Origin of the sequence: Rhodococcus sp. BE178 (assembly GCF_050433545.1) — a bacterium.
Classification (GTDB): domain Bacteria; phylum Actinomycetota; class Actinomycetes; order Mycobacteriales; family Mycobacteriaceae; genus Prescottella.
The window spans coordinates 57672-173014 of the sequence record NZ_JBNPXA010000003.1 but is presented as its reverse complement, the minus strand read 5'-3'; the positions used below and the strand labels follow the sequence as shown (position 1 = coordinate 173014).

Here is a 115343-nt window from a genome sequence, read left to right as displayed (position 1 = left end):
CCACCCGCGAGGAGTTGTCCAGCCCGGAGATCAGGGTGGGTTCGACGAAGAAGCCACGCTCGTGCTCGGCGGGCCGGCCGCCACCGACGACGATCGTCCCGCCCTCCTCGACGGCGAGCTTCAGGTAGCTCTCCACACGGGCGCGCTGGCGCGCGGAGATCAGTGGTCCGCAGACGGTTCCCTGCGCGGCCGGGTTGCCGGGACGGATCCCCGACATGGTGCGGGCGGTGGCGGCGACGGCGTCGTCGTAGCTCTCCCGCGGCACCAGCAGGCGCGTAGTGATCGCGCAGCCCTGGCCCGCGTGGGTGCAGACGGTGAACGCCGCGACCGCACACGCGGTGGCCAGGTCGGCGTCGTCGAGGACGATGAACGCCGACTTGCCGCCCAGCTCGAGGAACACCTTCTTGAGGGTCTCCGACGCCGCCGCCATGACCGCCTTGCCCGTCGCCGTGGAGCCGGTGAACGAGATCAGGTCCACCCGCGGGTCCCGAGAGAGCTGGGCGCCGAGCCGGTGGTCGGTGGAGGTGACGATGTTGACGACGCCGGCCGGGATGTCGGTCTCCTCGGCGATCACCTTGCCGACCAGCGCCGCACACCACGGGGTGTCGGGCGCGGGCTTGAGCACCACGGTGTTGCCCGCGGCCAGGGCGGGGCCGATCTTCGCGAAGTTGATCTGGTGCGGGAAGTTCCACGGGGTGATCGCGCCGACGACGCCGATCGCCTCCTTGAGGAGCCGACGATGGGTCCGGATGCCCATCGGCGACGCCACCCCGAGATCGGTTTCCCAGCAATAGGACTCGGCCAGGTCCGCGAAGTACCCCAGGTCGGCGATCGGACCTTCCAACTGGGGGCCCGCGGTGAGCATCGTGGGTGCACCGACCTCGGCGACGGTGATCTCGCGGAGTTCCTCGACGTGCGACTGCAGAGCGTCGCGCAGTTGCCGCAGACACCGCGCGCGAAAGGCGTGATCGCGGGACCACGTGGTGTCGTCGAACGCGTGTCGCGCCGCCGCGATGGCCGCGTCCATATCGGATTCGGTGCCCTCGGCCGCGTGTCCCAGGACCTCTTCGGTCGCGGGATCGATCACGTCGAACACGCCGCCCGCGCCGGGGACGAGCTTGCCGTCGATCAGAAGCGCGGAACTGTCGGTCGGGCGAAGCGTCATCTCGTGGCCTCTCCAAGTCTGTTCGGAATCCGACTGGACATGTGTCTGGACCGTAGTCCGTGAGCGTAGTAATGTCCAGACACGTGTCCAGTGAAGTGCACTTCGAATCGACACGCCGTCGTCTCAGTGAACGGCAGGCCGACACGGTCGACCGCCTCACCGCGTCGGCGGTCGCGGTGCTGCACGAGGAGGGGTTCGCGGGACTTACGGTCCGCGCGGTGGCGTCGAGGGCCGGGGTGGCGCCGGCCACGGCCTACACGTACTTCTCCTCCAAGGAACATCTTGTCGCAGAGGTGTTCTGGCGGCGTTTGGCGCAGGCGCCGGAGCCCGACCCGGTCGACGGCGGTCGCATCGATCGGGTCGTCGCGGTGCTGCGCGGGATCGCACTGCTGATGGTCGACGAACCCGCACTGGCCGGCGCCGTGACCAGCGCGCTGCTCGGCCGGGACCCGGACGTGGAACATCTGCGGACCCGTATCGGAATCGAGATCCGTCGGCGCCTCGGCGACGCCCTCGGTCCGGGTCCCGATCCCGATCTGGTGGAGACGCTCGAACTTCTCTACTCGGGGGCGCTCGTGCACGCCGGCATGGGATACGGCTCCTACCAACGACTTGCCGATCGACTCGAAACTTCCGTCAAGCTGATCCTGGAGTGACTCGATGACCACAGCGTCCACATCCGGGGCGTCACTCGACCCCGTGACGTTCAACCCGTACGACTACGACTTCCACGACGACCCGTATCGGGTCTACGCGCGACTGCGGGACGAGCACCCGCTGTACCGCAACGTCGACATGTCCTTCTGGGCGCTGTCGCGCCACGCGGATGTGATGGCCGGTTTCCGTGACAGCAAACGTCTTTCGAGCGCGAACGGTGTCTCGCTGGACCCGGCCGCGTACGGGCCGCACGCGCACCGGACGATGTCGTTCCTCGCCATGGACGATCCGCGGCACATGCGGATGCGTCATCTGGTCTCGCGTGGGTTCACACCGCGGCGTGTCGCCGAACTCGAGGGCCGGATAACGGAACTCACGCGCCAGTACCTCGAGCCCGCGCTCGATGCGGGGGAGTTCGACTGGATCTCCGAGTTCGCCGGCAAGCTACCGATGGACGTGATCTCGGAACTGATGGGCGTGCCGGAATCGGACCGCGCGGAACTGCGCCGGCTCGCCGACCTGGTCGTCCATCGCGAGGACGGCGTCCTCGACATCCCGCCCGCCGCGATCGAGTCGTCGATCAAGCTGATCACCTACTACGTCGAGATGCTCGGGCAGCGGCGGCGGAACCGGGCCGACGACCTCACGTCGGCGCTCATCGACGCGGAGATCGACGGCGACAAGCTCACCGACGAGGAGATCATCGGGTTCATGTTCCTCATGGTGGTCGCCGGCAACGAGACCACCACCAAGCTCCTCGGCAACGCGCTGTACTGGGGTGCACGTCATCCGGACCAGGCGGCGGCGGTGCTGCGCGACCGCGCCCTCGCCCCGCAGTGGGTCGAGGAGACGCTGCGTTACGACACGTCGAGCCAGATCCTCGCGCGCACTGCGGCCGTCGACCTCGAGTTCCACGGGCAGACCATCCCGGCGGGCGACCGTGTTCTGCTGCTCGTCGGATCCGCCAACCGGGACTCCCGGGCGTTCGAGGACGCCGACGAGTTCCGCATCTCCCGGGACAGCAGCAACAAGCTCGCCAGCTTCGGCAGCGGCACCCATTTCTGCCTGGGCGCGCATCTCGCGCGGCTCGAGGCCAACATCGCCCTGGCGGAGTTCGCCGACCGTGTCGAGGAGTTCGAGATCGACGAGTCCCGTTCGGTACGAGTCCATTCCACCAATGTTCGAGGATTTGCCTCTCTCCCCACGAAAGTGAAGGTGCGCAGTGCCTAGATTCGAACCCCATCCGGAACGGCGACCGGCGTTGATAGCCGGCGCATCGTCGGGCATCGGGACCGCAACCGCCTACGCCCTCGCCGAACTCGGCCATCCGGTGGCGCTCGGTGCCCGCCGAACCGAACAGTGCGAGGAGATCGCGGACAAGATCCGAAGCAACGGTGACGAGGCGGTCGCGCTGCACCTCGACGTCACCGACACCGCCTCGGTGGACCGATTCGTCACCGGCGCCGAGGAGCGACTGGGCCCCGCCGAGATCGTGCTCTCCGGCGCCGGCGACCTGGTGTTCTCGGAGGCCCACGAGATGGATCCCGACAGCTTCCTCGCGCAGGTGAACGTCCACCTCGTCGGCGCCCAGCGGCTGGTCAACCGTGTGCTGCCGGGGATGATCGAGCGCCGTCGCGGCGACTTCGTCCTCATCGGATCCGACTGCGCCGACATGCCGCGGCCGGGGATGGGCGCCTACAACGCCGCCAAGACCGGGCTCGAAGCGATGGGGCGGCAGATGCGAATGGAACTCGAGGGCACCGGGGTTCGCGCCTCGATCGTGCGACCCGGACCGACCCTGACCGGGATGGGCATGGACTCCACCCCCGAGGTCGTCGGGCCGATGCTCGAGGCCTGGTCCAAGTGGGGCTTCGCCCGCCACCCCTACTTCCTGCGGGCGTCGGACATCGCGGCGGCCGTCGTCGCCGTCGTGTCGACCCCGCGCGGTGCCCACATGGTGCTCGTCGAGGTCCAGCCCGAGGCGCCCCTGCGGAAGGACGACCAATGACCACCATCGTCGAACCCCGGCGCGTGTCCGGGGGCGAACACGAACACGGCCACCTCGAGGAACTGCGCGCCGACCCGATCGCGCTGATGCGCCGGGTGCGTGCGGAATGCGGGGACGTCGGGTCGTTCCGGCTCGCCGACCGCAATGTGGTGCTGCTGTCGGGGGCGGAGGCCAACGAGTTCTTCTTCCGCTCCTTGGACGAGGAGCTGGACCAGCAGGCCGCGTACCCGTTCATGAAACCGATCTTCGGCGAGGGTGTGGTGTTCGACGCCAGCCCGGAACGGCGCAAGGAGATGCTGCACAACTCGGCGCTGCGCGGCGAGCAGATGAAGGGGCACGCCGCGACGATCTCGCACGAGGTCGCCCACATGGTCGAAGCGTGGGACGACGAGGGCGAGATCGACCTGCTCGAATTCTTCGCGGAACTGACCATCTACACGTCGTCGGCGTGCCTGATCGGCAAGAAGTTCCGCGACCAGCTCGACGAACGGTTCGCGCAGCTCTACCACGAGCTCGAGCAGGGCACCGACGCGATCGCCTTCGTCGATCCGTACGCGCCCATCGAGAGCTTCCGTCGCCGCGACGAGGCCCGGATCGCGCTGGTGGCGCTGGTGCAGGAGATCATGGCGGAGCGCATCGCGAATCCTCCACGCGGCAAGGAGGATCGAGACATGCTCGACGTGCTCGTCTCGATCAAGGACGAGAACGGCACCGAGCGGTTCAGCGCCGACGAGATCACCGGCATCTTCATCTCGATGATGTTCGCCGGCCATCACACGACGTCCGGGACCGCGGCATGGACGCTGATCGAACTGCTCCGCCACCCCGACTCCATGCAGAGGGTGACGGCCGAGCTCGACGGTCTGTACGGCGACGGCTCCGACATCACGTTCGCCGGGCTGCGGCAGATCCCGATCCTCGAGTCGGTGCTCAAGGAGACGCTGCGGCTGCACCCGCCGCTGATCCTGCTGCTGCGGGTGGCCCGCGGCGACTTCGAGGTGGCGGGTCATCGCATCGCCGAGGGTGATCTGGTGGCGGCCACGCCGGCGATCTCGAACCGGATCGCGGAGGACTTCCCGAATCCCGACGTGTTCGATCCCGGTCGTTACATCGACCCCAACCAGGAGGACATCGTCAATCGGTGGACCTGGATCCCGTTCGGGGCCGGGCGGCATCGCTGCGTCGGCGCGGCCTTCGCGCTGATGCAGCTGAAGGCGATCTTCTCGATTCTGCTGCAGGACTTCGAGTTCGAGATGGCTCAGCCGGCCGACAGCTACCGCAACGACCACAGCAAGATGGTGGTCCAGCTCGAACAGCCGTGCCGCGTGCGCTACCGCCGGCGGACGCCGGGAAGCGAGGGGTGATGAGGGTCGAAGTGGATCTGGACCTGTGCCAGGGGCACGCGATGTGCGAGCTCGAGGCGCCCGACATCTTCCGTGTGCCCAAGCGCGGGCAGGTCGAGATCGCCGACGGTGAGATCCCCGACGACATGCGCGCGGACGTCGAACGGGCAGTGCAGTACTGCCCGACGGCTGCGCTCCGGCTCGTGAACGAACGCAGTGCCCAGACCACGGAAGGTGATTGAGAAATGACCCAGTTCGATCGCGCCGAACTCGACGAGATGGTCCAGCGATGGATCGAGGAGAACAAGCGCTGCGAGGCCAACGGCGATTGGAAGCCGTTGGCGCAGATGTACACCGAGGATGCCACCTACGGCTGGAACTACGGCCCGCAACAGGATTTCATGGCCGTCGGCCGTGACGAGATAGAGGAACTGGCGCTGGGGCAGGAGATGCTCGGACTCGAGGGGTGGCAGTACCCGTACCAGCAGTTCGTGATCGACGACCGCACCGGTGACGTCATCGGACTGTGGAAGCAGATCGCGGATCGGACCCGCGACGACGGCAGCCACTACCAGGTTCACGGCATCGGCGGCAGCTGGTTCCGCTACGGTGGCGACTTCCAGTGGGCGTGGCAGCGGGACTTCTTCGACTTCGGCAATGTGTCGGCACTGTTCGTCGAGATGATCACGAACAACGCGCTGTCCGAGGGCATGTCCGCGCGGATCCAGCGGTCGGTCTCGGGGGAGAAGCTGCCGGGGTGGTTCCCTGCCGGCCAGTCACCGGTGGAGCTGTGGTGAGCGAGACCCGCCGCCGATCGTCGTTCGAGGCACTGTCCCGCGCGGACCTGGCGGTGCTGGTGCCCGAGCTGCTGCTGTGCGGGCAGCTGATCGACCGCTCCGGGATGGCGCACCTGATCGTCGCGTTCGGGCGAGAGGGAATGACCGAGGTCGCCATCGAGGAGTGGCAGGCGTCGAGCCCCTGGTACACCCGGCGGATGCAGCGCGCCCTGAACTACGAGGGCGACAGCGTCGAGACCATCTTCAAGGGCCTGCAGCTCGACATCGGGGCGCCGCCGCAGTTCATGGACTTCCGGTTCCGCGTCGACGACCACGACCACGGCGAGTTCTGGCTCGACCATTGCGGTGCGCTCATGGACGTCGAACCGATGGGCGACGCCTTCGTCACCGCGATGTGCCACGACATCGAGGATCCGACCTTCGACGCGACGGCGCTCGCGACCAACGTCCACGCGCAGGTGCGGCCCATCCACCGTCCACCGCGCGTGCCCGCCGACCGGCATCCGCACTGCGCGTGGACCGTCACGATCGATCCGTCGCATGTGCCACCGGTCGTTCAGCCGCACACCGAGGCCATCGGCCGGACGGCCGCCGTCGCGACGGAGCTGACCCCCATCGACGCCGGCGACGACGGCCGGGCCGACTACGCGGGTCCGCTGCTGTCGGACGTGCGGTTCGTCGACTTCTCCCGGTCCGCGCTGGCGCGGATCGCGGAAGAGGTGTGCCTGCAGCACCACCTGCTCGCGCTCGGCTTCCTCATCGGGGTCCGCAAGCGCACCGATGAGGAGACCGCGCGGACCATCACCCGCAAGCAACTCACCGGCATCGCCGGTCTGGCGGCCGAGCGAATCCGGGACGCGCTGGGGCTGCCCGACGACCTGGAGGGTCTCGCCGCGGTGCTGTCGGTGCATCCGCTGTTCGCGCCGGAACAGTACGTCGACAGCGAGATCCGGTTCGACGACGGGCGCCTGCTCATCACACTCGGGCGGCAGGGCCGCGCCGACGCCGACGGGGCGTGGCCGACGCTGATCGACGGCGACCACCTCGAGCCGCTGCAGGCCTTGGTGCGGGGCGTCAACGCGCGCTTCACCGCGCACGTCGTGTCCGAGGACGGCGATGCGCTGGTCGTCGACATCCGGACCGAGGACGGTCCGACGAAGGAATGCAGCGAGGTGGCCATCACCCGTTTCAGCACCGGGGCGGACTTCGCTTTCGCGGACAGAGGTATCCCATTGCCGCTCACCGTCGTGTGAGCGAACTTCATCGGAAGGACGTCCCGCGTGGCCTTCAACCTTGCCGACCTGTTCGAGCACGCCGTCGACGCGATGCCGGACCGGATCGCGCTCATCAGCGGCGATCGTGAGCTCACCTACCGCGAACTGGACCAGCGTGCCAACCGGCTGGCCCATCACCTGCTGGCCGAGGGGTTCGGGGCCGGTTCCCACATCGGCATCCACCTCCACAACTCGTTGGAGACAATGGAGTCGCTGATCGCGGTGTTCAAGATTCGCGCGGTGCCGGTCAATATCAACTACCGCTACACCCGCGACGAACTTGCGTACGTGTACGACAACGCCGATCTGGAGGCGGTGATCCACCACCGGGTGTACGCGCCACGGATCGAGGAGGTCCTGCCGACGCTGCCGAGGATTCGGCACTCCATCGTCGTCGAGGACGACCAGGGTGGGCTCGGGTTGCACTGTCGCGGTGTGGAGTACGAGCGTGCACTCGACGGACGATCCGCGGAGCGCGACTTCGACGAGCGCCGCAGCGACGACCTGTTCCTGATGTACACCGGAGGGACCACGGGACGGCCGAAGGGCGTCGTGTGGCACCACGAGGACATCTGGCGGGTACTCGGCGGCGGGATCGACTTCTACAGCGGTGAACCGGTCGTCGACGAGTATCAGCAGTCCCGGGTCGGAACGGCCGGAGAGCCGATGCGCTGGTTCGCGCTGCCGCCGTTGATCCACGCGGCCGCGATGATGCCCACGTTCACCGCGATGTTCACCGGCAACACGGTGGTTCTTGATCCCAAGTTCGACGCCCATCGGACGTGGAAACTCTTGGAACAGTGCAACGTTCAGGTTCTCATCATCACCGGTGACGCGATCGGGCGCCCGCTCATCGAAGCGTTCGCCGAATCGACGGCCGACGTCTCCAGTCTCGCGGTGGTGGCATCGGGCGCAGCGCTCTTCTCGCCGACGATCAAGACGGCCTTCCTCGACACCTTCCCGAACCTCTTGGTCTCCGACTCCGTCGGATCGTCCGAAACAGGTTTCGGCGGTATCGGATTCGCGTCGAAGGACGGTCCGGACAGTGGTGGTCCCCGGGTGCAGCCTGGTCGGGCCTCCTTCGTTGTCGACGACAAGGGCGATCGCGTCGCACCCGGGTCCCCGGCCGACGGGTGGCTGGCCAAGGGCGGCCACGTACCTGTCGGCTACTACAAGGACCCGGAGAAGAGCGCCGAGATCTTCCGTGTCATCGACGGCGAACGGGTGGTCGTTACAGGTGACCGCGCCAAGGTCGAGGTCGATGGCTCGATAACCCTGCTGGGCAGGGGAAGCATGGTCATCAACACTGGCGGGGAGAAGGTCTTCGCGGAGGAGGTCGAGAGCGTCGTCAAGGCCCATCCGGACGTGTACGACGCCATCGTGATCGGGGTGCCCGACGAACGCTGGGGCCACCGTGTGGCCGCGGTGGTGCAGGCCCGGGACGGTGGTGCCATCGATTTCGGCGACGTGGAACGGCACGCGCGCGATCGTTTGGCCGGCTACAAGATTCCGCGCTCGATCTGGGTTGCCGACCGCGTCGAGCGCACACCTAGTGGGAAACCGGACTACCGGTGGGCGAAGACGTACACCGATGCCGCGGAACCCGATCACCGGATCTGAGCGGTACCGGGGCGCAGCAACTTTGCCGATGCGGTGAGGTGACACGCTCGTTCCCAAGGTGAGTTGCGGGGTGAATTCAGCACCCCGCTCACCCCGGTCTCCGGAGCGAAAATGCCAGATCGGTGGGTGGATTGCGCCGCGTCGGGCATCGCTGCAACTGGACGAATGACAAGGTGCGGTGAAGATTTCGTAATCGATACCTGTTCGAGATGTTATCGTCGTTGCGCCTGTATGCATGTGGCCGGGGGAAAGTTGCTATCCGTTCGATCGGGGGATCGAACGGATTCGTGGGGGGCGTCGTTCGTCATTTCTGTCGTCATGCGGTTGGGCTGACTGTCTTTGCATTTGCTGTGCATGCCGATCAGGAGGTCGTAAAACGATGTCTACCCATAGGGGCAGAAACATCCGCACGCTGAAGATGAAGAGTCGCATCATGATCGCCGCAACGGCGGTCGGTGCCTTGACGATCGGAACGCCCGCCGTCGGTCAGGCAGATCCGGCGCCGGGCAACGGCGTCGGAAGCAGCGCCAATGGGGGCGCGAACGGAGGGCTGGCGGGTCTCGGCAGCAGCGCGGGCGGAAACGGCCAGGCCGGACTCGGCAGCAGTGCCGGACCAGGTGGCGCCAACGGCGGCGTGAACGCCGGGAGCGCGGGCAACCTCGACCTCAACGGTCTCACCCAGTTGGTGCTGGGCAGCCTCGGTAACGCCGGCGGCGGCAGCTCCGGCGGCGGTGAACTGGGAATCGGCAGCCTCGAGGACGCCGTGCAACTCGTGACCGAACTCGCGGCCGGCAGCCTCGGCAACGTAGACGGCGGCAGTGTCGGCGACACCGGCAGCGCCGGCGGTAGTGCCGAGAGCGGCAGTACTGACCTGAATCTGGGCAGCCTGGCCGACCCGGGTGCGGGTAGCGATTCCGGCAGCACCGACACGGGCAGCGATGCCGGCAGCGTGGACGGTGGCAGCGCGGATGTGAATCTCGGCAGTCTGGGCGACCTGGCGCTCGGTAGCCTCGCGGCCCCGTTGGGGAGCTTGGCGACGGGCAGCGAGGGTGAGGCGGGGCTGGATCTGGGTAGCCTGGCCGATCTCGGTTCGGGCAGCGATTCCGGTAGTGCTGATTCGAGTAGCTCGGGCAGTGGCGATGTCGATCTGGGTAGCTTGACCGACCTTGTGCTCGGCAGCCTCGGGTCCGGCAGTGACAGTGGCGCCGGCCTCGATCTAGGCAGCCTGAGTGACCTGGCGCTCGGTAGCCTTGCGCTCCCGTTGGGGAGCTTGGCGGCGGGCAGCCAGGGTGAGGCGGGGCTGGATCTCGGTAGCCTGGCCGATCTCGGTTCGGGTAGCGATTCGGGCAGCGCGGATTCGGGAAGTGCTGGTGGTAGCGCGGGCAGTGGTAGCACCGATCTGGATCTCGGCAGCTTGGCCGACCTGGCCGCGGGCTCTACCGATTCCGGTAGTGCAGGCGGGCTTGATCTGGGCAGCCTGGGCGAGCTGGCGCTCGGCAGTCTTGCGCTGCCGTTGGGTAGCTTGGCGGCCCCGTTGGGGAGCTTGGCGGCGGGCAGCGAGGGTGAGGCGGGGCTGGATCTCGGTAGCCTGGCCGATCTCGGTGCGGGCAGCGCCGATTCCGGCAGTACCGATTCCGGCAGCGCGGATTCGGGTAGTTCGGGGAGCGGCGACCTCGATCTCGGCAGTCTGGCCGAGTTTGCGCTCGGCAGCCTCGGGTCGGGTAGTGACAGTGGCGGCTCGGGCAGCGGTAGTGCCGGTCTGGATCTGGGCAGTCTGGGCGAGCTGGCATTGGGAAGCCTGGCGCTTCCGTTCGGTAGCCTGGCGCTTCCGGTCGTGGGTAGTGCGGCGGCTCTGGGGAGCACGGGCGACTCCGGAAGCGCAGGAGGTATCGATACCGGTAGTGCGGGGTCCGGAAGTGATTCCGGTAGTGCCGATTCCGGTAGCTCGGGGAGCAGCGATCTCGATCTGGGTAGCCTGGCCGAACTTGCGCTGGGCAGCCTTGGTTCGGGTAGTGACAGTGGCAGCGCGGGAAGTGGTAGCGCCGATCTTGATCTGGGCAGTCTGACTGATCTGGGTGCCGGTAGTGCCGATTCCGGTAGCTCGGGGAGTGGCAGCGCGGGAAGTGGTAGTGCCGATCTGGATCTGGGTAGCTTGGCCGAGCTTGCGCTCGGTAGCCTTGGTTCGGGTAGTGACAGCGGCAGCGCGGGCAGCGGTAGTGCCGGTCTGGATCTGGGCAGTCTGACCGACCTGGGTGCCGGGAGTGCCGATTCCGGTAGTGCGGGCGGGCTGGATCTGGGCAGCCTGGGTGAGCTGGCGCTGGGAAGCCTTGTGCTTCCGTTCGGGAGCTTGGCTCTTCCGGTTGTGGGTAGTGCGGCGGCTCTGGGGAGCACGGGCGACTCGGGCAGCGCGGGCGGTATCGATTCCGGTAGTGCGGGGTCCGGAAGTGATTCCGGTAGTGTCGATTCCGGCAGTTCTGATTCCGGTAGCTCGGGTGGCATCTCGGGGAGTGGCGATATCGACCTCGGCAGCCTCACCGACCTCGCGCTGGGCAGCCTCGACCTGGGTAGCGCGGACGGCGGCAGCGCCGGCGGCAGCGCGGCACCGGACAGCGGCAGCGAGGGCGGATCGGGTAGCGCCGGCGACGCCGGTAGCTCGACGCTCGGCGGTGCAGGACTGGGCAGTGCGGCACTCGGCAGCGCAGTGCCCGTGCTCGGCAGTGCGGCGATCGGTGGCTTGACCCTCGGCAGCGCGCTCGCCGGCGGAGCGACCATCGGGAGCGTGGCACTCGGCAGTGCCCTCGCGGGCGGTGCAACCCTCGGTAGCGGCGGTGCCGCCGGAACCGGAAGCGGTGAAGGCTCCGCACGGGGCGAGGCCGCCGACAGTAACATTCAGGACATCGTCCTTCGCGCCACGGCGCCCGGTGATAGCTTTGCTGCGCAAGGCATCAGCGCGCCGACCGCTCAGACCGAAGTCGGTGCGGCTCGTACCGGTGGCCAGGTCTCGGCTGTGCCGGTCGGTGGCGTCGAAGCCGGCGACAAGGGGCTCGCCGACGACGCGCCGGCGCGCGGAGCGCTCCTCGGCACCGCCCTGCTGCTTGCCGCGGCGGCCGGCACAACGGTGGCCGCCGGACGGCATCGTCGCAAGTCGTAGGAGGGTCGCAGTTTCATGACCGACAGATCGACAGGCCGTTGCCCGCGCTCGCGGCGCAACGGCCTGTCGGCGGCTGTCGCAGCCTGCGCCACAGCAGCACTCGTTCTCGCCGGATGCGCAAGCATCGAACCAGGGAACGAGCAAGTGTCGGCGACAACGCAATCGACGACCACACCGGCAACCGGCGCGGGCGCCAACCTGGCCGACCCCTCGGCCCTGCATCCCGTGAGCATCTCGATTCCGGCAATCGGCGTCACGTCGGATCTCATGATGCTCGGCCTCGAACCCGACGGTGCGCTCGAAGTGCCCCCCGGAGGGCATCCCGCGGGATGGTATTCCGGCTCACCGGTTCCCGGCGAGATCGGCCCGGCCATCGTTGCCGGGCATGTGGATTGGGAGGGCGATCCCGGCGTCTTCTATCGACTCCACGAACTCACGCCAGGCGACGAGGTCACCGCCACCCGAAGCGACGGCGTCACCGCCGTGTTCCGGGTGGCGAGTGTCGAGCGTTTCGCGAAGGCCTCGTTCCCGACGAGCAGGGTGTACGGAGACCTCGACCATCCCGGCCTCAGACTGATCACGTGCGGGGGAGAGTTCGACGACTCCGTTCGCAGCTACCGCGACAACACCGTGGTATTCGCAGATCTCATCGACCAGCGTGACTCGATCTCGGATGCCCGTTGACGCCTCCGGCTACCCGATCATGCGGATGTGCGCCGGCCCCAGCGGAAGTAGGACAGCGGGCCGATGAAGTTCACCGCGATGATCGCGGCCCACTTGCCCTTGCTGCCGTTGACCTGCTCGGGGTCGCGCGTGGCAAGATCCGTCCACGCGGTAGCAGCGAGACTCAACTGCACCGAGCCCAGCACGAGTATCACCGCACGCCGGCGCGGGCTCAGTTCGGCCCATCGTTTCTTCGCCATGTCGCTCTCCTCTTCCTTCGCGTCGATCGAACGTACCCAGGTCCTTCCTACCCGATTCCACGTTTCCGACACGACGGCGTTCGACGCGCAGAAAGGACGGTCGGTCGGTAGCGTGTCGCGTGCGAGATCTCGGCCGTCCGGAGGCCCGAGCGAAACGGGAAGTGGCGGGGTGTGTCAATGGCGGATCTGGTGCTCTTCGGCGACGTTGTGACCATGGACGACGCGAAGCCGCGGGCCTCAGCCGTCGCCGTCGAGAACGGCCGTATCGTGGCCGTCGGTTCGGACGCGGAGGTCGCCCCGCACATCGGACCGGGCACCATCGTCCACGATCTGGGCGCCGCGTGCATCATGCCCGGATTCATCGAGGCGCACGGCCACCCGTTGAACGAGGCGGTGGTGCTGGGTGAGCCCGTCGTCGACATCCGGCCGGTGACGATCCCGGACGCAGCCGGAGTGCTGGCCGCCATCGAACAGGCCGTCGCCTCCGGTGGTCCGGAAGGCGCTCTTCTCAACGGTTGGGATCCTCTGCTGCAGAAGGGATTGTCCGATCCCACGCTGCAGTGGATGAACGAGATGTCGCCCGACGCACCTCTGGTGATCCTGCACAACTCGGGGCACGCCGCCTACTTCAATTCCGCCGCCGCCGTCGCCGCCGGTATCACCCGCGACACCCCGGATCCGGAGGGCGCGCGCTTCGGCCGCGACGAATCCGGGGACCTGGACGGCGTCGCCTACGAGATGGCGGCCGTGCTCGCGATCGCCAGTCCCCAACTGCTGTCGAACGCGGACCGCTTCCCGCAGCTCCTGGCCGCGGAGTGCGCCCGGATGAACGCCGCCGGTGTGACCACGGTGAGTGAGATGGCGTTCGACCCCGCTATGCGTCCGGCGCTGGAGGCCGCGGCCGAGGCAGGCGTGCTCACCACGCGGCTGCGGCTGTACGAGACGTCCGGTCCGCGACGGTCCTCCGACGTCGCCCCGGGCGCCGGCAACGACATGGTCCGGCAGGTGGGCATCAAGATCTGGTCCGACGGGTCCCCGTGGATCGGCAACATCGCGCTCAGCTTCCCGTATCTCGACACACCGGCCACCCGGGCGCTCGGTATGGCGTGCAGCCACGGCCACGCGAACTACACGAAGGACCAGATCGTCGAGATCAGCACGCCCTATTACGAGCAGGGGTGGCAGATCGCCTGCCACTCGCACGGCGATGAAGCGATCACGATGGTGCTCGACGCGTGGGAAGAGATGCTGGGCGACAATCCCCGCCCCGACCACCGTCTGCGGCTCGAACACGTCGGAGCCATGCGGCCCGATCAGTTCCGTCGGGCTGCCCGGCTGGGGGTCACGTGCAGCCTGTTCGTGGACCACCTGTACTACTGGGGCGACGTCCTGGTCGACGACCTGTTCGGTAGTGACCACGGAGCACATTGGGCCGCAGCCGGTTCGGCGGTCGCGGCCGGTCATCGGATCTCGTTCCACAACGACGGTCCGGTCACCCCCACCAACCCGATCCGGAACATCGCGGACGCGGTCACGCGGCGCTCCCGCAGCGGCCACGTGCTCGCCCCCGAGGAGCGCATCCCGGTCGGTGCGGCTCTGCGGGCGCAGACGATCGACGCCGCGTGGCAGCTGTTCAGCGACGAGAGCATCGGATCACTGACGCCCGGTGCGCACGCGGACATCGTCGTCTTGTCGGCGAACCCGCTCACGGTGGATCCCGACGCGTTGGCCGACCTCGAGGTGCGGGCCACGGTCTTCGCGGGAAAGACGGTGCACGGCAGCCTCGGCTGATCAGTTCGGGCGGATCCGTGCGGTCGCCTTGATCTCGACGAGGATGCCCGGCTTGCCGAGCGCGGCCGCACCGATGGCGGTCCAGGCCGGCCGCGCGGCACCCTGGAATCGGGCCTTGGCGGCCATGAACTCCACCACGTGGTGGGGGTAGTCGACGTGGAAACTCGTCAGCTCCACGAGGTCGAGCGGAGACGCGCCGTGCTTCGCGAGCAGGGCCCCGAGTGTCGCGAACGCCAGGTCGTACTGGCGTTCCGGGTCCGCGGGCGGGGTGCCGTCCGAGTCCAGACCCACCTGGCCGGAGCAGAACAGCAGATCTCCGCTGAGCACGGCATCCGAGTAGCCGTACTCCTCTTCCCAATCCGTACCTGACGACATCGACACTCCTCGACTGTTCGGGGACGACGTACGCCGCCCGGGACGATGATGTCCCGGGCGACGGGGAGGGTGGGACATCTTCCCGCCCAGTGGGATTCGTCAGGCCACGAGGTGTTTAGGACGCCAGCACGCCGATCACCGACATCGCGCCGAGCACGCCCAACTGCTGGCGGAGGCGGTGCAGGCCGCCGCCACCGAACTGTTCGCCGAGCAGGGTTTCGCCGCGCTGCAGGTGCTGATAGACGGCCGGCCGGAGTGGTGTTCCGCTGGATGGGAAGCCCCGCGCGCCCACCGGCCGCACCCCTCGACAATGACCGGGGTCACACCGAATCGCGGTAGCGACTCGGGTCACATCAGATTCGGGTCACATCAGATTCGGGTCACATCAGTCGAGAGGGGCGAACGTGGGCGTTGCGGGTTTCGATGAGGAATTCGACGTGGTCGTTGTCGGATCGGGTGCGGCGGGTTCGGCCGCGGCGCTCGGTGCACACCACGCGGGAGCGAGCGTTCTGGTCGTCGAGAAGTGCGACGAGGCCACCGCGGGCGGCAACACGCGAGTCTCCGGCGGCGGCTGGTGGGTCAACCGCGACCCCGAGCGGGCGCGCGCCTTCCTGAACTCGCTGAGCGGCGCGTTCCCGGTGGCCGACGACGTCGTGGCGGCGTGGGCGTCGGAGACCGCCGAGAACTCGCGGTGGCTCGAGGAACTCGGCGCCGACGTCGCGCTGAGCCCGGACTACCACACGGAGCCGGAGTATCTCGAGCTCGACGGCAGCGACTGCTACGCCGGCATGGACACCGTCGCCGGGCGGATGGGCAATTCGCTGCTCTACGACTTCCTGCGCGGTGCGCTCGACGAGCGCGGCATCGAGACCCGTTTCGGGACACCGGCAGTCGAGCTGATCACCGATGGCGGCGTCGTCGTGGGCGTCGAGGTCGAGGGTGTCGAGGGGCGGCGCCGGATCGGTGCGCGCGGCGGGGTGGTGCTGGCGACCGGCGGATTCCAGGCCAATGCCGCGATGGTCCGCGACTACCTGCGGGTCGAGGACCACGTGCTGTGGGGCTCGCCCGCGTCGACCGGCGACGGCCACCGCATGGCGCAGTCGGTCGGTGCCGATCTGTGGCACATGGGCAACATGATGACCATCACCGGTGTGCGCGGCGACGACGAGTTCGGCCACTACCTCGCGCTGTGGAACGCGCACAACTACCTGTGGGTGTCCGAGGACGGCCGCCGCTTCGTCGACGAGGCTGCCGATCCCAAGCACGGCCACATCCTCCGGAACGGCGCCTACGAACTGTTCCCGCTGCGGCCCTTCCACCTGATCTTCGACGAGCAGATGCGCACCGCCGGCCCGCTCAGTCCCACACCCGACGTGCTGCCGGTCGGGTGGAACCTGCTCATGACCGAGAATCGGTGGAGTCTGGACAACAGCGACGAGATCGAGAAGGGCTGGATCCGGCGTGCGGACTCGATCGCCGAGCTCGCCGAGCTGGTCGGACTGGACGCCGCGACGCTCGAAGCCACCGTCGAGCAGTACAACGCGGCGTGCGCCGCCGGCTCCGACGACCACTTCGGCCGCGACCCGGAGAAGCTCGGCGCCGTGTCGCAGGCGCCGTTCTACGTCCTCGACGTCACCCCGCTGCTCGGATGGAGCAACGGCGGACCGCGGCGCGACGGCCGCGCTCGCGTGGTCGACACCCGCGGTGTCGCCATCGACGGCCTGTACGCGGCCGGGGAGATGAGCTCGACCTACAGCTGGACCAAGGACGGCGGCTTCCACGTCGCCGACGCGCTCGCATTCGGTCGGGTGGCCGGACGCGACGCCGCGGCCCGGGCCTGACCAGTCCCGGTGGTTCCGCCACACGGGCGGAACCACCGGATTCGGGGCGGCGCGCAACACCGGATAACATCCAGGTCGGCTGGCCGATCCGGTGTCGAGCGGCCTCCGACGGACGGTGCGATGGGAGCGGGTGTGCAGGTGCAGGAGCCACAGCGTGGGGATGTCGCCGGTCAGGAGGCTCTGATTGCACAGCTCCCGCCGTACACCGAGCTGCTGTGGCCCACCCTCCAGGCGTTGATCGCGCTGGGCGGGTCGGCATCCAACAACGAACTCGACAGCGCCGTCGTCGAGCGGGAGGGCTGGTCGCCGGAGCTGCAGGGGGTGCTCCACGGCGACGGGCCCGGAACCGAGGTCGAGTACCGATTGGCTTGGGCGCGTACGTATCTCAAGGGTATGGGCCTGTTGGCGAACAGTCGTCGTGCCGTGTGGAGTGTGACGAAGCGGGGGCGCGAGGCGACCGAACCCGAGTTGCGCCCGCTGTTGGCGGCCTTCACCGCCGACAAGCGGCGTCAGCGCCTGAACCGCAAGGCCAACACACCTGGTGCGCAGGCTCTTCCGCTGTCGGACACGGAGGCGGAGTCCGAGTCGACGGCGGACACGTCGTACGGCGACGCCGCCGATGCGGTCGCGTGGAAGTCGACTCTGCTGGACTCGCTCCTGCGGATGTCATCGACCGCCTTCGAACGCCTCACGCAGCGCCTGCTCCGCGAGGCGGGCTTCTCGAGTGCCACCATCACCGGGCGCACCGCCGACGGCGGCATCGACGGGATCGGAATGTGCCAGATCTCGTTGCTGAGCTTCCCGGTCGCGTTCCAGTGCAAGCGGGTCAGTGGCAGCGTCGGGGCCGGCGCCGTCCGGGATCTCCGAGGCGCCATGGCCGGCCGCGGAGAGAAGGGCCTGCTGATCACGACGGGCACCTTCACGAGCGAGGCCCGCGCCGAATCACGTCGCGACGGCGCACCCCCGATCGACCTGATCGACGGGGACCGGTTGTGTGCACTGCTCAAGGAGCATTCGCTCGGCGTGAAGACCACGACCCGGGTCGTCGAGGACGTGTCCGTGCGTGCCGACTTCTTCGCCGGCCTCGAGTCGGACTAGGGGACGAAGTCACCGATGTGACTGACGAAACCAGAGTGACTGTGGTGAAATAGGCGTCGAATCCCACAGGGCCCGCGGCGAATACGCCACGGATGCCCAGTCAGAGCGATGCCGGAATCCGCCGGTGATGCGAGGTTTGCAGTGCAGGTTTCCAGACGAGAACTATTCAAGATTGCCGCGGCCGGCACCGCGGCAGCGGGCATCGCGGCCGTCGCCGGCCCCGCGATCGCGAACGCGGGCCCGGCGACACTGATCGACTACTCCGCCGGCGTCCCGTCGCCCGTCGGTATCCGCCTGGCCGGGCACGTCGGCGCCATCCGGTACGTCTCGGACCGCCGCCCCGACGCCGCGTGGATGCTCGGCAAGCCGATGCAGTTCGGCGAGGCCGCCGCGATGGCTGCGGTCGGCCTGCAGATCGTCTCGTGCTACCAGTTCGGCAAGGGGGCGACGTCGGACTGGCGGGGCGGATACGACGCCGGTGTGCGTCACGCCCGCCGCGGCGTCGAATTGCATCGCGCCGCAGGCGGGCCGGAGAACTGCCCGATCTACGCCTCCATCGACGACAACCCGTCCGCCTGGGAGTTCGACAACCTCATCGCCCCCTATCTGCGCGGGTGGGAGAACGTCATGGGCCACCGCAACGTCGGCGTCTACGCGAATTCGCCGACGATCGACCGCTGCCTGCGTGCCGGTGTCGGCGCATGGTTCTGGCAGCACAACTGGGGTTCGCCGACCGGCTTCGTCCATCCGGCGGCACACATGCACCAGTTCGAGATCGACAAGCGCCAGATCGAGGGGATCGGCATCGACCTCAACTCGATCCTCAAGCCCGATTACGGACAGTGGTCGCTTCGTAAGCCGCTCTTCCTGTCCTGATTGCACTCCCCGGCACGGAGGTCAGCCGACCTGTGTCGTCGCCGACGCGGTGTCCGATTCGTGCACCGTCCCCGCGTAGCGCCGGGTGAATGATGTGCCGTCGTCGGTCGTGACGGTGACGTCGTAGCGGCCCTCCACGATGGGCCAGCGGACGCTCGCGCGGCCATCCGGTCCGACCTCGCAGACGCGCGATTCCCCGCCGAATTCCCGCGGTGCGATCGTGAAGGACAGCGTCGTCGCACCGTGGTTTGCCAGCTCGAGCTCTACCCACGCGTCCGCGGGGCTGCTGTGCAGCGCCGCCCTGACGTGGGGTGCGGCCCCGTCGTCGGTCTTGGGTAGGACGCCCGCGAAGTGGCACAGGAATCCATCGGCTCCGTAGACGGTGAAGTCGTAGCGACCTGCCGTGCGGACAGCGTTCCACTCGTAGACCGCCGTGCCCTGCGGCGCGACCGTGAACGGAGTCCCGGCGAATGGCCGGTACGCGTTGGGGAACACCGTGTAGTGGAACGCCACGCTCCCAGCGTTCGTCAGCGCGGCGCGAACCCGGCCGGTGGCGCTATCCACCACGATGTCGGCCCAGGGCCGGTAGGGCAGCGGCCGCTGTGGACGGGCCCCCGGCTCCTGAGTCGGCATGACCTGGGCGCCCGGGGCGGGCAGCGGCACCGGGGGCAGGTCCACCGCCGCATCGGCCGCCGCCATCAGCGCCCTCGTATCCGGTAAGTCCGGGATCGAGTAGTCGGGATTGCCGAAGTCGAAGCAACTCGTCAGGTCACCGCACACCGCTCGCCGCCACGCACTGATATTGGGCTCGCGCACACCGGTGACGAGTTCCAGGAAGCGCAGTACCGAGGTGTGGTCGAACACCTGGGAGTTCACCCATCCGCCGCGCGACCACGGGGAGACCACGAACAGCGGCACCCGGTTGCCCAGCCCGATCGGCTGCCCGTCGACGAATTCCTCCGGGGTCCCGGTGGGCGGGAAGGGCGGCACGACATGGTCGAAGTAGCCGTCGTTCTCGTCGTACATGACGAGAAACACGGTGTGCCGCCACACCTCGGGGTTGGCGAACAGCGATTGGAGGGCGGAGTCGACCCAGTGCGCACCGTACGCGGGGCTGGCGTTCGGGTGCTCGCAGAACAGGTACGGCGACACGAGCCACGACACCGTGGGCAGCGTCCCGTCCTTGCAGTGCGCGTCGAAGTCCGTCAGGTCCCACCTCGTCATCGCGTCGATGTATCGGGGATCGTCCTCGGCAAAAGCGTGGAACTGGGGGAAGTACTCGAGGGCGTTGTCCTCGTAGTTGCCGTCCCGCTCGTCCAGGCCGGGCGTGTGGTACACGCGCCAGGAGACGCCGGCGTCCGAGAGACGCTCGGCATACGTCGTCCAGTCGCACACCGGGCTCTCCGGCAGCGGCGTGTTGTCGATCCACGGCCCGGTCGTGCCGTCGCGACCCGGTCCCACCGTTCCGGTCCACAGGTAGAGGCGGTTGGGGCTGGTGGGGCCGGCCATCGAGCAGAAGTACGCGTCGCCGATCGTGAACGCGTCCGCAAGCGCGTACTGATAGGGGATGTCCTCCCGGGTGAGGTATCCCATGCTCTGCTCGCCCTTGGCCGAGGTCCAGCGGTTCATCGCACCCTGGTTGATCGCATCGTGACCGCTCTCCCAGTCGTGCGGCAGACCCTCCGCATTCTGGGCGTTGTACCGAGTGGAGTCCATCCGGAACGGCAGGAGCACACCACCGTCGCCCCGGGACAGCGTGGGCTGCCGGAAGACGCTGTCGCCGTTGGGAAAAGTCAGGGTCTGCCGGTCCTCGAACCCGCGGACGCCGCCGAGCGTGCCGAAGTAGTGGTCGAAACTGCGGTTCTCCTGCATCAGAATCACCACGTGGCGGATGTCGTCCATGCTCAGTACCTTTCGACCGAATGCAACAGGGAGGCGAGGAAGGCGACGTCGGCCCCCTCGAGTGAGTCCAGGATCGTTCGACCCGCCGCCGGCGGGACCGCGACGGAAGGAACGACGAGCACGGCGCATCCCGCAGCCTCGGCCGCCGCCACACCCACGGGCGTGTCCTCGACGGCGACACATGCGCGCGGGTCGACCCCCAGGGCCGCCGCGGCCGCGAGATAGGGGTCCGGCGCCGGCTTGGAGCAGACCGTGTCCTCGACGGCGATCGTCGTGGTGAACCGCGTCGCGCCGAGCGTCTCGCGCACCACGTCGACGACACGTCGTGGTGATGCCGTCACGATCGCGGTGGGAATCCGCGCGCGGACCAGTTCATCGAGCAGCGACAACACGCCGGGACGCGGAACCACGTCGTTGGCGACCAGGGCCGCGAACGCCTCGTCGAGCTCGCGGGCAAGCGCATCCGGGTCGGGCGCCGCCGGCCCCAGTGCCCGGCACAAGTGGGCCGCGGTGTGATCGGCGGGCCGCCCCACGACCGCCGGCGCGTCGGCATCGGAGAGGGGGCGTCCGAGCCGTGCCGCGACCTGCTCGACGGCGTCCCACCACAGTCGCTCGGTATCGACCAGTGTCCCGTCCATGTCGAAGAGGACGGCTGCCGGGGCACCGGGGAGGGTATCAGGGCTCATCGGGCGCGCCTCCAGAATCGACGACTGGACGAAACGGATTGCTGAACTGCACTTCTGACCGGTTCGGCGGTCCCGCTCGGACGGTCCACCAGCACCGGACGGTCCGGTAGTGCGAGGGTCACGGCGGTGCCCGCGCCGAGCGCGGCGGCGGCGGTGGTCGACACGTCCGCAATCACCACGCGGCCGTCCGGCAGCTGCACGGTCAGCCGCGTGCCGGCGCCGCGGAATGCTGCACCGGTGATGCGGGACGTTCCGTCGTCGGACGCCGTCACGCCGAGGGATTCCGGGCGCACGAGCACATCGACGTCGCGGGCTCCGCTTCCGGACTCCGCAGAGCCCGGAAGTTCCCCATGGACGGGCAGCCTGCGGCCGAGGACGTGCACCGCCCGCCCGCCCGCCTCGAGCCGTCCCGGTAGTCGGCTCATGACCCCGACGAACTCGGCGACGAACGCCGTCGCGGGGCGCTCGTAGAGCTCGGTCGGAGGTGCGCACTGCTCCATCTGCCCGGACCGCATGACCGCAACCCGGTCGGCCATGGAGAGGGCCTCCTCCTGGTCGTGGGTCACGAACAGCGTCGTGATGCCCAACTGCTTTTGTAGACGGCGGATCTCGTCCCGCAGAGTCTGTCGCACCTGCGCATCGAGCGCGGACAGCGGCTCGTCCAGCAGCAGGACCCGGGGCTGCAGCGCGAGGGCACGCGCCAAGGCGATCCGCTGCTGCTGCCCGCCGGAGAGCTGGCTCGGGAACCGCGCGGCGTGCTGCGGCAGCCCGACCAGCTCCAGCAACTCCATCGCGCGGGCACGCCGGGCGGACTTGCCCGTCCCCTGCATCCGCAGACCGAAGGCGACGTTGTCGACGGCGGTCAGATGCGGGAAGAGGCTGTAGGACTGGAACACCATGCCCACGTCCCGCCGGTGCGCGGGAATCCTCGTGATGTCCTCGCCGTCCATGCGCACCGTGCCCGCGTCCGGGCGTTCGAAGCCGGCGACGGTGCGCAGCGCGGTTGTCTTGCCGCAGCCGGACGGGCCGAGCAGGGCCAGCAGTTCGCCGGGGTGGACCTCCAGGTTCAGGCCGTCCAATGCCGTTGTGGCGCCGAAGGTACGGCGCAGTCCGCGGAACTCCACGGTGGAACCGGCTCCCGCGGTGGCGGCGGGCGTCCGATCGGTCAGTAGTGCGGTCATGAGGCCTCCTCGAGGCGTTTGGTGCGTCCGGCTGCGGCGACGAGCATGAGCAGCGCCCAGGTGCCGAGCAGGCCGACGATGGACACGGCCACCGACATCTGCGCCTCGGAACCGCTGATGACGACGGTCCACACCGCGAACGGCTGGTACCCGAGCAGTGCGGCGACGGCGTACTCGCCGAGGACGAGGGCAAGGGTCAGGAAGGCGGCGTTGAGAAGCGCGCCGCGCAGATTCGGCAGCACCACGTGGATGAGGGTGCGCGGCCACGAGGACCCGCAGGACCGCGCGGCTTCGACGAGGACCCGCAGATCGAGTGCCGACAGGCCGGCGTCGAGCGTGCTGTAGGCCAGCGGCAGGGCCATCACGGCAAAGGCGAGCACCAGGATCACGGGAAAGTCGGGATCCTGCAACGCAACCAGGCCGTCGAACAGCGGCGTGCCGTAGTAGCGATCCGCGCCCCACCTCAGCAGCGTGGTGATGCCGGCGCCCAGGGCGACGGCCGGGACGACCAGCGGCAGCAGACAGACCGCCTGGACGAGCGTGCGCAGACGTGGTGCGGCGATCCGCACCGCCAGCAGCGCCGGCACCAGCAATCCGAGTACGACCGCGATCGTTGCCGCGGCCACCTTCAGCGTCAGTGCGAGGCTGCCGGCCAGGCCCGTCGCGCTGCCGATGCCGGTGTAGGCGTCGAGGCTGACCTGCCGGCCCGGCGACCCGATGCCCACGCTGAACGCGAACGCGCACACGATCGGGACCACGAAATAGATACCGGCGACCAACAGCACGACCCTGCGACCGAGTCCCGGCCTGGACATCGTCAGGCCAGCCATCGTGCACTCCTTCGCTGCAGCGGCAGGTAGATGGCCATGACGATCGCCGCGATCAGCACCATGTCCAGGCCGAGGGCAAGGGCGACGTTGCCCTGCCCCACCAAGACGTCGCCCGACAGGCCTGCCGCGATCTGCACCGTGACCAGTTGCACGCTGCTGCCGGCGATCGCCGCGGCCGTCGCGTAGGTGCTGAATGCCGTCCCGAACAGCAGGACGAACCCGCCGAGCAGCGACGGCAGCAGGATCGGCAAGGCCACGTGCCGCCAGTACTGCGCCGTGCTCGCGCGATTGTTGGCGGCCGCCTCACGCCACTGCACGCGCAGACCCTCGAGTGCCGGGGTGAGGGTCAGGACCATCAGCGGGATCAGGAAGTAGAGGTAGACGACGGTCAGGCCCCGCATGTCGTAGAGGCTCCAGCCGAGGTCGCCGAGATGGAAGGCGTTGGTGAGGACGCCCGCGTTGCCGAGGGTCGCGACGAACGCGAAGGCCAGGGGAACTCCGCCGAAGTTGGCGAGGACTCCGGCCGCCGCCAAGACTGCCTCGCGCAGGGCCCGGAACCGCGACGTCACGATGGCGTGCGCGATCGGCAGTCCGACGATCGCGCCGATCGCCGCGGCCGTCGCCGAGAGCTTCATGCTGCCGATCAGGCTCGATCGGTACGGATCCTGCAGCGTCGCAGTCATGTTGGCTGTGGTCAGCCCACCCTCGCCGGAACCGGTCGAGGGCGTGGTGAACGCGCCGATCACCATCGTGGCGACGGGCAGACCCAACGCGATTGCCGCGAACAGCAGCAGCGGGAGGACGCCGAGCCAGCCCCCCATGGCCACCCGGTGGCGACGCCGGGGGACGGACTGGGTGTCAGCGGCGGGGACCGGGGTGCTCCCACTCCCGGCAGTGGTCATCTGGATACTCATCTGGCGAGCACGCCGCCCCAGCCTTGGCTGACGACTGCCTTGGCCTGCGTCGACTGTACTTCCGTCGGGAAGACCGGCGCGGCGGCGTCGACCTCGGGCAGCCTGGCCGCCGCGGTGGCGTCGAGCGTTCCCGCCTTCTCCATCGCGGGCATGAGCGCCGGACGGGCGTAGCCCTTCAACCACAGGTTCTGTCCCTCAGGGCTGTAGAGGAACTCCTGCCAGAGCCGCGCCGCGGCCGGGTGCGGCGCCCACTTCACGATTGCCTGCGAGTAGAACTGGGCGAACAAGCCGTCGGCCGGGATCGCGACCTGCCAATCGACCCCCTTGTCTCGGAGCGAGTCGCTGTAGCCGGCGTTGAGGTAGTCCCAGTTGACGCTGATGGGGGTCTCGCCCTTCTGGATGGTCGCGGGCGTCGACTCGACCGGGTTGAAGTTGCCGACTTCGCTGAGCTTGGCGAAGTAGTCCAGGCCCGGCTGGATGTTGTCGTAGGAGCCGCCATTGGAGAGAGCGGCCGCGAAGACGGCAGCGAATGCTGAACCGGACTGCGTGGGGTTGCCGGTCAGCGCGACCATGCCCTTGTACTGCGGGTCGAGCAGGTCGGCAAAAGTCTTCGGGCACTTCGCAACGCGCGCGTTGTCGCAGCCGATCGAGACGTAACCGCCCATGTCGTTGTACCACCGCGCGTCGGCGTCCTTCTGGCCCTCGGGGATGTCGCCGAACGCCTGCACGCGGTACGGCGCCAGCAGGCCCTGCTCGGCGGCGCTGATTCCGAAAGTGTGGCCCACGTCGAGGACGTCCGGCGATCGGTCCTGCCCCTTGCGCGAGGTCGCGGCGTTGATCTCGTCCTGACTGGACGCGTCCGGATTCTCGACCTCGACGTCGATCCCGTACTTCGCCTCGAAGGTGTCGATGATCTCGCCGTAATTGGCCCAGTCCCGCGGGAGGGCGATGGCGTTCAACTTGCCCTCCTGCTTCGCGGCGGCGATGAGGCCGTCCATACCGCCGAAGTCTTCGGCCGAGGTGGCGGTCGAGGACTTGCCGGTGTCGCTGTCCGTCTTCGTGCTGGTCAGTCCGCAGCCTGCGAGTGTCGACAGGGCGATCGCCAGCGAGCAAGCAAGGCTCGCCTGGCGAAGGTGGTGCATTCGCATCGTGTCTCCTGATCAATGTTGGCTATACAACTTCGCCATCATTCCGCCAGAGCGACGTTGCCATGAGGTGAACGATTCGGAATCGAGTCGTGAAGATTGACCGGCCGAGAACCGTCGATCTCTCGCCGAGGGACGCCTGTGACCAGTGGGAAGAGTTCTGAGAGCTACGATCGGGTCAAAGAGCACCGGGTGCCGGAAGGAGACGGACATTGGCTGATTCGGGGGGCAAGCGCCCGCGCGCCGAGTATCGAAGGTTGGCGGCCGAGTTGAAGGAGGCGATCACGTCGGGAGAGTTCGGTTCCGGGGATCGGCTGCCCAGCGAGGAGAGTCTCGCCGGGCAGTACGGCGTCTCCCGTGGCACCGTCCGCCAGGCCCTGGCCGTCCTGCGCGCGAACGGACTGGTCACCTCACGACGTGGTACACGCCGCGTCATTCTCGGCACTGCGCGCACGCAGAGCTTCTTCGAGTTACTCAGCTTCACGGGCTGGGCGCACTCGATCGGCGAGGATCCCGGAAGTCGAACGGTCGAGATCGAGCACCGGGCCGCGGTGCCACTCGAGTGCGAGCAGCTCCAGCTCGAACCGGGATCGCACATCTACCGGGTGGTGCGTCTGCGGACTCTCTCGCGGGTTCCCGTCATGCTCGAGCGCGCCATCTACCCCGAGCGGATCGGAAAACTGATAGCCGCCTTGCCTCCGGATGCCCCCTCTCACGCGAACCCCCTGCTGGAGGAGGGTGTTGTGTTCACCGATGCCGATCACACCATCGACCTCGTCGACGCAGATGCGGACGACGCCCGTCTCCTGGGTTGCGGCGAGGGCTCACCGCTGCTCCGCGAGCGCAGGCGTGTCACCGACCCCGCCAGCACCCCGTTGCTGTGGTCCGACGACCGCTTCCTTCCCGGCACGGTCTCGTTCACCGTGCACAACTCCGTAGCCACAACGGCCCTGTCGCGCCGCCGTGGCTAGTCTCGGTTGGGTGGCGACGTCCCTGCCGCAGCTGCGGCTGAGTCTCCCCGCGGTCCAGCACAACGTCGATCTCATGGCGGCGTGGTGCCGCGACCGCGGCGTCGAGCTGTGCCCGCACATCAAGACGACGATGACCCGGCCCATCGTCCAGAGACAGCTGGACGCCGGCGCGTGGGGCGTCACGGTCGCCACGGTTCGTCAAGCCTCCATTGCCCTCGAATGGGGGGCGCGGCGCATCCTCATCGCCAACGAGGTGATCCACGGCCCCGATCTCGAACAGCTCCGGGCGTGGCTGGACGCGGACCCGTCGTTCGAGCTCTACCTGCTGGTGGACTCGACGGCGGGCCTGAGCCTGGCGGGAACGGTCATGCGGGGCGCTGCCAATCCACTGAGGGTCCTCGTCGACGTCGGGACCCCGGGCGGGCGAACCGGAGTCCGGGACGCCCCGGCGGCGCTGGGCCTCGCCCGGGAGTGTGAGAACGTGCCGGGAATCGCCCTCGCGGGCGTCGCGGGGTACGAGGGTGTTCGCCCCAACCGTCGGGACGCGGACATCGTCACGCAGGTCGATGCGCATTGCCGGGAGACGGTGGACGCCTTCCGCGCGGTGTCGCCGTGGATCCAGACCGAAAAGCCGGTGTTCAGCATGGGTGGCTCGGCCTTTCCGGATCGGGTCATCGAGGCTATCGCGGAGCTGCCGGAACGGGGCGGGCGTGTGATCCCGGTGTTGCGGTCGGGTTGCTACGTGACGCACGACCACGGAACTTACGCGGAGGTGTCACCGGTGCCAGGCCTGCGTGCGGCGCTGACGGTCCGGGCTGTCGTCCTGTCCGCGCCGGAGCCGGGGAGGATCGTGGTCGGCGCCGGAAAACGCGAGCTTCCCTACGACGCCGGCCTGCCGGTGCTGGTGTCTGCCACCGATGCCCAGGGAACCCCCCGCCGGTCGGCGAAGGCGACCGCGACCCAAATCTACGACCACCATCTCGTCCTCACCGATACGGTGGGGCTGGATGTCGGTGACATAGTCGATCTCGGCATCTCCCACCCGTGTTCGGCCTTCGACCGCTGGCCCGACATCACAGTGGTCGACGACGGCCGTGTGGAGGCGGTGTGGCACCCGCAGTTCCGCTGAATCCATCCTTGGATGGATTTCTCGAGCAGAGTTGTGAAGCCGCCGGATCCGTAAAGCTAAGGTAATAGCATGTCTGTCGTCTACAACATCCTCGTTGCCGTCCACCTGCTGGGCATGGCCGCGATCGTCGGTGGTTACCTCTCGGTCCTGAAGGCCCCCCGCGTCAGCGAGGTGATGGTCTGGGGCGCTCGAATCCAGTTGCTGTCCGGCATCGTGATCGTCGGGCTCGGCGAGTCGATCGACTCGCTCGGCAAGGACTACGACATGGCGAAGATCGGCGTCAAGCTGGTGATCACCCTGATCATCGTGGCTGTTGCCGAGATCGGCCGGGCACGGCAGAAGCGTGGCGAGGGCAACCCCAACTTCGCGCACATCGTCGGAATCCTGGCGATCGTCAACGCGCTGATCGCGGTGCTCTGGACGAGCTACTGACATCCGACTCGAACACACGACGGGCGCCCTCCACACGGAGGGCGCCCGTCGTCGTAGGCGGCGGCGATCAGCCGGGGACGTTCGCCATCTTGCCGAGCCAGATGCGGGCATCCTCGGGCAGATTGCCCGACGCCTCCGCGTGCTTGCACCACTTCTTCGCCATCGACAGGAAGTTCATCGGGTTGTAGGCGTCCTCCTCGTGCGACCACAGGTTGTCGCCCGCGTAATGCAGGATCGTGATGTTCGCGGCGCCGTGATCGGTGCCGTCGCCGGGATCCTCCATCGGGTTCTGCACCTCGCAGATCACCCAGCCACGCTCCTCGTCGATGACGTACCAGGAGACGGGGAACTCGGGCATACGGTTGCCGGGGAAGGCCGTCATCGTCCGGGTGACCCAGCGGCGGATCTCCTCGCGGCCGGTGAAGCTGCCGAACGCGTGCTCGAGGTAGGTCGCGTCCTCGGTGAACTGGTCGGCGAAGGCGTTCCAGTCGCGGGTCTGCGTCGCCTGCACGACGGTCTTCTGGTAGTTCTCGAACGCGGCTTCGAGTTCTTCGCGGGTCCACGCCATCGCTGCGCTCCTCCTGGTCGGTTGCGGGACGACTTCACCTGCAACCTAACGCAGGGCTGGAACGTGTTTCAGTTTTTCGTCGCAATCGACCAGATTGTCAGGTTCCGTGGAGTTCGGTCCATATGCCGAACGGCGGTGGTCCCTCGCCGAGCACCTTGACGCCGTGCGCCGGCGTGCCGGTCAGGGCGTCGGCGTGCTTGACGTGCATCCACTGGTAGCCGGCGAGGAGGTGCTCTTCGGACGTCGCCTTGTTGACGACCACGTTGTCGCCGTTGGCGCGTTGTTCGAGGTACCAGCCGCTGTCCGGGCCCGCCAGGACCCACCACTTCTCTCTGCTCATGGTCGTTACTCCCGTCCTGGAGCGACTACGCGATGCCCCTCTCAACGCTACCGCTGCGGTGGGGTGAAACAAGTCGTGCCGAATGACCGATATGTGGATGCGGTCCGGGCCTCGGATCGGCTTCGGATACCGTTAGCGGTCCGAAATCAGCTACGACGCGGAGGGTCTCGTGGAATTCCTCATCAACCTGTTCTATACGATCGCTGCGAATCTCTACATGGGCTCCTCGGGGGCAGTGAACGGCGGATCGTCGGGCGGGGGCCAGACGACGCAGACGCCGTAGCCCGCGGGCTCGAACGTCGAACGCCCGCCCCGATGCATATCGGGGCGGGCGTTCGTGTCTGTGCGCCGGAAGCCGCGTGTCAGGCGTGGCGCTTGCCCGCGGCTCCCGGCGTCGTGGCTTTCGGGATGAAGAACGCGAACACCAGCGACACCACGGCGGCCACGATGGCGATGACGAACGTTGCGCGGAAGGCGTCGAACGACGGAATCGTCGCCGTCCCGAGCGTCACCGTCATGCTCGCCAGCACGACGCTGATGACCGCCGCGGCACTGGACGTGCCGACCGACCGCATCAGCGAGTTCAGACCGTTGGCCGCCGCGGTCTCCGAGACGGGGACGGCGCCGATGATGAGGGCCGGCATGGAGGCGTACGACAGGCCGACGCCGGCACCGATGATCATTCCGCCGACGACGATCATCCACACCGAGGACGACAGGAAGTAGACGAACCCGTAGCCCAGGCCGACCACGACCGAGCCCACCATGAGGGTGAAGCGCGGGCCGCGCCAGGCCGAGATCTTCGCGGACACGGGTGACAGCGCCATCATCACGAGACCGCCCGGCGCCAGTGCGATGCCGGCGGTGACCATCGACAGGCCGAGCCCGTAGCCGGTGGACTCCGGTGCCATCAGCAGCTGGGGGAGCGTCAGCGAGTTGCCGTACATCGAGAAGCCGATCGCGATCGACGCCAGATTCGTGAACAGGACGTTCGGCCGTGCGGACACGCGCAGGTCGACCAGCGGACGAGCGGTCCGCAGCTGCACGAAGCCCCACGCCACGAACACCACGACGGACCCCGCGAGCAGGCCCAGGGTCAGTGGATCGCTCCAGCCCCACGTTCCGCCCTTGGTGATCGGGAGCAGGAACAGGATCAATGCCGTGCTCAATCCGACGGCGCCGACGAAGTCGAAACGTCCGGGATTGCGGACCGTGGACTCGGGGATCACGATCACGGCGAGCGCGACACACAGGAGTCCGAGTCCGGCCGACATCCAGAACAGCACGTGCCAGTCCGCGACCTGTGCGACGGCCGCGGCGACCGGTAGCCCGATCGCACCGCCGACGCCGAGGGTGGCACTGACGATGGCCATCGCGCCGGCGACCTTCCGCGGCGGAAGTTCGTCTCGCAGGATGCTGATGCCGAGCGGGATCACACCGACCGACGCGCCCTGCAGTGCGCGACCGACGATCAACGGAATCAGTGAATTGGCGAAGGCGCAGACCACCGAGCCGATCACGACGAGCAGCAAGCTCGCGACCAGAATCCTCTTCTTGCCGAACATGTCGCCGAGGCGTCCGCTGATGGGTGTCACCACCGCGGCCGCGAGAAGCGTCGCGGTGACCGCCCACGAAGCGTCGGCCGGCGTCGCCGAAAGAAGGTGCGGCAGTTGCGGAATGATCGGAACGACCAGTGTCTGCATAAGGGCGACGACGATGCCGCAGAAACCGAGAATCGCGACGATGGCGCCGCTGGATCTGGATTTCGCGGTGTCCGTCGACGGGGACGCGACGGTTGCACTCAAAATGGGGCTCCTCGGATTTACTGCTACACAACAAATTTGCAAGAATGTGTACGGTACACATGGATGTGCACGATGCACAAAGCGGACATTGGGGGCAATGTCGGAGCGAGAGGGTGACGGGTGTCCGACGGAGACCGGACGATGACGGACATCGAGTACGAGTTGACGCTGTTGTCGCGCTACCACGCCCTCGCGCAGCAGCGGGGCGGGCAGAAGCTCGACAGGTCCGCGTACCTGATCCTCGCGAGGCTCGAACTGGAACAGCCGATGAGCCTCAAGGAACTGGCGGAGGCGTTCGTGCTGGACATCTCGACGATCAACCGGCAGGTCGGCGCGCTCGAACGCCACGGCTTCGTCGAACGCGTCGCCGACCCGGACGGCGGTGTGGCGCGCAAGGTACGGCCGACGGAGTCAGGGCTGGACCGGCTGCACCTCGACCGCGACCTGAACCGCACCGGGATCGGTCGGGTGCTCGGCGGCTGGGACGTGGACGAGATCCGGCTCCTCAGGGACATGCTCGTCCGGTTCAACCGGGGTGTCGAGGAAATCGAGGGGCAGCCGTGGCCCCGTCCGGCGGCAGGCTAGGACTGGACGTGCCGCGTCGTCGACTGGACCAGGTCGGGTTCGTCGGGCACCACCACGAGCGTCGGGCGCTGGTCGGGGGCGTGACCCACCGCGCGCCACGACAGCAGTGACCACCGGGACAGTCCCGACAACGCGGAGCCCACGCTCGCGAACGACAGTGAGGACAGTGCGGAGCCGGCTGACCCGATGGATCCGATCGACAGGATCGAGCCGACGCTACCGATGGACAGGATCGAGCCGACGCTGCCGATCGAGAGGATCGAGCCCTCCGAACGGATCGAGAGGATGGATCGTCGGGAATGCCGGGAACGGATCGACTGCATGTTGTCGGCCATTCCCCGGTCTACCACGAACGGACGCGGTGTGAACAGTGAAGGCCCCACCGAAATTCTCGGTGGGGCCTTCACTGTCGGACGGTGAACCTACGCGACGGTGAACATTCCGATCGTCGGCAGGAAGTTGCACGTTAGCGGCGCCGCGCCCTCGGGCTCGGTGGTGAGGTCGCCGGAGATCACCGCGAGCACCCGGCCCGGGCCGGTGTTCGAGATGACCGACAGCGTCGCCGGGCCGTCCGGGTTGATCCGCGCCTCGGTGGTGAGGGTCTGCGTCTCACGACGGCCGTTGTCGACGTTGATCCAGGTGACCGTCATGCCCTGGGTGGGGGCGGCCTTCGCCGTGCCGAGCGCGGTGAAGACGAAACCGGCCTGGCCGGCAGCCGGCCCCGGCGGGGGCAGGTGTGCGGGGCCCGGCACCGCGAGGGCGGTGCCGACCGCGTCGCTCGACGGGGCGATGCAGCCCTTGCCGACGGTCGGGTAGAGGAACTGGGCGATCGCGGGCCCGTCCTGGGGGATCTCGGGTCCGCCGCCGCCGCTGCCGTCGAGGAAGGTGATGACACGCTCGAGGGTGGACTTGAGTTCGGGCGGCAGGTTGGCCGACTCGAGCAGTGCACGCGCCTGAGCGAGCAGGTCGTTCTTGGTGTCGACGTCGGCGATGTCCGCCGGAACGGCGGCCGCGCCCAGGATGGCGGGGGCGAGGGACGCCAGCGCGTCGATGGAGACGTCCTCGGGGACACCCGGAAGGGTCGGTTGCGCGACCGCGTTGGCCGGAACGGCGAGCGCCGCCGCGGCCGCAACTGCACACGCGGTGAGTGCTCGTCGCATTCCTCGGTTACGAATCACGGTTTACCCCATCCTTGTCGTTCAGACGCGTGCGGAGCAGCGTCGGTCTGCCGAGCGGGCGCCACGGCCCATCACGGTCGCGGGTCACTCTATGGATCGACCCCCGATGTGTACAGACTCTTCTGTACGACCCATTCGTGACCTGCGTCCCGAGGAGTCTATGCAAGCTGTGACGTGACTGCCATCGCTTGGTGACCATATCGCGTGACTTATGGGGAAAATGTGAACCTTGATGCAACTGTTACTGATGAGCAAGGTATTTTCTGTGCCCATCGGCGTCGGGTTAGGCTGACGCGACACCTGGTCGTTCCCCCGCTGCGTCACACTGGGTGCTTACTGCCAGCACACGATCACGGGAGAGCACCAGCCAGTGTCTCAGCTTGCACGTGCCGGGCGGCGGCCACGCGCGCACGCGGCGTATCGCACACTCGTCGGCTGGGCGCCCGCGCTGCTCGCACTGTCGGTGCTGGCCAGGCTGCTGTGGATGGTCCTGACGCCCAACGGTCTCAATCTCGTCGACCTGCACGTGTACGTCGACGGCTCCGCAGCGCTCCTGAGCGGTGACCTGTACGGATTCACGTATTCGGAAGAGACACCCGAGTTCCCGCTGCCCTTCACATATCCGCCGTTCGCGGCGCTCGTGTTCCTGCCGCTGCACTACCTGCCGTTCTCGGTCGTCGGATTCTGTTGGCAGCTGTGCACCGTCCTCGCCCTGTACTGGGTGATCCGAATCAGCCTCGAGCTGCTGGTCGGATCGGCCGCCGTCGGGGACCGGCACTGGAAGTACCTGGCGATGCTGTGGACCGCGATCGGGGTGTGGACCGAACCGGTGCGCACGACGCTCGACTACGGCCAGGTCAATGTGTTCCTCGTCCTCGGTGCGATGCTGGCCGTCCGCAGCACCCGCTGGTGGGTGTCCGGTGGCATCGTCGGGATCCTCGCCGGCATCAAGCTGACCCCCGCCGTCACCGGCCTGTACTTCGTCGCTCAGCGCCGCTGGCGCGCCGCGGTGTTCTCGGCGATCGCGTTCTTCGGAACCATCGGGCTGAGCTACCTCGTGATCAGTGCACAGGCTCGTGACTACTTCACGTCGAAGTTCGGTGACGCCGACCGGATCGGACCCGTCGGGTCGGCGTGGAACCAGTCGCTGCGCGGCGCCCTCAGCAGGATCGTCGGCCACGACGTCGAGTCGGGTCCCGTGTGGCTGATCGCGGTCGCGCTGTCGGCCCTGCTCGCCTTCCTGGCGTGGCGCGCCCTGGCCCGCGACGACAGGCTCGGCACGCTGGTCCTGGTGCAACTCTTCGGACTGCTGATCTCCCCGATCTCGTGGGTCCACCACTGGGTGTGGGTGTTGCCGATGCTCATCTGGCTCGTCCACGGTCCGTATGCGCGGATGGTCGGCACCCGCGTCGTCGCGTCGCTGTGGCTGATCGTGACCGTGATCGGTGTGCCGTGGGTCCTCAAGCAGGTCGAGGACGACGCGATCTCACGGCCCGGCGCGCTCGCGTGGGCGGGCACCGTCAACGTCGCCGGCGCGCTCGTCGTGTTCGCGTGGGTCGCCTATGCCGGCCGACGCGTGCGCGCTACGCAGACGCGGCCAGATCGTCGATCCGCCGTGCCAGCTCCAGATCCAGCGCAGTGATCCCGCCGGCGGAATGCGTGGCGAGGGAATACGTCACTTTCCGCCAGCGGATGTCGATGTCGGGATGGTGGTTCATCGACTCCGCGGCCTCCGCAACCCGATCCACCAGCGTGATCGCGGCGGGAAAGCTGGCGGATTCGACGGTGCGGACCAAGGTGTCGCCGTCGCGTCGCCAGGTCGGCAGGTTCGTCAGTGCGGAGTCGATCTCGGTATCGGACAGCAACTCGGCCATACCTCATGATGGTGCGATGGGGAGGGGACCGCAATGACCGGCGCACCTGAACGTGAGGTCGGGGAGGTCGGGGAAGTGGTGGCCGCGGCCGTGATCCGCGACGGCCGCCTACTGCTCGCGCAGCGCACCCGCCCGCCGGAGCTGGCGGGGCTGTGGGAATTGCCCGGCGGAAAGATCGAACCGGGCGAGACCCCCGCCGACGCGGTGCGTCGCGAACTGCGGGAGGAACTGGGCGTCGAGGTGACCGCGGGCGAGCGGATCGGCGTCGACGTGCCGCTGCGCGACGGACTGGTGCTGCGCGCATATCGCGCCGAGCTGATCAGTGGCGTCCCGCAGGCACTCGACCACTCCGCGCTGCGCTGGGTGGACGCGACGGATCTGCGCGAGATCGCACTGGTCGCCAACGACCGCGCATGGCTGCCGGACCTGACCGCACTGCTCGACGCCGACTGACCGGTCTCAGGCCGCGCGGGCCTTCTTGAGGCCCTTCTTGAGTTCCTTCTTGGTCGCGCCCTCGTTCTCGAGTTTCTTCATGCGCATGATGACGACGGGGCACTTGAGGCAGCGCGTCTTCTTACGGCAGCACTTCTTCTTGGGCTTGAGGCCGGAGACCTTGCTGGCCTTGACCTTTCCCTTGCCTTTGCCCATTGCCGAGCCCAGCCTTCCTCCCGAGTGCGGTGCCCAGGATCGGATCTGTCCGCACGCGAGTGAGCGTACCCTCATCCGTTGATCCGGCAAGGTGGTCCGGGGGCTGTCGATGCCCCACCGGGGCCGGCACCGGAGGGTCGTCGGGATGGTTTGCGCAGACGCCGTGACTGGCCAGTGGTGCAGATCACTATTGCCTGGTCAGAGGTATCGATCGGGGGTCACGATGCGAGGTTTCGCGCTGCGGGCGGGTAGGGTATTCGCTGGCCGCAATCCCGGCGCTGACGCGAACATCGTGAACCTTCAGTGACGCGGGGTCGCGAATGGGAATCACGCATGCGCGTAGCGGCAGCCAGAAGCCGTGCGACATCAAATTCGTGTGGCCCCGTCAGCAGCCAGGAGAACGCCCCGCGTGAGCACCACCAATTTCCGTAACGTCGCCATCGTCGCGCACGTCGACCATGGCAAGACCACCCTCGTCGACGCCATGCTGCGCCAGTCCGGCGCCTTCGCCGAGCGCGCCGAGCTGGTCGACCGCGTCATGGACTCCGGTGACCTCGAACGCGAGAAGGGCATCACCATCCTCGCGAAGAACACCGCTGTCCACCGTCACAACGCCGACGGCTCGGTCACCGTCATCAACGTCATCGACACCCCCGGCCACGCCGACTTCGGTGGCGAGGTCGAGCGCGGCCTGTCCATGGTCGACGGTGTCGTCCTGCTCGTCGACGCGTCCGAGGGTCCGCTGCCGCAGACCCGCTTCGTGCTGCGCAAGGCGCTCTCCGCGTCGCTGCCGGTCATCATCGTCGTGAACAAGACGGACCGTCCCGACGCCCGTATCGAGGAGGTCGTCACCGAGGCGCAGGATCTGCTCCTCGACCTGGCTTCCGATCTGGACGACGAGGCTGCCTCGGCCGCCGAAGCGCTCCTCGACCTGCCGGTCCTGTACGCCTCCGGGCGTGAGGGCAAGGCCTCGATGAACCGTCCCGAGGACGGTCACGCTCCCGACACCGAGAACCTCGATGTCCTGTTCGACGTCCTCATGGAGCACGTGCCGGCCCCCAAGGGCGATTCCGCTGCCCCGCTGCAGGCACACGTCACCAACCTCGACGCCTCCGACTTCCTCGGCCGCCTCGCGCTGGTGCGTATCCACAACGGCGAGCTGCGCAAGGGCCAGAACGTCGCGTGGATGCACGCCGACGGCGTCAAGAACGTCAAGATCACCGAGCTGCTGAAGACGGTGGGCGTCAGCCGTGAGCCCGGCGAGGTCGCCGTCGCCGGCGACATCGTCGCCGTCGCGGGCATCCCCGAGATCATGATCGGCGACACCCTCGCCGACATCGAGAACCCGGTCGCGCTGCCGACGATCTCCGTCGACGAGCCCGCGATCTCCGTCGTCATCGGCACCAACACGTCGCCGCTCGTCGGCCGCGTCAAGGGCCACAAGCTGACCGCTCGCATGGTCAAGACCCGGCTCGATTCCGAGCTGGTCGGCAACGTGTCGCTGCGCGTCCTCGACATCGGCCGCCCCGACGCGTGGGAGGTGCAGGGTCGTGGTGAGCTGGCGCTGGCCATCCTCGTCGAGCAGATGCGTCGCGAGGGCTTCGAGCTCACGGTCGGCAAGCCGCAGGTGGTCACCAAGCAGGTCGACGGCAAGCTGCACGAGCCGTTCGAGGAGCTGACGATCGACACCCCCGAGGAGCACCTCGGCGCGATCACGCAGCTGCTGGCCAACCGCAAGGGCAAGATGGTCCAGATGACCAACCACGGCACCGGCTGGGTTCGGATGGAGTTCATCGTCCCGTCGCGTGGCCTGATCGGTTTCCGTACCGACTTCCTCACCGAGACCCGCGGCACCGGCATCGCCAACGCCGTCTCGCACGGCTACGGCCCGTGGGCCGGCGAGATCCGCGCCCGCCACACCGGCTCGCTGGTCTCCGACCGGACCGGCTCGGTGACCCCGTTCGCGATGATCCAGCTGTCCGACCGCGGCACGTTCTTCGTCGACCCGGGCGCCGACACCTACGAGGGCATGGTCGTGGGCATCAACCCGCGCGCCGAGGACCTCGACATCAACGTCACCAAGGAGAAGAAGCTCACCAACATGCGCTCGGCGACCGCCGACGCCACGGAGACCCTCGCGAAGCCGATCGAGCTGACGCTCGAAGCCGCGATGGAGTTCTGCGCCGGCGACGAGTGCGTCGAGGTCACCCCCGAGGTGGTTCGCGTGCGCAAGCTGCACCTGTCGCAGACCGACCGCGCGCGCGAGCGTTCGCGTGCGAAGTCGCGTGACAAGGCCGCACTGTAAGTGTGTGACGCGTTCCGTGCGCGTTGTGCGAGTCTGAACACTCGCGCAACGCGCACGGGCGGGGGAGCCGCTCGCGGACGGGAGGACCGATAGTGGCGCAGGTCTGGCACGGGTTCTCCCGTGAGTTCGGTCGGCGGTTGCTGGGGGCAGCCGCCGCGGTGTCGGTGTTGACGGTGGCCGCGTGCACCGCCAATCCGCCACCGCCGGTGGAGAGCACCGACAGCCCCAAACCGACGACGGCCGTCCCGACGAAGAACACCGTCGTCGTCGCGATCGACGACGTCGGTATCGGGTTCAACCCGCATCTGCTCGCCGACCAGTCGCCCGCGAACTCCGCGGTGAGCGCCCTGGTGTTGCCGAGTCCGTTCCGCCCCGTGGTCGATCCGGCGCGGCCGGGCGTCACCACGTGGATTCCGGACCCGTCGGTGCTGGTCTCGGCCACAGCGACACCCGAGACCCCTGCAACTACCGACACGGCCCCCGAGACGCCCGACGTGGCTCCCGCGGTGCCGACCACGATCACCTACCAGCTGCGCAACGAGGCCCAGTGGTCCGACGGCGCCCCGATCGCCGCCGAGGACTTCCGCTACCTGTGGCAGCAGATGATCAGCCAGCCCGGTGTCGTCGATCCCGCGGGATACGGGTTGATCGAGGACATCGCGTCGTCCGGTGGCGGGAAGACGGTGACGGTCAAGATGTCCGCGCCGTACCCCGCGTGGCGGGAGTTGTTCACCGATCTGCTGCCCTCGCACCTCGTGAAGGATTCGCCGGGCGGATTCGCGCGCGGTCTGGCGGACAACATCCCCGTGTCGGGTGGCCGGTTCCACATCAAGTCCGTCGATCGAGGTCGGGACGAGATCCAGCTCGAACGCAACGACCGGTTCTGGGACACCCCCGCCAAACCGGACCAGATCCTCATGCGGCGTGGCGGCTCGCCCGCGCAGCTCGCCGACTCGATGCGGTCCGGCGATGCGCAGGTGGCCCGCGTCCACAGCGGTGCCGCGACGCTTGCCCAGCTGTCGGTGATCCCGGACGTGCAGACCGGCACCGAGCTCCAGCCCCGCGTGCTGTCGGTGACGCTCAACGGACGGGTCCCCGCCCTGGCCGACCGGCAGGTCCGCAGGGGGCTCCTGGGCCTGCTGGACCCGAATCTGCTCGCGACGGTCGGTGCCGGCAGCGAGTCGGCGGCGGTGCCGGCGCGAGCACAGATTCTGGCTCCGTCCGACCCGGGTTACGCGCCCACCGCACCGCCACCGCCGACGCGTGAGCAGGCGTTCGGGCTGCTGGCCGCCGCCGGCCACCAGTTGCTTCCCACCACCACCGAGGGCGCTGCCCCCGAGACCCTGACGGAGGGCCGGATGGTGCACGACGGCGAACAGTTGACGCTGGTGCTGGGCGCCCCCGAGAACGACGACACCGCGGTCGCGGTCGCGAACACGGTGGCCGACCAGTGGCGCGGGGCCGGTATCGCCGCGTCGGTCCTGTCGCTGCCCGCCGAGGAGCTGTACGGGGAGGCGCTGGCGTCGGGCCGGGTCGATGCGGTCGTCGGCTGGGAACGCGCCGGATCGGATCCGGCGACCTCCCTCGCCTCCCGTTTCGGATGCCTGCCGTTGACGGCTTCCGAGGCCGCCTCCGCGACACCGGAACCGGGTTCCACGTCGGCCCGCGAGTTGCGGTCGCCGAGCAATCTCTCGGGCCTGTGCGAACCGGCGCTGCAGCCGGCGATCGACGAGGCGCTGCGCGGCCAGGGTGACGTGGCGCGGGTGATCGCGGACGCCGAGCCCAAGCTGTGGGATCTGGCGGCGGTACTGCCGGTGCTCCAGGACAACACGGTGGTCGCGGTGGGCCCCGGCGTGCAGGGCGTCGTGATGGGCGGTCCGGTCCAGGTCGGCATCTTCGCGGATGCCGGAGCGTGGACGCGGACGAAGTGAGCGAGAGAAACGAGTGGTTGTGAACGGTCGGCGCATCCTGTTCGTCCATGCGCATCCCGATGACGAGACCCTGACCACGGGCGGCACCATCGCGCGCTACGCGGCGGACGGGGCCGAGGTGACGGTGCTGACGTGCACCCTCGGCGAGGAGGGGGAGGTCATCGGTGACCGGTGGGCCGGTCTGGTGGCCGACCGCGCCGATCAGCTGGGGGGCTTCCGGATCCTGGAACTGACCCGCGCACTCGAGGCCCTCGGCGCCTCCGAGCCGCGATTCCTCGGCGGCGCCGGGCGGTGGCGCGATTCGGGCATGGCCGGGACGCCGTCGGCGGCGAACCCGCGCGCATTCGTCAACGCCGATCAGGACGAGGCGGTCAGGGAACTGGTCGCGGTCATCCGCGAACTGCGTCCGCAGGTCGTGGTCACGTACGACCCGGTCGGCGGGTACGGGCATCCGGATCACGTTCGGGCGCATCACCTCACGACCGCCGCGGTGGAGGCCGCGGGCACCGACGCCTTCCCCGAGGCGGGCGGGCCGTGGGAGGTCGCGAAGTTCTACTGGACGGTGACCGAGGAGTCCGCGCTCGAAGCGGGGATCGCCGCGATCGATGCCGTGCCCGAGGGCTGGCGGTTGCCCGAGCCGGGCGAGCTGCCACGCGTGCCGGACTCGACGGTCACCGCGGTGGTGGACGTCGCGCCGGTGATGGCGGCGAAGCTCGCGGGTCTCCGCGCGCACCGCACCCAGGTGACGGTGGCGCCGTCCGGCACGGAGTTCGCGTTGTCGAACGATGTCGCGCAACCGGTCCTGTCCGAGGAACACTTCGTGCTGGTCCGTGGACAGTCCGGTCCCGTCGACGAGCGTGGGCGTGAGACGGACCTGTGCGCCGGACTCGGGTCCTGAGGGCGGTCCAGCCGAGTGGGATGTCCGGACGGTATCGGCGCATCCAGGCCCCGACGGTGCCGTCACGCCAGTTCTCCTCGAACTTCGACGGGAATACCGCTGCGGTAGAAGTGCGGTAGGGCTGTCCCTCCCGCAGTCGGGACCCCATCGCTCGGTCGGTGGTGTCGCGAACGTGCTGCGACGCCCGGCACCGGATACGCCACGCCACGGGATCTCCGTGACCGTCGAGCGGTCGGACCTGGTGAACCTACCCGGGCTCGTCGCCGCCCCACTCGCCGTATGCTGTGATCTACGCCACGTTCGTGGGGGTCCGTTCGTCGGCGCATGCAGCTGTCGAACGGGAGGGTGCGGCGGATGTACAACTGGGAACTCCAGAATGCGATCACGGCGTTCGTGGACAGTCTGCGGCCGATGGCCCCGTACTTCCACGACCTCTACATCGGGTCGTTGCACGCGTTCGTGCATCAGCAGAGCGAGCTGCTCACGATGCTCGGCTACCCGCCGGTCCCGTGACCCGGACCCCGCCGTGGCGGCGCCCTCGCGAATAGACCACGATCGGTGACATGACCGTCGAGAGCCACCCCGTCGAGCCGCCCGTGTCCACCGCCGAAGCCCGCACGACACTGGCGTTGCTCACGTTCGACGGGTTCCTGTGCGCGGTGCTCTCGGTGCTGTTCCTGCCCGCCTACCTCGGGACGACACCGTTCCCGGTGAGCATCCTCGTCGCGGCCGTGGTCAACCTGCTGCTGGTGCTCGGTGCGCGCAAGTTCACGGAGCGGCCGGTCCTCGCCGCGCTGCCGATCTTCGGCTGGCTGTTCGGGTTCGGCCTGTGCGTGATCGGCGGACCGGGCGGCGACGTGCTGGTGTTCGAGGACTGGCGCACGCTGCTGCTGTTCGTCGCGGCGGTGCTGCCGGCCGGGGTCTACCTGTTCCGCGTCCAGCTCGACTCGATCGTGGCCCGGGCCCAGCAGGGCTGATGCCGTCCGGACCGTCGGCGGGCACGGCCGCTCGGTGAGGCCGTGCGCGGGTGGGAATTCCTGCCCGTGCACGACCCCGAGCGCGGCTATTTCTTGTAGAACGCGGTCACGTCGTCGTTCCCGATCAGATCCGGAACGGTCCAGCCGTCCAGGTCGTACTCGCTCATGAACTGCTCGGCCAGACCCTTCATCGCGGAAACGCCTCCGCGATTCTCCGCCGCGAACAGCAGTTCGGCCTTGACGTTCTCGTGGTTGCCGGAGTAGTTGCGCTCGTAGAGTTCGTGCCGTCCGCCGAATTCGGATCCGATCGAGTCCCACAGTGCCTTCATGACCTTGACCCGGTCGACGGCCGTGATCCCGTCGCTGCCGCGGACGTACTTGTCGAGGTACGGACGGACGTCGGGGTTCTTGAAGTCCGCCGCCGACGACGGCAGATAGATCAGGCCGGAGGCGACGTCCTGTTCGATGATCTCCTTGATCCGCGGGTAACCCTGGATCATGAACATCCGGTAGGTGAGCCCGTACTCGAGCTTCGGGATGACGGTGTCGCCGATCCACTGTTCCGGGTCACGCGCCATCGATTCGCTCAGCGACCAGAACAGGTTGCGCCAGCCGATCACCTCACCGACGCGGGTCTGGACGCCGCGGAAGCCGCCGGCGCCGGTGGCGTCGAGGGCCTTCATCAGCAGTCCGGCGATGAAGTCGAGCTTGACCGCCAGCCGGGTGCAACCCTGGAAGGTGAACCGCGGCAGGAAGCCGGACTGGGGGAAGAAGGCGTTGATCTTCTCCACGTCGCCGTACATGAAGACGTTCTCCCAGGGCACCAGCACCTTGTCGAAGATGAAGATGGCGTCGTTCTCGTCCATCCGGGACGAGAGCGGGTAGTCGAACGGGGAGCCGACGACGGCGGCGTTCTGCGAGTACGACGCGCGCGAGATCAGTTTGATACCCGGCGCGTCCATCGGCACCGTGCAGATCAGCGCGTATTCCTTCTTCTTGATCGGCAGCCCGTAGTGCGCGATGAAGTTGTAGTTGGTGATCGCCGATCCGGTGGCGACGACCTTCGCGCCGGAGACGATCAGACCGGCGTCGGTCTCCTTCTCGACCTTCATGAACACGTCACCGACCTGGTCCGGAGGCAGCTGACGGTCGACCGGCGGGTTGATGATCGCGTGGTTCCAGTACAGGACCTTCTCCTGCGACTCGCGGTACCAGCGCTTGGCGTTGTCCTGGAACGGCGCGTAGAGCTCGCTGTTGGCGTTGAGAGTGCCGAGGAAGCTGGCCTTGTAGTCGGGGGAGCGGCCCATCCAGCCGTAGGTCATGCGGGCCCAGGTGGCGATCGCGTCGCGTTCGCGGAGCAGATCGTCGGAACTGGTGGGGGTCTTGAAGAACGGCATGGTGATGCCGCCGTTGCCGGTGTCGGTGGGGCAGGTGAGCGTGTCGACGTGCTCACCGGTGTGCAGCGCGTCGTACAGGCGTGCCGTCATCCGGATCGAGTTGCGGAAGGCCGGGTGGTTCCAGAACTCCTTGACCTTCTCGCCGTGCAGGTAGATTTCGCGGCCGTCCTTGATCGACTCGATGTACTCGTCGCCAGTCATGGGGCGGGATGCGAAGTTCGTGGTCCGGTTCGCGTCGGAGTCGGCCGCGACATTGACCTGCGAACGGTCGACGTCCGTGTCGGTGGGGCGGGGCTCGGTGGTGGTCATCGTTTCTCCTGCATCGGGGATGGGGTCAATTGGTTGCACCGGACAGGTGCAGGGGTGTGAAAGTGGTCTCGGAGTCGAACCATCCGCGGTGCGGATCGTCCATCGATCCGTTCCAGGCGGCACTCCCGCTCGGTGCTCCGAGATCGTGGAATGTGCTGCGGTAGAAGAGCAACGGATCGGTGTCACGGAACTGGGCATCGACGATCTCGCCGATGAAGATCACGTGGTCGCCGCCGTCGTACTCGCGCCACGGAACGCACGACAGGGTGGCGGCGCTGCCGGCCAGCACGGGCGCGGTGGGCCCCTGGGCCCACACCGGTTCGGGGGACTGCGGGCGACCGGCGAAGTGAAGCGCGACGTCGGTCTGGTCCGCGGCGAGGATGTTGACCGCGAACGGTGCGCCGGACAGGAACGCGCAGGCTTTGGACGTGCGGGTCAGGGTTACCTGGCACAATCGCGGTTCGATCGAGACTGCGGTGAAGGCCGTCACCGTTGCGCCGTGGGGCGTACCGTCCTGCCGGGTGCAAGTGATGACGGTGACCCCACTTGCGAACTGTCCGAATATGTTTCGCAGTCGACGCGAATCCATGTCGGGGCTCCTTGCTGGTGGTCGTTGGCTGTGACGGAGACCATAGGTCGATCGGATCGCGGTAGGCGATCCGCTGAGCGGCCTCACTATCCGGATTGCGCGACGGGTTCGACCACCCGTTATTGCCAGAGGAGGTGTTCCCGATCACACTGGGGCCGAAGTCCCGAACTGGACGGGATGGGAAGGGTGCGAGGGTATGGCGATGAACGTGGCCGCCGATCCGGGGGATTGGGACGAGGCGGAGAACGTGGTCTCGAATGCGTACTTCCCGCACGACCTGATGCCGCTGTCGGCCGGATCGGAGCCGCATCTGAACGTGCGGGCGATGCAGATCGGGCCGCTCCGTCTGGCGCGGATCGGTTGGGGAGCCGAGGTTTCCGTCGACACGGAGCATCCCGGCGGGTATGCGGTGAACATCCCGCTGTCGGGTCGGATCGAATCCGTGACCGCCGGCGGTGACGTGATATCGGGTGTCGGGAAGGCGTCCGTGTTCCGGCCGGACACCCCGGCCGTGATCACCCGGTGGACCGCCGACTGCGAGATCGTCGGTGTCAAGGTGGACCGGGACTACCTGCACCGCGAGCTGGGGCGTGTCCTCGGCCGTCCCGACCGCCGACTGCCCGATCAGGTGGACCTGTCGACGGAGGCCGGGCAGACCTGGATGGCGTTGTTGCGCTCGATCGTCCAGCAGGCCCGGGGCGGCGAGGGGCTGTGGCAGACCCCGGTCGTCGCGGAGCAGTTGTCGGGGGCCATCACGGGCGCGTTCGTACTGGCGGCGATGCCCGACGACGCGGCCGCGGCCCCGCGGCCGCGGATCGTCAAGCGGGTCCTCGACCGGATCGACGACGACCCGTCCCTCGCCTGGACTGCGAGCGACATGGCCGAGGCCGCGGGTGTGAGTGTGCGCCGGTTGCAGGAGGGATTCCGGGAGTACCTGGGCATGTGCCCGCGGGACTACCTGCTAGACGTCCGGCTCTCACGCATCCACGACGACCTGGTGACCGGGGATCCGTCGGTCACGTCGGTGACCGACGTCGCCCTGCGCTGGGGTATCACCCACACCGGACGGTTTGCGGCGGCCTATCGACGCAAGTACGGGTACGCGCCCTCGGAGACGTTGCGTTCCTGATGTTCTCGTATCGGGTCATCCGCGGTGGCCGAGGTCGGCGCTGAGCGCGTCCGCGGCGGCGACGACGTGCTGTGCGGCCGCGTCGCGGAACTGTTCGGGGGTGTGTCGTCCGGAGGAGGTGGAGCACGCGGTGACGGCGACGACGGTTCCCGCCGCGTCCCGCACGGGGGCGGCGATCGAGATCAGGCCCTCCTCGAGTTCGGCTGCGGTCAGCGCGTAGCCCTGGTCGAGGACCCTGGCCAGCTCTGCGCGCAATTCGTCGGGCGTTCCGAGGGTTGCCGGCGCCAGCTTGTCGAATCGGGTTGTGGCGATCACCCGGTCGACGGTCTCGTCCGGCGCCCAGGCGAGCAGTGCACGCCCCATCGACGTCGCGTAGGCAGGCACGCGGGTGCCGACCGAGACGTTGATGCTCATGATCCGGCGCACGGGCACGCGGGCGGCGTACACCACGTCGCCCCCGTCGAGTACACCCAGCGAGGCGGATTCGCCTGTGCGCTCGGACAGTTGGACGAGCCGCGGCATCGCGGACTCGACGAGTGCGTGGGACGCGGAGTAGTGCTGGCCGATGCTGAGCACGCGGGGAGTGAGCGACCACCGGGTCCCGTTCGCGGCGACATAGCCGAGCTTCTGCAGGGTGAGCAGGATGCGGCGTACCGCCGGGCGGGACAGGTCGGTCTTGGCGGCGAGTTCGGCCAGCGACGGGGTGGGGTCCTGCTCGTCGAATGCGAGCAGGACGGCGAAGCCCCGTTCGATGCTCTGGATGAAATCCCGGTCTTCGTTCGGCATCTGATGCTCCTGGCTGCGGGTTCGGTGTGACTTCGAGGTCGGGTGTTGACAACGGCTGTGACTCGACGCACAGTATGGTGTGTACGCATTGCGACGTGCATGTACGCACAGCGTACAACTTCGGTGGGGGACGCGCCTGCCCCGCGTTCACCGCCGCCACAACTTTCTCGACCGTCACTGTTCGAGCCTCGACGAGGAGGACCCATGACCAGCACCGAAACGGCGACCGCGCACGCATCGGGTAATGCCGCCACCGACAAGTTCAAGTCCGAGCGCGTGTCGGCGGACACGTCGAAGGAGCGGGCGGCCGCGATCTACCGCGACGTGCTCGCGGCGTTCGGGGAGATCATCCACAAGCACGGTGTCACCTACGACGAGTACCGGGTGGTCAAGCAGTGGATCATCGACGTCGGCGAGTACGGCGAGGTGCCGCTGTGGCTGGACGTGTTCGTCGAACACGAGATCGAGGACGTCAACTACAGCCGCAACGGACTCGCCGGCACCAAGGGCAGCATCGAGGGCCCGTACTACGTCGCCGATGCGCCGCAGCTGCCGTCCAGGTGCACGATGCCGATGACCGACAAGGACGCCGAGGCAACCCCGTTGGTGTTCTCCGGCCAGGTCACGGATCTGGCGGGCAACGGTCTCGCCGGCGCCACCGTCGAACTCTGGCACGCCGACGAGGACGGCTTCTACTCGCAGTTCGCACCGAACCTGCCCGAGTGGAACCTGCGCGGCACCATCGTCTGTGATGACGAGGGCCGTTACGAGATCACCACGCTGCAGCCCGCGCCGTACCAGATCCCGCACGACGGACCGACGGGCTGGTTCATCGAGTCCTACGGCGGTCACCCGTGGCGTCCGGCCCACCTGCACCTGATGGTGAAGGCGCCCGGCAAGGAGACCATCACGACCCAGCTGTACTTCGCGGGCGGTCAGTGGCTCGAGAACGACGTCGCGACCGCGACCAAGCCGGAACTGATCCTCGATCCGAAGGCCGGGGACGACGGCAAGAACTACGTGACCTACAACTTCGCCCTCGACCCCCAGGCCTGAGTCGAAGCGAATGCCGGTGTCCCACGGGGGCGCCGGCATTCGGTGCTTCCCGATCCGATTGAGAGCTGTTCGATGCCCGACCCTGATCTCGCAATCGTCTCCGTCGAGACGACCATCATCGACGTGCCACTGGTGCGTCCGCACAAGTTCGCCACCACCACCGCGGAGAAGCAGCCGATTCTGCTGGTCGCGATCACCACCGCCGGCGGCGTCACCGGCCACGGTGAGGGCGTGGTGCCCGGTGGGCCCTGGTGGGGTGGTGAATCCGTAGAGACGATGAAGGTGATTGTCGACCGTTACATCGCGCCGTACATCATCGGGCGTGGTGTCGACGAGATCACCGGCATCATGGTGGATCTCGAGAAGATCGTCGCCAATGCCCGGTTCGCGAAGGCTGCCGTCGACGTCGCGCTGCACGACGCGTACGCCCGGCACCTCGGCGTGGGGGTGCACACGCTGCTCGGTGGCGCGTTCCGGACCGGCGTCGACGTCCGCTGGGCTCTCGGAGCCGCTCCGGTCGAGGAGATCCTCGAGGAGGTCGCGCACAGGATGGAGGCGCGCCTGAACTTCTCCTTCAAGCTCAAGATGGGTGCGCTGGACCCGGCCGTCGATACGGAGCGGGTGGTCTCGATCGCACAGTCGCTCAGCGGCAAGGCGGGCGTGAGCATCGACGTCAACGCGCGATGGGATCGGTTCACCGCGTTGCGTTTCGTGCCCGAACTCGTCGACGGCGGCGTCGAACTCGTCGAGCAACCCACCCCCGCCGAGCAGATCGAGGTGCTCGCCGAGCTCAACCACCTCGTCGCCGCACCGGTCATGGCCGACGAATCGGTGCACACGCCGCACGACGCCCTCGAGATCGCCCGCGCCGGTGCCGCCGACGTCATCGCCCTCAAGACAACGAAATGCGGTGGGCTGCAACGCAGCAAGGAGGTGGTCGCGGTCGCGAAGGCGGCCGGCATCCGTTGCCACGGCGCCACGTCCATCGAGGGGCCCATCGGCACCGCCGCGTCGATCCACTTCGCCTGCGCCGAACCGGGTATCAACTTCGGAACCGAACTGTTCGGCCCTCAGCTGTTCGCCGTCGAACTGCTGCAGACACCACTCGACTACTCCGCCGGCCAGGTCCACCTGCCCTCGGGACCCGGGCTCGGCGTCGAACTGGACATGGACGTCGTCAGGCACCTCGCCCGCGACTGATCACACGCACGGAGAGCACGGAGAACGAGGAGAACTTCATGGCACTGTTCCACGTCCGGATGGACGTCGACATTCCCCGCGATCTGGATCCCGGGGTGCGCGACGAGACGATCGCGCGGGAGAAGGCGTATTCACAGGATCTCCAGCGTCAGGGCAAGTGGGCGCATCTCTGGCGAATCGTCGGGCAGTACAGCAACATCAGCATCTTCGACGTGGACTCGGCCGACGAACTCCACGAGCTCCTGTGGAGCTTGCCGCTGTTCCCCTACATGACGATCGAGGTCACGCCGATGACGAAGCACGGCAGCTCGATCCGCTAGGAAGGCCTTCGCCAGATCCCGCCCGCACCGGGCGTGACGGCGTCGACCAGCGCCCACGCCTGCTCGACCGGGAGGTCGTGGACGACGTACTTGCCGGTGCCCGCGGGTGTCGCCGCGATCACGGTGGCGACGCCGGCGCGGCGCTGGAAGAACGTCTGGCGCACCGTCCAGCCGATGATGCCGGCGGCCTCGATGCTGTCGCGGCGGCGGTCCAGCGATCCGCTGCGGGTGATCAGCCAGCCGGGCAGCACCGCGTGCCCGAGTCCGCGGTAGCGGTCCCACGCGAGTCCCGCGCCTGCCAGCGCGAGCACGACGACGCCCGCCCACGCGGGCCACGGCACGTGACGGCCCGCGACGACGAATCCGGCGGCGATCAGCGCGGCGAGGGCGGCCGGCCACAGCGCGCGGGTGTAGCGGCGCCGATGCGCGGCCGGTCCGTGCGGGAGCAGCGCGACGTCCGCCTGCCGGTCGTCGCCGAGAACGGTCGCCATCACCCGCGTCGCGTCCGCCCGCGGGCTCTGCGGCAGCAGCAGTGACGACTCACGGTGTTCGGCGCTGACACCGGTCATGATCGCGTCGAGGGACGCCCCGCCGGCGACGCGAAGCAGCAGCGGCTCCTTGAGCGTCGTGCCGCGGAGCCGGGCCCGGTCCAGGGTGGTCTGCCGGGTGCGCAACAGTCCGTGACTGACGTGCAGCGTGCGGCCGTTGTCGGTGACGCTCATGCGGCCGTACACCACCAGATAGCGCCCGCACGCGAGGACGCTCGCGGCGACAAACAGGATCACCAGCCCGGCCAGGCCGAGTACGGCGAGGCCCAGTGCGCCGGCCTGTTCGGCGGAATCGAATCCGTCCGCGAGGGCGGGGGAGCGGGCGATCCGGTCGGCCAGCCCGTACTGGAACACGATGCCGACCAGCGCGCCGATCGCGATCAGCCCGGTCACCGAGAACGGCGCGTACCGCACCCATGACGGCGACCAGTGCCCGATCTCGACGCCCGGCCTCCCGGGCGGTGCGGTGTCCGAGGCAGCATCGGTGCCCGCCTCGGGCCGGAGCTCCCGGTGTCCGGCGAGCAGCGCCGCGCGCAGGTCCGGGACGAGGGTGGCGTCGAGCGCATTGAGTTCGAACCTGCTCTCGCCGCGCTGCGCCTGCCGGCCGGTGCCGATCCGGAGCACCGCCAGCCCGAGGAGCCGGTGCAGCACCCCGGCCTCGACGTCGACGGAGCGGATGCGGGTGCGCGGCACCGACAGGACCTTCTTCTCGAAGACGCCGTGCCGCAGCTGCACGTGGACCGGACCGATGCGGTAGGTGGTGGTGAACCAGCGGAGCACGCCGTAGACGACGAGGACGGCGACGGCGACCAGCCCCCAGTAGTGGTTGCCGTTCCGGCTGCCGACGATCCACGACACCGCGATCACGGGGAGCAGTTTGAGGACCTCGTTGACCGGGTGGACGAGCAGCATCCGCTTGTCGAGGCGCAGCCACGGCTGTTCCTCCTCGGCGGCCAGGGCGGCGTCACCGGACTGTTCGAGGGGCACGCTCACGTCGCATCCCCGGCGTTGCGGGCGGCGATCTCGGTGAGGTGTTCGACGGTGCGGTCGGCGACGTCGAGGTCGAGTGCGGTGATCTTCACGGCGCCGGCCGACGACGCCGTGGTGACGGTGACCGTCGCGAGGCCGAAGAATCGGTCCAGCGGTCCGCGTTCGGTGTCGACGGTCTGGACGCGGGTGATGGGTGCGATCCGGCGCTCCTGGTTGAACCAACCGGTGCGTGTGTAGACGGCGTCGTCGCTGATCTCCCAGCGGTGCACGCGGTAGCGCCACCGCGGCACGACCACGATGTCGACGACCGCGACGACCACAGTGAGCGCGAAGACCAGCACGTGCGGCCACGTGGTCCAGCGTCCGTCGACGACCGCCCACACGACCTGCGCGACGAACACCGGCAGCCAGATCAGGGTGGCCGTCGTCGCCCACAGTCGCGGGGCGCGGACGCTGGGGCGCCACTTCGGTTCGGCCATCGTCACCGTTCGCTCGAACGGTGCGGGGTCGGGAGGGAAGCTCACGATCTCATCCTGCCCGAGTCGACGTCCCGCGTCCTATGGTGGAGGTGGCCGCGAGTGTCTGCCGAGACGGAAGGTGGTCGTCATGCAACGATCCGGAACCGACAACGCCCGGGACGCCGAGGGCTCCGAGGAGGCCGAGGACGTCGTCCGCCCGACGGACGTGCCCGAAGCCGATCTGGTGGAGCAGATGACCCCGGCCGAAGGCGACGACGACCGCGACGATTCGGACCGGATCGAGCCGCCGCTGGAAGTGAACGAGGCGGACGCGGCCGAGCAGCGCCGCAGCGTCCCCGTCGACGAGGACTATCCCCGCGGCTGAGCGGATCGACCGGGACCCGCGGTGGCAGGTACCGGGGCGGGTGACGCATGATCGACGGGTGACCCACTCAGGCGATGACACCGACCGGTCCACGATCCTGCCGATCCCGTCGGTACCGCGGCCCCCGGTGAAGACCGAAGCGCCGTCCGCGAGTGCGATGCGGCGGGTACTGCGTCGCGCCCGGGACGGGTCCACCCTCAACGTCGACGAGGCGACCACCCTGCTGCACGCGCGTGGCACGGACCTCGAGGACCTGTGCGCGTCGGCGGCGAAGGTGCGTGACGCGGGACTGGTCGCGGCGGGCCGTCCGGGGACCGTGACGTATTCGCGGAAGGTCTTCATCCCCCTCACCCGCCTGTGCCGCGACAAGTGCCACTACTGCACGTTCGTGACGGTCCCCGGCAAGCTGCGGGCCGAGGGCCACAGCGTGTACCTGGAACCGGACGAGGTGCTCGAGATCGCGCGGCAGGGCGCCGAGATGGGCTGCAAGGAAGCCCTGTTCACGCTCGGGGATCGCCCGGAGGCCCGGTGGCCCGAGTCCGAGCAGTGGCTCGACGAGCGGGGCTACGATTCCACACTGGACTACGTGCGCGCGATGTCGATCCGGGTGCTCGAGGAGACCGGTCTGCTGCCGCACCTCAACCCCGGCGTGATGAGCTGGGAGGAGATGTCCCGGCTCAAGCCGGTGGCGCCGTCGATGGGGATGATGCTCGAGACCACCTCGAAGCGTCTGTTCACCGACAAGGGCGAGTGCCACTACGGCAGCCCCGACAAGGACCCCGACGTCCGTCTGCGCACACTGACCGAGGCGGGCCGACTCTCGATACCGTTCACGACCGGGATTCTCGTCGGCATCGGCGAGACGCCGGCCGAGCGTGCCGACTCCATCATGGCGATCCGAAAGGTGCACAAGGCTTTCGGGCACGTGCAGGAAGTGATCGTGCAGAACTTCCTCGCCAAGCCGGATACCGCGATGCGGGATGCGCCCGACGCGAACCTCGAGGAATTCCTGGCGACCATCGCGGTGACCCGGCTGCTGCTGGGCCCGGGTATGCGGATCCAGTCGCCGCCCAACCTCGTCTCGCACGCCGAGTGCCTCGCGCTGATCGGCGCCGGCGTCGACGACTGGGGCGGCGTCTCGCCGCTCACCCCGGACCACGTCAACCCGGAGCGGCCGTGGCCCAACCTGGACACCCTTGCCGAGATCACGGCGCAGGCCGGGTTCGCGCTCACCGAGCGGACCGCCGCGCAGCCGCAGTACGTGCTGGCCGGACACCCGTGGATCGACCCGCGGATCGGCGCACACGTGCGGGCGCTGGCGGACCCCGAGACGGGTCTCGCGCGGGAGGGCGTGAAGCCGGCCGGGTTGCCGTGGCAGGAACCGGACGAGGAATGGGTGTCGACCGGTCGTGTCGACCTCAACACCGAGATCGACACGCAGGGCCGCAACACCGAGACCCGCTCCGATCTGGGCAGCGCGTTCGGCGACTGGGAGACGGTCCGGGAGCAGGTGCTGGAACTGGGCCGCGCCGCGCCGACCCGGGTGGACACCGACGTTCTGTCGGCGCTGCGCAGCGCCGAGCGCGATCCCGCCGGCCTCAGCGACGACGAGTACCTCGCGCTGGCGACGGCGGACGGTGACGGGCTCGAGGCCGTCGTCGCGCTCGCGGACGCGCTGCGCAGGGAGGCCGTCGGCGACAACGTCACGTACGTGGTGAACCGGAACATCAACTTCACCAACATCTGCTACACCGGCTGCCGGTTCTGCGCGTTCGCGCAGCGCAAGGGTGACGCGGACGCGTTCACGCTGTCGGCCGAGGAAGTGGCCGACCGGGCATGGGAGGCGTACGTCGCCGGTGCGACCGAGGTGTGCATGCAGGGCGGCATCGACCCCGAACTGCCGGTCACCGGGTACGCCGATCTGGTGCGGGCGGTCAAGCGCCGGGTGCCGTCGATGCACGTCCACGCCTTCAGCCCGATGGAGATCGTCAACGGCGCTTCCCGTGGTGGGCAGAGCATCCGGGACTGGCTCACCGAACTGCGCGCGGCCGGACTGGACACGATTCCCGGCACGGCCGCCGAGATCCTCGACGACGAGGTCCGCTGGGTGCTCACCAAGGGCAAGCTGCCGACGTCGGCGTGGATCGACGTGATCACCACCGCCCACGAGGTGGGCCTGCGATCGAGTTCGACGATGATGTACGGCCACGTCGACAGCCCCAAGCATTGGGTGGGTCACCTGAACGTGATCCGTGGAATCCAGGACAGGACAGGCGGATTCACCGAGTTCGTGCTGCTGCCGTTCGTGCACCAGAGCGCGCCTCTGTACCTCGCGGGCGCGTCCCGGCCGGGCCCGACGCAGCGGGACAACCGGGCCGCGCACGCGCTGTCGCGGATCATGCTGCACGGGCGGATCCCCAACATCCAGACCAGCTGGGTGAAGCTGGGTATCGCCGGCACGCAGGCGATGCTGCAGGGCGGCGCGAACGATCTCGGTGGCACGTTGATGGAGGAGACCATCTCCCGGATGGCCGGTTCGCAGCACGGATCGGAGAAGACCGTCGAGGAGCTGCGGGCCATCGCCGAGGGGATCGGGCGTCCCGCCCGCGAGCGGACCACGGGCTACGCGTTGCGCGAGCACGCGCCGGCCCTGCCGTTGGTCTGAGTGCCGCGATGAGCGACGACGGCCGCCCGAGCGACCGGACCGTGGCGGTCCTGCTCGACCAGGCGGCGTGGGGCATCAGCCCCGTGCTCGACGTGCTGCACCTCGATCCGCTCGGCATCAAGGCCCGCACGTTCGAGCCGCCGAGCGCGGCCGACCGGGCCCTGGCCGAGAAGGTGCTCGACGCCGCGGCGTGGGTGTTGGACGAGCTGACGGTGCCCGGCACCGCGGCCTGGGAACGGTCGAGCGCGGCGGACCGGGCCGACTGGTGGGTGACGCGGCTCGGTGCGCTCAACACCGTCGCGGTCGCGTTCCCCGGCGTTCTCGGTGCGCTGGTCGGCCGGCTGCCGATCCAGGACCTGCTCGGCTTCGCGAACCAGGCGCTGGTGTTGGTGGCGGTGGCGCGCGAGTACGGCGTCGAGGACCGGGCACGGCAGGTGGATCTGCTCGCGGCGGTGCTGTGCCGACGCGAGCTCGATGCCCGGCCGATCCTCGAGTGTTCCTCCCGCCACGAGGATGCCGAGCGTGACCACGCTGCGGGATGGCGACCGTTCGCGGTGGTCGGATCGATGTGGCGTACGGCACACACGGTTCGCGGGCTGCTGTCCGAGATCGAGCGGCGGCCGCGCGGCAGTGGGCCGTACCGCGTCCTCGGTCGGCTCCCGGTGGTGGGTGCGCTCGCCGAATACCTGGGTGAACGCGGCGCGCTCGCGGAGGTCGCGAGCGAGGTGCGGGACCGGATCGACGCGGGTCGGCCCGCCGCCCGCGCGGTTCGCTGAGGCGACCCTTACCTGACTGTTGCGGTCGGGGAGATTCATACTGGACACTCCGGAAGTTCGTCGGGTCGAGGACCCGACCAGCCGGGTCGTCGAGGCGCCTCGGCGCCCGGGTCAGAAAGGCAGGGAGAGCAGCAGTGACCTACACGATTGCCGAACCGTGCGTCGATGTGCTGGACAAGGCATGTATCGAGGAGTGCCCGGTCGACTGCATCTACGAGGGTGGTCGCATGCTCTACATCCATCCGGACGAGTGTGTGGACTGCGGTGCGTGTGAGCCGGTGTGCCCCGTCGAGGCCATCTTCTACGAGGACGACGTGCCGGATCAGTGGACCGGATACGTGAGCGCGAACGTCGACTTCTTCGACGATCTCGGTTCGCCGGGCGGTGCCGCGAAGCTCGGCAAGGTCGACTTCGACCCGCCGCTGATCAAGGCGCTGCCCCCCATGGGCGAGGAATAGGTCGAGGAAGAGCGTTGCCCCGTAACCCGGTAGCCAAGTCCCTGCCCGATTTCCCGTGGGATTCCCTCGTGTCCGCGAAGGAGAAGGCGCAGTCGCATCCCGACGGCATTGTGAACCTGTCCGTGGGAACCCCGGTCGATCCGGTGGCTCCGGCCATCCAGGCCGCATTGTCGTCGGTGGCGGCCGAGCCCGGCTACCCGACCACGCACGGCACCGATGCGCTGCGCGAGGCCACGGCCGCGTCGGTGGCCCGCCGCTACGGGATGACCGGAGTGGATCCGGCGGCGATCCTGCCGGTGATCGGCACCAAGGAAGCCATCGCGTGGCTGCCGCGCCTGCTCGGTCTCGGGGCCGGCGACCTCGTGGTGATCCCCGAGGTTGCCTACCCGACGTACGAGGTGGGCGCGCTGCTCGCCGGTGCGCGGGTGCTGCGGGCCGACGGGACCGCGCAGCTGGGCCCGGAGAATCCGGCACTCATCTTCGTCAACTCGCCGTCGAATCCCACCGGCAAGGTGCTCGGGGTCGAACACCTGCGCAAGGTCGTCGCGTTCGCGCGCGAGCGGGGAGCGATCGTCGCGTCCGACGAGTGCTACCTGGGTCTGACGTGGGACGCCGACGCGGTCTCGATCCTCGACCCGCGGGTGTGCGACGGCGACCACACGGGCCTGATCGCGATCCAGTCGCTGTCGAAGACGTCGAACCTCGCCAGCTACCGGGCCGGCTTCCTCGCGGGCGACCCGGCGCTGATCGCCGAACTGCTCGAGGTCCGCAAGCATGCGGGCATGATGATGCCGACGCCGATACAGGCCGCGATGGCCGCTGCGCTCGCCGACGACGAGCAGGAGGCCGAGCAGCGTGAGCGGTACCGGCGTCGTCGCGACGTCCTGCTCGCCGCGGTCCGTGGAGCAGGTTTCACGGTCGACGACTCGGAGGCCGGGCTGTACCTGTGGGCCACCCGCGGTGAGGACTGCCGGGACACCGTCGACTGGTTCGCCGAGCGCGGCATCCTCGTCGCGCCGGGAGACTTCTACGGCCCGCGCGGGCAGAAGCACGTGCGGATCGCCCTCACCGCGTCCGACGAGCGGATCGCCGCGGCGGCAGCGCGTCTGTCCTGACCACACCGGGCACCCGGGTCCTCACGTTTTGCGCACTTCTCGCGCGCGTGGGGCCCGCGTTCTCGCGTTTTGCGCACTTGTCGCGGAAAGTGGGGCGCAGGTTCCGACGCTTCGCGCACTTGTTGCGGGGCGCCGGAGGCAGTGTCGGGCGTAGCCTGAGCTTGGTTGCAGTCACCCAGCTCGAGGGCAGGAGGGCAGCATGGATGCCGTCACGCAGGTACCGGCGCCGCACAACGAGCCGGTCCACTCCTACGCGCCGCGGAGCTCCGAACGCGATCGTCTGAGGAAGTCGCTGGCGGATCACATGTCCGCCGCGATCGAGATCCCGCACGTGATCGGTGGCAAGCACCGACCTGGCAGCGGTGAGCCGATGGAAGTGGTTCAACCGCACCGGCATTCCTCGATCCTCGGCACGATCACCAACGCCACCTACGACGACGCCCGCGCGGCGATCGACGCCGCGACCGCGGCCGCGCCGGCCTGGCGGGACCTGCCGTTCGACGAGCGGGCCGCGGTGCTGCTGCGGGCGGCGGACCTGCTGTCCGGTCCGTGGCGCGAGACGCTGGCCGCCGCGACGATGCTGGGTCAGTCCAAGTCGGTGCAGCAGGCCGAGATCGATGCCCCGTGCGAGTTGGTCGACTTCTGGCGGTTCAACGTCCACTTCGCCCGGGCGATTCTCGCCGATCAGCCGGTCTCGTCGCCCGGGGTGTGGAATCGGCTCGAGTACCGGCCGCTCGAGGGGTTCGTGTACGCGATCACGCCGTTCAACTTCAGCGCGATCGCCGGCAATCTGCCGACCGCGCCGGCGCTGATGGGTAACACGGTGATCTGGAAGCCGTCGCCCACCCAGACCCTGGCCGCGTACTGGACGATGCGCGTGCTCGAGGCCGCCGGACTGCCGCCCGGGGTGATCAACCTGCTCACCGGTGACGGCCTCGCGGTGTCGGATGTGGCACTGAGCGATCCGCGACTGGCCGGCATCCACTTCACCGGATCCACCGCCACCTTCCACCGTCTGTGGCGCGAGGTGGGCGCGAACATCGACCGGTACCGCAGCTATCCCCGAATGGTGGGCGAGACCGGCGGCAAGGACTTCGTGGTGGCGCATCCGTCCGCCGATCCCGCGGTGTTGTCGACGGCGCTGATCCGCGGCGCGTACGAGTACCAGGGGCAGAAGTGTTCGGCGGCGTCGCGCGCCTACATCCCGCGGTCGCTGTGGTCGCGGATGAAGGACCAGTTCCTGGCCGAGGTGGACGCACTCACCTACGGCGACGTCAGCGATCTGGAGAACTTCGGCGGCGCGGTGATCGACCGGCGCGCCTACGACAAGAACGTCGCGGCGATCGAGCGGGCGCGGGGCGCGGCCGGAGTCGAGATCGCGGTGGGCGGCAAGTACGACGACGGCGTCGGCTACTTCGTCCGGCCCACCGTGCTGCTGGTGGACGATCCGCGCGACGAGGCGCTGTCCAAGGAGTACTTCGGCCCGATCCTGTCTGTACACGTGTACGACGACTCGGCGCCGAACGCGTTCGCGGACGTGCTGACCGCGGTGGACACGGCGTCGGCCTACGCGTTGACCGGCGCCGTCGTCGCCGACGACCGGGCCGCGATCGAACAGGCCTCGGCCGCATTGCGATACACGGCCGGGAACTTCTACGTCAACGACAAACCGACCGGGGCGGTGGTGGGTCAGCAGCCGTTCGGGGGTGCGCGCGCGTCAGGCACCAACGACAAGGCCGGCTCGCCGCTGAACCTGCTGCGGTGGGTCTCGGCCCGCACGATCAAGGAGACCTTCGTTCCGCCGACTGACTACCGCTACCCGCACATGGAACCCGGGACCGGTCGATGACACCGTCGGTCCTGTCGAATCCGCTGCGGCCGGCGATCCTCGCCGCCGCCCGGTCGGCGCGGGTCAAGAGCGCGGTGACGCGCGCGCCGGTGACGAAGTCGATCGTGCGCCGGTTCGTCGCGGGGGAGACGCTCGCCGACGCGATGGCGGCGTCGTCGACCCTGCTGGCGGCGGGACGGGCGGTGAGCATCGACTACCTCGGCGAGGACACGCTCGACCCGGCCCAGGCGCGCGACACCGTCGTCACGTACCTCGAGCTTCTGGCCGAACTGGGCCGCCTGCCGCAGGTTCGGGACGCCGTCGTGCGCCCGATCGAGGTGTCGGTGAAACTGTCCGCGCTCGGACAGGGCCTGCCGGTGGACGGGGAGAAGATCGCGCTCGACCACGCCCGGACGATCTGTGCGGCCGCGCGCGAGCACGGGGCGGCGGTCACCGTCGACGCCGAGGACCACACCCGAACCGACTCCACACTGGCGATCGTGCGCGAGCTGCGGGCCGACTTCCCGTGGCTCGGGACCGTCCTGCAGGCGTACCTGCGACGCACGGAGGGCGACTGCCGGGACCTGTCGGGGGCCGGCTCACGGATCCGGCTGTGCAAGGGTGCGTACCGCGAACCGGAGTCGGTGGCGTTCCGGTCCCGGGCGGACGTCGACGCGTCGTACGGGCGGTGTCTGGCGATCCTGATGCGCGGGGACGGTTACCCGATGGTCGCGACCCACGACCCGGCGATCATCGCGTCGGTGGACGACCTGGTTCGCGAGACGGGCAGGGGGCCTGACGATTTCGAACACCAGATGCTGTTCGGGATCCGGGACCTGGAGCAGGCTCGCCTGGTGGACGCCGGACGGCGCGTGCGCGTCTACGTGCCGTACGGCGGGCAGTGGTACGGCTACTTCATGCGCCGACTCGCGGAGCGGCCGTCGAACCTGACGTTCTTCCTTCGCTCGACGCTCACCCGGGGCTGACGCGCGATGTGAGACAGTGGGCGTCGTGCTGCTCAGTTCGCTGAATCCTCTCGCAGTCGCCCGCGGCGACGACATGCCCGACGCCGTCCGGGTCGGCGACGCCACACTCTCGCGCACGGACATCCTCGGTGCTGCCGGAGCGCTGGCCAAGCGCATCACCGGCGCCCAGCGGGTCGCTGTGCTGGCCACGCCGTCGGCCTCGACGGTGGTCGCGATCGTCGGCTGCCTGCTCGCCGGCGTCACCGTCGTCCCGGTGCCACCGGATTCGGGCCCGGACGAGTTGGCGCACATCCTGTCCGACTCCGGGGCGCAGGCGTGGCTGGGGCAGGCACCCGAGGGGAGCGACCTGCCGGTAGTGCCGGTCCGGGTGCACGCCCGTGACTGGCACTCGCATCCCGAACCGCACCCCTCGTCCACCGCTTTCGTGCTCTACACGTCCGGCACGACGGGCCCACCGAAGGGTGTGCTGCTGAGCCGCCGCGCGATTGCCGCGGGCGTCGATGCCCTCGCCGAGGTATGGGGCTGGACATCGAAAGACATCTTGGTGCACGGCCTTCCGCTGTTCCACGTGCACGGACTGATTCTGGGTGTGCTCGGCCCGCTACGCATCGGCAGTCGGCTGATCCACACCGTCAAGCCGACGCCGCAGGCGTACGCGGAGGCGGCGAAGGCGGGCGGGTCGTTGTTCTTCGGGGTGCCGACCGTGTGGTCGCGCGTGGTCGAGGACGAGGAGTCGGCCCGCGCGCTGAGCGGCGCCCGGCTCCTGGTGTCGGGCAGCGCGGCACTGCCGGTGCCGGTGTTCGAGCGGCTGCAGGAGCTGACCGGCATCGCCCCGGTCGAGCGGTACGGCATGAGCGAGAGCATGCTCACCCTCAGTACCCGCGTCGACGGCGAACGCCGGCCCGGTTGGGTGGGCACCCCGGTGCGCGGCGTCGAGACCCGGCTGCGCGACGAGCAGGGCGGCGACGTCCCGCACGACGGCGAGAGCATCGGCGGCCTGCAGGTGCGCGGGCCGATGCTGTTCGACGGTTATCTCGATCGCCCCGACGCGACCGCCGAGTCGTGGACCGAGGACGGGTGGTTCAAGACCGGTGACGTGGCGGTGATCGACGAGGGCGGCTTCCACCGCATCGTCGGCCGCGAATCCACCGACCTGATCAAGTCCGGCGGCTACCGCATCGGCGCCGGCGAGGTCGAGACCTCGCTCCTCGGGTATCCGGGCGTGAAGGAGGCCGCGGTGGTGGGACTGTCGGACGCCGACCTGGGGCAGCGGATCGTCGCGTACGTCGTGGGGGAGGGCCTCGACGAGGAGGCCCTCATCGCGCACGTGGCGGGACAGCTGTCGGTGCACAAGCGGCCCCGCGAGGTCCGCATCGTCGACGGCCTGCCGCGCAACGCGATGGGCAAGGTGCAGAAGAAGCTGCTCGCCTGAGGCGACGCCGCTACAACAGGTACGTCACCTTCGACTCCCCGAGGAAGTCACCGGGGTGGGTGACCGGGGCGCCGAGCATGCCCGCGCAGGCGTCGATGAGGAAGTAGCCGAGGCCCGTCCAGTCCGCTGGGGTGGGTTCCACCTGGACCCGGGATTCGTACTCCGCGCACGCGTCGATCACCGTGCGTCCGAGCATCCAGGATCTTCCGTTGAAGATCGGTTCGGGGACCGCGGAGAAGTGCGCCCGGATCCGGTGGATCAGGTGGTCGGTGAGCGGATCTGCCGTGACGGACTCGGCGACCGAGGCAGCCACGGACGGCACCGTGCGTAGTTGCTGCAGAAACCGTGCCCGCCAGCTGGGGGCGGGACGCGCGGCCAGCAGATCGGTGAACGGCAGGATCAGGCAGGCCAGCAGGCCGGTGATCGGGGCGTCGTCGCCGAGTTCGGCGACCAGTTCGGCGCGCCGAGCCCGCGCGTACTCGGTGTGGCGATCGAGCAGTGCCCGCACCAGTTCGTCGCGGCCGCCGAAGTGATAGCTCACCGCTGAATGGTTGGCGTTGCCGGAGTGTTCGGCGATACGCCGGTTGGAGACCGCGTCGATGCCGTCCGTGGCGTACAGCTCCTCGGCCGCGTCCAGCAGGGCATTGCGCACCCGGTCGCCGTGCTGTCCCAATGTGGTTCCCCTCTCGCCGTGACCGTGGGCCGAGTCGCGGCTGCGGTGCCCTGGTGGGACGAACGTCACCGCCTCGATCATTGTCTAATTTAAGTCAGGCGGCGTAATTTTTGGGTGTCGGTTCGGATCGACGCGTTCATGCACGGACAACGAGTAGCGGGAGCACGACTGTGACATCCACATCCACGGCGACCACCGACGGTCCTCCGGGGCACACCCCCGAGACCGAGGCCGATCCGGCCCGGGCCAAGAAGGAGAGGATCGGTCGCTACGTCGCGATGGTCCTGCTCCCGTTCCTGATGGTCGGGATGATGATCACGGGCTACCTGGCGACCATGCACGCGCCGACGCCGCACGACATGCCGATCGCCGTCGCGGGTCCCGCGCCGCAGGCCGAGCAGTTCGCCGACGCCCTCGCTGCCGAGAACCCGTCCGCGGTCGACGTTCGGGTGGTCGCCACCGATGCCGACGCCCGGCAGTTGGTCCTCGACCGCGAGGTCGCGGGATCGGTGGTGCTCTCGGACCCGGGTGAGGGCAGCGCGACGGTGTACACCGCCACCGCGGCCGGTGCGTCCCAGGTCGGCACCGTCACCGGACTCCTGGCGCCGGAGGTGGTGGGGCAGGGCCTCACGTTGCAGACCGAGGACCTGGCCCCGCTACCCGACAACGACAGCGCCGGCCTCACTGCGATGTTCATGACGACGGCGCTGATGCTGGCGGGCTACATGCCGCTGAGCCTGATGCTGTCGAACTCGCCGGAACTGCTGCGCTTCCGCCGGTTCGTGCCCATCCTCGCGGGCTGGTCCGCGCTGATCGCCGGGCTGGTGTGGCTCGTCGCAGGGCCGGTCCTCGGTGCGGTGGAGGGGAACACCGCGGTGATCCTGGGCATCTCCTGGCTCGCGGTCTTCGCGGTCGGCTCCGTGCAGCTGTTCCTCACCCGGATCCTCGGCCCGATGGCCGTCCTGGCCGGCATGTTGTTCCTGATGGTGCTCGGCGTGCCCGCGTCGAACATGGGCATGTCGGTCCACACGATGCCGTCGTTCTACACGACGTTGCACAGCTTCCTGCCGACACCGGCCACCGGTGAGGCGCTGCGCTCGGTCCTGTACTTCGGTGGCGACGGTGTCGGCACACACCTGACGGTCCTCGTCGTCGGCACACTGCTCGCGCTGGCGGCGACGCTCGGCATCGACGCGCTGAAGCGTCGTCGCAACCCGGACGCCGGGACGCCGGAGGTGACCATGCAGTCGCTGACCGCGGGCCCGCGTCCCGCCAGCAACCGGATTCGCTACGCCACGCTGGCGTTCTTCCCGCTGGGCATGGTCGTGATGATGATTTCGTTCATGCTCGGCGCCATGTACCAACCGGCGCCGCAGGACATGCCCGTCGCGGTGGTCGCGGCGAATGCCGAGCAGGCCGAGCAGGCAGTGGGCGGTCTGGATCGGAGCATGCCCGGCCTGTTCGACCTGCATGCGTCCGACTCGGTCGATGCGGCCCGCGCGCAGGTGGAGGACCGGACCGTGGTGGCCGCCTACGTGCTGCCGTCCGCCGAGAATCCCTCCGCGACCCTGATCACCAACGAGGCCGCCGGTGTCAGCCAGAAGCAGGTCGTGGAGCGCGTGTTCGGTCAGATCGCGACGGGACAGCAGGTGCCGATGTCCGGTGAGACCGTCGCCTCGCTCGATGCCGGGGACACGATGGGCACGGTGAGCCTGTACGTCGCGATGGGTTGGATCATGGCCGGCTTCATGATCGTCATCGTCGCGTCGAGTGCCGCGCCGATGGTGATGGGGCTGCGCAAGCTGCTGCCGGTGATCGCCGGGTGGGCGGTGTTCATGTCCGTCGTCGTCTGGCTGATCGCGGGCCCGCTCGTCGGCGCCGTCGACGGGCACTTCCTGCCACTGGTCGGCGCCGGCATCGTGGCGATCGTCGCGACGGCGCTGTTCACGACCGTCTTCGTGCGTCTGCTGGGCTTACTGGCGGTGCTGCCCGTCGTCGCGATCCTGATGTTCCTCGGTGTCCCGGCCTCCGGTGGTGCGCTGTCGATCTACATGGAGCCCGCGGTCTTCCGGTTCCTGCACGACGTCCTGCCGATGCCGGCAGCCGTCGAATCGGTGCGGTCGATCCTGTACTTCGGCGGCGACGCCGTCGGCTCGCACCTGATCACCTTCGCGATCTGGGGTGTCATCTCCCTGCTGTGCGTCGTGGTCATCGACAGGGTCCGCCCGCTGCCGGCGGCGGAGCCGGTGCAGGCGCCCGCACCTGACGACGCCGCCGTCGAGGTGGCCGCGCGGATCTGACCGGGGTAAGGCGAGCGGGCGTACCGTTCGGTTATGAGCGCCGTCACGAGCACCCGCATCGTCCTCGCCTCACGTCCGCACGGCGAGCCGACCGCCGACAACTTCCGCACCGAGACCGTGTACCTGCCCGCGCTGCAGGACGGCCAGGTCCTGCTGCGCACCGTGTATCTGTCGCTGGATCCGTACATGCGCGGCCGGATGAGCGCCGCCGAGTCGTACGCCGCGTCGGTGGAGGTCGGCGACGTCATGGTGGGCGCCACGGTGTCGCAGGTGGTCGAGTCCCGGCACCCGCGGATCGAGCCCGGCGCCTACGTGCTCGCGTACTCCGGCTGGCAGTCGCACGCCGTGGTGGACGGCGACGCGGTGCGGATCCTGGATCCGGACCGCGCGCCGCTGTCCACCGCGGTCGGTGTGCTGGGCATGCCCGGATTCACCGCGTACTCGGGCCTGCTGAAGATCGGGCGCCCGCATCCGGGGGAGACCGTCGTGGTGGCCGCGGCGTCGGGTCCGGTCGGGTCGGCCGTGGGTCAGATCGCGAAGATCCACGGCGCGCGGGCGGTCGGGATCGCCGGGGGTCCGGACAAGTGCGCGTACGTGCGGGACGAACTCGGGTTCGATGCCGCGATCGACCACCGCGCACCGGACTTCGCCGAGCAGTTGACCGCGGCGGTCCCGGGCGGCATCGATGTCTACTTCGAGAACGTCGGCGGCGCCGTCACCGCCGCGGTGCTGCCGCTGCTCAACCTGTATGCGCGAATCCCGGTGTGCGGGTTGGTGGCCCAGTACAACGCCGCTGCCGTGCCGGAGGGGCCGGACCGGCTGCCCGGATTCATGGGGCTGGTTCTCGTCAAGAGCCTCACCGTCCGCGGCTTCATCCAGTCCGAGTTCGTCCGGGAGATGTACGCGGACTTCGAACGCGACGCCTCCCGGTGGATCGGAGAGGGCCGGCTGAAGTACCGGGAGGACGTCGTCGACGGACTGGAGAATGCGCCGACCGCGTTCCTGGGAATGCTGCACGGCACGAACTTCGGCAAGCTCGTCGTCCGGGTGGGCCCGGACGACGAGTGACGGTCAGGCCGGGATGCCGACCGGCTTGTCGCCGACGATCGAGATGCGGTCCATGACCCGGCGGGCCGGGTAGTAGTCGCTGGCCGCGTAGTGCTGGCAGGTCCGGTTGTCCCAGAACGCGATCGTGTTGGTCCGCCACCGCAGCCGGACCTGGAACTCGGGACGCTGCACGTGCCGGTACAGCATCGTCAGCAGTTCGTTGGACTCCTGCTCCGACACACCCAGAATGCGCTGCGTGAAGCCGATGTTGACGAACAGCACGCGCCGGCCGGTCTCCGGGATGACCCGCACCACCGGGTGCGTCACCGCGGGGAAGTTCGGTCGGAGCATCTCCACGGCCTCCGGCGGCATGCCGCGGCCGAACGAGTTGATCCAGTCGTGCTCGGCGTCGAGGTGGTCGATCCGCGCCCGGATGTCCTCGGGGAGGAGATCGTAGGCCGCGGCGGTATCGGTCCACAGCGTGTCGCCGCCGACCGGTGGGATCTCGACCGCGCGCAGAACGGCTGCGAACGAGGGGAATTCGTGCCAGGTGACGTCGTTGTGCCACAGGTTCTCGACACCGATCGCCATCGCGTCCTTCGCGAGGGTGGCGACGTCCGTGTCGCTCTGGCCGGGCTGGGTGTACTTGAAGAACGGGTGCTGTTCCAGATCGCCCCATCGGGCCGCGAACGCGCGGTGGTCGGCGCGGTCGATGTCCTGGTCGCGGAAGAACAGCACCTTCCACTCGAGCAGCGCGCGGCGCAGTTCGGCGAGCACCTCGTCGGACAGGTCGCCGTCGAGTCGGATCCCGGAGATCTCCGCACCGATCGTGGGGGTCTGCGGATCGAGCGAGAACAGTTCGTAGGGGCGGTCTTCGGTGGTCGGCGCGGCCCCGGCGGTCCGGGGTGCCACGAGCGGGCCGAAGGCGGCCAACGGATCCGTCGGCCGGGGCGCGATGTTGGTGTGGAACGCCTGTGGTGTGGACGAGACGGTCATGGCGGACTCCTCAGGAATCGAAGGTGGCGGGGTCTCCGGTGATTTCGGTGGTTTCCGGCGACATCGGTGCGGTCAGCACGGCCACGCAGATGTCGACGAGATCCGAGACGATCGCGGCCGTCTGTCGCGGCGTGCGATCCTGGCCCTCCCGCATCGCGAGAGTGACCATGGCGAGGGTGATCGCGTCGGACGCCCGCCAGGCCGCGACCTCCCGGGGAACCTCGGCGAGGTTGACGAGCAGGTCGTGCATGTGCCGGAAACTCTTGGCGCTCATGTGCTTCTGGATGATGTCGGCGAGCGCGGGATCGAAGGTGGCCTGGACCAGGAATCGGGCGTAGCGGCTGCCGGGGCGGCCGAGGGTCTGCGCGGCCAGTGGCTGGACGAGGGCCTCGACCACCTGACGCGGCGTGGGCGACAGACCCTGCCGCGCCCACTCGTCGAGGATCTCCTGGCGGCGCCGGTCGACCGGCGACATGCGGGCCTCGACGACGGCCTCGATGAGACCGTCGCGGGAACCGAAGTGATACTTCGCGGCCGACTTGTTCGACTGGTCGGCCGCGATCTGGACGTCCTTGAGTGTCATCGCGGGCATGCCCCGTTCGGCGACGAGGCGTTCGGCCGCGTCGATCATCGCCTGGCGGGCAGTGGTCCGGGTCACAGTGACGACGTTAAGGCCGTGACCTTAAACCGTCAATACTCGTCGACGGCTAGGTGGCATCCTTCTGTCGCGGCGGAACCTACCTGGCGTCGCGGAAGACCGGATCCCGCTTCTCGCGCCGTGCGAGGGTCGCCTCCTCGAAGTTGTCGGTCATCAGCCGGATGAGCAGCTGCCCGAGTCCCTCCTGGTTCATGTGTTGCGCCATCGACGACGCATCCAGGCTCGACCACAGCGTTCGTTTGGTCAGCTCGATGCCGGGGCGGGAGAACGACGCGATCCGCTGCGCCAGGTCGAACGCGTCGTCCAGCAGATCCTCCTGCGCGACGATGCGCGACACCAGTCCGATCCGTGCGGCCTCGTCGGCGTCGATGTCCCGGCCGGTGAGCATGATCTCGAACGCGCGCGACGATCCGATCGCGCGGGGCAGCAGGTAGCTCAGGCCCAGCTCGCTCGCGGTCAGACCGTTGTTGATGCCGGCCGCCCGGAAGTACGCCTCCGGCGCGGCCAGCCGGATGTCCGCCGCCATCGACAGACAGAAGCCGCCACCGATCGCGGCGCCGTTGACCGCCGCGATCACCGGCTGGTGCATGCGGCGCAGCGTGAGCACGACGTCGTCGAGCATCTCCATCGACCGCAGCGCGATCGACGGTCGGGTGAGCCCGTCGATGTGGGGCGGGCTGCCTGCGGACGTCTGGTCGGCGCCGGAGCAGAAGCCGTGGCCCGCCCCGGTCAACACGACGGCGCGCACCGAGTTGTCGTTGCTGATCGCCTCGAGCGATTCCTTGAACGGGACCATGACGTCGAACGCCATCGCGTTCATGCGTTCCGGACGGTTGAGGGTCACCAGCGCCACGTTCTCGCGCGGCCGTTCGACGAGGATGAAGCTCAACGGATCTCCTACGGTCCCGGGGGCGATTGTGCGCCGACCCTACGCCGCAGGAGCGTCCGGTGTGCCCGTTCTCGCGACCTAGATCGCGGGGTCCTCGACTGCCGCGGCCTTCCGCGCCCGGCGGCGCGAATTGATCATCGACAGCAGCAGAATGAGGAGGAACAGCCCCGCCGTGGCGATCAACTGGTCGCGGGCGTCGTCGTCGAACATCATCAGTACGGCGAACGCGGCGAGCAGTGCCAGCGTGAGGTAGCTCAGGTACGGGAACAGCCACATCTTCACGGTGAGCTTGCCCTCGCGCTCGAGCTGCGGCCGCAGCCGAAGGTGCGAGATGACGATGAACACCCAGATCACCAGCAGCGCCGCACCGACCGCGTTGAGCAGGATGCCGAGCAGGTCGTCGGGCAGCAGCCAGTTCAGCAGGACACTGACGAAGCCGAAGAACACCGACAGCAGCACCGCATTGGTGGGCACGCCGGTCTTCGAGAGCTTCGCGAGCGGTGCCGGGCCGTCGTTCCGCCGGGCGAGCGAGAACGCCATCCGGGACGTGCCGTAGACGTTCGCGTTGAACGCGGACAGCAGCGCGATCACCACGACCAGTTCCATCAGGCCGGAGACGTACGGGAGATTGGCCCGCTCGAGCACGGCGACGAACGGGCCGTCCTGCAGGCCGGGATCGTTCCACGGCAGGACCAGGACCATGATGCCGATCGCGCCGATGTAGAAGACGCTGATCCGCCACATGACGGTGCGGACGGCCGTGGCGATCGAGCGCTCGGGGTCCTCGGACTCGGCCGCGGCGATCGTGACGATCTCGATGCCGCCGAACGCGAATGCCACGACCAGCAGGCCCGCCGCGACACCCGCGAATCCGTTGGGCATGAATCCGCCCTCACCGAGCAGGTTCGTGAATCCGACCGGATCGGTGTCCGGGAGCAGGCCGAAGACGAGCAGCACACCGACGACGAGGAAACCGATGATGGCGGCGACCTTGAGGGCCGCGAACCAGAACTCGAATTCGCCGAAGTTGCTGACCTTGGCGAGATTGACGACCGCGAAGAACGTCACGAAGACGAGGGCGATCACCCACTGCGGCACACCGGGCATCCAGTCGTTGACGATCGCCGAGGCGCCCGTGATCTCGGCGCCGAGCACCATGATCAGCATGAACCAGTACAGCCAGCCCATGACGAAGCCGGCCCATTCGCCGATGCCGATGCGCGCGTAGTGCGAGAAGGATCCGCTCGCCGGCAGCGCGGCGCCCATCTCGCCGAGCATGCGCATGACGCACACCACGACGAAACCGGCGATCACGTAGGAGATCAGGACCGCGGGGCCGGCCTTCGCGATCCCGACGCCGGTCCCGAGGAAGAGACCGGCGCCGATGGCCGACCCCAGGCCCATCATCGTCAGATGACGGACCTTGAGGCCGTGCCCTAATCGGACTGGGGTTTCGGTGGAGCTCACAAGCTGCGGATCAGTCGTTGGCGTGCAGTGCTGCGTTCAGTTCCACGCCCGTGCCCTTCCACGGCACCACCTCGACGGCGCCGGAGACGGAGTTGCGACGGAACAGGATGTTCGACTGGCCGCTCAGGTCGGCGGCCTTGACGACGGTGCCGTCCGGGCCGGTGACCTTGGTGCCGGCGGTGATGTAGAGGCCCGCCTCGACGACGCAGTCGTCGCCGAGCGAGATGCCCAGGCCGGCGTTGGCGCCGAGCAGGCAGCGCTCGCCGACGGAGATGACCTGCTTGCCGCCACCGGACAGCGTGCCCATGATCGAGGCGCCACCACCGACATCGGAGCCGTCACCGACGACAACGCCCGCGGAGATGCGGCCCTCGACCATCGAGCTGCCGAGCGTGCCGGCGTTGAAGTTCACGAAGCCCTCGTGCATGACGGTGGTGCCGCTCGCCAGGTGGGCACCCAGGCGGGCGCGGTCGGCGTCGGCAATGCGCACACCGGCCGGGACGACGTAGTCGACCATGCGCGGGAACTTGTCGACACCGAACACGGTGACCGCGCCGCGGATCCGCAGCCGCGAGCGGACCAGCTCGAAGCCGTCCACGGCGCACGGGCCGAAGTTGGTCCACACCACGTTCGCGAGCAGACCGAACTGGCCGTCGAGGTTGACGCCGTGCGGCTGCACCAGGCGGTGCGACAGGAGGTGCAGACGCAGGTAGACGTCGTGCGCGTCGACCGGCGGCGCGGACAGGTCCGTGATCGTGGTGCGCACCACGACCTGCTTGACCTCACGGGCTTCGTCGTGGCCGGCGAGCAGAGCGAGGTCCGACGGAATGTCGGTGCCCTCGAGCGCGACGGTTCCGGCGACGGTGCCGCCCTCGTACTCGCCCAGCTCGGGGGCCGGGTACCAGGTGTCGAGAACCGTGCCCGACTCGGTCACGTTGGCGACGCCTACTGCAGATGCTCCCTGTGCACTCACGGGTGCACAGGTTACGCGAGGTGTGCGAGGCCGTCCGGGGCGGTGAGCCGATTGTGATCCCGACCGCGCGTTCCGACCGGTCGGGTGCCCTGGTGGACAGGGCACCTAACCTGGAAGCCGTGAGCATCCTCGATCTGCACGCCGACCCCATCGACCTCACCACCGCGCTCGTGGACATCCCCAGCGTGTCGCAGGACGAGGGCGTCATCGCCGACGCCGTCGAGGCCGCGCTGCGCGAACAGACATCCGGGTTCGAGGTGATCCGCAGCGGCAACGCGGTGCTCGCCCGCACCGCCCGCGGGCTGCCGAGCCGGGTCATGCTCGCCGGTCACCTGGACACCGTGCCGATCGCCGACAACGTTCCGAGCCGGCGCACGACCGACGAGCGGGGCGACCTGCTGCACGGCTGCGGCACCGTCGACATGAAGTCCGGCGACGCGGTCTTCCTGCACCTGGCCGCGACGATCTCCGACTTCGCGCACGATCTGACGCTGGTGTTCTACGACTGCGAGGAGATCGCCGCGCAGTACAACGGGCTCGGACGCATCGAGCGTGACCTGCCCGAGTGGCTGGCCGCGGACGTCGCGATCCTCGGCGAGCCCACGGCCGGGTTCATCGAGGCGGGGTGTCAGGGCACGCTGCGGGTGCGCCTGACGACGTCGGGTGTGCGCGCGCATTCGGCGCGATCGTGGCTCGGCGACAACGCGATCCACAAGTTCGCCCCGGTGCTGGACCGGTTGTCGGCGTACGAGGCGCGGTCCGTGGACATCGACGGCTGTGTCTACCGGGAGGGGCTGTCCGCGGTGCGGATCGCGGGCGGGGTCGCGGGCAACGTCGTGCCCGACGCCGCCGAGATGGACGTCAACTTCCGCTTCGCGCCCGACCGCAGCGTGGAGCAGGCCGTCGAGCACGTGCGCGAGGTGTTCGAGCCGTCGGCGCTCGGCGGTCTCGAGCTCGGCTTCGAGGTCACCGACAGCTCGCCCGGCGCGTTGCCGGGTCTGTCGAACCCCGCGGCCGCGGCGCTGATCGAGGCCGCCGGCGGGCAGTATCGCGCCAAGTACGGCTGGACCGACGTATCCCGGTTCTCGGCGCTCGGTATCCCCGCGGTCAACTACGGTCCCGGCGATCCCAACCTGGCGCACAAGCGGGACGAGCACGTCCCGGTGGAGCAGATCACCGACGTCACGCGGGTGCTGCGCGGGTACCTCAGCGCGTAGGTGTGCGCCGCGGGTGAACGGCTAGCCTTGCCCGCATGGCACCAGACAGGAAGACCGGGGCCGCCCGGCGCAGTAGTTCCTCGGTGAAACACCGCGGTCCGATCATGTTGCGGCGCGACCGCAAGGTGGAGGCGACCACCACCGACCAGCGGCTCCTCGACCAGCGCGGGCCTACGGACTGGGTGCACACCGATCCGTGGCGGGTACTGCGGATCCAGAGCGAGTTCATCGAGGGCTTCGGCGCGCTCGCCGAGGTGCCGCGCGCCGTGACCGTGTTCGGGTCGGCCCGGACGGGGGAGGGCACCTCCGAGTACGCCGCCGCGCGCGAACTCGGCACGGCGCTCGCGGCGGCCGGATTCGCGATCATCACCGGCGGCGGACCCGGTGTCATGGAGGGCGCCAACCGCGGCGCCAGCGAGACCGGCGGATACTCGATCGGCCTCGGCATCGAGTTGCCGTTCGAGCAGGGACTCAACGAGTGGGTCGATCTCGGCATCAACTTCCGCTACTTCTTCGCGCGTAAGACGATGTTCGTGAAGTACTCGCAGGCGTTCATCTGCCTTCCCGGCGGATTCGGCACTCTCGACGAGCTGTTCGAGGCGCTGACGCTGGTGCAGACCCGCAAGATCACCCGGTTCCCGATCGTGCTGATCGGCACGGAGTTCTGGGGCGGGCTGATCGACTGGGTCCGCGGCACTCTCGAGCGGACCGGGAAGATCTCGCCCGGGGACGCCGATCTCATCCATGTCACCGACAATGTCGAGGAGGCGGTCCGGATCGTCGTCGAGTCGCAGCACGGCGTGGACGAGGCGGCACTGCTGGGAGACGAGGACGAGTGGTGAGCACGAGCGACAAGAAGTTCAGCGTCTGCGTGTACTGCGCGTCGGGGCCCGTGGATCAGCAGTTCCTCCAGCTGGCATCCGAGGTGGGCACGGCGATCGGCCGCCGGGGATGGCAGTTGGTATCCGGCGGCGGCAACGTCTCGATGATGGGCGCCGTCGCGACCGCGGCCCGCGAAGCGGGCGCGTGGACCGTCGGCGTCATCCCGAAGGCGCTGGTGCACAAGGAGGTTGCGGACGTCGACGCCGACGAGCTGATCGTCACCGACACGATGCGTGAACGCAAGCGCATCATGGAGGACCGCGCCGACGCATTCATCACGCTGCCCGGTGGGATCGGCACCCTCGAGGAACTGTTCGAGACCTGGACCGCCGGATACCTCGGTATGCACGAGAAGCCGGTGGTGATGCTCGATCCCGTCGACCACTTCCGCGGACTGCTGCACTGGCTCGAGGGGCTGCGCGGTCAGGGGTTCGTCGCGCAGCGTGCACTTGACGGGCTGATCGTCACGGGCGACGTCGAATCCGCGCTGGACGCCTGCGTGCGCTGAAAACGGTTCCTGTCGAGGGGTTCCGGGGGCGGGTCGTAAAGATTACTGTGGAGTAAGAAACGTCCCCTTTCGACCCTCCCTGCCCCCTCCGACAAGGATGCCGATGAGTTCAGACGCCACCGCTTCGACGATCAGTCTCGTGCAGCTCGCGCTGCAACTGCCGCGGATGGCGACCGAACTCCCCAGCCTGGCGCGCGGGGCGCTGGGGATGACCCGCAAGCCGGAGTCGCGCGAGTCGATCGGCCGGGTGTTCCAGGAACTGGCCCGCCGCCAGCCGGATCAGCCGTTCATTCGCTTCGAAGGCGAGTCGATCGGCTACGGGGATGCCAATTCTCGGGTCAACCGCTACGCCGACGTCCTCGTGCAGCACGGCGTCCGGCGCGGCGACGTCGTCGGGATTCTCATGAAGAACCGGCCCGAGACGTTGCTGCTGACCCTGGCGGTGGTCAAACTCGGCGCGGTCGCGGGCATGCTCAACCACAATCAGCGCGCCGATGTGCTGGCGCACAGCCTGTCCGTGCTGGACAGCCGGGTGCTGGTGGTGGGGGAGGAGTGCGGCGAGGCGATCGCCTCACTGGGGAGCGAGGTGCACGCGAAGGCTGTGTTGGCCGCGGTCGATCTGGACCGACTCGCGCAGGATGCGGACTCGTCGAACCCCGCTGTGTGCGAGCAGATCCGGGGCACGGAGCGTGCCTTCTACATCTTCACCTCGGGCACGACCGGATTGCCGAAGGCCAGCCTGATGAGCCACTTCCGGTGGCTCAAGAGCATGTCCGGGCTGGGCGCGATGGGAGTTCGACTGCGCCGCAACGACACTCTGTACTGTGCGTTGCCGCTGTACCACAACAACGCGTTGACGGTGTCGCTGTCGTCGGTGCTCTCCGCCGGAGCCGCGATCGCGATCGGACGCACCTTCTCCGCCTCCCGGTTCTGGGACGACGCGAAGGCCAACCAGGCCACCGCGTTCGTCTATATCGGTGAGGTCTGTCGGTACCTCCTCAACCAGCCGCCCAGGGCGAACGACCGCGACAACGGAATCCGCCTGATGGTCGGCAACGGGCTCCGGCCGGAGATCTGGACCGAGTTCATCGAGCGCTTCGGCATCGAGCGAGTCGCCGAGTTCTACGGCGCCAGCGAGTGCAACATCGCGTTCGTCAACGCCCTCGGCGTCGACCGCACCGCAGGGGTGTGCCCGCTGCCGTACGCGGTGGTGGAGTTCGACCCCGAGACCGGGCGTGCCCGCCGCGACCCGAAGGGGAGGCTGCGGCGCGTCGGCACCGGCGAGGTGGGGCTGCTGCTGTCGAAGGTGACCGATCGGGCGCCGTTCGACGGCTACACCGACCCGGAGGCCAGCGAGAAGAAGCTGGTGCGGGACGGATTCAAGGACGGCGACTGCTGGTTCGACACCGGCGATCTCGTGCGCAGCCAGGGCTTCATGCACGTCGCGTTCGTGGACCGTCTGGGTGACACGTTCCGGTGGAAGGGCGAGAACGTCGCGACCACCGAGGTGGAGGGGGCGCTGTCCGCGCACCCCGCGATCGAGCAGTCGGTGGTGTACGGCGTCGCGGTGCCCGGCACGGACGGCAAGGCGGGGATGGCGGCGGTGACGGTGCGCTCGGGTCACGCGCTCGACGGCGTTCGGCTCGCCGAGGAGCTGTACACCCGGCTGCCGGCGTACGCGATCCCCCTGTTCGTGCGTGTCGTCGACTCGCTCGAGACGACGTCGACTTTCAAGAGCCGCAAGGTGGAACTGCGCGAGGAGGGGTACTCGTCGACCGTCGACGAGGTGTACGTGCTCGCCGGCCGGGGTGAGGGTTACCGGCCCGCATACGACGGATACGTGCGTGATGTCGCCGAGGGCAATGCTCCCCGGGCGTAACGTCCTCCCGCTCATGCGACTATGGGGGCATGGCACCGCGCCCCGCCTCCGGCGACGACTCGGCCGTCTCGGCCCCCGGACACGTCCTGCCCACCCTGTGTGGCAGGCCGGTCGCGACCGATCGCGCCCTTGTGATGGCGATCGTCAACCGCACCCCGGACTCCTTCTACGACCGCGGTGCGACGTTCTCGGACGAGGCGGCGATGGCGGCGGTCGATCGCGCGGTCGCGGAGGGTGCCGATCTCGTCGACATCGGGGGCGTGAAGGCGGGCCCCGGCGCGCTCGTCGACGCCGCGGAGGAGACGCGCCGCGTGGTGCCGTTCGTGGAGGCGATCCGGGCGCGCTACCCGGACGTAATCATCAGCGTGGACACGTGGCGCAGCGAGGTCGCCCGACTCGCGTGCGGTGAGGGCGCCGACCTGATAAACGACACGTGGGCGGGGGCCGACCCCGAACTGGTGGAGGTCGCGGCCGAACTCGGTGCCGGGATCGTCTGCTCGCACACCGGGGGAGCGGTACCGCGCACGCGCCCGCACCGCGTCCGCTACACCGACGTGGTCGCCGACGTCGTCGGCGAGGTGGTCGCCGCGGCCGAACACGCGTCGCGGCTGGGGGTGCGGGCGGACTCGATCCTGATCGATCCCACCCACGATTTCGGGAAGAACACCTTTCACGGGCTCGAATTGTTGCGTCGCGTGGAAGATCTCGTTAAGACCGGATGGCCCGTGCTGATGGCGCTCAGCAACAAGGACTTCATCGGGGAGACTCTGGGTGTGGAACTGGCCGAGAGGTTGGAGGGAACCCTGGCGGCGACTGCTCTGGCGGCCGCCGGTGGGGCCCGCGTATTCCGCGTCCACGAGGTTGCCTCGACCCGGCGTGTGGTCGACATGGTCGCCGCGATCATGGGAACCAGGCAACCCGTCCGCACCGTACGGGGGTTGGCATGAGCATCACCGAAGCGTCGCGCACCTGGACGGACGCCAACAGTTGGGACCACCCGGTCTGGAGCATCGCGGAACTCGAGCGGGCCAAGGCCGGGCGCACCGTGTCGGTGGTGCTGCCGGCCCTCAACGAGGAGAAGACGGTCGCCGGTGTCGTCGACACCATCCACCCGCTGCTGGGCGGACTCGTCGACGAGCTGATCGTCCTGGACTCGGGCTCGTGCGACGCGACGGCCGAGCGCGCCGCGGCCGCCGGGGCGACGGTGATCAGCCGGGAGGACGCCGTCCCGGGACTCGCTCCGGTGCCGGGCAAGGGCGAGGTGCTGTGGCGTTCCATCGCCGCGAGCACCGGTGACCTCATCGCCTTCGTCGACTCCGACCTGGTCGAGCCGGATCCGGCGTTCGTCCCCAAGCTGCTGGGTCCGCTGCTCACGGTCGACGGGATCCATCTGGTCAAGGGCTACTACCGACGTCCGTTGCGGGTCAGCGGCACCGAGGACGCCAACGGCGGAGGGCGGGTGACCGAACTGGTGGCCCGGCCGATGCTCGCGGCGCTGCGTCCCGAACTGACGTGCGTCCTGCAGCCGCTCGGTGGCGAGTACGCCGGCACGCGTGAGCTGCTGTCGTCGGTGCCGTTCGCGCCCGGCTACGGCGTCGAGATCGGGCTGCTGCTCGACACCTACGACCGGCTCGGGCTCGGCGCGATCGGCCAGGTCAATCTGGGTGTGCGCAAGCACCGGAACCGGCCGCTGTCCGAACTCGGCGTGATGAGCCGCCAGATCATCGGCACGATGCTGCGCCGGTGCGGTGTCGAGGACACCGGCGGCGGTCTGACCCAGTTCCTGGTGGACGGAGACTCGTTCGTGCCCGCCCGGACCGACGTCGCGCTCACCGATCGGCCGCCGATGAACACGATCCGTCCCTGACTGCCGCGCGCGGCGACGTTCCTGTCGGTGGTTCGTGACAGTATCGGGGCATGCTGACGGTCCTTCTGTACCTGTTGATCATGGTGCTGGTCGGTGGCCTGCTGTACTTCGCCGCGAGCATGGTGTTCGGCCGTTCCGAGGAGTTGCCGCCGCTGCCGGCCGGCACCACCGCGACGGTGCTCCCCGCCGAGGGCGTCACCGGCTCCGACGTGCGCGCGCTCCGATTCCAGCAGACGCTGCGCGGGTACAAGGCGAGTGAGGTGGACTGGGCGCTCGACCGTCTCGGTCGGGAGATCGATTCCCTGAGAGCGCAATTGGAGACTCGGGTAGGCCCTGCGCCGGCCGATCGCGGCGAGGCCGCGGACGGGTCCGACAGTGCGGAGCCGGAGCGGTGAGCGCCGTCGGGATCGACGTCGGCGCACCGCCGGAAGAGCGGGTGCGTTGCCCCTGGGCCACCGACACCGACGGCTCCCGAATCTACAGCGACTACCACGATTTCGAGTGGGGGCAGCCGCTGCACGGCCGCGACGAATTGTTCGAGCGGCTGTGCCTCGAGGCGTTCCAGTCGGGGCTGTCCTGGATCACCATCCTGCGCAAGCGGCCGGCGTTCCGGGACGCGTTCGCGGACTTCGACCCCGAGATCGTCGCGGCCTACACGGAGTCCGACGTCGACCGCTTGCTGGGCGACGCGCGGATCGTCCGGAACCGGGCGAAGATCGAGGCCGTGATCGGCAATGCCCGTGCGGTCCTGGATCTGGCCGACACCGATCTCGACACGCTGTTGTGGTCGTTCGAACCGCCGCGGCGCGCGCGGCGGTTCGAGCGAGTCGACGATGTTCCGGCGGTCACGCCCGAGTCCACCTCGATGGCCAAGGAACTGAAACGTCGGGGCTTTCGTTTCGTGGGCCCTACCACGGCATATGCGCTCATGCAGGCCACCGGGATGGTCAACGACCACATCGCGGCGTGCTGGGTGGAACCCGGCCTGTGACGCTGTCTGATTCGGGTGGTTTTGTGCCTCAGCTTCCCGGCAACCCACTCGATAGGGAAGAATGGACTCCAGAGCCTCGCTAATTGCTGGCGAGGTATCCACGGTAACCCGAGGCGCTAGAAAAGTCCGGCGCAGATTTGGAGGGAGCAGAGGATGGCGGCCATGAAGCCCCGGACCGGGGACGGTCCCCTCGAGGCAACCAAAGAGGGACGAGGAATCGTCATGAGGGTTCCACTCGAGGGCGGTGGACGTCTGGTCGTCGAACTCACCCCGGAGGAAGCAGCAGCGCTCGGGGACGAACTCAAGGGTGTCACCAGCTAGCGGATCAACCCTCTTCGGCGTTCCGGCCGGGTCGGCAAGACGACCCGGCCGGAGACGTTGATGCGTGATCGGACGAACGGGTGATCTCCGGAAAGGGCACGGCGGTACAGGTGCTGGCGGATGTGTGCGCGCTACTCGCGTGCCCGCAGTGCGGCGACGAGTTGGATCTGGCCGATCGTGCCCTGGTGTGCGCGCGTGGCCACAGCTTCGACATCGCGCGGCAGGGATACGTCACGTTGCTGACCGGTGCCGCGACCAAGTTCACCGGGGACAGCCCCGAGATGATCGCTGCGCGCTGCGATTTCCTCGACGCAGGGCACTTCGACTCGCTCATGACCGCGGTCGCCGAGGCCGTCGTGCAGACGACGGACGACGGTGTCGATCCCCGCATCCTCGAGATCGGTGCCGGCACCGGGCATTATCTCGCCCGCGTCCTGGACACGTCGGCGTCCGCGCAGGGCATCGGGCTCGACGTCTCCAAGCCCGCGGCGCGGCGACTGGCCCGGGCGCATCCGCGTGCCGCCGCCGTCGTCGCCGATGTGTGGCGGCAACTGCCCGTGCAGGACGCCGCCCTCACTCATGTCCTCTCGATCTTCGCGCCGCGCAACGCCGCCGAGATCGACCGGGTTCTGACAGACGGGGGCACCCTCGTCGTGCTCACACCCACGGACCGGCACCTCGTCGAGCTCGTGGAGCTGCTCGGCATGGTCCGGGTCGACGACCGCAAGGTCGAGCGGCTGGGGGAGACCGTCGCCGGACGGTTCGAACGGGTTCACCGCACGCCCGTCGAGACCCGGATGATGCTCTCGCACCGGGATCTCGAGAACCTCGTGGGAATGGGGCCGTCGGCCCGTCATCTCACGGCCGAGCGCCGAACCGAGGCGATCGCGGCGCTGCCCCAACCGTTCCCGGTGACGGCATCGGTGGTCGTCTCGACCTATCGCCGGTCGAGGACCTCGGTGTAGACGTCCAGGGTCTGCTGCGCGATACGGGCCCACGAGAACTCCGCCGTCGCCCGCAGCCGGCCCGCCCGCCCCATCTCCGCGGCTCGGTCCGGATCGGTCGCCACCTCGTTGACGGCTGCCGCCAGCGCGTGCTCGAACGCCCCCGGCTCGTACGAGTTGTAGTGGACCAGCCGACCGGTGACGCCGTCCTCCACCACCTCGGGAATCCCGCCGACGTCGGAGGCGACCACCGCGGTCTCGCACGCCATGGCTTCGAGGTTCACGATCCCCAACGGCTCGTACACCGACGGGCACACGAATACCGTCGCGGCGGAGAGCATTTCCCGCACCTGCGTGGTGGGGAGCATGTCCCGGATCCAGAAGACCCCGCCGCGTCGGGCGGTGAGGCGTGCGACGGCCGCCTCGGTTTCCGCGGCCAACTCGGCGGTGTCGGGTGCACCCGCGCACAGCACCAGCTGGATCGCCGGGTCGAAGTCGTGTGCCGCGGCGACCAGATGGCCGAGCCCCTTCTGCCGGGTGATCCGTCCGACGAAGACCACGATGGGCCGCGCGGGATCGATGCCGTGCGTCGCCAGCACCGACACGGCGGTTCGCTCGGCCGGACCGGGATACCATGCGCCGGCGTCGATGCCGTTGTGCACCACGTGCACCCGGGCCGGATCGATCGCCGGATACGTGTCGAGGACGTCGGCGCGCATGCCCGCGCTGACCGCGATCACCGCGTCGGCGTGCTCCATCGCGTTGCGCTCGGACCACGACGACACCCGGTAGCCGCCACCGAGCTGCTCGGCTTTCCACGGCCGCCGCGGCTCCAGCGAGTGCGCTGTGACGATGTGCGGGATGTCGTAGAGTTCGCCCGCCAGATGCCCGGCGAGGCCGGTGTACCAGGTGTGCGAGTGCGCGACGTCGGCGCCGCCCGCGGCGTACGCCATCCGCAGTTCGGCCGACAGGGTGCTCAGGGCTGGATTGGCGCCGGCGAGGGCGGGATCGGGGCCGTGGACGAACGCACCGTCGCGGGGCGCACCCATGCAGTGCACGTCGACATCGCACAGCCGCTGCAGGTGGGTGACCAGTTCGGTGACGTGGACACCGGCGCCACCGTAGATCTCCGGGGGGTACTCCTTCGTCATCATCGCGACCCGCACCGGCTAAACGTAACCGCCGGAACCCGTTCCGGCCAGCACGACCCCGCCTGTTCGGGGCAATGCTGGCGGCGGTCGGGGCTGGCCGATAGGTTGACGGGTGTGAGGAGTCAGCCCCATGTGCTCGGGATCGTGCTCGCCGGTGGCGAGGGTAAGCGCTTGTACCCGCTCACCGCTGACCGCGCCAAGCCCGCAGTCCCCTTCGGTGGCGCCTACCGCCTCATCGACTTCGTGCTCAGCAACCTGGTGAATGCGGGGTACCTACGGATCTGCGTGCTCACCCAGTACAAGTCGCATTCCCTCGACCGGCACATCTCGCAGACGTGGCGGCTGTCCGGATTCGCCGGCGAGTACATCACCCCGGTACCTGCGCAGCAGCGGTTGGGCCCCCGCTGGTACACGGGCAGCGCCGACGCGATCTTCCAGTCCCTCAACCTGGTCTACGACGAGGATCCCGAGTACATCGTCGTCTTCGGTGCCGACCATGTGTACCGGATGGATCCCGAGCAGATGGTGCAGCATCACATCGACTCGGGAGCGGGGGTCACCGTCGCGGGGATCCGGGTACCGCGCAGCGAGGCGTTCGCGTTCGGATGCATCGACAGCGACGAGACCGGCCGGATCACCCAGTTCCTCGAGAAGCCCGCACACCCGCCGGGAACGCCCGACGACCCCAATGTGACGTTCGCCTCGATGGGCAACTACGTCTTCACCACGAAGGTTCTCGTCGACGCGATCCGCGCCGACTCCGAGAACTCCGATTCCGACCACGACATGGGCGGCGACATCATTCCGGCGCTCGTCGACGCCGGGCTCGCGTCGGTCTACGACTTCAAGAACAACGTGGTCCCCGGCGCGACGGACCGTGACCGCGGGTACTGGCGGGACGTCGGCACCATCGACGCGTTCTACGACGCGCACATGGACCTCGTCTCCGTCCACCCGGTGTTCAACCTCTACAACCGGCGCTGGCCGATCCGGGGCGGTGCCGAGAACCTGGCGCCCGCGAAATTCGTCAAGGGCGGACTGGCACAGGAGTCCGTCGTCGGTGCCGGGTCGATCCTGTCCGCGGCCACCGTCCGCAACTCGGTGCTCAGCTCCAACGTCATGGTCGAGGACGGCGCCACCGTCGAGGGCAGTGTCCTGATGCCCGGCGTCCGGGTCGGCAAGGGTGCCGTGGTGCGCCGCGCCATCCTCGACAAGAACGTCGTGGTCGGCGAGGGCGAGATCATCGGTGTCGACCTCGAACGGGACCGCCAACGGTTCGCCGTCAGCAACGGCGGCGTCGTCACTATCGGAAAGGGCGTGTGGATCTAGCCGCCGCCGGACCGCGCGTCCAGACCGGTGGCCTGGACGTCAGTGCCGGGCGGCGCAGAGCAGACCGTCGCCCACCGGGAACAGCACGCGGGTGAGCCGGTCGTCGTCGGCGATGGTCCGCGCGGCCTCCCGGACCGCGACCGTGGTGGCATCGCGCTGGCCCGGATCGGCCACACGGCCGCCCAGCAGCGCGTTGTGGAGCACGATCACGCCACCCGGGCGCAGCAACCGCACGCCCTCACGGACGAAGTGCGGGTGGTCGGCAGGGCAGTTGTCGACGAACACCAGGTCGTAGGCCGAATCGGCGAGGCGCGGCAGAACGTCGAGGGCGCGGCCGTTGATCAGGCGGGTCCGGGACGGCGCGATGCCGGCCACTCGGAACGCCTGCTTGGCGGCACGCTGATGTTCGGGTTCGCTGTCGATCGTGGTGAGGACGCCGTCCTCGCGCATGCCACGGAGCAGCCACAACCCGCTGACGCCGGCGCCGGTTCCGACCTCGACAACGGTCTTCGCATCGAGCATCCTGGTGAAGAGCGCGAGTGCGGCACCGACCGGCGCAGGTACCGGCTCGGCACCGAGTTCCGTGGCTCGGTCCCGTGCGGTGGTCAGCATCTCGTCCTCGAGGATCGTGTCCTCGGTGTGGGTGAGAATCCGTTCGGCGTTCGTGTGCACGCAATAGAGGCTAGCCGCGCCGCGTTCCCGATTCCTCGAGGCTCGCTCGTCTGGACCCGTCGAGGCCCGCCTCGGTGACATTGCGAGGCTCGCCTCGGTGACATTGCGAGGCCCGCCTCGGCAGAATTCTCAGCCCCCGCTCAGCTTGTTCATAGTGCGCACATATCGGGGTACGACAGGCTGAGTGCAACGCCGGACGACTAGACCGCACGGCGTGAAGATCACGCTCCTCGCGGGCGGTGGGAACAATTCCGAGTTCTCGGGAGTTGAACGTCCACAATCCCGTGTCTCGTGATCAGCGGTCCTGAGTAGGAGGATCCACCCATCCTGATGATCAATGCCGAACGCACACCCACCGACACCGCCGAAGGAATCGCGGCGGGCACAGATTCTGGTGTGTCCGCAGTCGGCATCGATGTCGAATGCCCCGAACCGACCGGCACGGCCGCGTTCGACGCTACGGGTGACCGGGCCGCGATGCCGTCGTGGGACGAGTTGGTCCGCGAGCACGGCGACCGCGTCTACCGGCTGGCCTACCGCCTCTCGGGCAACGCGCAGGACGCCGAGGACCTGACGCAGGACACGTTCATCCGTGTCTTCCGGTCGCTGCAGAACTACCAGCCCGGCACGTTCGAGGGTTGGCTGCACCGGATCACCACGAACCTCTTCCTCGACATGGTGCGTCGTCGCAACCGCATCCGGATGGAGGCGCTGCCCGAGGACTACGACCGGGTCCCGTCGGATTCGCCGAACCCCGAGCAGATCTACCACGACGCGCGTCTGGCACCCGACCTGCAGTCGGCGCTGGATTCGCTGGCTCCCGAGTTCCGTGCCGCGGTGGTCCTGTGTGACATCGAGGGACTGTCGTACGAGGAGATCGGTGCGACACTGGGAGTCAAGCTGGGTACTGTTCGCAGCAGGATTCATCGCGGACGACAGGCATTGCGTGACCACCTGGCCGCGAATGGGAAGGTCGACTCCGATCAGATCGGTGTCGGGTAGTGGTGCAGGAGGGTTTGATGACGCAGGCGCGCAGACCTCGTCAGTTCGGCTCCACTGAACACCTGGCGAGCGAGGCGATCGCCTCGTATGTGGACGGCGAACTCCGCATGAACGCGTATCTGCGTGCCTCCCAGCACCTGGCCTTGTGTCCCGACTGCGCCGCGGAGGTCGATGCCCAGCAGCAGGCGCGGATCGCGCTGCGGCATGCCGGCGAGGTCGCCATGCCCAGTTCCCTGCTCGGTCTGCTGAGCCAGATCCCGCGCTGCCACGTGCCCGACCCCGAGGACAACCCCGCACGGGATTCAACTCCGGGCATCATCTCGTTCGACCGGGACAGCGACATTTCCCGTCGCTGGCCGTTCCGTCGGCGCCGCTGACGGTGCCTCCCGGCACACCGCTGTCCTGATCGGTGATACTGGCATGCGTGACTGACGCACACGAGGGGGACATGCGCGCGTGACGGCTGATTCGAGCACGCCGGGGACGGCTGACGGCGACACCCCGGACACCGGCGGGCACGCGGGTTCCGCCCGTCAAGACGGGCCGCGGCTGGCTCCCCGCCCTGTGTATCGCCCCGACGTCGACCCCACGGCGCAACACGCGTTCGGGCGTCCCGCGGGCGTGAGCGGTTCCTTCGTGCCGGAGGCCGAGCACCGCGCCACCGGCGCGCCCACGCTCCGCCTCGGTGCGCCCGACGCGGTCATGGCGGAGGCGTTCGGTCGTCCCGCCGGTGAGCCACATTCGCTGCAGCGCGGCCCCGAGGGCCCACCCGACGTCCCCGAGGACGCACCGGACGGCGATCCGTGGCGCGATCCCGAGGCCCCCGTCCGGCTCGGCGCTCCAGCCGAGGCCGCCACCGGTCCCGCGCCGCTGCCGGACGCCCCCAAACTCGGCATCCGTGACGTCCTGTTGGGCGAACGCATCGAACGGAAGGCGCTCGTGGCCCTGGCGGCCACCGCGCTCGCGATCGGCCTGGTGGGCGGCCTGATCGCCACCGCGGTCACGTCGGACCGGGGGTCCCTCACGAGCGATCGGGTGACGCTGTCGCAGTCCGGCGGCGGCGAAGACGCCCCGCAGGGGCAGATCGCCACCGTCGCCGACGCCGTCCTGCCGTCGGTGGTGTCGATCCAGGTGGCACAGGGTGATCAGTCCGGAACCGGTTCGGGCGTCGTCGTCGACGGCGCGGGCTACGTCGTCACCAACAATCACGTCATCTCGATGGCCGCGACCAATCCGGGGGACTCGACGATCCGCGTCACGTTCTCCGACGGCACGAAGGTGCCGGCGCAGATCGTCGGCCGCGACATCAAGACCGATCTCGCGGTCCTCAAGACCGAGGCGGAGAACCTGACCGTCGCCGACCTCGGCCGGTCCGACGACGTGCGGGTGGGTCAGGACGTCGTGGCGGTCGGCTCCCCGCTGGGCCTGAACAAGACCGTGACCCGAGGCATCGTGAGCGCACTCCAGCGTCCGGTGCGGCTCAGCGGCGAGGGCACCGACACCGACGCCGTGATCGACGCCGTCCAGACCGACGCCGCGATCAACCCCGGCAACTCGGGTGGCCCCCTCGTCGATATGGAGGGCCGCGTGATCGGCATCAACTCGGCGATCCGATCCGAGAGCGGCGGCTCGGTGGGTCTCGGCTTCGCCATCCCGATCGACGACGTCACGGCGGTCGCGCAGGAACTGATCCGCAACGGCGTGATGCACCATCCGGAGATCGGCGTCAATGCCCGCACGGTCATCAACGACGCGACCAGCGGTGCCCAGGTCGCCAACGTGCAGTCCGGAAGTCCGGCGGAGGAAGCCGGCATCGTCGAGGGCGACGTGATCGTCAAGGTCGGTGATCGGACCGTGGCGAGCGCCGACGAGCTGGTCGTGGCCGTGCACGACCAGACGGTCGGTCAGCAGGTTCAGGTGCAGCTGGTCCGCTCCGGGCGGCTCGTCGACGTCCAGGTGACGCCCACATCGGACTGATGTGAGCGTCCAGTATGTGACGGGCATGTGATATTTGCGGATCACACGAGCGATTCCGGCGTCGGGCACGTACTCTGAACCCGTGTTTGGCAACATCGGCTGGGGCGAGTTCATGGTGCTCCTCATCGCAGCGCTCGTGATCCTCGGACCCGAGCGGCTTCCTGGCGCCGTCAGCTGGGTCACCAAGACGATGCGTCAGGTCCGGGACTACGCGGGCGGCGCCAGCCAGCAACTCAAGGACGAGCTGGGACCGGAGTTCGACGATCTCCGCAAGCCGCTGTCCGACCTCAACCAGCTGCGCGGCATGACGCCGCGCGCGGTCATTACCAAGCACCTGCTCGACGGTGACGACTCGATCATCAGCGGGACCTTCGACGGCAAGCCCTTCGCGAACGGGTCCACGGGCCCGTCGTTGTCGAAGCAGGCGCCCTCGTCGCCGCCCCTCGCGGCGAACGAGCGCCCGCCGGTCGACCCGGACGCCACGTAGCCGACCGGCCGCCACGTACACACGAGTAGGGCCCCCACGCGGATCGCGTGGGGGCCCTACTCGTCGGAGAAGCGCCTACAGGTGCCGGGTGGTGTCGATGCCGAGGGACATCCCGGCGAGGCCGCGGGCACGCACGGACAGCTTGTCGGCGATGTCGCGCAGCGCGCTGCCGGCCGGGGAATCGGGGGCGCTGAGCACGATCGGCATGCCGGCGTCGCCACCCTCGCGGACGGCCTGCTCGAGCGGAATCTGTCCCAGCAGGGGAACCTTCGCGCCGACGGCCTTCGTGAGACGGTCCGAGACGGCCTGCCCGCCACCCGAGCCGAACACCTCCATACGGGTGCCGTCGGGCAGTTCCATCCACGACATGTTCTCCACGACACCGGCGATGCGCTGGCGGGTCTGCAGCGCGATCGCGCCGGCCCGCTCGGCGACCTCGGCCGCGGCCTGCTGGGGCGTCGTGACGACGAGGATCTCGGCGCCGGGGATGAGCTGTGCGACGGAGATCGCGACGTCACCGGTGCCGGGCGGCAGGTCCAGCAGCAGCACGTCGAGATCGCCCCAGAAGACGTCCGCGAGGAACTGCTGCAGCGCGCGGTGCAGCATCGGTCCGCGCCACACGACCGGGGTGTTGCCCTGGGTGAACTGGGCGATCGAGATCAGCTTCACGTCGTGGGACTGCGGCGGCATGATCATCCGCTCCACCTGGGTGGGCTTGGCATCGGTGCCGAGCATGCGGGGTACGGAGTGGCCGTAGATGTCGGCGTCGAGCACGCCCACCGACAGGCCCTTCGCGGCCATGGCCGCAGCGAGATTCACTGTGACGCTGGACTTTCCGACGCCACCCTTGCCGGACGCGACCGCGTAGACGCGGGTGAGCGAGCCGGGCTGGGCGAACGGGATCACCGGCTCGGTGGTGTCGCCGCGGAGCGAGCGGCGCAGCTCGGTCCGCTGCTCGTCGCTCATCACGTCGAGGTCGACGCGGATCGTGCCCGCGCCCTCGACGTCCGCGACGGCCTTGGTCACGCGTTCGGTGATCTCGGTACGCAGCGGGCAACCCGCGGTGGTGAGGTAGATGCCGATGTCGACACTGCCGTCGTCGCCGATCTCGATGCTCTTGACCATCCCGAGTTCCGTGATGGGTTTACGGATCTCGGGGTCCTGCACCCGCGACAGTGCGGTGCGGACGGCGGTCTCGCTCAGGGCTGCCATGCCCCCATGGTAGGCGGCGCCGTTATGCGACCGGGCCCGGTGGGGGTGCGGGTGCCTCCGCCGGTGCGGCGGGCGGGCAGAAGACGAGGCACGGCAGCGGCGGAAGCCCGGGGATGACGGGGAGGGGCATGGGCGCGGGCGCAGGTGCGGGGACCTGCTCGGCAGGCGGTGCCGCGGGTGCGGTGGGCGGTGTGGCCGACGTGTACTCGGGAGCCGCGGCGGCCACCGATGCCGCCTCCGAATCGGGGGACCGCTCGGGCGGGGCGGGGGTGACGGGAACCGACGGGGCGGCTGTTCCGCCGGTCCGATAGGCCGCCGACCATCCGAGGACGTTCGCCATGTACGAGGCCGAGTTGTTGTAGCGCAGCACGGCGCGCGACGCCTGGGCCGGGTCGTTCAGGTCGAGGCCGCCGGCACACAGGTACCGGGCCGCCGCGAGGGAGGCGTCGAAGACATTGTTGGGGTCCGCGACGCCGTCGCCGTTGCCGTCCGACGCGTAGCGCGCCCAGGTGCTCGGAATGAACTGCATCGGCCCGACGGCGCGGTCGTGCGTCGGATCACCGTCGAGCAGACCGCGATCGGTGTCGGTGATGATCTCGTTGCCGGTCAGGTGTCCATTGAGGGTGGGGCCGAGGATCAGTGTGACGGTGGTGCCGGCCGCGTCGGTCTGGCCGCCACCCGCGTGGCCGGATTCGATCTTCCCGATGCCGGCGAGGAGGTTCCACTGCAGTCCGCAACCCGGCTGGGTGCTCGCCATCGTCAGCTCGGCCGACCGGTAGGCGTTGAGGACGATCTCCGGGATTCCGAGCGGGCCGACCACCACAGGGACCGGGACCGAGCGCGGCGCGGCGCCGGGCAGCAGGCTCGCCGGGTCCGGGATCGTCGGCGTCGCGGCCGGCTTCGCGGTGCGCAGTTGACGCTCGGGCCGGGGTGCGGCGGGGACCAGCCCCACGGTGGGGATGAGGGCGGCCTGCGCGGCCGGAGGCTCGCTGGAGGGATCCAGGTCGTGGGTCGCCGCGGCCGACGCGGACTCGGTGGGGGGAGCCTCGAACACGCCACCTATCGATGACGCTGCTGTCACGAATCCGGCAAGGACGAGGGCCGACACTCCGACAGTTCCACGCACACGCACTCGACAACCCCTCCTTGCAGGAACCCTGCATCCACGCTCACGTACCTCGTTCCGAGCGTTCCGTCGGATACATCTCGAACGATGTGACACACGTTACATATCGGTGACGGGTCGTGTCGGGGAACCGTGGCACCCGCGGGGATCGTCCGCTGTGTCCGGGCTACTTGCGCGCGGCGCGAGCCTTCGGGGATGGACCGGGTTCGCCGTCGTCGTCCTGTCGGGCGTCGCGTTCGGCGAGGATCTGCTTGAGGTCGTCGAGTTCGCGGCGCAGGTAGTCCCGGGTCGCGACCTCGCCCACCGCCAGCCGCAGCGCGGCCAGCTCGCGGGCGAGGAACTCGGTGTCCGCCTTGGTTTGTTCGGCGCGCGCCCGGTCCTCCTCGAGCGAGACGCGGTCGCGGTTCTCCTGCCGGTTCTGGGCCAGCAGGATCAGCGGCGCGGCGTACGCGGCCTGCGTCGAGAACGCGAGGTTCAGCAGGATGAACGGGTAGGGATCCCACTGCAGGCTCACCGCGAAGATGTTCAGCGCGATCCACACGATCACGATCACGGTCTGGATCAGTAGGTAACGGCCGGTGCCGAGGAACCGTGCGATGCTCTCGCTCACCCTGCCCACGGCCTCGACGTCGAAGTGCATGCGCAGCCCGCGAGTCCCGCGGGGGGTCTCGAGGCGCTGGCGTCCGGTCGGCTCACTCATCGCCGGCCTCCTCTTCACGCCAGTCCGTCGGCAGGAGGTGGTCGAGCACGTCGTCGACGGTCACCGCGCCGAGCAGATGGTGCTCGTCGTCGACGACGGGCGCGCACACCAGGTTGTAGGTGGCGAAGTACCGCGTGACGGTGGCGAGCGAGTCCTCGGGATCGAGTCGGGGCAGGTCGTCGTCGAGCACGCCGCCGACAAGGCTCGCGGGCGGCTCGCGGAGCAGCCGTTGCAGGTGGACGCACCCCAGATATCGCCCGGTCGGCGTCGCGGTCGGTGGCCGCACCACGAAGACCATGCTGGCGAGCGCGGGGGTCAGGTCGGCGTTGCGGGCGCGGGCCAGCGCCTCGGCGACCGTCGTGGACGGCGTCAGGACCACCGGTTCGGGCGTCATGAGACCGCCCGCGGTGTCGGGGGAGTGCTCGAGGAGACGACGGACCGGGGCGGAGTCCTCCGGATCCATCAGCTGCAGCAACGACTCGGCGTCGGTCTCGGGGAGCTCGCCGAGGAGGTCGGCGGCGTCGTCGGGGTCCATCGCCTCGAGCACGTCCGCCGCGCGTTCGACCTCGAGGTGGAGCAGCAGGTCGGTCTGGTCGTCGGCGGGCAGCTCCTGCACGACGTCGGCGAGGCGTTCGTCGTCGAGCGCGAATGCCACCTCGTGGCGGCGCTTCTCGGGCAGCTCGCGCATCGCGTGCGCGACGTCGGCGGGGCGCATGCCCTCGAACTGCATCAGCAGCTGGGAGACGCCCTGGCCCGGCATCGACAGCGCGGTCGGGGTCAGCCCGTGCACGTGCTGCCAGTCGACGACGTGGATCGCGGAGCGGCGGCCGAGTCGCCCGCGCGGAGCACGCACCGCGACCCGGGACACCACCCAGTCGCGGGTGCGGGTGAGCTCGATCCCGAGGTCGACGATCACCGCGTCGGTTCCGATGGTCTCGGTGACCTCCGGATCGTCGATCCGGACGCGGGAATCGAGAACCTGGGCGAGTGCCAGGATCTCGGTCGGACGCTGGGTGAAGCGGCGCAGACTGACGTTGCCGGTCTTGAGGGTGACCGACGCCGGTTCGATCGCGGTGACGCGGAGCATGGGCACGAAAATTCTCTTGCGCGTGAACATTTCGATGACCAGGCCCAGCACCCGGGGCGGTTGTCGGCCTATTCGGATCGTCAGGACCACGTCCCGCACACGCCCGATCGACTCGCCGTCCGGTCCGAGAACCACCAGGCCGGCGAGCCTGGCTGCGAATACCTTGTTCACAGCTGCCATGATGAAAAGGCTAGATCCTTGCTGTGTGATCCACTGAATTCGGAGGGCCGTCGGTCATGACTTCTCGTATCAGGCCGCGTCGGTCCGTCCTGGCGGTGCCGGGTTCGAGCCGGAAGATGATCGACAAGGCGAAGGGTCTGCCTGCCGACGAGATCTTCCTCGATCTCGAGGACGCGGTGGCGCCGATCGCGAAGGCCGAGGCGCGGGCGCGGATCGTCGACGCGCTCAACGAGGACGGGTGGGGCGAGCAGATCAAGGTGGTGCGGGTCAACGACTGGACCACCGAGTGGACCCACGCGGACATCGCGACCGTTGTCGGCGGCGCGGGCGCCAATCTCGACGCCGTGCTGCTGCCGAAGGTGCCCGACGCCAGTCACGTTCAGGCCCTCGACCTGCTGCTGACGCAGATCGAGAAGGCCAACGGCCTCGAGGTGGGCCGGATCGGCATCGAACCGCAGATCGAGAATGCGATCGGCTTGACGAACATCAACGCGATCGCGACCGCCAGCCCGCGCGTCCAGACGCTCGTGTTCGGTCCGGCGGACTTCATGGCCAGCATCAACATGCGCACGCTCGTGGTCGGCGAGCAGCCCGACGGGTACGACCGCGGCGACGCCTACCACCACATCCTGATGACGATCCTGATGGCCGCGCGGGCGCACGACCTGCAGGCCATCGACGGCCCGTACCTGCAGATCCGGGACGTCGACGCGTTCCGTCGCTCCGCGCAGCGGACGGCCGCACTGGGGTTCGACGGCAAGTGGGTCCTGCACCCCACCCAGATCGACGCCGCGAACGAGGTCTTCAGCCCGCGGCAGGAAGACTTCGACCAGGCGGAGATGATCCTCGACGCCTACCAGTTCCACACCTCCGCGGAGGGTGGCGGACGCGGTGCGGTCATGCTCGATGACGAGATGATCGACGAGGCGAGCCGCAAGATGGCCCTGGTGATCTCGGCGAAGGGGCGCGCGGCCGGCATGGCGCGCACGTCGGCGTTCACGCCGCCCGCGAACGGGTAGGCGCTCGTCGCTCGGTGCGGGCACAATTGATATCAAGAACCGGACATCGGTAGAACCGGACATATCGCACGCCCCCGAGCAGAAGAGACGAAGACGATGACGAATCCACTCTCGCAGCCGAACCGACAGGGCCGCGGGCTACCGACGCCGCCCACCGGCTGGCCCATCGGTTCGTATCCGACGTACGCCGAGGCGCAGCGCGCCGTGGACTACCTGTCGGATCAGGAGTTCTCGGTCGAGGACGTCACGATCGTCGGCGTCGACCTGATGCAGGTCGAGCGCGTGCTCGGCAGGCTGACCTGGGCCAAAGTCATTGGTGGCGGCATCGTTTCGGGTGCCTGGCTGGGCGTGTTCTTCGGCCTCCTGCTCGGCATCTTCACCGGCGGATTCCTCGGACCGTTGCTGGTGGGCGTGTTCGGCGGCATCATCTTCGGGCTGATCTCCACCACAATCCCGTACGCGGCGGCCCGTGGCACGCGCGACTTCTCGTCGACGATGCAGTTGGTGGCCGGACGTTACGACGTGCTGTGCGACCCGAAGACGGCGGAGTCCGCCCGCGACATGCTGGCCAAGCTTGCGCTCTAGCCGACCGGCGCCGCTTCCGCACCGGCCTGCCGGCGCCGGTGGGACTTCGCGGTAGCGAGGAACACCAGCAGGGTCGCGGCCACAGCGCATCCGGCACCGATCGCGAACGCGATCAGGTAGGCGTCCACCGTGGCTACACCGGCGGCAGTGTGGGTCGTGAGCAGGGTCGCCAACAGGGCGCTCGCGACGCTGCTGCCGACGGTCCGGGCGATCGAGTTGACGCTGTTGGCGACGCCCGTCAGGCCCGGTTCCACCTCCGCGACCAGCAACGCGGGCAGGGACGCGTACGACAGGCTCGTGAACGCGCACATCAGCATCGACGCGCACACCACCTGCCACGCGTGCTCGTGCGCCACGATCATCGAACCGAACCCGAGCACCCCGAGCACGGATGCCGCCGCCATCACGCTGCGCGGGCCGAACCGGGTGATGAGCATGCCGCTGCAGATCGACGCGATCACGCCCACGGTCGCGCCGGGGAGGATGAACATCACGCTGGCGCGCATCGGATCGGCGTCGAAGCCGTAGCCGGCGACCCCGCGGGAACTCTGCACGAAGTACATCACCGCCGTGACGTTGACGAACATTCCGGCGCCGACGAGCAGACCGGCCAGGTGGGTGAACAGCACGGGCCGGCGAGTGAGCATCTCGGTCGGCACGAGCGGCTGGCCGATCCGGCGTTCGAGGGCGAACCAGACGCCCAGCACGACGAGGCCGCCGAAGGCGCAGCCGATCGTCGCGGGCGAGGTCCAGCCCCACCGGACGCCCTCGGCCAGCGGCATCAGCAGCAGCACCAGCCCCGCGCCGAGCAGTGCGGCGCCGGCCCAGTCCACCCGACCGGGGGTGGGGTTCGGGCGGGACGGCACCGTCGCGACGACGCCGACGAGCGCGATGATCGTCATGCCTGTCGCGAGCCAGAACACTCGTCGGTAGTCGGTGCCCTCCGAGACGAGCAGTCCGGTCAGGACCATGCCGATGGCGCCGCCGAAACCGAGCGTGCCGGACAGCAGGCCCATCGCGGACGTCAGCCGCTTCGGCGTGAACTCGTCGCGCAGAATCGCGATACTCACCGGGAAGGCTGCGAACGACAGACCCTGCAGCACGCGTGCGACCAGCAGCCACGGCAGCGACTCGGTGACGGCCCCGATGATCGACCCGACCAGCACGATCACCAGGACGCCCAGCAGGACCGTCCGCTTGCGGCGCAGATCCGCCATCCGGCCCGCTATCGGTGTGGTGACCGCCGCCGCGAGGAAGCTCGCGGTGAGCGTCCAGCCGATCGCGGTCGTGTCGACGTCGAGCTGGTGGCCGATCACACCGGACAGGGGGATGACGATGGTCTGCTGGACCGACGCGACGAGGATGACGAAGCAGAGCGTGGCGGTCAGGGCGGTGCCGGGCGGGCGGGTTTCATTGCGGGGCAAGGGGACTCCTGGACGAATCTGAACGAGATCGAGCAAAGGGCGGAGCAAGGTGTGCGCGAGGCAAGGGGGAGTGCAAATTGGTTAATTCATCTAACTAGTGCGTCGGGTAGGGGATGTCCAGTCGGCTTCCCTGTGGTCGGGAGAGGATCGAAGTAGGTTCGAGCCCATGAACGTTCGACGCCCGAGCCCGACCACCGTTCGGCCCCACGCGTTGTCGCAGCGTTCGGCAGGGCGGGCAACGCTCGCGCGTCAGCACCTACTGCGGCGCAGCGCCGGCGACACGCTCACGACGGTGGAGCACCTGTACGGCGTCCAGGCGCAGTCCCCGTCGGCGCCGTACTTCGCGTTGTGGTCGCGGCTGAAGGGATTTCGGCCCGAGCATCTCGCCAGGCTGATCGAACGCGGCGAGGTGGTCCGCATCGCCTTGATGCGTGGCACCGTCCATCTGGTGACCGCCGACGATGCGTTCGCGCTCCGGGCTCTCGTCCAGCCGCTCTTCGACCGCGATCTCGACACCACTACGCAACACGCCCCGCACCTGGCCGGAATCGACCGGGTCGAACTCGCGGCGGTCGGACGGCGACTCGTCGAGCAAGAGCCCCGCACGATGGCACAGTTGCGCCCGCTGCTGGCCGAGTGTTGGCCCGGACGTGACCCGAACGCCCTCGCGCACGGGGTGCGCGGGCTGGTCCCGCTCGTGCAGCTTCCACCCCGCGGACTGTGGGGCCGGTCGGGGTCTGCGGTGTGCACCACACTGGACTCGTGGGTGGGCAGGTCCGCCGCGTCGGCCCCCTCGGTGGAGCAGATGGTGCTCCGGTACCTCGCGGCGTACGGTCCCGCGAGCGTGCGCGATGTCCAGGCCTGGTCCGGCCTCACCCGGCTGGGGGAGGTGGTCGACCGCCTGCGGCCCGGGCTCGAACGATTCTCGTCGGAGGCGGGGGCCGAGCTGTTCGACCTTCCGGACGCTCCGCGGCCCGACGCCTCGGTCCCGGCCCCGGTGCGGTTCCTCGCGCCGTACGACAACATGCTGCTCTCGTACGCCGATCGCACGCGTTTCCTCGCCGACGAGCACAGGCGGGCGCTGTTCACGCAGAACGGGATCGTCAAGCCCGCGCTGCTCGTCGGCGGCACTGTCGCCGGATGGATCGCAGCGCGGATGGAGGGTGCGACCGCGGTGCTCGAGGTCTCGACCTTCCGGACCCTCGCCCGCACCCACGCGGCGGCCGTGGAGGCGGAAGGGCGGCGTCTGCTGCGCTTCGCCCACCCGGAGGCCGAGACGTTCGATGTGCGGATCGGGCGAGCGGAGTGAGCCTCGCGCGCCCGGGTGTTAGATGGGTGTGTGACTGACAGCGTTATCTCCGCCGTACGCGCACATCTCGACGAATACATCGGCGGGCCGGAGCCGACCGCTGCGTCCGTGACGTTCCTCGGAGTCGAACCCGTCGATGTCCTCCGCTACCCCGGCGACGGTGATGGTCCGGTCCGCTACGCGAGCCTGGGGTGCTCGCGGCACCCGATGGGCGATCCGAGCGACATGATCGCCGACCCGACACGTGGTCCGCGCGCCGAACTGGTGCTCAGCCTCGTCGGCGGCGCGGGCGTCGCGTCCGGCGTGCACCGCACGCTGGCCGTCCTCGCCGCTGCACCGTCCGTCGAGGGCGTGGTCCTCAAGCCGGACGGCCTGATCGACCTGGGGGAGCCGCTGTGGAAGGGCGTGCCGTTCACCGCGGTTCTGCTGGGGCCCAGCGAGATCCCGGACCTGGTGCTGCCCGAACCTCTGGACCCCGTCCAGTTCCTCTCGGTGGTGCCGTTGACCGGAACCGAGGCGGCGTGGGTGCGTCTGCGCGGCGCCGCCGCGCTGCGTGAGGCCTGGGCGGAGGCCGGAATCGACGTGCGCGACCCCGATCGGGGCGCCGCCGCCTTGTGACCCGCCGGTAAAGCGGGCGCAGCGCACATCTTTCGGACCTGACACACTGGACCGGTGCGTATCGATCTCCACACCCACTCGACCGCCTCCGACGGCACGGACACGCCGACGGAACTGGTGCACGCCGCGGCGCGGGCCGGAGTCGACGTACTCGCGATCACCGACCACGACACCACCGCAGGCTGGAGCGACGCGGCGGCCGCCCTTCCCGCCGGAATGCAGTTGGTGCGGGGCATGGAGATGTCGTGCGAGGGGCGGGGCGAGGACGGGCGTCCGGTGGCCGTGCACCTGCTGGCCTACCTGTTCGATCCGAGCGCGCGCGAATTCGCCGTCGAGCGCGAGCGCCTGCGCGGGGAGCGGGTGGCGCGGCTGCGTGCGATGGCGACACGGATGGCCGACGACGGGCTTCCGATCGATCCCGACGAGCTGATGGCCGACGCCGGCCCCGCTGTCGGACGGCCGCACCTGGCGCAGGCGCTGGTCCGTGCCGGCGTGGTCGCCAGCGTCGGCGAGGCGTTCACCGATCTGCTGTCCACCCGGAGCCGCTACTACGTGCACAAGGTCGACACCCCGCTCGAGCACGCGGTCCAGATGGTCGCCGGTGCCGGCGGGGTGAGTGTGATCGCGCACGCCCGGGCCCGCACGCGCGGACGGCTGCTGTCGCTCGACCACATCCGTGTACTCGCCGAGCGCGGTCTGGGTGGACTCGAGGTCGATCACCCCGATCACGACGAGCACGACGTCGCGGTCCTGCGGTCGCTGGCGTCCGAACTGGATCTGATCACCACCGGGTCGTCGGACTACCACGGGTCGAACAAGACCATCGAGCTCGGCCGGCACACCACCGATCCCGGCGAGTTCGAGGCGCTGGTGGCGCGGGCGAGTGGAGTGCCGGTGCTCTCCGGCAGCGACGTCACGATCGGGGGATCCGGCCGGTGATGCGGGACGGATTCGACGGCGTCCGTCGTCGGGGTGACTCGTGGGCGGTGCGTGCCCTGCGGGGGCTGTCCGGTGTCGTGGCGGGCGGCGTCGTGGTCCTCACGCTCGTCGTGATCGGTACCGCGTACCTCGCGTCGGACCGCGGTTTCCCCGGGCCGGGCGGCGAGTCGATCACCGCGCACGTGCTGGCGAGTGTCGCCGTTGTCGGGCTCCAGGTGTTCGCGGATCGGCGCCGCGGGGGAGCCGCGGTGATGTCGGCGATCGCGGCGCTGGCGATCACCGGGCTGTTGCTGTGGAGCCAGTGGTGGTCCTGACCGCCCACTTTCGTCGCCATCCGGCGCGCGACACTGTGCGTCCTCACAGGTAGAACCACTTTTCGGTGAGGTTTCGACCGATCTGACGGATTTGATTCCTGCCTCCCGATGGTGCAGAATTACTGCACTCCACGTGGGTGCTACCGCCCTTCGTTGGAGTTCTCCAGGTGGCAGAACTTGAGCCAGGGCCCACCCCGCCCGGCGCCATCACGCTCCGGCAGTAGTGCAGCGATCGCGCGCCCCGGTAGCTGCAACCGATCAAATCCTGTGTTTCGAAGTGCTGTCTCGTTTTCATCTTGCCGAGACGGTTACTTCTCAGTAACCAGGACCCGAGTGAGTCTGGCCTCAAGAGGAGTGTCATCGTGTCCCCTGTGTCTGAAGCTTCCGTAACGCCAAAGGTCGAAATCACCGACGAGGAAATTTTCGCGGGCCACATCGGTGGCAAGCTCTCAGTTGAGACGACCGCGCCCCTCGATTCCCAGCGTGCGCTGTCGATCGCGTACACCCCCGGTGTTGCGCAGGTCAGCCGTGCGATCCACGCCGACGAGACGCTGGCCGATCGCTACACGTGGACCAGCCGGCTCGTCGTCGTCGTGAGCGACGGCACCGCGGTTCTGGGCCTCGGCGACATCGGCCCGCGCGCCTCGCTTCCCGTCATGGAGGGCAAGTCGGCGCTGTTCAAGAACTTCGCGGGCCTCAACTCGATCCCGCTGGTGCTCGACACCAAGGATCCCGACGAGATCGTCGAGACCCTGATCCGTCTGCGCCCGAGTTTCGGCGCAGTGAACCTCGAGGACATCTCGGCGCCGCGCTGCTTCGAGATCGAGCGCCGCGTCATCGAGGCGCTGGACTGCCCCGTGATGCACGACGATCAGCACGGCACGGCCATCGTGGCGCTCGCGGCGCTGCGCGGTGCCGCGAAGGTCCAGAACCGCGGGATCGAGGGTCTGCGCGTGGTGATCTCCGGTGCCGGTGCAGCCGGTGTCGCGTGCGCCAACATCCTGCTCGCTGCGGGTGTGCCCGACGTGACCGTCCTGGATTCGAAGGGCATCGTCTCGAGCGACCGCGGCGATCTCAACGAGATCAAGGCCGACCTCGCTGCTCGCACCAACCCGGCCGGACGCACCGGTGGGATCGTCGAGGCACTCGACGGCGCCGACGTGTTCCTGGGTGTCTCGGCGGGCACGGTGCCCGAGGAGATCATCGCGACGATGGCTCCCGAGTCGATCATCTTCGCGATGTCGAACCCGGATCCCGAGATCCACCCCGACATCGCGAGCAAGTACGCCGCGATCGTCGCGACGGGCCGCAGCGATTTCCCGAACCAGATCAACAACGTGCTCGCGTTCCCCGGTGTCTTCAAGGGCGCCCTGGACGCCGGTGCGCGCCGGATCACCGAGGGCATGAAGCTGGCAGCCGCGGAGGCGATCCTGTCGGTGCTCGGCGACGAGCTCGCGGTCGACAAGATCGTCCCGAGCCCGCTGGACCCGCGGGTTGCCCCGGCGGTCGCCGCGGCGGTCGCGCAGGCGGCCAAGGACGAGGGTGTCGCGTAGGACGTCCAGGGCGCATCGCGTCTATCGGATCAGCGAAACGCTCGGCCGGGGTTCCCCGGCCGAGCGTTTTCGTGTTCTGGCCCGGTCCCCGTCAACGTCGTTGCGCGAGTAGCGCCGCAGCGAACGCGTCGAGGTCGGCATTGAGGCGTCGCACTCGCTCGGCGCCGAGTTCCTCGACCAGCCGACCGTGGAAGTCCTCCAGGATGTCCCGGCCTGCGGCGGCGGCCGTTTCGCCCGCGTCGGTGAGGGAATGACCGATGATCCTCCCCTTGCCCGGGGTGCGGAGGATCAGGCCGTCGCGTTCCAGGATCGCGGCCATGCTCGTGAGGGACTGGGGCGTCTGCAGCGTCGTGTTCGCCAGCGCCGCGCCCGAAACACCTGGGTGGCGCTTGATCGCCGCGAGCACCGTGTACCTCGCGATCGTGAGATCGATCGTCGCCATCTCGTCGTCGACGACGCGTAGCGCGAGTTGGGAGACATACCGGAGTCGGTGATGAAGGTTGTCGAGTCCGGTCGGATCCGGTTGCGAGAGAAGGTCGGACAGATAGTCCGCCACGGTGGTCTCCTCGAGTTCGTCGTGCCGTTGCCGGCAGTCTATATCAGGTGCCTTATCAGGGACCTGATATAAATGGTTCGGCTCGCCTTCCGGTTCAGCCGACTCCAGAGAGAAGGGATGGACCGTTGCGGGCAGTGCGGCCGACCAACACGGACCGAGGCCGCCTCGACGCGGATCGCGACGACGACGCCGACGGGAAGCGCTCGAGAATGACCGTGCCCGTCATCGCCTTCTCGGCGCTGCTGGGCACGATGATGCAGGCCCTCGTCGTCCCGATGCTGCCGGAGCTCCCCGAAATGCTGAACGCATCGTCCGGTGCGACTTCGTGGATGGTGACCGCGATGCTCCTGTCGGGAGCGATCAGCAGTGTGCTGTTCGGCAGTCTCGGTGACCTCTACGGTCAGCGGCGGATGATGGTCATCGCCATGGCCTGCATGGTTGCCGGATCGGCGATCGGCGCATCGGCGACGACAGTCGGTCCGATGATCGTCGCCCGTGTCCTCCAGGGCGTCACGATGGCGATGATCCCCCTGGGCATCAGTGCGTTGCGTTCGTTCGTGCACGGCGACCGCGTGTTCAAGTCCGTCAGCCTGGTCAGCGCGATGGTGGGTGTGGGCGGTGCTCTCGGCTTCACGGTGAGCGCCGTGGCCGCCGAGTTCGTCGGGCTGCGCGGGTTGTTCGGTGCGTGTGTGGTTCTCGGCCTCATCGCTCTGGCCGGCATCGTCGCCGTCGTGCCGGAAACGACCGGGCGGCCGGGCACGCGAGTCGATGTCGTGGGCGCAGTGGGGCTGAGTATCGGCGTGATCGGCCTCCTGATCGCCCTCAGCAACGGAAACCTGTGGGGATGGGGTTCCGCGGCGACGATCGGCACACTCGCCGGTTCCGTGATCGTGCTCGCGTTGTGGGGGTGGTACGAGTTGCGGATCAGTGCGCCGTTGCTCGACCTGCGTACGACCGCGACCCGCCCGATCCTGTTCACGAACCTGGCCACGATCGCGGTCGGAATCGGTATGTACGTGATCCTGCTCGCGCAGCCTCAGTTGATGCAGCTACCGACCCAGACGGGATTCGGACTGGGGAAGTCCCTCGTCTTCACGGGTCTCTGTGTCGCCCCGAGCGGCCTGGTGTCGCTGACGATGCCGGGCATCGCGGCGCGGGTGTCGGAGCGGTTCGGCCCGAAGATCACGATGGTCATCGGCGCGAGCGGGTTCGCCGCCGGGTACGTGTTTCTCGTACCGTTCCATGGTCAGCTCTGGCAGTTGGTCGCGGCGAGCATGCTCATCATGGGTAGCGTCGCGTTCTGCTTCTCCGCGGCGCCCGCTCTGATTCTCCTGCACGTCGACCGGGCCCAGTCCGGCCAGGCGAACGGAATCAACACTCTCGGACGCTCCCTGGGAACGTCGATCTCGAGTGCCGTGACGACGGCCATCCTGTCGACGACGCTCATCACCACCGGCTTCGGTGCAGGAGAACTCCCGAGCGAACGCGGTTTCACGACGGCGTTCGTCATCGCAGTCATCGCCGGCGTATCGGCGGTCGCGTTCGCCGCAGCGATCCCCCGCGAGGGTCCGGCTGCGGACCGACTGTGACGGGAGCTTCGGAGTCGGTGGGGACGGTCGGTGCGGTGCTCGGTGCGATGTAGGGGCGGCGCAGGCGCCCGGTGCCGGGCACCGACGCCCACACCGCCGCGGCCAGCACGCCGTCGACGATCAGAGCCAGCACCGCCACCAGGATCGCGCCGACCAGGACGCGGTCGTAGCTGCGCAACGCCAGTCCGTCGAAGATGTAGCGGCCGAGGCCACCCAGATTGACGTACGCGGCGACGGTCGCGGTGGCGATCACCTGCAGGGTCGCGCTGCGCAGCCCGCCGAGGATCAACGGCAGCGCGTTGGGGATCTCGACCCGCACCAGCACCTGCAGCGGCGTCATCCCCATCGCCTCCGCGGCGTCCACCACGGTCCGGTCCACGTTCGCGACGCCCGCGTACGTGCCGGCCAGCAGCGGCGGGATACCGAGCAGGACCAGCGCGAGGATCGGCGGCACCAACCCCAGCCCCAGTAGCAGTACCAGCAGTGTGAGCACGCCCAGGGTGGGCAGGGACCGCAGCGCGTTCACCACGCCCACGACGACGATCTCGCCGCGGCGGAAGTGACCGATCGCCAGACCTGCCGGCACCGCGATCACCGCCGCGAACACGACCGCCAGCAGGCTGTACCAGAGATGCTGCAGGATCCGGGCGCCGATCCCGGTAGGACCCTGCCAGTTGGCGGGGTCGACGATGAAGTCCCATGCGCTCGTGAACATGTCAGGCCGGCCCCTCGGACAACTCGAGGGTGTCGCGCCGGGAACGATCGGGGCGCGGGCCGTGCTCCCACGGCGTGAGCAGCCGACCCAGGACGTACAGCGCGGCGTCGAAGATCAGCGCCAGCGCGACGATCGCGATGATGCCGGCCACGATCTGGTCCGGGTAGTCCCGCTGGTAGCCCTTCGTGAACAGCTCACCCAGGCCGCCCACTCCGATCAGCGAGCCGACCGACACGAGCGAGATGTTGGTGACGGCCACGACCCGGACGTTCGCGATCAGGACGGGCAGGGCCAGGGGGAGTTCGACGGTGAGCGCGCGGCGCAGCGGCGTGAACCCGATCGCGGTCGCGGCGTCCACGACATCGTCCGGCACCGCGTCCAACGCCTCCGGAACCACACGGATCAGCAGCGCGGTGGAGTACACGCTCAGCGCGATCACGACGTTGTTCGGGTCGAGGACGCTCAGCCCGAACACACTCGGAATGGTCACGAACAGCGCCAGCGACGGGATCGTGAACGCGATACTCGCGGCGACGAGGGTGGTGCGGCGCAGCCAGCGGACACCCCGGATCGCGGTGCCGACCGGCACCGCGATCACCAGACCGATCAGGAGCGGAAGCAGCGCCAGATAGAGGTGTGTGCGGGTCAGTTCCAGCACGTGCGAGAAGTTGTCGATCAGCCAGCGCACACGATCACCGGCCGTTCCGCAGTCGGTCCTCTTCGCGCCGCTGCTCGGCCAGCCGGGCGATCACGTCGGCCGCGTCGATGCCCCCGGCGACCACACCGCGCTCGTCCACCGCGACACCGATCCCGGAGGGCGAGGAGATGGCGGCGTCGAGGGCCCGGCGCAGGTCCGTGCCGACCGTGAACAGCGAACCGCCGGCCGCGGTCGCGTCCGCGACGGTGCGTCCGGTGCGGACGGCGTCGACCCCGGCCGCGTCGATCCAACCCTGGGGGCGGTCGTCGGCGGTGACGATCAACGCCCATTCGTCGGGGCCGAGCGTGGTTGTCGCGGCTTCGGATTCGCGCACGCGGCGGATCTCGCGCAGCTCCACCGTGTCGGCGCTGCGGAAGGACAATCCGCGGTACCCCCGATCGTGCCCCACGAAGTCGGCAACGAAATCGGTTGCGGGCGCCGAGAGTACGCTGCGCGGCGTGTCGAACTGCTGCAGGCGGCCGTGCGGGCCGAACACCGCGAGCCGGTCGCCGAGCCGGACGGCCTCGTCGATGTCGTGGGTGACGAATACGATGGTCTTGCGCAGCTCGGACTGCAGCCGCAGCATCTCCGACTGCAGATCGGCCCGTACCACCGGATCCACCGCGCTGAACGGCTCGTCCATCAACAGGATCGGGGGATCGGCCGCCAATGCCCGGGCCACGCCCACCCGCTGCTGCTGACCGCCGGACAGCTGGCCCGGATACCGTCCGGCCAGCGCCGGGTCCAAGCCCACGCGTTCGAGCACCTCGAGCGCGACCCGCCGCGCTGCGCGGCGCGAGTCGCCGCGCAGCACCGGAACGGTCGCGACGTTGTCGACGACGGTGCGGTGCGGCAGCAGGCCGGCGCTCTGGATGACGTACCCGATGCCGAGTCGCAGTCGGACGGCGTCCGTCGCGGCCACGTCCTGACCGTCGACGGTGACGGTTCCCGCGGTGGGCAGCACCATCCGGTTGATCATCCGCATCGACGTCGTCTTGCCGCACCCGGACGGGCCGACGAACACCGTGAACGAGCCTTCGTCGATCTTCAGGTCGAGGTCGTCGACGGCCACCGTGCCGTCGGGAAAACGTTTGGTGACACCGGAGAACGAGATCACGAGACGGGAGCGTCCAATCCCTGCCGTGCGACCCACTGCTTCGCCGCGGCCTCCGGTTCGGTCTTGCTGTCGCCCGATACGGCGTCGTTGAGGCCCACCAACTCCTCGGTGGTGAGCTTCGCCGACACCGCGTCCAGGACGCGCGCCAACTGCTCGGTCTTCGCGGATGCACGCAGCAGCGGTACCACGTTCTGCGCCGGGAAGTTGCTCTTCGGATCGGCCAGCACCACCAGATCGTTCGCCTCGATCGCGGGTGAGGTCGTGAAGATGTTCGCGGCGGTCACCTGTCCCGACGTCAGCGCCTTCACCGTCGTGGGGCCACCGCCGTCGGCGATCGGAACGAAGTTGGACGGCGAGATCTCGAGTCCGTAGTTCTCGCGCAGGCCCGGAAGACCCACCGCGCGCTCCTGGAACTCGGCCGGCGCCGCGAACTTCACCTCCGCCGAATGCGCGGCGAGGTCGGCGATCGACGTCAGGTTCCATTTCTCGGCCGTCTCGCGCGTCACCACGACGGCGTCCTTGTCCTCGGCCGGTGCGGGTGTGGTGATCGCGAGATCCGGCGCGAGCGCAGCGGGCAGGGCGGCGTCGATTTCCTCGGCGGTCGTGGCCGTCGAGGACGGGTCGATGTAGTCGAGGAGATTCCCGGTGTAGTCGGGAATGAGCGTGAGCGAACCGTCGCGCAGGGCCGGGACGTAGATCTCCCGGGAACCGATGTTCATCTTGGTCTGCACGTCGAAACCGTTGGCCCGCAGCGCCTCGGCGTAGACGAAGCCGACCGTCTCCGACTCGGGGAAGTTGGCGGAGCCGACGACGATCGAGTTGGGGTCACCACCGCTCGATCCATGGCTTTCGAGCGGGTCGCTGCTGCCGCACGCCGTGAGGAGTGCCAGTGACGCCGCGACTGCGACGCCCGCGAGCCTGTGGATCCGAGAACTCTTCATGTCGTCCTTCCATCGGATCCGGCGTGGCGGCCGCCCAGGGGAGCGGAGCCGTGCGGTGACAAGCCGGATCTCTCGACCGCTCGTGATGGTGCGCGAAGTCAGTGTAACGATAGGTACGACAAGTGCGCGGTACCGACAGGTGCCGGTTCGCACCGCAGCAGAGCGGAGAGGGACACGGTGTCACCGAACGGAAATGGGCGCGTGGGCAGGTTCGCGGCGCGGTTGACGATCGCTGCGCTGCTCGCGGTCGTGACGGCCTGCGGTGTGGACACCGGCAGCAGCGTCGGGGGACCCGAGACACCCGAACCGGTCGTCGTCGGCGCCTCGGACACGGTCGAGAGCGAACTCGTCGCCCGGTTGTACGCGGGCGCGCTCGAAGCTGCCGGGCGCAGCACCGAAGTCGTGCTGGGGCTGGGAGACCGCGCCGACCGCGTCGCCGCCCTCGACGCGAACCGGGTGGCACTGGTGCCGGAGCACACCGGGCGCCTCCTGCACTGGTTCGATCCGGACGCCGATGTCACCGACGCCGAGGACGTATTCGAGGCGCTCAACAAGTCTCTGCCCGAAGGCCTTACGGTGTCCGACTACTCGCCGGCCGACGACCGGTCCGCGCTGGCGCTGTCCGCGGCACAGGCCGACGACCTCGGTGCCCGGTCGATCGACGACATCGCTTCCGCGTGCGCAGGCATGACGCTGTACGCATCCGACACGTTCCGCGAGGATGCGCAGGCGCTCTCGGGTCTCCGATCGGCCTACGGGTGCACGTTCGGGACCGTCGTCCCGGTCCGTTCGACCTCCGACGCGGCCCGTGAACTGATCGTCGGCGCGTCACCCGTCGGCGGCACCACGGCCGCCGCACCCGACGTCGCGCGGGACGAGCTCGTCGTTCTCGCCGACACGAAGGACGCGTTCACCGCGCAGAACGTGGTGCCGCTCTTCCGCAGCGGGGTGCTGCGGGCCGACGACGTCAAGGGGCTCAGCGTGGTCCTGCAACTCACCACCGCGGACCTCACGGACATGGCCGGGCGGGTCCGCGGCGGCGAGATCACCTCGGCCGACGCCGCGGGGGAGTGGCTCGCCGAGCACATCTGACGGCCCCGCGGGGTCGGCCGTCGTCAGCCTCCCACCCGTGCCCGCGCTGCCGCGGCGGCGTCGTGCCGGCCGAGAGCTTCGTGGGCGTCGCCCTCCATCAGCGCGACCCGGACCGCGAGCCGCGGCGCCTCGGTCACCCGCGGCGCGGCGTCGGCGAGCACCGCGAGGGCCTCCTCGTGGCGGTCGGTCGACAGCAACGCCTGCGCGACGACGATCAGTGCGCTGCCGGAGCCGACGACGTCCTCGGCTGCGGCGTAGGCATCGGAGGCCGCGAGCCCCGTCCGTACCGCCTCGTCGAACCGGCCCAGCTGGGACAGTGCCCGAGCCGTCGAGTCCTCGATGTCCGCACGGGTCCAGGGGTCGGCGTGTTCGGCCGCGGCCCGTAGGTCCTCGAGCCCGTCCTCGTCGGCGAACTGGCACCGAGCCCGCCCACGTGCGTGCAGGAGGTCGGCGAGTGCGTCCGGCTGATCGGTGAGTTTCCGGGCGTCCTCGACCGCGTCGTCGAGGGCTTCGACGGCGTCCTCGTCGTCGAACTGCATCATCAGAAGCCCGAGTTCCTTGCCGACCCGTGCCGCCACCGCATAGTCCTCGCCCGCCCGGGCCAGCTCCCGGCCTTCGGCCCACACCGCGACCGCTGCCCCCGGCTCGCCGGCGTCGCGCCTCGCGTAGCCGAGCCACAGGAGGGTCAGGGCACGGGATGCGGGCTCGGTGTCCCGGGCTTCCTCGATCTCCGCCACCGTCGTGAGTTCGTCGACGGCCTCGTCGGGGTGTCCGGACCGTACGAGCGTCACGCCGAGCCGGTAGCGGTGGCCGACGGACTCGGTGCCGGCCAGATCCGCCTCGCGCGTGGCCAGGCGCAGTCGGCCGGCCGCCTCGTCCAGCCGGCCCAGGTCGTCGCAGATCTGGGCGCTCAGGGCAGCCAGCGGGGCGGTCACGGACCGGGCAGCGTGGGTAACGGACAGGTCGAGCGCGGCGTCGACCGCGGTCAGCGCCTCCTCGAACCGGCCGCCCCCAGCCAGTAGTTGGGCCAGCAACCGCAACAGCACCGCGCGGCGTCCGGGCGCGGTTGTCGGGGTCAGTTCGGACTCGAGCCAGGCGAGCGCCGCCTCCCCGCCCTCGGCACCCAGGATCGTGTCGACCTGCTCGTCCAGCGGGCCCGAGCCTGTCACCTCGTCGACGAAGGCCGTCGTCGCGGCCGGGTCAGCCGAGGCGGGAGGAGCTGGCACAACGTGCGTCGTGCCGATCGGCAGGTCCCAGTGCTGCCCAGCCAGAGTCCTTGCGGCGGCGACCTTCTCGCTGCGGCGCTCGGTGCCGTTGCGCTCGTCGAATCGGGTCGCGAGTTCCTCGGCGGCACGCCAGGATGACTGTGCCAGTTCGGCGACGGTCCAGGCGCCGGTGTGCGCGCCGAAGAACCGGCGGAGGGGCTCCGCGCCGGCCCCGCGGACGTGCTCGTGTCCGAGCCCGGCACGGTCGGCCGCCGTGCACGTCACCGCGAAGGCGGTGAGGGCGTCGAGGTGCGCGATCGCGTTGAGGTTGTCGTGCGCCAGCCAGCCGATGTGCCGTTCGAGCATCTCCAGGGCGCGCTGAGCGTTTCCGGTGACCGAGAGGAAGATCAGGTGCTGCCCGACCATGTCGATGTTGTCGACGTTGCGGCGTGCGAGTCGGTAGCCCCGCATGTGCATCTGCTCGGCATCGTCGAGACGGCCGACCTGGAGCAGCGGCACCAGCGTGTGGGCCATCGCCCGCTCCGGTTCGTCGGCGCACCCCATGTCCTGGTCCAGCATCTCCTGGACGACGGCCAGTCCGGCCTCGAGGTCCCCGGTGGCGAGTCGGAACTGGGCCTCCTCGGAACGAACGCACGCCTCGCAGTGGCTGTAGTCGTCGCGCGGGGTCCGTCCCAGCTCCTCCAGGTAGCGGGCGGCCTCCTCGATCCGGCCTGCCTCGAATGCCTGCCAGAACCGGGTCTGCACCACCCCGGACAGGCCGACGCCGGCCTGCCGGTACGCGATCTCCATCTGCTCGATCGACTCGGCGATCGTCGCCCGCGGGAACATCGGGTTCGAGGCGAGCGCGTCGGCGATCCACTTGTGGAACCACAGCAGGTCGTGGTCGTCGACCTCGGTGGGGAAGGTGGCCGGGTCGGCGGCGTTTCGCCCGACACACCACGCGAATGCGGTGAGCAAGGCGTCGGTGTCGCCCGTCATGGAGGCGGACTGGATCAGGCGCATCCGCACGGCGTAGGCGGCGGCCTCGTCGCCGGTCTCCTCGGCGAGCGTGATCGCCCGCTCGATGAGTTCGCGTTCCGCCGGTCCGTAGGCCGTCGAGTCGATCTCGCTGATCAGTGCGTCGAGGGTGGTCTCAGTCGGCATGGTCGTCCTTGTCGATGGTGGAGGGGGAGTGCGGTCCGGGATCGGTGACGACGCCCGCGTCGAGACCGACGGACAGGTGCACGATGTCGGTCATGGCGTCGGTCAGGGCCGAGCGATCGGTCGCCCGCAGCGGCCGGTGCCCGGCGAGCAGTGCCTGGACGTAGAGGATCCGCACCGCCCGCGACAGCACCGCATCGTCGTCGACTGCGGCGAGGGTACGCACCAACCGATTTCGCCAGTTCAGGGCCAGCCGACCGGAGGCGTCGGCACCGGAGGCCGCCGCTGCGTCCTCCACCCGGCCGAGGACATCGGCCCAGAACCCACCGGCCGACTCGCCGGCTTGCTCGCGCCGCAGGTTCCGGAGCACCGCCTCGTCCGCGACGTACAGGGCCGGGACGGTTTCCGGCTGGAACGCCCGTACCGCGGTCGCGCAGTCGAGGTCCGCCAGCGCGGCGTCGGCACGCTCCTGCAGGCGGCGGGACGCGGCCCGCTCGGACAGCGGCGGCACGTCGAGGTGATCGATTTCGTCTGCCACGGTGACGATCTCGACTGCGGCACCGGGCACGAACTCCGGCAGCCGGGCCGCGATCTCCGCGTCGTAGACGTAGCCGCCGTTGACGATCGGAGCGCCGGGGCGGGCGATCCCGGCCAGCTGCCGGAACTCGTCGACGGTCCGGGTGTACCGCACCGTGCCGCGGCGGGCGGCCTCGCCGAAGGTCGTCTGCCCCTCGGTGGTCTCGATCGGCAGGTGGGGGACGATGAACCGGGCCAGTTCGTCGTCGTGGAGGACGAGCGCCCGCAACGCGAGGTGGTGCACGGACAGGAACGCCGCCAGCCGGTGCGGCGATTCCGCCGCCAGACCGATGACCCAGCGGCGAACCGCGGCACCCAGCTCGGCACGAGTCTCCTCGAGCGCGGTGTCCTCGATCAGGGACTCGCGGGAGGCCGTCGGGTGCAGCCCGGTGGTGTCCACGACGGACCGCACGAAGAACGCCCAGTCCGGCAGGAGGTCGTCCATGCGCTCGGACAGCAGCATGCCGCCCAGGTAGACGCGGCTCGACTGCCGTTGGCCGGGGGAGAGCTGGAACGGCAGCACGAACGCGGTGCCCCGGGTGCCGGTGGATGGGACATGCAGCGGAATCGTGGCGAAGGGCTCGGCACCGACGATCTCCCGGCCCAGCTCGCGCAGGTCGGGCGACGGGACTGTCGTGCGCTCGAGGAACGACGCCGGTCGGGTCACCGTCTCACCGGCCACGGTCACCCGCACCGGCAGGTGCCGGCCGAACCGGTCTGCCAGCTCGTACGCCCCCGCGCGCGATACGAGTCCGGCGGAGTCCGGGCGGGGGAACAGTTCGACCCGGGTTCCGACCGGCAGATCGTCGGCGAGTTCGGTCACCGTGAACGTGCCGTCGGTGCGGCCGACCCATTCGACGGCGGGCGCACCGGTGGCCGACCGGGACCGGACCCGGATCTCGTCGCTCACCATGAAGCAGCTGAGCAGGCCGATCCCGAACTGGCCGAGGCGGTCGGTGCGTGGCAGATCGAGGATGTCGCGTTTGGAACTGCGGCCCACCGTCGCGAGCAGCTCGCCCACCTCGGCCGCGGTCAGTCCGACGCCGTCGTCCTCGACCGCGAACACGGCCCCGGCCTCGTCTGCGGGCAGCACCCGGATGGTGCCGACGTGGCCGGGTTCGTGGTCGCGACGGGCCGCGATCGCATCGCACCCGTTCTGCAGGAGCTCACGGATGAAGACCTGCGGCCCGGTGTAGATGCTCGCGCTGAGAAGCTCGATGATCCCACCGAGGTGTACCTGGAATGGACGGCTGCCGCCGTCGGCTCTCGTTGTCATCGAGGGAAGAGCTTAGCGAGGGGTAACGACATTTCGGTCAGCCGCGATCGGCCCAGGTGGTCCGGGGCGGCCGGCCGGATAGTCGGGACCGGCCCGTCAGTTCGCCTTCGGCAGGACGCGCGAGGTGATCGTCGCGACCACCCGCTGGTAGCTCGGGCCGACGATGCGCACCCAGGCGTCGAGGAACTTGGCGTCGGCACCGATCAGCACGCGCGCCTTGCCTTTTCGCACTCCGTTCACGATGGTCTTCGCGGCGTCCTCGGGCGTGGTGCGGGCCAGGTGCTTGTCGAAGAACTGGGCGAAGGTGACCTGGTCGTCGCCGTCGGGCACCGCCGCGTTTCGGGCGATCGCGGTCTTGATGCCGCCGGGATGCACGCACGTCACCTTCACGGGGTGCTTGGCGATCAGCATCTCCTGGCGCAGCGATTCGGTGAACCCGCGCACCGCGAACTTGGCTGCGTTGTACGCGCTCTGGCCCGGAATCGACAGCAGTCCGAACAGGCTCGAGACATTGACGATGTGTCCGTCGCCGGACGCGATCACGTGCGGCAGGAACGCCTTGGTGCCGTTCACGACACCCCAGAAGTCGACGTCCATGATGCGCTCGATGTCCTTGAACTCCGAGCGCTCGACCTCGCCGTGGAACGCGATGCCGGCGTTGTTGTAGATCTGGTTGACCTTGCCGAAGTGCGCCACGACGGCGTCCGCGTACTCGAGGACGGCCTCGCGCTGGGTGACGTCGAGATGATCGGACTTCACGTGCGCGCCGAGCGCCTCGACCTGTCGTACCGTCTCCGCCAGGCCTGCCGGATCCATATCCGAGAGAGCGAGTTTCGCGCCCTGTCCGGCGAGGTTCAGTGCTACGGCCCGGCCGATGCCGGACCCCGCACCGGTGATGACACAGACCTTGCCCGCGAATTCACTCACTGTGCTGCCACCTTGTCGTCGTCGAGATCGGTCAGTTCGGTATCGATGCCTGCTGCGGTCGACACCGCCGCGGGTGCGGGCACCCGCAGGTCGCCGGTGGTCACGCTGCGGTACGCGCCGAGGTCGAATTGCTTTGTCATGTTGCGGAACTCGAACGTGAAGCCCGGCCACAGCGTGGTGTTGTTGCCGTGCTTGTCGAGGTACCAGCTGGCGCAGCCACCGTTGTTCCACACGCTCTTGGACAGCTTGTCCTGCAGTTCCCGGTTGTAGCGGTCCTGCACGTCCTTGCGGACCTCGATGGTGCCGATGTCGTAGCGCTCGATCGCGTCGATCGCATCGACGACGTAGTTGAGCTGCGACTCGATCATGAACACCATCGACGAGTGGCCCAGTCCGGTGTTGGGGCCGACGAGAAAGAACATGTTGGGGTAGTTCGCGATTGCGGAGCCCTTGTATCCCTGCTGTCCGCCCTCGTCGAACGTCTCGGCCAGCGAGCGTCCGTCCTTGCCGAAGATGCCGGCGAAGGTGGGGGAGTCGGTGACGTGGAAGCCGGTGGCAACCACGATCGCGTCCACCTCCCGGACCGTGCCGTTCCTGTCGACGACGGAATCGGCGCGCACCTCGGCGATGCCGTCGGTGACCACGTCGACGTTCGACTGCGCGAGCGCCGGGTAGTAGTTGTTCGAGATCAGCATGCGCTTGCAGCCGATCTGGAAGTCGGGGGTGACCTTGCGGCGCAGCGCCCTGTCCTCGATCTGACGGCGCAGGTGGCGCTCGGCCGCGAACTGCAACGGCTTCATGAAGATCGGGGCCTTCGCCAGACCCACGACCTGAGTCTCCCGCATCCAGTAGATGCCGGTGCGGCAGAGCTTCTGGAAACCGGGCAGGTACTTGAACGCGAGATGCTCCGCCTTGGTGTACTCGCGGTCCGCGCGCGGCAGGATCCACGGCGCGGTGCGCTGGTACACGTCGAGGTGGGAGACCTTCTGCGCGAGTTGCGGCACGATCTGGATCGCCGACGCGCCGGTGCCGATCACCGCGACCCGCTTGCCGGTGAGGTCGGCGTCGTGGTTCCACTGCGCGGAGTGGAAGATCTCGCCCTCGAACTCGTCGATGCCCTTGATGTCGGGCAGCGACGGCTCGCACAGCGCGCCGACGGCGGAGACGACGATCTTGGCCTCGAAGTCGCCCTTCGACGTGCGGACGTCCCAGCGGGCCGTGTCCTCGTTCCAGTGCGCCGAGAGCACGTCGCACCCGAACACGTGCCTGTCGAGCACGTTGTACTTGCGGGCGACCGACGAGATGTAGCGCTGGATCTCGGGCTGTGGCGAGAACGAGCGGGTCCACTCCGGATTGAGTGCGAACGAGTACGAGTACAGGTGCGACGGGACGTCGCACGCCGCACCGGGATAGGTGTTGTCGCGCCACGTGCCGCCCACGTCGGCGCCGCGCTCGAGGACGAGGAAGTTGCGCTTGCCTGCCTGCGTCAGCTTGATAGCCGCGCCGAGGCCGGCGAAGCCGCTGCCGATGATCAGTGTGTCGACCTGGCGCGGAGATGCCGCCCGGGCGGAAGTATCTGTGACGGGAAGACTCATGTAGATGAGCGTAGGGAGTTGTTGATTGCTAGTCAATAGTCTACTGAACACGATTCAGTAAGGTGGACGTCATGGAAGGCGCAAAACGCACGCGGCTCAGCCCCCAGGAACGGCGCGCGCAGCTCATCGATCTGGGCGTGCGCATGCTCGCGGAACGGACGCTCGAACAGATCTCGGTCGAGGACATCGCCGACCGGGCCGGGGTGTCCCGCGGCCTGCTGTTCCACTACTTCGCGTCCAAGCACGACTTCCACGTCGAGATCGTCCGCCACACCAGCGCCGAGATGCTCGACCGCACCGCGCCGAACCTCGATCTGCAACCGATCGAGATCCTGCGCGACGTCATGGCGTCGTACGTCGACTACGTCTCCGAGAACCGCGACACCTACGTCTCGCTGCTGCGGGGAACCGCGAGCGGTGATCCGGCGATGCGGGAGGTGTTCGAACAGACCCGGGCCGAGATGGCCCGGCGCGTCGTCGAGCAGTTGCCGACGCTCGGCATCGAACCGGACGCGCGCATCGCGCTGTCCGTGCGAGGCTGGATCGCCTTCGTCGAGGAAGCGACCATCACGTGGCTGCGGGCGCCCGAGATCTCCCGTGAGGAACTGATCGAACTCCTGGTCACGGCGCTGCCGGCGGTCGCGCTCAGCTCCGACATGGCGGCGGCGCTGCTCCAGTAGCGGCGGTGCCCCGGGATCGCGGCGTGCCGTCGCCGGCCGCTACCGGTAGCAGTAGGAATCCGACGAGGCATCGCCACCCTGGAGCCTGACCTGGTGCGCCCGTAGGCCCCGGAAGTCTCCGTCGTGCGGGAAGAAGCGCTCGTCCACGGTCATCCCACCGCGCGGATCGGTGTGCAGCAACGCCATCCAGGCGCCGACCCCGTCCGGGTAGAACTGGTCGTCCCAGGCGCCGTACAGGGAGTTGGTGACGTACACCCGCCGGCCGTCCCGACTGATCTCGACCATCTGTGCACCGCCGGACAGCGGCCGGTCCGGTGCGGCCGGATGCGCGGTGCGGCCGACGATGCCCCCCAGCCGGACGGACCCGGTCTCCTTCGGGGAGGCGGGGTCCCGCACGTCGAACTGCTTGAGCTCACCGGTGCCCCAGCACGAGACGTAGAGGAACGCGTCGTCGACGGACAGGTCGATGTCGGTGACGAGCGGGGGCACCGCGCCGAACGGTTTCAGCGCCGGTGGGAGCGCGTCCGGCTCGGCGATCTCGGCCGGGATGGTGATCACCTTGTCCACCGCCCAACCGCCGTCGTCACGGTGCCAGCGCCACACCGAGGCCGACAGGTCCTCGGTCGAGACCACCACGCCGACGAATCCCCAGGTGGCCTCCGGATCGTGCGACGGGCGGAGTTCGAGCGGCATCTGGTGTTGTGCGCCGAGGTCCACCCGCTGCTGGTGCCGACCGGTGGCCAGGTCCCAGAAATGGATTGCGTGGCCGTACTCGTTGGCCAGCAGCAGGTCCGGTCGCAACCCGTCCTCGATCATCGACGGCGTGCCCCATTCGCTGCTGATCAGCGTGTTCTGGTTGAGATGCCACCAGGCGTCGTACGCGAAGTATTGCGGTCCCCGATCGGTCTCCCAGCGTCGGAGCACGTCGAACGTGTCGTGATCGAGCAGGGCGATCCCGCCCGGGCCGTCCGATCCGTCGGCCCCTCCGAGGCAGGTCATGAAGATGCCGTCCGGCCCGCAGTGCAACGTGTGCGGCCGGGAGTATCCGGCCTTGGCGGCGAGTTCGGCGGCGTCCACCACCCTGGTCACCGTCGGGCGGCGCGGGTCGGGTCCGGTGTCGAGCACGTTCAGGGTGGACGAGCGCAGCCCCGGCACGATGAGGTACCGGCGGGCCAGCCCCGCCATGTCGTGCCCCTCGTGCTTCAACGCGCTGCTACACGCGTTCCAGCCGAAATGGTGCAACTCGTTGCCCAGGCCGGGAACTTCCGTCCAGCCCACCACCCGGCCGTAGGTGTCCGAGCCGGGATCCACGTCGACGACGCTCATCGCGTCGGGCTTGTCCGCCGCGCGGTCGAACGCGGCCACGTAGGCCAGTGACTCCGGTGGTGCGGCCGCCGCGTCCGCGGCTGTCCGGTAGAAAGTCGGGTCCGTCGTCGGCTGACTCATCTTCAGCCTCCTTCGTAGAGACGATGAGCCCCGCTTCTCAGACTATGAGAGTCGCGCGTGAGACGGAACCGTGGTGACCGGGCCGCCTGGACGGGACCGGCCCGCCCACTCGTGCGAGTGGGCGGGCCGGGATGCCGTGAAAGTCGATCAGACGGTGGGCGTGAACGCCGCGTCGATGATCTCCTGCTGCTCGACGGCGTGGACCTTGCTCGATCCCGACGACGGTGCCGACATCGCACGACGGGAGACGCGCTTGACGCCCGCCAGCTTCTCGGGCAGCAGCTCCGGCAGTGCCAGGCCCAGGAACGGCCATGCACCCTGGTTCGCCGGCTCCTCCTGGACCCAGTAGAACTCGGAGACGTTCGGGTAGCGGTCCAGCGTCTCCGCGATGCGGCGGCGCGGCACCGGGTACAGCTGCTCGATCCGGACGATCGCGACGTCGTCGCGGTTGTCCTTCTGCTTCTTCGCGAGCAGTTCCCAGTACAGCTTGCCCGAGGTCAGCAGCACGCGCTTGACCTTGGCGCGGTCGGCGTCGCCGGTCTCGTACGTCGGCTCCTCGAACACCGAGCGGAACTTGCCGGTCGTGAAGTCCTCGAGGTTGCTGACCGCGGCCTTGTTGCGCAGCATCGACTTCGGCGTGAACACCACCAGCGGGCGGCGGATGCCGTCGAGGTGATGGCGACGCAGCAGGTGGAAGTAGCTGGCCGGAGTGGACGGCACGGCAACGGTCATCGAGCCCTCGGCGCACAGCTGCAGGAACCGCTCGATACGACCGGAGGTGTGGTCCGGACCCTGGCCCTCGTGGCCGTGCGGCAGCAGCAGCACGACGTCCGACAGCTGGCCCCACTTGGCCTCACCGGAGCTGATGAACTCGTCGATGATGGTCTGCGCGCCGTTGACGAAGTCACCGAACTGCGCCTCCCACAGCACCAGCGCGTCGGGGTTGCCCACCGAGTAGCCGTACTCGAAGCCCACGCCCGCGTACTCGGTCAGGGCCGAGTCGTAGACCATGAACTTGCCGCCGTTGTCGGCGTTTGCCGCGATCTCGGAGATCGGGTTGTACTCGTCGCCGTTCTTGCGGTCGATGAGCACCGAGTGGCGCTGCGTGAACGTGCCGCGGCGCGAGTCCTGGCCGGTCAGGCGCACCAGTGCGCCCTGCTCGACCAGCGAGCCGAACGCCAGGAGCTCGGCGAACGCCCAGTCGATGTGGCCCTCGCGGGACATCTCGCGACGCTTCTCGATGACCGGCTTGACGCGCGGGTGCACCGTGAAGCCCTCGGGCACGTTGACGAACGCGTCACCGATGCGCTCGAGCACCGACTTGTCGACGGCCGTGGTCAGGCGCGCAGGCGGCGTCTGGTCCAGCTCCACCGACTCCGACGGTTCGGGCTTGAACTTCTCGAGCTCGCGAACCTCGTTGAACACCCGCTCGAGCTGGCCCTGGTAGTCGCGCAGGGCGTCTTCGGCTTCCTTCATCGAGATGTCGCCGCGGCCGATGAGGGACTCGGTGTAGCTCTTGCGGACGCTGCGCTTGGTGTCGATCACGTCGTACATCGCCGGCTGGGTCATCGACGGGTCGTCGCCCTCGTTGTGACCGCGACGGCGGTAGCAGATCATGTCGATCACGACGTCCTTGCCGAACTTCTCACGGAAGTCGACGGCGAGCTGCGCCACCCAGACACAGGCCTCGGGGTCGTCGCCGTTCACGTGGAAGATCGGTGCGCCGATCATCTTCGCGATGTCGGTGCAGTACTCGGACGAACGCGAGTGCTCCGGAGCGGTGGTGAAGCCGACCTGGTTGTTGACGACGATGTGCACGGTGCCGCCGGTGCGGTAGCCGCGCAGCAGCGCCAGGTTCAGGGTCTCGGCCACGACACCCTGGCCCGCGAAGGCAGCGTCGCCGTGCAGCATCAGCGGCAGGACGGTGAAGCCCTCCTGGCCCTTGTCCAGGATGTCCTGCTTGGCGCGGACCAGACCCTCGAGGACCGGGTCGACCGCTTCGAGGTGCGACGGGTTCGCGGTGAGCGAGACCTTGATGTCGTTCTCGCCGAACATCTGGATGTAGGTGCCCTCGGCGCCCAGGTGGTACTTCACGTCGCCGGAGCCGTGTGCGGCCGCCGGGTTCATGTTGCCCTCGAACTCGGTGAAGATCTTCGAGTAGGGCTTGCCGACGATGTTCGCCAGGACGTTGAGGCGACCACGGTGCGGCATGCCGATGACGACCTCGTCGAGGCTGTGCTCGGCGCTCTGGTCGATGACGGCGTCCATCATCGGGATGACGGACTCGGCGCCCTCGAGCGAGAAGCGCTTCTGGCCGACGTACTTGGTCTGCAGGAAGGTCTCGAACGCCTCGGCGGCGTTGAGCTTGCTCAGGATGTACTTCTGCTGCGCGACCGTGGGCTTGACGTGCTGGGCCTCGACGCGCTCCTGCAGCCATGCCTGCTGGTCCGGCTCGAGGATGTGCGTGTACTCGACGCCGATGTGGCGGCAGTACGCGTCACGCAGGATGCTCAGCACGTCGCGGAGCTTCATCCGGGCCTTGCCGTGGAAGCCGCCGACGTTGAACTCGCGGTCCAGATCCCACAGGGTCAGGCCGTGCGTCGTGACGTCGAGGTCCGGGTGGCTGCGGAACTTGTCCTTGACGAACTGCAACGGGTCCGTGTCGGCCATCAGGTGACCGCGGTTGCGGTACGCCGCGATGAGCTCGAGCACACGGGTGTTCTTGTCGACCGCGCCCTCCGGCACATCCTTGCGCCAGCGGACCGGCTCGTAAGGAATGTGCAGCGAGTGGAAGACCTCGTCGTAGAACTCGTCGCTGATCAGCAGGTTGTGGATCGTGCGCAGGAAGTCGCCGGACTCGGCGCCCTGGATGATCCGGTGATCGTAGGTGGAGGTCAGCGTCATCAGCTTGCCGACGCCCATCTCCGCGATGCGCTCGTCGCTCGCGCCCTGGAACTCGGCGGGGTACTCCATCGCACCGGCACCGATGATGGCGCCCTGGCCCTGCATCAGGCGCGGGACGGAGTGGACGGTGCCGATGCCGCCGGGGTTGGTCAGCGAGATCGTGACACCCGAGAAGTCCTCGGCCGTGAGCTTGCCGTCGCGCGCGCGACGGACGATGTCCTCGTACGCGCTGTAGAACTGCACGAAGTTCATCGAGTCGGTGCCCTTGATGGCAGCGACGACGAGCGAACGGCTGCCGTTCTTGCCGGGCAGGTCGATGGCCAGACCGAGGTTGGTGCTGGCAGGCGTGATGACGTTGGGCTTGCCGTCGATCTCCGCGAAGTGGCGGTTCATGTTCGGGAACGCCTTGACCGCCTGCACGATCGCGTAACCCAGGATGTGGGTGAACGAGACTTTGCCGCCACGGGTACGGGCGAGGTGGTTGTTGATGACGATCCGGTTGTCGAACATCAGCTTCGCCGGGATGGCGCGAACGCTGGTGGCAGTCGGGATGTTGAGCGAAGCCGACATGTTGCGGGCCACGGTGGCGGCCGCACCGCGCAGCACCTGGTTGGTGTTCTGAGCGGGAGTTTCCGAGGCGGGGGCAGCCTGGGGAGCGGCGGCCTTGGCGGCCGCAGGCTTGGGGGCGGCTGCCTGGGGGGCAGCTGCGGGCTTGGGTGCCGGCGGGGGCGCGGCCTTCGGGGCCGGAGTGGCAGCGGGTGCCGGGGCGGCAGGTGCCGCAGCCGCAGCACCGTTGGCTGCCTTCGTGGCGACATCACCGGCGCCGTTCAGCGCCTCACCGTTCCCGCCCGCATTCGCCGCATCGGGCGAGTAATCCGTCAGAAACTCGTGCCAACTAGCGTCCACGGATGAGGGGTCATCCTGA

Annotated in this window: 110 protein-coding genes (2 of these 110 cut by a window edge); 64 read left to right on the top strand and 46 right to left on the bottom strand. The window is 68.8% G+C overall.

Annotated features, from left to right (window positions below):
- Nucleotides 1-1165, bottom strand: partial view of an aldehyde dehydrogenase gene (locus tag J2X34_RS07755; protein ID WP_114718388.1) — the 5' portion only. The gene continues 308 nt to the left of window position 1, outside the view; 1165 of the gene's 1473 nt are visible here — the first part of the coding sequence; it begins with the start codon at nt 1163-1165; its stop codon lies off the left edge, out of view.
- 95 nt (nt 1166-1260) lie between these two features.
- On the opposite strand from J2X34_RS07755, the gene J2X34_RS07750 reads away from it, so the two are divergent.
- The 10 genes from J2X34_RS07750 (at nt 1261) to J2X34_RS07705 (ending at nt 12699) form a co-directional block, all read left to right on the top strand.
- On the top strand, nt 1261-1821 hold the full coding sequence (locus J2X34_RS07750; protein WP_114718564.1) for a TetR/AcrR family transcriptional regulator: 561 nt from the start codon (nt 1261-1263) through the stop codon (nt 1819-1821).
- A gap of 4 nt (nt 1822-1825) precedes the next feature.
- Nucleotides 1826-3052 (top strand): cytochrome P450, encoded by a 1227-nt coding sequence (locus tag J2X34_RS07745; protein ID WP_429516491.1) that lies wholly within the window; start codon nt 1826-1828, stop codon nt 3050-3052.
- A complete protein-coding gene (locus tag J2X34_RS07740) occupies nt 3045-3830 on the top strand; it encodes an SDR family oxidoreductase (protein WP_174909062.1) in 786 nt (261 codons plus the stop codon). The genes J2X34_RS07745 and J2X34_RS07740 overlap by 8 nt, the downstream gene beginning before the upstream one ends.
- Nucleotides 3827-5194: a cytochrome P450 gene (locus J2X34_RS07735; RefSeq protein WP_429516490.1), complete on the top strand. Its 1368-nt coding sequence runs from the start codon at nt 3827-3829 to the stop codon at nt 5192-5194. Before J2X34_RS07740 ends, J2X34_RS07735 begins: the two co-directional genes overlap by 4 nt.
- Nucleotides 5194-5415 (top strand): ferredoxin, encoded by a 222-nt coding sequence (locus J2X34_RS07730; RefSeq protein WP_429516489.1) that lies wholly within the window; start codon nt 5194-5196, stop codon nt 5413-5415. Before J2X34_RS07735 ends, J2X34_RS07730 begins: the two co-directional genes overlap by 1 nt.
- A 3-nt stretch (nt 5416-5418) precedes the next feature.
- A complete protein-coding gene (locus tag J2X34_RS07725) occupies nt 5419-5970 on the top strand; it encodes a nuclear transport factor 2 family protein (protein WP_429516488.1) in 552 nt (183 codons plus the stop codon).
- Nucleotides 5964-7223 carry a hypothetical protein gene (locus J2X34_RS07720; protein WP_429516487.1) on the top strand — a complete coding sequence of 420 codons (1260 nt, stop codon included), beginning with the start codon at nt 5964-5966 and terminating at the stop codon, nt 7221-7223. The genes J2X34_RS07725 and J2X34_RS07720 overlap by 7 nt, the downstream gene beginning before the upstream one ends.
- A 27-nt stretch (nt 7224-7250) precedes the next feature.
- Entirely contained in the window at nt 7251-8864 is a 1614-nt protein-coding gene (locus J2X34_RS07715; protein WP_429516486.1) for an acyl-CoA synthetase, read from the top strand.
- Nucleotides 8865-9297: 433 nt separating this feature from the next.
- Entirely contained in the window at nt 9298-12015 is a 2718-nt protein-coding gene (locus tag J2X34_RS07710; RefSeq protein ID WP_429516485.1) for a hypothetical protein, read from the top strand.
- A gap of 144 nt (nt 12016-12159) precedes the next feature.
- Entirely contained in the window at nt 12160-12699 is a 540-nt protein-coding gene (locus tag J2X34_RS07705) for a class F sortase (RefSeq protein WP_429516484.1), read from the top strand.
- A 17-nt stretch (nt 12700-12716) separates the two neighbouring features.
- On the opposite strand, the gene J2X34_RS07700 is transcribed toward J2X34_RS07705, so the two are convergent.
- Nucleotides 12717-12938, bottom strand: coding sequence for a PLDc N-terminal domain-containing protein (locus J2X34_RS07700; RefSeq protein WP_114718397.1), 222 nt, complete (start codon nt 12936-12938; stop codon nt 12717-12719).
- 177 nt (nt 12939-13115) lie between these two features.
- Here J2X34_RS07700 and J2X34_RS07695 point away from each other — a divergent pair, with 177 nt between their 5' ends.
- A complete protein-coding gene (locus J2X34_RS07695) occupies nt 13116-14729 on the top strand; it encodes an amidohydrolase (protein WP_429516483.1) in 1614 nt (537 codons plus the stop codon).
- Here J2X34_RS07695 and J2X34_RS07690 read toward each other — a convergent pair whose 3' ends face one another.
- On the bottom strand, nt 14730-15104 hold the full coding sequence (locus J2X34_RS07690) for a RidA family protein (RefSeq protein ID WP_429516482.1): 375 nt from the start codon (nt 15102-15104) through the stop codon (nt 14730-14732).
- Nucleotides 15105-15219: 115 nt separating this feature from the next.
- Nucleotides 15220-15405, bottom strand: a complete 186-nt coding sequence (locus tag J2X34_RS07685) for a hypothetical protein (protein WP_429516481.1) — start codon at nt 15403-15405, stop codon at nt 15220-15222.
- Between the two features lie 103 nt (nt 15406-15508).
- Here J2X34_RS07685 and J2X34_RS07680 point away from each other — a divergent pair, with 103 nt between their 5' ends.
- The 3 genes from J2X34_RS07680 (at nt 15509) to J2X34_RS07670 (ending at nt 18919) form a co-directional block, all read left to right on the top strand.
- The gene (locus J2X34_RS07680; RefSeq protein WP_429516480.1) at nt 15509-16945 is read left to right on the top strand and encodes an FAD-dependent oxidoreductase; all 1437 of its coding nucleotides are present in this window, start codon (nt 15509-15511) and stop codon (nt 16943-16945) included.
- Between the two features lie 120 nt (nt 16946-17065).
- Nucleotides 17066-18043 carry a restriction endonuclease gene (locus tag J2X34_RS07675; protein WP_174909078.1) on the top strand — a complete coding sequence of 326 codons (978 nt, stop codon included), beginning with the start codon at nt 17066-17068 and terminating at the stop codon, nt 18041-18043.
- A 108-nt stretch (nt 18044-18151) separates the two neighbouring features.
- Nucleotides 18152-18919 carry a DUF1906 domain-containing protein gene (locus J2X34_RS07670; RefSeq protein WP_114718401.1) on the top strand — a complete coding sequence of 256 codons (768 nt, stop codon included), beginning with the start codon at nt 18152-18154 and terminating at the stop codon, nt 18917-18919.
- Nucleotides 18920-18940: 21 nt separating this feature from the next.
- Here J2X34_RS07670 and J2X34_RS07665 read toward each other — a convergent pair whose 3' ends face one another.
- The 6 genes from J2X34_RS07665 to J2X34_RS07640 are packed head-to-tail and all read right to left on the bottom strand — an operon-like array spanning nt 18941 to nt 25580.
- Nucleotides 18941-20821 (bottom strand): phosphocholine-specific phospholipase C, encoded by a 1881-nt coding sequence (locus tag J2X34_RS07665; protein WP_429516479.1) that lies wholly within the window; start codon nt 20819-20821, stop codon nt 18941-18943.
- A gap of 2 nt (nt 20822-20823) precedes the next feature.
- Complete coding sequence (locus tag J2X34_RS07660; RefSeq protein ID WP_174909082.1) at nt 20824-21507, bottom strand: HAD family hydrolase; 684 nt, start codon at nt 21505-21507, stop codon at nt 20824-20826.
- On the bottom strand, nt 21504-22688 hold the full coding sequence (locus J2X34_RS07655) for an ABC transporter ATP-binding protein (protein ID WP_114718404.1): 1185 nt from the start codon (nt 22686-22688) through the stop codon (nt 21504-21506). Before J2X34_RS07655 ends, J2X34_RS07660 begins: the two co-directional genes overlap by 4 nt.
- Entirely contained in the window at nt 22685-23518 is an 834-nt protein-coding gene (locus J2X34_RS07650; protein ID WP_217487193.1) for an ABC transporter permease, read from the bottom strand. Before J2X34_RS07650 ends, J2X34_RS07655 begins: the two co-directional genes overlap by 4 nt.
- A complete protein-coding gene (locus J2X34_RS07645; RefSeq protein WP_114718567.1) occupies nt 23506-24420 on the bottom strand; it encodes an ABC transporter permease in 915 nt (304 codons plus the stop codon). Before J2X34_RS07645 ends, J2X34_RS07650 begins: the two co-directional genes overlap by 13 nt.
- 8 nt (nt 24421-24428) lie before the next feature.
- A complete protein-coding gene (locus J2X34_RS07640) occupies nt 24429-25580 on the bottom strand; it encodes an ABC transporter substrate-binding protein (RefSeq protein ID WP_114718406.1) in 1152 nt (383 codons plus the stop codon).
- 209 nt (nt 25581-25789) lie between these two features.
- Between J2X34_RS07640 and J2X34_RS07635 the strand changes: the two genes are divergently transcribed.
- The 3 genes from J2X34_RS07635 (at nt 25790) to J2X34_RS07625 (ending at nt 28109) form a co-directional block, all read left to right on the top strand.
- Entirely contained in the window at nt 25790-26548 is a 759-nt protein-coding gene (locus tag J2X34_RS07635) for a GntR family transcriptional regulator (protein WP_429516478.1), read from the top strand.
- A 10-nt stretch (nt 26549-26558) separates the two neighbouring features.
- Nucleotides 26559-27677: an alanine racemase gene (locus J2X34_RS07630; RefSeq protein WP_429516477.1), complete on the top strand. Its 1119-nt coding sequence runs from the start codon at nt 26559-26561 to the stop codon at nt 27675-27677.
- 69 nt (nt 27678-27746) lie between these two features.
- On the top strand, nt 27747-28109 hold the full coding sequence (locus tag J2X34_RS07625) for a hypothetical protein (protein ID WP_114718408.1): 363 nt from the start codon (nt 27747-27749) through the stop codon (nt 28107-28109).
- Nucleotides 28110-28176: 67 nt separating this feature from the next.
- On the opposite strand, the gene J2X34_RS07620 is transcribed toward J2X34_RS07625, so the two are convergent.
- The 3 genes from J2X34_RS07620 to J2X34_RS07610 all read right to left on the bottom strand — a co-directional run bounded on the left by J2X34_RS07620 (nt 28177) and on the right by J2X34_RS07610 (nt 30822).
- Nucleotides 28177-28677, bottom strand: coding sequence for a nuclear transport factor 2 family protein (locus J2X34_RS07620; protein ID WP_114718409.1), 501 nt, complete (start codon nt 28675-28677; stop codon nt 28177-28179).
- A 97-nt stretch (nt 28678-28774) separates the two neighbouring features.
- A complete protein-coding gene (locus J2X34_RS07615) occupies nt 28775-29017 on the bottom strand; it encodes a maltose regulon activator MalT (protein ID WP_114718410.1) in 243 nt (80 codons plus the stop codon).
- 362 nt (nt 29018-29379) lie between these two features.
- Nucleotides 29380-30822, bottom strand: coding sequence for an MFS transporter (locus J2X34_RS07610; protein WP_114718411.1), 1443 nt, complete (start codon nt 30820-30822; stop codon nt 29380-29382).
- Nucleotides 30823-30963: 141 nt separating this feature from the next.
- On the opposite strand from J2X34_RS07610, the gene J2X34_RS07605 reads away from it, so the two are divergent.
- Nucleotides 30964-31407: a MarR family winged helix-turn-helix transcriptional regulator gene (locus J2X34_RS07605; protein ID WP_429516476.1), complete on the top strand. Its 444-nt coding sequence runs from the start codon at nt 30964-30966 to the stop codon at nt 31405-31407.
- Here J2X34_RS07605 and J2X34_RS07600 read toward each other — a convergent pair.
- Nucleotides 31404-31742 carry a hypothetical protein gene (locus J2X34_RS07600; protein WP_114718413.1) on the bottom strand — a complete coding sequence of 113 codons (339 nt, stop codon included), beginning with the start codon at nt 31740-31742 and terminating at the stop codon, nt 31404-31406. The genes J2X34_RS07605 and J2X34_RS07600 overlap by 4 nt on opposite strands.
- Nucleotides 31743-31829: 87 nt before the next feature.
- A complete protein-coding gene (locus tag J2X34_RS07595; protein WP_114718414.1) occupies nt 31830-32567 on the bottom strand; it encodes an Rv1157c family protein in 738 nt (245 codons plus the stop codon).
- Between the two features lie 388 nt (nt 32568-32955).
- On the opposite strand from J2X34_RS07595, the gene J2X34_RS07590 reads away from it, so the two are divergent.
- On the top strand, nt 32956-34227 hold the full coding sequence (locus J2X34_RS07590) for a mannosyltransferase (protein WP_114718415.1): 1272 nt from the start codon (nt 32956-32958) through the stop codon (nt 34225-34227).
- On the opposite strand, the gene J2X34_RS07585 is transcribed toward J2X34_RS07590, so the two are convergent.
- Nucleotides 34169-34459 (bottom strand): 4a-hydroxytetrahydrobiopterin dehydratase, encoded by a 291-nt coding sequence (locus tag J2X34_RS07585; protein ID WP_114718416.1) that lies wholly within the window; start codon nt 34457-34459, stop codon nt 34169-34171. The genes J2X34_RS07590 and J2X34_RS07585 overlap by 59 nt on opposite strands.
- A gap of 33 nt (nt 34460-34492) precedes the next feature.
- Here J2X34_RS07585 and J2X34_RS07580 point away from each other — a divergent pair, with 33 nt between their 5' ends.
- A complete protein-coding gene (locus tag J2X34_RS07580; protein ID WP_174909094.1) occupies nt 34493-34912 on the top strand; it encodes a (deoxy)nucleoside triphosphate pyrophosphohydrolase in 420 nt (139 codons plus the stop codon).
- 6 nt (nt 34913-34918) lie between these two features.
- On the opposite strand, the gene J2X34_RS07575 is transcribed toward J2X34_RS07580, so the two are convergent.
- The gene (locus J2X34_RS07575) at nt 34919-35107 is read right to left on the bottom strand and encodes a hypothetical protein (RefSeq protein ID WP_031940253.1); all 189 of its coding nucleotides are present in this window, start codon (nt 35105-35107) and stop codon (nt 34919-34921) included.
- Nucleotides 35108-35516: 409 nt separating this feature from the next.
- Between J2X34_RS07575 and typA the strand changes: the two genes are divergently transcribed.
- The 5 genes from typA (at nt 35517) to J2X34_RS07550 (ending at nt 41218) form a co-directional block, all read left to right on the top strand.
- Nucleotides 35517-37412, top strand: coding sequence for a translational GTPase TypA (gene typA / locus J2X34_RS07570; protein ID WP_114718417.1), 1896 nt, complete (start codon nt 35517-35519; stop codon nt 37410-37412).
- Between the two features lie 92 nt (nt 37413-37504).
- Complete coding sequence (locus tag J2X34_RS07565; RefSeq protein WP_429516475.1) at nt 37505-39343, top strand: ABC transporter family substrate-binding protein; 1839 nt, start codon at nt 37505-37507, stop codon at nt 39341-39343.
- Between the two features lie 19 nt (nt 39344-39362).
- On the top strand, nt 39363-40241 hold the full coding sequence (mshB, locus tag J2X34_RS07560; protein ID WP_429516474.1) for an N-acetyl-1-D-myo-inositol-2-amino-2-deoxy-alpha-D-glucopyranoside deacetylase: 879 nt from the start codon (nt 39363-39365) through the stop codon (nt 40239-40241).
- 324 nt (nt 40242-40565) lie between these two features.
- On the top strand, nt 40566-40754 hold the full coding sequence (locus J2X34_RS07555) for a hypothetical protein (protein WP_147283446.1): 189 nt from the start codon (nt 40566-40568) through the stop codon (nt 40752-40754).
- A 50-nt stretch (nt 40755-40804) separates the two neighbouring features.
- Nucleotides 40805-41218, top strand: coding sequence for a hypothetical protein (locus J2X34_RS07550; RefSeq protein ID WP_429516473.1), 414 nt, complete (start codon nt 40805-40807; stop codon nt 41216-41218).
- Nucleotides 41219-41304: 86 nt separating this feature from the next.
- Here J2X34_RS07550 and J2X34_RS07545 read toward each other — a convergent pair whose 3' ends face one another.
- A complete protein-coding gene (locus tag J2X34_RS07545; RefSeq protein WP_114718420.1) occupies nt 41305-42924 on the bottom strand; it encodes a 4-hydroxyphenylacetate 3-hydroxylase family protein in 1620 nt (539 codons plus the stop codon).
- Nucleotides 42925-42949: 25 nt separating this feature from the next.
- Nucleotides 42950-43513 (bottom strand): flavin reductase family protein, encoded by a 564-nt coding sequence (locus J2X34_RS07540; RefSeq protein WP_114718421.1) that lies wholly within the window; start codon nt 43511-43513, stop codon nt 42950-42952.
- A gap of 202 nt (nt 43514-43715) precedes the next feature.
- Here J2X34_RS07540 and J2X34_RS07535 point away from each other — a divergent pair, with 202 nt between their 5' ends.
- The gene (locus J2X34_RS07535; protein ID WP_114718571.1) at nt 43716-44642 is read left to right on the top strand and encodes an AraC family transcriptional regulator; all 927 of its coding nucleotides are present in this window, start codon (nt 43716-43718) and stop codon (nt 44640-44642) included.
- A gap of 15 nt (nt 44643-44657) precedes the next feature.
- On the opposite strand, the gene J2X34_RS07530 is transcribed toward J2X34_RS07535, so the two are convergent.
- Entirely contained in the window at nt 44658-45428 is a 771-nt protein-coding gene (locus J2X34_RS07530) for an IclR family transcriptional regulator domain-containing protein (RefSeq protein WP_429516472.1), read from the bottom strand.
- Between the two features lie 204 nt (nt 45429-45632).
- Here J2X34_RS07530 and catA point away from each other — a divergent pair, with 204 nt between their 5' ends.
- From catA to catC, 3 genes are all read left to right on the top strand, one after another.
- Complete coding sequence (gene catA, locus J2X34_RS07525; protein ID WP_429516471.1) at nt 45633-46484, top strand: catechol 1,2-dioxygenase; 852 nt, start codon at nt 45633-45635, stop codon at nt 46482-46484.
- Nucleotides 46485-46556: 72 nt separating this feature from the next.
- On the top strand, nt 46557-47684 hold the full coding sequence (locus J2X34_RS07520; RefSeq protein WP_429516470.1) for a muconate/chloromuconate family cycloisomerase: 1128 nt from the start codon (nt 46557-46559) through the stop codon (nt 47682-47684).
- A 38-nt stretch (nt 47685-47722) separates the two neighbouring features.
- Nucleotides 47723-48004 (top strand): muconolactone Delta-isomerase, encoded by a 282-nt coding sequence (catC, locus tag J2X34_RS07515; protein WP_114718425.1) that lies wholly within the window; start codon nt 47723-47725, stop codon nt 48002-48004.
- Here catC and J2X34_RS07510 read toward each other — a convergent pair.
- Nucleotides 48001-49545, bottom strand: a complete 1545-nt coding sequence (locus tag J2X34_RS07510) for a PH domain-containing protein (RefSeq protein WP_429516469.1) — start codon at nt 49543-49545, stop codon at nt 48001-48003. The two genes, catC and J2X34_RS07510, sit on opposite strands and share 4 nt — an antisense overlap.
- Nucleotides 49542-50021, bottom strand: a complete 480-nt coding sequence (locus tag J2X34_RS07505) for a PH domain-containing protein (RefSeq protein WP_429516772.1) — start codon at nt 50019-50021, stop codon at nt 49542-49544. Before J2X34_RS07505 ends, J2X34_RS07510 begins: the two co-directional genes overlap by 4 nt.
- A 127-nt stretch (nt 50022-50148) precedes the next feature.
- Between J2X34_RS07505 and J2X34_RS07500 the strand changes: the two genes are divergently transcribed.
- The 8 genes from J2X34_RS07500 (at nt 50149) to J2X34_RS07465 (ending at nt 59645) form a co-directional block, all read left to right on the top strand.
- Entirely contained in the window at nt 50149-50385 is a 237-nt protein-coding gene (locus J2X34_RS07500; RefSeq protein ID WP_147283447.1) for a hypothetical protein, read from the top strand.
- Between the two features lie 40 nt (nt 50386-50425).
- Entirely contained in the window at nt 50426-53050 is a 2625-nt protein-coding gene (locus J2X34_RS07495; RefSeq protein ID WP_429516468.1) for a bifunctional FO biosynthesis protein CofGH, read from the top strand.
- A gap of 8 nt (nt 53051-53058) precedes the next feature.
- Nucleotides 53059-53826 (top strand): hypothetical protein, encoded by a 768-nt coding sequence (locus J2X34_RS07490; protein WP_429516467.1) that lies wholly within the window; start codon nt 53059-53061, stop codon nt 53824-53826.
- A 134-nt stretch (nt 53827-53960) separates the two neighbouring features.
- Complete coding sequence (fdxA, locus tag J2X34_RS07485; RefSeq protein WP_114718430.1) at nt 53961-54284, top strand: ferredoxin; 324 nt, start codon at nt 53961-53963, stop codon at nt 54282-54284.
- A gap of 14 nt (nt 54285-54298) precedes the next feature.
- Nucleotides 54299-55399, top strand: coding sequence for a succinyldiaminopimelate transaminase (dapC, locus tag J2X34_RS07480; protein ID WP_114718431.1), 1101 nt, complete (start codon nt 54299-54301; stop codon nt 55397-55399).
- A 199-nt stretch (nt 55400-55598) separates the two neighbouring features.
- Nucleotides 55599-57248, top strand: coding sequence for an L-glutamate gamma-semialdehyde dehydrogenase (gene pruA, locus J2X34_RS07475; RefSeq protein WP_429516466.1), 1650 nt, complete (start codon nt 55599-55601; stop codon nt 57246-57248).
- Entirely contained in the window at nt 57245-58213 is a 969-nt protein-coding gene (locus J2X34_RS07470) for a proline dehydrogenase family protein (protein WP_114718433.1), read from the top strand. Before pruA ends, J2X34_RS07470 begins: the two co-directional genes overlap by 4 nt.
- A 25-nt stretch (nt 58214-58238) precedes the next feature.
- Nucleotides 58239-59645: an acyl-CoA synthetase gene (locus J2X34_RS07465; protein ID WP_429516465.1), complete on the top strand. Its 1407-nt coding sequence runs from the start codon at nt 58239-58241 to the stop codon at nt 59643-59645.
- Nucleotides 59646-59655: 10 nt separating this feature from the next.
- Here J2X34_RS07465 and J2X34_RS07460 read toward each other — a convergent pair whose 3' ends face one another.
- Nucleotides 59656-60399: a TetR/AcrR family transcriptional regulator gene (locus J2X34_RS07460; protein WP_254622854.1), complete on the bottom strand. Its 744-nt coding sequence runs from the start codon at nt 60397-60399 to the stop codon at nt 59656-59658.
- Nucleotides 60400-60488: 89 nt separating this feature from the next.
- Here J2X34_RS07460 and J2X34_RS07455 point away from each other — a divergent pair, with 89 nt between their 5' ends.
- Together J2X34_RS07455 and J2X34_RS07450 are read left to right on the top strand one after the other, a co-directional pair.
- Nucleotides 60489-62618, top strand: a complete 2130-nt coding sequence (locus J2X34_RS07455) for an ABC transporter permease (protein ID WP_429516464.1) — start codon at nt 60489-60491, stop codon at nt 62616-62618.
- A gap of 33 nt (nt 62619-62651) precedes the next feature.
- Entirely contained in the window at nt 62652-63686 is a 1035-nt protein-coding gene (locus J2X34_RS07450; protein WP_429516463.1) for an NADP-dependent oxidoreductase, read from the top strand.
- Nucleotides 63687-63689: 3 nt separating this feature from the next.
- On the opposite strand, the gene J2X34_RS07445 is transcribed toward J2X34_RS07450, so the two are convergent.
- The 5 genes from J2X34_RS07445 to dapD all read right to left on the bottom strand — a co-directional run bounded on the left by J2X34_RS07445 (nt 63690) and on the right by dapD (nt 68648).
- A complete protein-coding gene (locus J2X34_RS07445; protein ID WP_114718436.1) occupies nt 63690-64661 on the bottom strand; it encodes a TauD/TfdA dioxygenase family protein in 972 nt (323 codons plus the stop codon).
- 10 nt (nt 64662-64671) lie between these two features.
- The gene (locus J2X34_RS07440; RefSeq protein WP_309473062.1) at nt 64672-65319 is read right to left on the bottom strand and encodes a TetR/AcrR family transcriptional regulator; all 648 of its coding nucleotides are present in this window, start codon (nt 65317-65319) and stop codon (nt 64672-64674) included.
- Nucleotides 65320-65398: 79 nt separating this feature from the next.
- Nucleotides 65399-66208 (bottom strand): enoyl-CoA hydratase, encoded by an 810-nt coding sequence (locus J2X34_RS07435; protein ID WP_429516462.1) that lies wholly within the window; start codon nt 66206-66208, stop codon nt 65399-65401.
- Nucleotides 66209-66286: 78 nt separating this feature from the next.
- Entirely contained in the window at nt 66287-67675 is a 1389-nt protein-coding gene (locus J2X34_RS07430) for an amino acid permease (protein ID WP_114718438.1), read from the bottom strand.
- Between the two features lie 10 nt (nt 67676-67685).
- A complete protein-coding gene (dapD, locus tag J2X34_RS07425; RefSeq protein ID WP_114718439.1) occupies nt 67686-68648 on the bottom strand; it encodes a 2,3,4,5-tetrahydropyridine-2,6-dicarboxylate N-succinyltransferase in 963 nt (320 codons plus the stop codon).
- 119 nt (nt 68649-68767) lie between these two features.
- On the opposite strand from dapD, the gene dapE reads away from it, so the two are divergent.
- The 10 genes from dapE to J2X34_RS07375 all read left to right on the top strand — a co-directional run bounded on the left by dapE (nt 68768) and on the right by J2X34_RS07375 (nt 77278).
- Nucleotides 68768-69865, top strand: a complete 1098-nt coding sequence (gene dapE / locus J2X34_RS07420) for a succinyl-diaminopimelate desuccinylase (RefSeq protein WP_114718575.1) — start codon at nt 68768-68770, stop codon at nt 69863-69865.
- Between the two features lie 35 nt (nt 69866-69900).
- Nucleotides 69901-70707 (top strand): TIGR00730 family Rossman fold protein, encoded by an 807-nt coding sequence (locus J2X34_RS07415; RefSeq protein ID WP_114718440.1) that lies wholly within the window; start codon nt 69901-69903, stop codon nt 70705-70707.
- The gene (locus tag J2X34_RS07410; protein WP_114718441.1) at nt 70701-71255 is read left to right on the top strand and encodes a TIGR00730 family Rossman fold protein; all 555 of its coding nucleotides are present in this window, start codon (nt 70701-70703) and stop codon (nt 71253-71255) included. Before J2X34_RS07415 ends, J2X34_RS07410 begins: the two co-directional genes overlap by 7 nt.
- A gap of 103 nt (nt 71256-71358) precedes the next feature.
- Nucleotides 71359-73134, top strand: a complete 1776-nt coding sequence (locus J2X34_RS07405) for a long-chain-acyl-CoA synthetase (RefSeq protein WP_429516461.1) — start codon at nt 71359-71361, stop codon at nt 73132-73134.
- Between the two features lie 29 nt (nt 73135-73163).
- Nucleotides 73164-74081, top strand: coding sequence for a dihydropteroate synthase (folP, locus tag J2X34_RS07400; protein WP_114718443.1), 918 nt, complete (start codon nt 73164-73166; stop codon nt 74079-74081).
- The gene (locus J2X34_RS07395) at nt 74078-75001 is read left to right on the top strand and encodes a glucosyl-3-phosphoglycerate synthase (protein ID WP_114718444.1); all 924 of its coding nucleotides are present in this window, start codon (nt 74078-74080) and stop codon (nt 74999-75001) included. The genes folP and J2X34_RS07395 overlap by 4 nt, the downstream gene beginning before the upstream one ends.
- 50 nt (nt 75002-75051) lie before the next feature.
- Nucleotides 75052-75396, top strand: coding sequence for a DivIVA domain-containing protein (locus tag J2X34_RS07390; protein ID WP_114718445.1), 345 nt, complete (start codon nt 75052-75054; stop codon nt 75394-75396).
- On the top strand, nt 75393-75992 hold the full coding sequence (locus J2X34_RS07385; RefSeq protein WP_429516460.1) for a DNA-3-methyladenine glycosylase I: 600 nt from the start codon (nt 75393-75395) through the stop codon (nt 75990-75992). The genes J2X34_RS07390 and J2X34_RS07385 overlap by 4 nt, the downstream gene beginning before the upstream one ends.
- Before the next feature lie 153 nt (nt 75993-76145).
- Nucleotides 76146-76313, top strand: coding sequence for a DUF3117 domain-containing protein (locus J2X34_RS07380; RefSeq protein WP_003931055.1), 168 nt, complete (start codon nt 76146-76148; stop codon nt 76311-76313).
- Nucleotides 76314-76423: 110 nt separating this feature from the next.
- Nucleotides 76424-77278, top strand: a complete 855-nt coding sequence (locus J2X34_RS07375; protein WP_429516770.1) for a putative RNA methyltransferase — start codon at nt 76424-76426, stop codon at nt 77276-77278.
- Here J2X34_RS07375 and glgA read toward each other — a convergent pair.
- Nucleotides 77251-78423, bottom strand: coding sequence for a glycogen synthase (glgA, locus tag J2X34_RS07370; protein WP_114718446.1), 1173 nt, complete (start codon nt 78421-78423; stop codon nt 77251-77253). The two genes, J2X34_RS07375 and glgA, sit on opposite strands and share 28 nt — an antisense overlap.
- Before the next feature lie 99 nt (nt 78424-78522).
- On the opposite strand from glgA, the gene glgC reads away from it, so the two are divergent.
- On the top strand, nt 78523-79737 hold the full coding sequence (gene glgC / locus J2X34_RS07365) for a glucose-1-phosphate adenylyltransferase (protein WP_114718447.1): 1215 nt from the start codon (nt 78523-78525) through the stop codon (nt 79735-79737).
- Between the two features lie 39 nt (nt 79738-79776).
- Here the strand turns inward: glgC and J2X34_RS07360 are convergent, their stop codons facing one another.
- Complete coding sequence (locus J2X34_RS07360) at nt 79777-80409, bottom strand: O-methyltransferase (protein ID WP_114718448.1); 633 nt, start codon at nt 80407-80409, stop codon at nt 79777-79779.
- Nucleotides 80410-80739: 330 nt separating this feature from the next.
- Here J2X34_RS07360 and sigE point away from each other — a divergent pair, with 330 nt between their 5' ends.
- The 4 genes from sigE to tatB all read left to right on the top strand — a co-directional run bounded on the left by sigE (nt 80740) and on the right by tatB (nt 83875).
- A complete protein-coding gene (gene sigE / locus J2X34_RS07355) occupies nt 80740-81411 on the top strand; it encodes an RNA polymerase sigma factor SigE (RefSeq protein ID WP_114718449.1) in 672 nt (223 codons plus the stop codon).
- Nucleotides 81412-81428: 17 nt separating this feature from the next.
- The gene (locus J2X34_RS07350) at nt 81429-81788 is read left to right on the top strand and encodes an RNA polymerase subunit sigma-70 (protein WP_114718578.1); all 360 of its coding nucleotides are present in this window, start codon (nt 81429-81431) and stop codon (nt 81786-81788) included.
- 79 nt (nt 81789-81867) lie between these two features.
- Nucleotides 81868-83388, top strand: a complete 1521-nt coding sequence (locus tag J2X34_RS07345; protein WP_114718450.1) for a S1C family serine protease — start codon at nt 81868-81870, stop codon at nt 83386-83388.
- An 82-nt stretch (nt 83389-83470) separates the two neighbouring features.
- On the top strand, nt 83471-83875 hold the full coding sequence (gene tatB, locus J2X34_RS07340; protein WP_114718451.1) for a Sec-independent protein translocase protein TatB: 405 nt from the start codon (nt 83471-83473) through the stop codon (nt 83873-83875).
- A gap of 75 nt (nt 83876-83950) precedes the next feature.
- Here tatB and J2X34_RS07335 read toward each other — a convergent pair whose 3' ends face one another.
- From J2X34_RS07335 to J2X34_RS07320, 4 genes are all read right to left on the bottom strand, one after another.
- Nucleotides 83951-85087, bottom strand: a complete 1137-nt coding sequence (locus J2X34_RS07335) for an Mrp/NBP35 family ATP-binding protein (protein WP_114718452.1) — start codon at nt 85085-85087, stop codon at nt 83951-83953.
- A 22-nt stretch (nt 85088-85109) separates the two neighbouring features.
- Entirely contained in the window at nt 85110-86141 is a 1032-nt protein-coding gene (locus tag J2X34_RS07330; RefSeq protein WP_429516459.1) for a lytic murein transglycosylase, read from the bottom strand.
- A 238-nt stretch (nt 86142-86379) separates the two neighbouring features.
- Entirely contained in the window at nt 86380-86913 is a 534-nt protein-coding gene (locus tag J2X34_RS07325) for a DUF1003 domain-containing protein (protein ID WP_429516458.1), read from the bottom strand.
- On the bottom strand, nt 86906-88180 hold the full coding sequence (locus J2X34_RS07320) for a magnesium transporter MgtE N-terminal domain-containing protein (protein ID WP_114718455.1): 1275 nt from the start codon (nt 88178-88180) through the stop codon (nt 86906-86908). The genes J2X34_RS07325 and J2X34_RS07320 overlap by 8 nt, the downstream gene beginning before the upstream one ends.
- Nucleotides 88181-88236: 56 nt before the next feature.
- Here J2X34_RS07320 and J2X34_RS07315 point away from each other — a divergent pair, with 56 nt between their 5' ends.
- Both J2X34_RS07315 and J2X34_RS07310 read left to right on the top strand, forming a co-directional pair.
- Nucleotides 88237-89199 carry an HpcH/HpaI aldolase/citrate lyase family protein gene (locus J2X34_RS07315; RefSeq protein WP_429516457.1) on the top strand — a complete coding sequence of 321 codons (963 nt, stop codon included), beginning with the start codon at nt 88237-88239 and terminating at the stop codon, nt 89197-89199.
- A gap of 96 nt (nt 89200-89295) precedes the next feature.
- Nucleotides 89296-89784, top strand: a complete 489-nt coding sequence (locus J2X34_RS07310; RefSeq protein ID WP_114718457.1) for a general stress protein — start codon at nt 89296-89298, stop codon at nt 89782-89784.
- On the opposite strand, the gene J2X34_RS07305 is transcribed toward J2X34_RS07310, so the two are convergent.
- Nucleotides 89781-91208, bottom strand: coding sequence for an MFS transporter (locus J2X34_RS07305; RefSeq protein ID WP_429516456.1), 1428 nt, complete (start codon nt 91206-91208; stop codon nt 89781-89783). The genes J2X34_RS07310 and J2X34_RS07305 overlap by 4 nt on opposite strands.
- A gap of 166 nt (nt 91209-91374) precedes the next feature.
- Here J2X34_RS07305 and J2X34_RS07300 point away from each other — a divergent pair, with 166 nt between their 5' ends.
- From J2X34_RS07300 to J2X34_RS07280, 5 genes are all read left to right on the top strand, one after another.
- Nucleotides 91375-92517 carry a winged helix DNA-binding domain-containing protein gene (locus tag J2X34_RS07300; protein WP_114718459.1) on the top strand — a complete coding sequence of 381 codons (1143 nt, stop codon included), beginning with the start codon at nt 91375-91377 and terminating at the stop codon, nt 92515-92517.
- A 30-nt stretch (nt 92518-92547) separates the two neighbouring features.
- Nucleotides 92548-93135, top strand: coding sequence for a suppressor of fused domain protein (locus J2X34_RS07295; protein ID WP_114718460.1), 588 nt, complete (start codon nt 92548-92550; stop codon nt 93133-93135).
- A 54-nt stretch (nt 93136-93189) separates the two neighbouring features.
- Nucleotides 93190-94074 (top strand): PHP domain-containing protein, encoded by an 885-nt coding sequence (locus J2X34_RS07290; protein ID WP_429516455.1) that lies wholly within the window; start codon nt 93190-93192, stop codon nt 94072-94074.
- A complete protein-coding gene (locus tag J2X34_RS07285; RefSeq protein ID WP_114718462.1) occupies nt 94074-94388 on the top strand; it encodes a hypothetical protein in 315 nt (104 codons plus the stop codon). Before J2X34_RS07290 ends, J2X34_RS07285 begins: the two co-directional genes overlap by 1 nt.
- Before the next feature lie 362 nt (nt 94389-94750).
- Nucleotides 94751-95941: an NAD(P)-dependent malic enzyme gene (locus tag J2X34_RS07280; protein WP_114718463.1), complete on the top strand. Its 1191-nt coding sequence runs from the start codon at nt 94751-94753 to the stop codon at nt 95939-95941.
- Between the two features lie 91 nt (nt 95942-96032).
- Here the strand turns inward: J2X34_RS07280 and J2X34_RS07275 are convergent, their stop codons facing one another.
- Complete coding sequence (locus J2X34_RS07275; protein WP_114718464.1) at nt 96033-96497, bottom strand: MarR family winged helix-turn-helix transcriptional regulator; 465 nt, start codon at nt 96495-96497, stop codon at nt 96033-96035.
- Between the two features lie 134 nt (nt 96498-96631).
- Here J2X34_RS07275 and J2X34_RS07270 point away from each other — a divergent pair, with 134 nt between their 5' ends.
- Nucleotides 96632-98086 (top strand): MFS transporter, encoded by a 1455-nt coding sequence (locus J2X34_RS07270; protein WP_114718465.1) that lies wholly within the window; start codon nt 96632-96634, stop codon nt 98084-98086.
- Here J2X34_RS07270 and J2X34_RS07265 read toward each other — a convergent pair.
- The 4 genes from J2X34_RS07265 to J2X34_RS07250 are packed head-to-tail and all read right to left on the bottom strand — an operon-like array spanning nt 98013 to nt 101556.
- Nucleotides 98013-98801, bottom strand: a complete 789-nt coding sequence (locus tag J2X34_RS07265; protein ID WP_254622859.1) for an ABC transporter permease — start codon at nt 98799-98801, stop codon at nt 98013-98015. The genes J2X34_RS07270 and J2X34_RS07265 overlap by 74 nt on opposite strands.
- A 1-nt stretch (nt 98802) precedes the next feature.
- A complete protein-coding gene (locus J2X34_RS07260; protein ID WP_114718466.1) occupies nt 98803-99489 on the bottom strand; it encodes an ABC transporter permease in 687 nt (228 codons plus the stop codon).
- A 4-nt stretch (nt 99490-99493) separates the two neighbouring features.
- Nucleotides 99494-100615, bottom strand: coding sequence for an ABC transporter ATP-binding protein (locus tag J2X34_RS07255; RefSeq protein ID WP_114718467.1), 1122 nt, complete (start codon nt 100613-100615; stop codon nt 99494-99496).
- Nucleotides 100612-101556 (bottom strand): ABC transporter substrate-binding protein, encoded by a 945-nt coding sequence (locus J2X34_RS07250; protein WP_429516454.1) that lies wholly within the window; start codon nt 101554-101556, stop codon nt 100612-100614. The genes J2X34_RS07255 and J2X34_RS07250 overlap by 4 nt, the downstream gene beginning before the upstream one ends.
- Nucleotides 101557-101757: 201 nt before the next feature.
- On the opposite strand from J2X34_RS07250, the gene J2X34_RS07245 reads away from it, so the two are divergent.
- Nucleotides 101758-102648, top strand: coding sequence for an ABC transporter substrate-binding protein (locus tag J2X34_RS07245; protein ID WP_254622860.1), 891 nt, complete (start codon nt 101758-101760; stop codon nt 102646-102648).
- Nucleotides 102649-102671: 23 nt separating this feature from the next.
- On the opposite strand, the gene J2X34_RS07240 is transcribed toward J2X34_RS07245, so the two are convergent.
- The 4 genes from J2X34_RS07240 to J2X34_RS07225 form a co-directional block, all read right to left on the bottom strand.
- Nucleotides 102672-105017 (bottom strand): hypothetical protein, encoded by a 2346-nt coding sequence (locus tag J2X34_RS07240; protein WP_114718470.1) that lies wholly within the window; start codon nt 105015-105017, stop codon nt 102672-102674.
- Nucleotides 105007-106866, bottom strand: coding sequence for an HSP90 family protein (locus tag J2X34_RS07235; protein WP_114718471.1), 1860 nt, complete (start codon nt 106864-106866; stop codon nt 105007-105009). The genes J2X34_RS07240 and J2X34_RS07235 overlap by 11 nt, the downstream gene beginning before the upstream one ends.
- Before the next feature lie 96 nt (nt 106867-106962).
- A complete protein-coding gene (locus J2X34_RS07230; RefSeq protein ID WP_114718472.1) occupies nt 106963-107793 on the bottom strand; it encodes an SDR family NAD(P)-dependent oxidoreductase in 831 nt (276 codons plus the stop codon).
- Nucleotides 107790-109388, bottom strand: a complete 1599-nt coding sequence (locus J2X34_RS07225; RefSeq protein ID WP_114718473.1) for a flavin-containing monooxygenase — start codon at nt 109386-109388, stop codon at nt 107790-107792. Before J2X34_RS07225 ends, J2X34_RS07230 begins: the two co-directional genes overlap by 4 nt.
- A 71-nt stretch (nt 109389-109459) precedes the next feature.
- Here J2X34_RS07225 and J2X34_RS07220 point away from each other — a divergent pair, with 71 nt between their 5' ends.
- Nucleotides 109460-110068, top strand: a complete 609-nt coding sequence (locus J2X34_RS07220) for a TetR/AcrR family transcriptional regulator (RefSeq protein WP_114718474.1) — start codon at nt 109460-109462, stop codon at nt 110066-110068.
- A 39-nt stretch (nt 110069-110107) separates the two neighbouring features.
- Here the strand turns inward: J2X34_RS07220 and J2X34_RS07215 are convergent, their stop codons facing one another.
- Nucleotides 110108-111514: a selenium-binding protein SBP56-related protein gene (locus tag J2X34_RS07215; RefSeq protein ID WP_114718475.1), complete on the bottom strand. Its 1407-nt coding sequence runs from the start codon at nt 111512-111514 to the stop codon at nt 110108-110110.
- Nucleotides 111515-111661: 147 nt separating this feature from the next.
- Nucleotides 111662-115343 carry the 3' portion of a multifunctional oxoglutarate decarboxylase/oxoglutarate dehydrogenase thiamine pyrophosphate-binding subunit/dihydrolipoyllysine-residue succinyltransferase subunit gene (locus J2X34_RS07210; protein ID WP_114718476.1) on the bottom strand. 68 nt of this gene lie beyond the right edge of the window, so the window shows 3682 of its 3750 coding nt (coding positions 69-3750); its start codon lies beyond the right edge, outside the window; the stop codon is at nt 111662-111664.

Bases quoted from the DNA above. Each gene is read 5' to 3' on its own strand.
- J2X34_RS07545 (WP_114718420.1), bottom strand. From the start codon at position 42,924: ATGACCACCACCGAGCCCCGCCCCACCGACACGGACGTCGACCGTTCG.
- pruA (WP_429516466.1), top strand. From the start codon at position 55,599: ATGGATGCCGTCACGCAGGTACCGGCGCCGCACAACGAGCCGGTCCAC.
- J2X34_RS07600 (WP_114718413.1), bottom strand. From the start codon at position 31,742: ATGGCCGACAACATGCAGTCGATCCGTTCCCGGCATTCCCGACGATCC.
- J2X34_RS07390 (WP_114718445.1), top strand. From the start codon at position 75,052: ATGCTGACGGTCCTTCTGTACCTGTTGATCATGGTGCTGGTCGGTGGC.
- J2X34_RS07655 (WP_114718404.1), bottom strand. From the start codon at position 22,688: ATGACCGCACTACTGACCGATCGGACGCCCGCCGCCACCGCGGGAGCC.
- J2X34_RS07460 (WP_254622854.1), bottom strand. From the start codon at position 60,399: ATGATCGAGGCGGTGACGTTCGTCCCACCAGGGCACCGCAGCCGCGAC.
- sigE (WP_114718449.1), top strand. From the start codon at position 80,740: ATGATCAATGCCGAACGCACACCCACCGACACCGCCGAAGGAATCGCG.
- J2X34_RS07415 (WP_114718440.1), top strand. From the start codon at position 69,901: ATGGCACCAGACAGGAAGACCGGGGCCGCCCGGCGCAGTAGTTCCTCG.
- J2X34_RS07660 (WP_174909082.1), bottom strand. From the start codon at position 21,507: ATGAGCCCTGATACCCTCCCCGGTGCCCCGGCAGCCGTCCTCTTCGAC.
- J2X34_RS07620 (WP_114718409.1), bottom strand. From the start codon at position 28,677: ATGGCGTGGACCCGCGAAGAACTCGAAGCCGCGTTCGAGAACTACCAG.
- catC (WP_114718425.1), top strand. From the start codon at position 47,723: ATGGCACTGTTCCACGTCCGGATGGACGTCGACATTCCCCGCGATCTG.
- J2X34_RS07615 (WP_114718410.1), bottom strand. From the start codon at position 29,017: ATGAGCAGAGAGAAGTGGTGGGTCCTGGCGGGCCCGGACAGCGGCTGG.
- J2X34_RS07695 (WP_429516483.1), top strand. From the start codon at position 13,116: ATGGCGGATCTGGTGCTCTTCGGCGACGTTGTGACCATGGACGACGCG.
- J2X34_RS07665 (WP_429516479.1), bottom strand. From the start codon at position 20,821: ATGGACGACATCCGCCACGTGGTGATTCTGATGCAGGAGAACCGCAGT.
- J2X34_RS07675 (WP_174909078.1), top strand. From the start codon at position 17,066: ATGGGAGCGGGTGTGCAGGTGCAGGAGCCACAGCGTGGGGATGTCGCC.
- J2X34_RS07250 (WP_429516454.1), bottom strand. From the start codon at position 101,556: ATGAAGAGTTCTCGGATCCACAGGCTCGCGGGCGTCGCAGTCGCGGCG.
- J2X34_RS07625 (WP_114718408.1), top strand. From the start codon at position 27,747: ATGTCTGTCGTCTACAACATCCTCGTTGCCGTCCACCTGCTGGGCATG.
- J2X34_RS07240 (WP_114718470.1), bottom strand. From the start codon at position 105,017: ATGCCGACTGAGACCACCCTCGACGCACTGATCAGCGAGATCGACTCG.
- J2X34_RS07530 (WP_429516472.1), bottom strand. From the start codon at position 45,428: ATGCCGAACGAAGACCGGGATTTCATCCAGAGCATCGAACGGGGCTTC.
- J2X34_RS07380 (WP_003931055.1), top strand. From the start codon at position 76,146: ATGGCGGCCATGAAGCCCCGGACCGGGGACGGTCCCCTCGAGGCAACC.
- J2X34_RS07535 (WP_114718571.1), top strand. From the start codon at position 43,716: ATGAACGTGGCCGCCGATCCGGGGGATTGGGACGAGGCGGAGAACGTG.
- J2X34_RS07405 (WP_429516461.1), top strand. From the start codon at position 71,359: ATGAGTTCAGACGCCACCGCTTCGACGATCAGTCTCGTGCAGCTCGCG.
- J2X34_RS07310 (WP_114718457.1), top strand. From the start codon at position 89,296: ATGACGAATCCACTCTCGCAGCCGAACCGACAGGGCCGCGGGCTACCG.
- J2X34_RS07220 (WP_114718474.1), top strand. From the start codon at position 109,460: ATGGAAGGCGCAAAACGCACGCGGCTCAGCCCCCAGGAACGGCGCGCG.
- J2X34_RS07350 (WP_114718578.1), top strand. From the start codon at position 81,429: ATGACGCAGGCGCGCAGACCTCGTCAGTTCGGCTCCACTGAACACCTG.
- J2X34_RS07645 (WP_114718567.1), bottom strand. From the start codon at position 24,420: ATGACCACTGCCGGGAGTGGGAGCACCCCGGTCCCCGCCGCTGACACC.
- J2X34_RS07285 (WP_114718462.1), top strand. From the start codon at position 94,074: ATGCGGGACGGATTCGACGGCGTCCGTCGTCGGGGTGACTCGTGGGCG.
- J2X34_RS07450 (WP_429516463.1), top strand. From the start codon at position 62,652: ATGAGCGCCGTCACGAGCACCCGCATCGTCCTCGCCTCACGTCCGCAC.
- J2X34_RS07730 (WP_429516489.1), top strand. From the start codon at position 5,194: ATGAGGGTCGAAGTGGATCTGGACCTGTGCCAGGGGCACGCGATGTGC.
- J2X34_RS07555 (WP_147283446.1), top strand. From the start codon at position 40,566: ATGCAGCTGTCGAACGGGAGGGTGCGGCGGATGTACAACTGGGAACTC.
- J2X34_RS07710 (WP_429516485.1), top strand. From the start codon at position 9,298: ATGATCGCCGCAACGGCGGTCGGTGCCTTGACGATCGGAACGCCCGCC.
- J2X34_RS07585 (WP_114718416.1), bottom strand. From the start codon at position 34,459: ATGGCCGAGTTGCTGTCCGATACCGAGATCGACTCCGCACTGACGAAC.
- J2X34_RS07335 (WP_114718452.1), bottom strand. From the start codon at position 85,087: ATGGCAGCCCTGAGCGAGACCGCCGTCCGCACCGCACTGTCGCGGGTG.
- J2X34_RS07325 (WP_429516458.1), bottom strand. From the start codon at position 86,913: ATGAGTGAGCCGACCGGACGCCAGCGCCTCGAGACCCCCCGCGGGACT.
- J2X34_RS07470 (WP_114718433.1), top strand. From the start codon at position 57,245: ATGACACCGTCGGTCCTGTCGAATCCGCTGCGGCCGGCGATCCTCGCC.
- J2X34_RS07595 (WP_114718414.1), bottom strand. From the start codon at position 32,567: ATGCGACGAGCACTCACCGCGTGTGCAGTTGCGGCCGCGGCGGCGCTC.
- J2X34_RS07640 (WP_114718406.1), bottom strand. From the start codon at position 25,580: ATGCGAATGCACCACCTTCGCCAGGCGAGCCTTGCTTGCTCGCTGGCG.
- J2X34_RS07500 (WP_147283447.1), top strand. From the start codon at position 50,149: ATGCAACGATCCGGAACCGACAACGCCCGGGACGCCGAGGGCTCCGAG.
- J2X34_RS07445 (WP_114718436.1), bottom strand. From the start codon at position 64,661: ATGACCGTCTCGTCCACACCACAGGCGTTCCACACCAACATCGCGCCC.
- J2X34_RS07225 (WP_114718473.1), bottom strand. From the start codon at position 109,388: ATGAGTCTTCCCGTCACAGATACTTCCGCCCGGGCGGCATCTCCGCGC.
- J2X34_RS07550 (WP_429516473.1), top strand. From the start codon at position 40,805: ATGACCGTCGAGAGCCACCCCGTCGAGCCGCCCGTGTCCACCGCCGAA.
- J2X34_RS07725 (WP_429516488.1), top strand. From the start codon at position 5,419: ATGACCCAGTTCGATCGCGCCGAACTCGACGAGATGGTCCAGCGATGG.
- J2X34_RS07580 (WP_174909094.1), top strand. From the start codon at position 34,493: ATGACCGGCGCACCTGAACGTGAGGTCGGGGAGGTCGGGGAAGTGGTG.
- J2X34_RS07575 (WP_031940253.1), bottom strand. From the start codon at position 35,107: ATGGGCAAAGGCAAGGGAAAGGTCAAGGCCAGCAAGGTCTCCGGCCTC.
- J2X34_RS07505 (WP_429516772.1), bottom strand. From the start codon at position 50,021: ATGGCCGAACCGAAGTGGCGCCCCAGCGTCCGCGCCCCGCGACTGTGG.
- J2X34_RS07670 (WP_114718401.1), top strand. From the start codon at position 18,152: ATGCCGGAATCCGCCGGTGATGCGAGGTTTGCAGTGCAGGTTTCCAGA.
- J2X34_RS07215 (WP_114718475.1), bottom strand. From the start codon at position 111,514: ATGAGTCAGCCGACGACGGACCCGACTTTCTACCGGACAGCCGCGGAC.
- J2X34_RS07745 (WP_429516491.1), top strand. From the start codon at position 1,826: ATGACCACAGCGTCCACATCCGGGGCGTCACTCGACCCCGTGACGTTC.
- J2X34_RS07265 (WP_254622859.1), bottom strand. From the start codon at position 98,801: ATGTTCACGAGCGCATGGGACTTCATCGTCGACCCCGCCAACTGGCAG.
- J2X34_RS07320 (WP_114718455.1), bottom strand. From the start codon at position 88,180: ATGGCAGCTGTGAACAAGGTATTCGCAGCCAGGCTCGCCGGCCTGGTG.
- J2X34_RS07520 (WP_429516470.1), top strand. From the start codon at position 46,557: ATGCCCGACCCTGATCTCGCAATCGTCTCCGTCGAGACGACCATCATC.
- J2X34_RS07300 (WP_114718459.1), top strand. From the start codon at position 91,375: ATGAACGTTCGACGCCCGAGCCCGACCACCGTTCGGCCCCACGCGTTG.
- J2X34_RS07690 (WP_429516482.1), bottom strand. From the start codon at position 15,104: ATGTCGTCAGGTACGGATTGGGAAGAGGAGTACGGCTACTCGGATGCC.
- J2X34_RS07735 (WP_429516490.1), top strand. From the start codon at position 3,827: ATGACCACCATCGTCGAACCCCGGCGCGTGTCCGGGGGCGAACACGAA.
- J2X34_RS07315 (WP_429516457.1), top strand. From the start codon at position 88,237: ATGACTTCTCGTATCAGGCCGCGTCGGTCCGTCCTGGCGGTGCCGGGT.
- folP (WP_114718443.1), top strand. From the start codon at position 73,164: ATGGCACCGCGCCCCGCCTCCGGCGACGACTCGGCCGTCTCGGCCCCC.
- J2X34_RS07650 (WP_217487193.1), bottom strand. From the start codon at position 23,518: ATGGCTGGCCTGACGATGTCCAGGCCGGGACTCGGTCGCAGGGTCGTG.
- catA (WP_429516471.1), top strand. From the start codon at position 45,633: ATGACCAGCACCGAAACGGCGACCGCGCACGCATCGGGTAATGCCGCC.
- J2X34_RS07490 (WP_429516467.1), top strand. From the start codon at position 53,059: ATGAGCGACGACGGCCGCCCGAGCGACCGGACCGTGGCGGTCCTGCTC.
- J2X34_RS07605 (WP_429516476.1), top strand. From the start codon at position 30,964: ATGACGGACATCGAGTACGAGTTGACGCTGTTGTCGCGCTACCACGCC.
- J2X34_RS07540 (WP_114718421.1), bottom strand. From the start codon at position 43,513: ATGGATTCGCGTCGACTGCGAAACATATTCGGACAGTTCGCAAGTGGG.
- J2X34_RS07235 (WP_114718471.1), bottom strand. From the start codon at position 106,866: ATGACAACGAGAGCCGACGGCGGCAGCCGTCCATTCCAGGTACACCTC.
- J2X34_RS07700 (WP_114718397.1), bottom strand. From the start codon at position 12,938: ATGGCGAAGAAACGATGGGCCGAACTGAGCCCGCGCCGGCGTGCGGTG.
- J2X34_RS07395 (WP_114718444.1), top strand. From the start codon at position 74,078: ATGAGCATCACCGAAGCGTCGCGCACCTGGACGGACGCCAACAGTTGG.